Consider the following 110,037-nt stretch of genomic DNA (forward strand, 5'->3'; position numbering starts at 1 on the left):
CGACCGGGTGGAGATCGTCATCGATGCGGGGGGCACCCCGCGCACCTACGAGGTGGTCGCGACCAGGGCGGGCCGCCGGATCGAGATCACGACGGGCCGGGGAGTGGTCGAGGTCACCGAGGTCACGCGGGCGGGCACACCCGTTCGCACCGCGAGGTTCATGTCCAACCGGGTGCTCGCTCTGGTCGAGCATCCCGCCGACGACCGCGGCCCGGACACCGGCTGACCCGGGCCCGGGCGGGCACGGACGGGTCGCAGGTGGTCACTCCGCGGGACGGACCTGGACGACGCCGTCCTGCCGCAGCCGCGTCTGGAAGGCCGGCTGGCGCGACGTGGCGGGGCCGTGCATGACCCGGCCGTCGGAGATGCGGAAGGCGCTGCCGTGCCATGGGCAGACGATGCAGGCCTGGCCCTCCTCCATGGCCACCCGGCCCTGGTGGAGCGGACCGGCGAGATGGGAGCAGTTGTCCGCGAGCACGCTCACGTCGTCGCCGAGACGCAGGACGAAAAGATCGATGTAGCCGAGCCGCCGCCGCACCGGCCGCCCGTTGGGCAGGTCCTTGAGCACGCACAGGTCGTGCCAGCCGAGCGGCATGAGGTGGCCGACCGACTCCGCGTGGTTGGCCCCGGCCGCCTGGCGATAGGACATGTGGCTGCCGAGGTGGGCGCCCGCGGAGGCCGCCGCGAGTCCCGCGTACCCCAGCATGCGCCCGGCGCGTTCGCGTCCCGTCACCCGTAAGAAGAGAGAGCCGGTGTAGCAGAGCGCCGCGGCGGCGTTGGTCATGGCGTGCACCAGGCCCACGCGCTGCTGTTCGCGGTGGAGGGTGGACCAGTCGGTGAGGCCGGCCGCCACCGTGGGAACGGCGCTGCCCAGCCCCGCCAGGATCAGCGTCCGCGCCGCACGCGAGCCGGTTTTGGTCATGTCCACCAGGCTCGCCGACAGCCAGCAGCCGAAGGTCGTCACCGCGAGCGCCGGGTGCAGCGGGTGGCCCATGGGCACGCCGTGCAGGACGTCCCTGAGCTTGCCCGGGCCTAGTCTGCGGCGGACCTTCTTGGATATGACGGTGATCGGCCGGTCGAGCGCGGTGGCCCGCTCGAGCCCGTCGAGGAGCTCCGCCGAGGGGACCCTCCGTGCCGTACGGCCCGCACGCGGCCTGGTCGTCTCTTCCATGTTTCGCCCCCTAACACGGGATCACGTACCCCCGCGTCACAGGTGTGAACATGGAACAGGCATGGGACGGTATGTACGAGTTTCGGGCTGACGTCGTCGACGTCAGGGCGCCAGATGACCCCGGGCGACCGAGCCGGCGACCAGCTCCGCGGCGTACTCGCCGAGCGTGGGCGACCCCTCCTCGATGAGCCGCACCTTCTCCATGACCTGCGTGGCCGTCACCTTGTAGAGCGGCCAGGTGCCGCCCTCGTTGTGGTGGTTGGCGATGATCGGCGCGAGCCGGTCGAGCGCCCGGGCGAACCTCGCCTCCGGCGTGCGCCGCTCCTCGAACTCGTCCCACAGGGTGCGCAGCCGCGCCCCCTGGTCGTCCGGCAGCAGCCCGAAGATCCGGTCGGCCGCCGCGCGTTCGAGGGCGGCCTGCGCCTCGACCGCGACGGGGTCGTAGATGAAGGTGTCACCGGCGTCGATCTCCACGAGGTCGTGGACGAGCAGCATCGCGACCACCTTGGACATGTCGGTGCCCGGGGGCGCGTGCTCGGCCAGCGTCATCGCCATCATGGCCAGATGCCAGGAGTGCTCGGCGTCGTTCTCCCGGCGCGAGCCGTCGATCAGCGAGTTGCGGCGGATGACGCGCTTCAGCTTGTCGATCTCCATGTGGAAGGCGAGCTGGGACTGGAGCCGTTCGTGGATGAGCGCGGTCGTCACCCGTGCAAGCCTAACCGGTCACGATCAGTTCGTCCCCGACCCGGCGCCGCGCGCCGTCGGGCCGCGTCTGTCCTCGCGTCCCTCCACGCCGTCAGGGCCGTCGGGCCGCGTCCCTCCGCGCCGTCTTCGCGGCGCGGGCCCGGTGCGGCGCGTCGGAGGGCGTCAGACGGTGAAGAGGCGGCCGACCTCCTCCAGCTCGCGTACGAGGTCGAAGCGGGGGTCGCGGTAGTGGCGTGCGCCGAAGCCGGTGCGGCTCACGGTCCATTTCAGTTCACGCGCCCACCTGTCCTGATCGGCGCACAGCGCCAGGTCTGCCATCGTCATCCGGCTTTTGATCAGTGATAACCAGGCGGCACCGGGATTCACCAAGGGACTCCTTCCGGAGGGGTGCCAAATAGAGATCTCGTCGTCCTCAATTCGTCGTAGGGAGAGCGCGTCCCACCCTCGGAACGGCTCGTTCGTTGTTCGCCGGCTCGCCGCTCGTGCGCGGCGAGCGCCGGTGATTGCCGGTCGAATTTCGAAATCCCGCTGGCCCGGATGCCTCCCCGTTGTCACACGCATCCGGAGCGGTCGGCGCCCCTCGCCGGGCGCGTGCCCCGGATGGGGAATCGGGCCTCGGAGTATTTCGCCGGCGACCGCCGGCGCCCCCACACGCCGGAAGACCCTTCCCGCATCGATCGTGACTCAGGACGCAATGCGCTGCAATACTTGACGAAAAGAAATCCGCAAGAATCTTGTGTCGATGCGCTGCAAATTGCGATGCAAGTTGCACGAGCGGGCGCGGTAATCTCAGGACAGGGCGCCCCTCACCCGCGCGCCCGATCCGCCAGGGCGCGCCCACCATCCGTGCGTCCACCGCAACCACCGGATTCACCGGATGAAGGAGGTCGGCAGGGGTGCCCGAGCACGGCAGTCCCACCGTCCGCCGCCGTCGGCTGGGGCAGGAACTGCGCCGCTTACGCGAGCGCGCCGATCTGACGGGCGACCAGGTGGCCGCCCGGCTCGGCTGGTCGGCGGCGAAGATCAGCAGAATCGAGACGGCGCGCACCTCGCCTCGCACGAGCGATGTTGAGGCACTTCTGGTGATCTACATGGTAGATTCCCGCCAACGCCAAGAGCTGCTCGCCCTGCACCGGGACGCGACCCGGAAGGGCTGGTGGGAGGATTACCGCGACTCCCTGCCCAAGGAATACACGACGTTCCTGGGCCTGGAGGCCGAAGCCACGGCGGCACGCGACTGGGAACCCCAGGTAGTGCCGGGTCTGTTCCAGACAGAGGCATACGTCCGGGCCATGATGGAGAGCGGACAACGAAGCACCCTTGAGCTGCCGGGCGGCGTCCGCAGCCGGATCGAGGTCCGGATGGCGCGCCAGCAGGCGGTTCTCAGGGCGGAGAGCCCGCTGGCCATCTCGGCCGTTCTGGAAGAGTCGGTCCTGCTGCGCCGGTTCGGCGACCACGAGGTGATGCGGGAACAGCTCAGACGGTTGATCGAGGTGTCCGAGCTGCCGAACGTCGAGTTGCGGATCCTGCCGCTCGACGCGGACCACCCGATCAACACCGGGGCGTTCAGTCACCTCAAGGTGCCCGACTTCCACGACGTCGTGTACCTGGAGGCGCTCCTGGGCGGCCGTCTGGTCGAGGACGAGGCGATCGTCTACCGGTACGAGGTGGCGTTCGACTACCTGGAGACGAAGGCGCTCGACGTGGACGACTCCCGCCGGTTCTTGGAGAAAACTGTCCGTCACTGGCGTTAGCCAGCTCTAGACCGCCCCGGGAACCTGCGCGTGATTTCCGGGGGGAGAGAAACATTGTCCATGAACTCGATTGACCTGTCCGGCGCCGTCTGGTGGAAGAGCAGCCGGAGCGCGAACAACTGCGCCTGTGTGGAAGTGGCCGTGCTGCCCGACGGCCACGTGGGTGTGCGCGACAGCAAGAACCAGGACGGCCCCGCTCTCGTGTTCACCCCCGCGGAATGGGACGCGTTCATCGGCGGCGTGAAAGACGGCGAGTTCGACCTTTAAACGAGTTCGGCCTTTCTGCGGCCCCCGGCTTCCCGGCGGCCTCGGCTTCCCGGCGACTTCGGCCTTTCGGTGACGCCGGCTTTCCGTGCGACGTCGGCTCTTCGAACGACGTCCGCTTTTCGAACGACGCCGGCCGGTCGTGGACGCGCGTACGGCCCGCGCCCGGAAAGGGCGCGAGCCGTACGTGAGGGGAAGGGGGTCAGGCGACGCCGAGCCCCTGCGCGACGCGCTGGCCGAGGTCCTTGTGGACATTGGTCCAGTAGTCGGCGACGCGCTTCTTCATGTCGGCGGTGACCTCGGGAGCCGAGGCGTGGCCGACGATGTTGCTCACCATGTGGTCGCGGTCGACGTCCGAGAGCACGTTCTCCCACAGCGCGCGGGGCTGCACGTAGTCGTCGTCCTCGCGGTGCCTGACCTGGGCGCTCCGGATGATCTCACCGGCGACGTGGTAGTTCTCGCCCTCGTAGAGCGACGGGTCGGCGGCGGGGCCGTTGACGCTGTTCGGCGCGTAGACCGGGTCGCCCGGGTTGCGGTAGCGCATGTGACCGTCGCGGTTGTAGCTGTGCACGGGCGCCTTCGGCGCGTTGACCGGAAGCTGCAGGTAGTTCGGCCCGATGCGGTAGCGGTGGGCGTCCGGGTAGGAGAACAGCCTGCCCTGGAGCATCCTGTCCGGGGAGGGACCGACGCCCGGCACCAGGTTCGCCGGCTCGAAGCCCGCCTGCTCGACCTCGGCGAAGTAGTTCTCCGGGTTGCGGTTCAGCACGAACCGGCCGATGGTGATCTCCGGATAGTCGGAGTGCGGCCAGACCTTGGTGAGGTCGAACGGGTTGAACCGGTAGTCCGCGGCGTCCTCGAACGGCATGATCTGGACGTTGACCGTCCACGCCGGGTGGTCGCCGTTCCTGATGGCGGTGTGCAGGTCGCGGAGGTGGAAGTCCGGGTCCTCCGCCACCAGCGCCCTGGCCTCGGCGTCGGTGAGGTTCTCGATGCCCTGCTCGGTCTTGAAGTGATACTTCACCCAGAACTTCTCGCCCGCGGCGTTGTACCAGAGGAAGGTGTGCGACCCGAAGCCGTGCATGTGCCGCCAGTTGCGCGGGGTGCCGCGGTCGGTCATGAGGAACGACACCTGGTGGGCCGACTCGGGCGACAGCGTCCAGAAGTCCCACTGCATGTTGTTGTCGCGCGTGTGGGTGTCGGCGCGGCGCTTCTGCGAGTGGATGAAGTCGGAGAACTTCGAGGGGTCGCGGATGAAGAAGATCGGCGTGTTGTTGCCGACGATGTCGTAGTTGCCGTCGTCCGTGTAGAACTTGATCGCGAAGCCGCGGGGGTCGCGCACGGTGTCGGCGCTGCCCAGTTCGCCGGCGACGGTCGAGAAGCGCAGGAAGAGCTCGGTCTCCTTGCCCTTCCGGAACAGCGAGGCCTTGGTGTACTGGCTGACGTCCTCCGTGATCCGCAGCACGCCGTACGCGCCGCCGCCCTTGGCGTGCACCACGCGCTCGGGGACCCGCTCCCGGTTGAAGTGGGCCATCTTCTGGATCAGGTAGTGGTCCTGCAGCAGCAGCGGGCCGTTGGGACCGACGGACAGCGAGAACTCGTCGCTGGGAGCGGGGACCCCGGCGTCGGTGGTGGTGATGTGCCTGTCGGTCATGCGGCTGTCCTCCGGGGGTCACTCTTTGGATCCATGTGCGGACAAGCGACGGAAAGCGGGCGCGCTGCGCTCGGTTCCCGCTGCTCGGATGTTCAGGTGCTCGGGTGCTCGGGTGCTCGGGTGTTCAGGTGCTCGGGTGCTCGGGTGTTCAGGGCTGGGTGCTCAGTCGCGGGAGGGGCAGGGCGGGGCGCTGCCGGTCTCCGTCCGGCACGCCGGGCACAGGCCCCAGTAGATGACGTCCGCCTCGTCCACCAGATAGCCGGCGTTCGAGGCCGGCTCCAGGCAGGGCGCGTGCCCCACCGCGCAGTCGACGTCCGCGACTCGTCCGCAGTTGCGGCAGACGAGATGGTGGTGGTTGTCTCCCACCCGCGTCTCGTACCGCGTCGGGCTGCCCGCGGGCTCGATGCGGCGCAGCAGCCCGCCGCAGTGCAACGCGTTCAGCGAGTCGTAGACGGCTTGCAGGGACACCTGCCCGACCCGGTCGCAGACACCGCGATGGATGGCTTCCACGTCGAGGTGGTCGCCCCCGCTCACGGTCTGCAGGATCGCGAGCCGGGCCGCGGTCACCCGAAGTCCGGCCTGGCGAAGGCGCCCGGCGTCGTCCACACCCCCACGTTATCAGCACACTTGAATGGTTCAAGTAAAGGAACTCTCCCAGTTATTTGCCCGTGGATCTCCCACAGGCTCCCGGATGAGGGTGGAAGATGGCATGCTCGGGTGCCGTGAGACGTCAGCCCCTCGCCCTGTCCCTGCTCGCCCTCCTCGCGGCCCCCCTCCTCGTCGCGGGGTGCAGCCCGGCGGAGAGCGAGCCCGTCCCCGGCGCGTCACCACTGGAGGTCAAGACGGCGACGCCGCCGCCGTCTCCCAAGCCGCAGCGGCGCCCCTTCACGATCTCCTTCGCGGGCGACGTGCACTTCGAGGGCGTCCTGCGCAACCGGCTCAACGCCGACCCGCGTACGGCGCTCGGCCCGATCGCCGCCGTGCTGCGCAGGTCCAACCTCACCGCGCTCAACCTCGAGACGGCCATCACCACCGCCGGCACGCCCGCGCCGGGCAAGCAGTTCACCTTCCGCGCCCCGGCCACGGCGTTCACGGCGCTCAAGGCCGCCGGGGTGGACGTCGTCACGATGGCCAACAACCACGGCATGGACTACATGGAGAGCGGCCTGCGGGACACCCTCGCCGCGATCAGGTCCTCGAGGTTCCCCGTCATCGGCATCGGCGCGAACGAGACCGAGGCATACCGGCCCTACCGCAGGACGGTCAACGGCAACCGGGTGTCGATCATCGGCGCGACCCAGGTGATCGACGCTCAGTTCATCCAGTCGTGGACCGCCTCCGGCGACAAGGCCGGGCTCGCGTCGGCGAAGAACGAGCCCCGCCTGCTGCGTGCCGTACGGCAGGCCCGCAAGAACTCCGACACCGTCATCGTGTTCCTGCACTGGGGCGCCGAGCTGGTCAAGTGCCCGACGCCGGTGCAGCGCAGCCTGGCGGACAAGCTGGTCGCGGCGGGGGCCGACGTGATCGTCGGCAGCCACGCGCACATCCTGCTGGGCGGCGGTTACTCCGGCCGCTCGTACGTGCACTACGGCCTGGGCAACTTCGCCTTCTACAACTGGGGCCCGGAGACCGGGACGACCGGGGTGCTCACCTTGACGATCAACGGCAGGAAGGTGCTCAAGGACCAGTGGACCCCCGCCCGGATCAACGGCGGCGTGCCGATTCCCGTGACGGGCGGTGCCAGGCAGCAGGCGCTCGGCGCGTACCGCGCGCTGCGCGGCTGCACCGGCCTGTCGGCCGCACCCGTGGACTCCTGACGGCAGGGCTACAGAATTCTTGCCGCAAATCAGACGACTGGTCGGTAAGCGCTGACCACGGCGCGTGAAACAGGCAAGATGAGTGAGTGTCCAGCCGGTACGTGAGGGAAGCAGGCGGCCCCGCTTTGGCCGTCGAGCAGTGTGCTGCCGTTGAGACCTGTGGTGCCGCCGAAAAACGGGGCCGTGGGGGTGGTGAGGGGATGTCGCCGGGCGCGTCGCGTCCCGGTGAGCCGTTGCGGCGGCGTCCGTCGCAGCGTCGCAGCGCCCGCCGCGTCGAGCGGATGCTCGACGCGTGCGCCGAGCTGCTCGACGAGGGAGGGTATGACGCGCTGACGACCACCCGGGTGGCCGAGCGTGCCGGAGTGGCGATCGGCTCGGTCTACCAGTTCTTCCCGGACAAGCGGGCGCTCAGCCAGGCCCTGACGCGGCGCAACGTCGAGCTGTTCGTCGCGCGGGTCGGGCGTCGCTTCATGATGGAGGACTACACCGGCTGGTGGGACGCCGTCGACGCCATCATCGACGAGTACGTCGAGATGCACCGCAGCGTGCCGGGGTTCCGCTCGCTGCACTTCGGCGAGGTCTTCGACCTTGATCTTCTCGACTCCGTGTCCGACAACAACACCGTGATCGCCGGACGGCTGCGCGCGTTGTTGTTCGCCGAATTCGGACTGGCAGACAGCGAGGATTTGGATCGTGCCATTCTCGTCGCCGTCGAGGCCGGGGACGCGGTGCTGAAGCTCGCCTTCCGGCACGACCCGCACGGCGACCCCGGAATCGTGGCCGAGGCCAAACAGCTCGTCCGCGGTTATCTGTCCCGCCAGCTCGCCTCCGCCGTCTCACGGCGCGGCTGACGCCCAAGCGGGGTGTCCAGGGGCCCCGGCCGGTTCGGTCACTGCGCCGGGTGGGTCATTGCGCGCTCCTTTCGCCTCGGTGACCATGGTGGGAGCATCAGGCGGGCGGAGCGGGTCACTCGTGGGGGCGGTGCGGACCATCCGGCGCGTGGGGACCGTCCGGCCCGTGGGGACCGTCGGGCGCGTGCGGGCCGTCCGGCGCATGCGGGCCGGGTATGGCGTGGGGGACGCCGATCGAGGGCCACAGCCCCGGCCCGGTGCCCTGGACGTAGGCGGTGTTCTGCCACGACCTGGTGCGGGTGCGCGGCGGTATCGACAGCTGCCGCGTGTCGTCCTCGTCCGCCAGGCGCGGCTGTTTCTTCCCGGCCGCGTCGTCGCGGCATCGCAGGCTCGCCGCCGGCTCGACTCTCAGCTCCATCATCTGCAGCTTCGCCTGCAGCCGGGCCAGTTCGGCGCGGGCCTGGTCGAGCGCCTCGTACTGGGCCGTGACGAAGCCGGCGAAACCCGGAACCAGGGCGGCGAGCACCGTTGTGGAGGCGAGAGTCAATATCACCCGCTTGGACATGCTGTAACGCTCCTCGCCGAGCTTCGGTTGGCACAGGCATGGAGCGATATGCCCGACTATCTGCCAGGAAAAGCGGATAGTAGTCAAACGTGTACTAATCGTTGCTTCGGCAATGCCTGGTGTTGTCCTGCGAAAACAGGCCGGGATCGGTAGCCTCGGCTCTGTGGCACATGTGACAAATGAGCAGGTGGACCGACTGCTCGAACAGGCTCTGCTGCTCGATGACCACGGTGCCCTCGCCCGCCGCCTCGACGCGCTGGCCCAGGGGTACGAGTCGGGAGAGATGTCCAGAGCGGCGATCCTTGTGCTCGCCGCGGAGGAGTGGCGCTCGGCCGGTCAGCTCGCCACCGCCCTCGACCGCTACCAGAGCGCTCTGGAGGACGGCGGGGAGGTGCCGGTGGACCCGCGGGCGGGAATCGCCGACACACTGTTCGAGCTCGACCGGCCCGAGGAGGCCAGGGCGGTGATCGCCGCCGTCAGGTCGGGGGACTGGAACCCGGCCACCGCGCTGACCATCGCCGAGACGCTCATGGCGTACGGCGATCTCGACGCGGCGCACGGGTGGGCCACCGACGGCATCCGCGCGTGCGGCGCGACGGGGTCGGGCATCCGCGACTCGCTGCTGCGCACCCGCTATCGCATCCGGGTCGATCTCGGCCTGCCCGAGGACGACCTCGACGCCCTTCTCGACGTCTCCCGCTGAGCCCTTCCGGCGCCCCGGCCATCGCTGCGGGCCGCCGGCGGTGACGAACGGCAGCCGGCGCGGCGCATGCACACTCAGCCATGTCCAGTTGGGGGCCATGTGCGAGCAATGCTCAGGACCTGTGGATCGGTTTCGGGAGGGTACGCGGAGGGCGTGTCCAAGTGGGGCCTTGTGCAGGTGGAGGCATGTGCAGCCGGCCAGGTGAAGCCGGGCGGGGCATGCGCGACCGGGACGTGCGCAGTGGAGGGCAGGCGAGGTCGGGGCATGTCCAGGTGGGGTGCATGTCCAGGTGGGGGGCATGTGCAGTCGGGCCACGTGAAGCCGGGCCACGTGAAGCCGGGCCATGTGTAGCCGGGCCATGTGTAGCCGGGCCACGTGTAGTCGGGCTCGTGCAGCAGGCATGGGAAAAGTGCAGCAGGCATGTGAAAAGGGGCCGTGCGTCACGGCCCCTTGGTCACGGCGTCTGCGGTCGCAGCGTCTTCGTTCTGGTGTTTTCGTTTCAGTGTCCGCGCTTGCGCGGTCTTCGGTCGCGCGGTCTTCGGTCGCGCGGACGTGGGTCGCGCGGACGAGGGTTGCGCTGCCGCGAGGCCGCCGTCCTTAAGCGTCGTACGGCGAGGGCTACGGCAGGAGCTTCTTGCCGGTCGTGGCGGCGAAGTCGGTCACCGCGTTCGTGCCCGTCACCTTGGCGAGGGCGGCCGGGGCGGTGATGTCACCGTTCGGCTGGTGCGACGCCGCCCTGGGGTACTCGCGCGGACGCAGCCGCGGCACGTGCCGGCCGTCCGCCAGGTCGGGCGCCACGCCCACGGCGGGCCCCCGTCCGCGCGCGGCGTCGTCGCGCTGACGCTTGTCCTTGGCCTTCTTGACGCGCTCGCCCTCGGCCAGGGCGGTGTTGCGCGTGCCGGGCATGGGCCGCCCGGCCTGACCCGCCTGGTTGGCGGCCTGGGCGGGAGCGGCGGCGCCCGGCTGCTTGCGGGGGTGGTGCGCCTTGCGGTGGCGGCGGTCCTTCACCGGGAAGGTCTTGGTGATCTGCTCCTGGCTCGAGGCGCCGCTCTGCGAGCTGGTGCTGTGGGACACGCCCTGGGGTGCGAGAGCGCCCTGGTTGCCCTGGTTGCGCCCCTCCGGCCGCTGACCCGGCTTCTGCGCTCCGGCCTTCTGCGCTCCGGCCTGCTGGGACCCGGGCTTCTGCGTGCCCGGCTGCTGTGTTCCCGGCTGCTGGGGCGCCGAGCCGCGGGAGTTCGCGCCCGCCTGCTGGTCCTGCGGCTTGGGATTGCGGTGGCTCTTCTTCGGGTGCCCCTGCGCGACGGGGTGCTCCCGCTCCCGGGCGGCCGGCGCGGTCCGCAGCGCCTGCTGCGCGCAGCCGTTCGCGGCGCTGGGCTTGGCGGGGGCGGTGGCGAGGAGGGGCACGGCGCTCCTGACCGGGAACAGGCTATTGGCGTCGGTCGCTGGCACGGCGGCCGCGCGGCGGTCGGCGACGGCCGCTGCGCCGGCCGCGGCGCCGTGCACCGGTGCGGTGACCGCCTTCGCGGGCGCCGAGAGGGTGGTGGCGTCGGTGGGAAGCGTCTTCGTGGCGCTCGCCGGTGCGGGCAGTGCCGCCGTGGCGCCGGTTGCCGTGTTCGGCAGCGTACGGGGGCCGGGCACGGCCGGCAGCGCCGCGGGCGCCGGGAGGGTGCGGGCGACCGTGGCGGAGCCGGTGGGGAGCGAGTTGTGTCCCTGCCCTGCCGCCGCCCCGGCCGCGTCGGCGATGCTCAGCACGCCCGCCGCCGGAAGGCTGGTCAGCCCGCTCGTGAGGTCGCGGCCGGTGACGTCATGGCCGGTGACGCCGCGTGCCGTCATGTTGTGGGCCTGGGCCCGGCAGGCGTCGGCGAGCGCGCCGTCCTTCGCCATCGCCGGGCCCCCGGCGAACCAGCTCACTCCGGCGGTGACCGCCGCGAGTGCGACGCACCGTCCTCGAATACTTCGTGATGTCCTGGACATCCACGTCCCCCTGATCGCGTACGGTAGTCCGACGAACGCCGAACGTAGCAGCGAGGGGATAGGGCGGGGCGCGCTTGCCTCAATGGTGGGAAAGACCTTACCGAGAGGGCCGGATCGTCAACGTGTCCCCTGCCTCGTCAAAGTCGACGATTACCTCGTCGCCGTCCCGGATGGCCCCCGACAGCAGCTCCTTGGCGAGCTTGTCGCCGATGGCCGTCTGGATCAGGCGGCGCAGCGGGCGCGCGCCGTACAACGGGTCGTAGCCGGTCAACGCGAGCCAGTCACGGGCGGCGGGGGTGACGGTCAGCGTCAGCCGCCGGTCGGACAGGCGCCGGGCGAGCCGGGCGACCTGCAGGTCCACGATCTGCGACAGCTCCTCGGTGCCGAGCGCGTCGAACACGATGATGTCGTCGAGCCGGTTGAGGAACTCGGGCTTGAACGACCCCCGCACCGCGTTCATCACCGCCTCGCGCTTGGCCGCGCTCTCCATCGTGGGGTCCACGAGGAACTGCGAGCCGATGTTCGAGGTGAGGATCAGGATCGTGTTGCGGAAGTCGACCGTACGGCCCTGCCCGTCGGTGAGCCGGCCGTCGTCGAGCACCTGCAGCAGGATGTCGAAGACCTCGGGATGAGCCTTCTCGACCTCGTCGAGCAGCACGACGGTGTAGGGCCTGCGGCGTACGGCCTCGGTGAGCTGGCCGCCCTCCTCGTAGCCGACATATCCGGGCGGCGCGCCGACCAGCCGGGCCACGCTGTGCTTCTCGCCGTACTCGCTCATGTCGATGCGGGTCATGGCCCGCTCGTCGTCGAACAGGAACTCGGCGAGCGCCTTGGCCAGCTCGGTCTTGCCGACGCCCGTGGGGCCGAGGAAGAGGAACGAGCCGGTCGGCCGATCGGGGTCGGAGATGCCGGCCCGGGCCCGCCGTACGGCGTCGGAGACGGCCTGGACGGCCTGCTGCTGGCCGATCAGGCGCTTGCCCAGCTCGTCTTCCATGCGCAGCAGCTTGGCGGTCTCGCCCTCCAGCAGCCGGCCCGCCGGGATGCCCGTCCACGAGGAGATGACCTCGGCGATGTCGTCGGGCCCGACCTCCTCCTTGACCATCGGCTCGGCCTCGGCCTCCACCTTCTCGGCCGCCTTGGTGGCCTCGGCGAGCTCCTTCTCCAGCCGCGGCACGTCGCCGTACATGAGCCGGGAGGCCGCCTCGAAGTCGCCGTCGCGCTGGGCCCGCTCGGCCGCGCTGCGCGCCTCGTCGAGCTGCTTTTTCAGCTCGCCGACCTTGTTGAGCCCGGCCTTCTCGTGCTCCCAGCGGCTGACCAGGGCGTTGAGGTCCTCCTGGCGGTTGGCCAGCTCCTCGCGGAGCTTCTCCAGGCGCTGCCGGCTGGCCTCGTCGGTCTCCTTGGCGAGCGCGAGCTCCTCCATCTTCAGCCGGTCGACGATCCGCTGGAGCTGGTCGATCTCCACCGGCCGCGAGTCGATCTCCATGCGCAGCCGCGACATCGACTCGTCGACCAGGTCGATGGCCTTGTCGGGCAGGAACCGCGCGGTGATGTAGCGGTCGGACAGCGTCGCGGCGGCGACCAGGGCGCTGTCGGAGATCTGCACCTGGTGGTGCGCCTCGTAGCGGCCCTTGAGCCCGCGCAGGATCGCGATCGTGTCCTCGACCGTCGGCTCGCCGACGTAGACCTGCTGGAACCGCCGCTCCAGCGCCGGGTCCTTCTCGATGCGCTCGCGATACTCGTCGAGCGTGGTGGCGCCGATCATGCGCAGCTCGCCGCGGGCCAGCATGGGCTTGAGCATGTTGCCGGCGTCCATCGCGCCCTCGGCGGCGCCCGCGCCGACCATCGTGTGCAGCTCGTCGATGAACGTGACGATCTGGCCGTCGCTCTCCTTGATCTCGTTGAGCACGGCCTTGAGGCGTTCCTCGAACTCACCGCGGTATTTCGCGCCCGCGACCATCGCGCCGAGGTCGAGCGCGACCAGGCGCTTGTTGCGCAGGCTTTCGGGCACGTCGCCCGCGACGATCCGCTGGGCGAGGCCCTCGACCACGGCGGTCTTGCCGACGCCGGGCTCGCCGATCAGCACGGGGTTGTTCTTGGTGCGGCGCGACAGCACCTGGACGACCCGGCGGATCTCGCTGTCGCGGCCGATCACCGGGTCGAGCTTGCCGGAACGCGCCCGCTCGGTGAGGTCGACGCCGTACTTCTCCAGCGCCTGGTAGGTGTCCTCCGGGGTCTCGCTGGTCACCCGCGCGTGCCCGCGGACCTTCTCGAACGCCTCCAGCAGCGCGTTGGGCGTGGCGCCCGCGGCCTTCAGCAGATCGGCGACCTGCCCGCCGTCGGTGGCGAGCCCGACGAGCAGGTGCTCGGTCGAGACGTACTCGTCTTCGAGCTGCTTGGCCCGCTGCGCCGCGGTGTTGAGCACGGTCAGCAGCTGACGAGAGCTGGACGGCGCGCTCACCGTGGAGCCCTGCGCCTTCGGCAGCCGGTCGAGCAGCTCCTCGGCCTGGGCGCGCAGGTGCCGCGGGTCCGCTCCGACGGCCTGCAGCAGCGACCCGGCGATGCCGCCGTTCTGCGCGAGCAGGGTCGTCAGCAGGTGGGCGGGCGCGACCTCGGGGTTGCCGTCGGCCGCGGCGCGCCGGACGGCCGCGGACAGGGCCTCCTGGCTCTTCTGGGTGAACTTGTAGTCCATATGTGAATGCCTCGTTTCGCCGGTCAGGCCGGTGGCAGTTCGTAGCGGACCAGTGCCCGCAGCATGGTGAGCTCACCCCTGAGCCGGGTGACCTCCTCGCGCAGGCGCATGTTCTCGGTTTCGAGTTCGAGGATGCGCTTGATGCCGGCGAGGTTGATGCCGTGCTCCTGGGAGAGCCGCTGGACCTCGCGCAGAAGCACGATGTCCCGTGTCGAGTACAGCCGTCCCCGCCCCGCCGTACGGCCGGGGCTCACGAGCCCGAGCCGGTCGTACTGGCGCAGCGTCTGCGGGTGCAGCCCCGACAGCTGGGCGGCTACGGAGATCACATAGACGGGGGTGTCATCGGAGATGTCGAAAAACCTGGCATCCATCGGCTCACTCGCTTCTGGCCTGCTTGATCAGCTCTTCGCGAAGGTCCTGGCCCTCTGTGGCGTTCCTGAACTCCTCAAGGGCCGCGCGGGCCTTGTCGTCGAGGTGCTGGGGCACCGTGACCTGGACGGTGACCAGCAGGTCGCCCTTCGTGCCGTCCTTGCGGGGGACCCCACGGCCGCGCACCCGGAACGTGCGCCCGTTGGGCGTTCCCTCCGGGATGCGCAGGGTCACCGGCATCCCCCGGAGCGTCGGCACCTTGATCTCGGCGCCGAGCGCGGCCTCGGGGAAGGTGACGGGGACCGTGACGGTCAGGTTCTCGCCGCTGCGCCCGAACACGGGGTGCGGTTTGACGTGGACCAGCACATAGAGATCGCCGGCCGGGCCGCCGTTCTCACCGGGCGCGCCCTTGCCCTTGATCCTGATGCGCTGGCCGTCGCCGACCCCGGCGGGGATGCGGGCCTGGATCGTACGGGTGCTCTTGCCGCGCCCGCTGCCCTCGCAGACGGGGCAGGGGTCGTCGACCACCAGGCCCCGGCCGCGGCAGTCGCGGCACGGCTCTGAGAAGGCGAAGTTGCCGAGGTTGCGGCTGGCCGCCCCGGTTCCCTCGCAGGTCGGGCACACCCGTGGCGTGGTGCCCGCCTTCGCCCCCGTGCCGCCGCAGGCGGTGCAGGCGGCCGAACTGGTGAGCCGGAGGGACACGGTGCTGCCGTCGACCGCCTCGCCGAAGGTCAGCGTCACCTCCGACTCGACGTCCTGGCCGCGCCGTGGCCGGGCAGTGGTCGTGCGCGTGCCCGCTCCGCCCCGGTTGAACAGCCCCCCGAACAGGTCCCCGATCCGGTCGCCCGACCCCGAGCCGCCGAACAGGTCGCCGAGGTCGAAGTTGAAGCCGCCGCCGGTGCCGCGCGGGCCCCCCGCTCCCGCGAAGCCGCCGACGCCCGACCCGAACAGCGTGCGCGCCTCGTCGTACTCCTTGCGCCGCTTGACGTCGGAGAGCACGTCGTAGGCCTCGGAGACCTCCTTGAACTTCTCCTCGGTCTCCTTGTTGCCCGGGTTGGCGTCGGGGTGGTACTTGCGGGCGAGCTTGCGGTACGCCTTCTTGATCTCGTCGGCGCTCGCGGTCTTGGGCACACCAAGGACGGCGTAGTAGTCCTTTTCCAAGTAGTCCTTGGTGCTCATCTATCGCTTCCTTCGCACGAAAGGGGAGTGAATCGGTGTTTCCGCGCAGGCCCCCGAGGGTGTCGTCACGGGCAGCCCTCGCGGGTCTCTCCCGATCTTCGCCGATCGGGAGAGACTCCGCGGTTTCAGTTCTCGTCCGGTTCGCCGGACTCGCCGGAGTCCGCCGCCGTCTCCTCCGGCGCCGCGGCCTCCTCGCTCGGCTCCGCGACGGCCACGCGGGCGGCGCGCAGGATCCGGTCGTTGATCCGGTAGCCCGGCTGGAGGATCTCGACGCACGTCGCCTCGGTCACCTCCGCCGAGTAGCTGTGCAGCAGGGCCTCGTGCACGGTCGGGTCGAAGGGGTCGCCCTTCGCGCCGTACGAGGTCAGGCCCAGCTTGGCGACGGCCGCCTCCAGCGACTCGCTCACCTTCGCGAACCCGCCGGTGAGCTCGCCGTGGTCGCGGGCGCGCCCGATGTCGTCGAGCACCGGCAGCAGCTCGGTGAGCACGCTCGCGACGGCCTGTTCCCTGACGGCGATCCGATCGCGTTCGACCCGCTTGCGGTAGTTGCTGAACTCCGCCTGGAGCCGCTGCAGGTCGGCGGTGCGCTCGGCGAGCAGGTCCGACGCGGACCCCTCGGCCGGCGCCGCCACCTGCGTGCCCTGGTCCGCGGGGGCGGCCTCGGGGGCCTCCCCGGCGGACTCGCGGGCCTTGCCGGTCTCCGGGTCGATCTTGCGGTTGTCGCGGATCACCGGCTCCTCCTCGGAGCCGTTCTCGCGCGGGCTCACTTGCGGCCGCCCTCCCGCTCGTCATCGACGATCTCGGCCTCGACCACGTCTTCGTCGGCCTTCGCCTGGGCGCCCTCGGCGTCCGCACCGGGCGCGGCGCCCTCGGCGCCGGCCTGCGACTGGGCGTAGATGGCCGAGCCCATCTTCTGGCTGACCGTGGCGAGCTTCTCGGCGGCGGTGCGGATGGCCGGGATGTCGGTGCCCTCCAGCGCCTTCTTCAGCTCGGCGAGCGAGTCGTTGACCTCGGTCTTGACGTCGGCCGGGACCTTCTCGTCGTTCTCGCGGAGGAACTTCTCCGTCTGGTAGGCCAGCGCGTCCGCGTTGTTGCGGACCTCGGCCTCCTCACGACGCCGCTTGTCCTCCTCGGCGTAGGACTCCGCCTCGCGCATCATGCGCTCGATGTCCTCCTTGCCGAGGGCCGAGCCGCCGGTGATGGTCATCGACTGCTCCTTGCCCGTGCCGAGGTCCTTTGCCGACACGTTCACGATGCCGTTCGCGTCGATGTCGAAGGTGACCTCGATCTGCGGGATGCCGCGCGGGGCCGGGGCGATGCCGGTCAGCTCGAAGGTGGCCAGCTTCTTGTTGTACGCCGCGATCTCGCGCTCGCCCTGGTAGACCTGGATCTGCACCGACGGCTGGTTGTCCTCGGCCGTGGTGAAGACCTCCGAGCGCTTGGTCGGGATCGTCGTGTTGCGCTCGATGATCTTGGTGAAGATCCCGCCCTTGGTCTCGATGCCCAGGCTGAGCGGGGTGACGTCGAGCAGCAGGACGTCCTTGACCTCACCCTTGAGGACACCGGCCTGGAGCGCGGCGCCGATGGCGACGACCTCGTCCGGGTTCACGCCCTTGTTGGGCTCCTTGCCGCCCGTCAGCTCCTTGACCAGCTCCGACACGGCCGGCATGCGGGTGGAACCGCCGACCAGGACCACGTGGGCGATGTCGGAGACCTTGATCCCCGCGTCCTTGATGACCTGGTGGAACGGGCCCTTGCAGCGCTCGAGCAGGTCGGCGGTGATCCGCTGGAACTCCGCCCGGGTCAGCTTCTCCTCCAGGTGCAGCGGGCCCTCGGAGGAGGCGGTGATGTAGGGCAGGTTGATCGTCGTCTCGGTCTGGGCCGACAGCTCGATCTTGGCCTTCTCGGCCGCCTCGCGCAGACGCTGGAGGGCCATCTTGTCCTTGGCCAGGTCGACGCCGTGCGCGTTCTTGAAACGGGTCACCAGCTCGTCGACGACCCGCTGGTCCCAGTCGTCGCCGCCGAGGTGGTTGTCACCGCTGGTGGCCTTGACCTCGACGAACCCGTGCCCGTCCTCCTGGCCGACGTCGAGCAGGGACACGTCGAAGGTGCCGCCGCCGAGGTCGAAGACCAGGATGGTCTGGTCCTTCTCCTTGTCGAGGCCGTAGGCCAGGGCCGCGGAGGTGGGCTCGTTGATGATGCGCAGCACGTTGAGGCCCGCGATCTGACCGGCCTCCTTGGTGGCCTGCCGCTGGGCGTCGTTGAAGTACGCCGGAACGGTGATCACCGCGTCGGTGATCTTCTCGCCCAGGTACGCCTCGGCGTCCTGCTTGAGCTTCTGCAGGACGAACGCGCTGATCTGCTGGGGCGTGAACTTCTTGCCGTCGATCTCGATCGACCAGTTCGTGCCCATGTGGCGCTTGACCGAGCGGATGGTCCTGTCGACGTTGGTCACCGCCTGCCGCTTGGCGACCTCGCCGACGAGAACCTCGCCGTTCTTCGCGAACGCGACCACGGACGGCGTGGTCCGCGAGCCCTGAGCGTTCGCGATGACCGTGGGCTCGCCGCCCTCGAGGATCGAGACGACGGAGTTGGTCGTCCCCAGGTCGATACCTACCGCACGTGCCATGAGTACGTCCTTGTAGTCAAAGTTGAGTCGGTCAGACTCAAATACTAGCCCCGCCGAGGGGTCTGTCAATCGTCTTGAGTCTATGTGGCTCAACCCTGGAGCGCGCGGATTTCATCCCGTGGCCGGGAACTCGTACGGTCTGTCCTCTCTACTTCGCGCCGTCCACGACCTTCCGGTCGCCGAGCGGGGCCTTGAGCTGCACTTTCGTGGTCTTGAGGATCGCGATCGCGATGCAGACGGCGTCGGGCGAGCGCCGGTCCTGTCCCTCGTACAGGGTGACGGTGACCTCGCGCGCGGTCTCGGTCACCTCGACGTGGTCGAGCACGTTGCAGGGCTCCACCCCGGACCACCACACGATGTCGAGGGCCCTGCCGTCGTCGGTGGGGGTGGCGCTCTCCCACGGCACCTTGCGCGGGTGCAGCGTGGGCCCGGCCGGGGCCACGGGAGACGGGGTGCCGCTCGGCGCGCCGGACGGCGCGGCAGGCGCGGCCGGCACGCTGACGGCCTGATCGGCATCGGTCCCGGTGGGAGAGCCGTCCGGCTGCTCGGGTGAGGCCGAGGTGGAGGAGGTCCCTCCGCAGGCGACCGCCAGGAACAGGAGGGCCACGAGCCAGAGCTTTCTCATGTCCCATACACGGCTGTGCGGAGCGACCGGTTCACCCTGTGGCCCGGCTGCGCCTCAGCACGTGGGTGACGCCTCCGTCGTCCTCGGTCACGTCCCGCACGTGCTCGAAGCCGATCCCGTTCAGCACGGCCAGCGAGGCGGTGTTCGGCGCCGCCACGGTGGCGTACACCTCGGTGAGCCCCAGGGTGTCGAAGCCGTAGGCGACGATCGCCCCGGCCAGTTCTCTCCCCAGGCCGAATCCCCACATGCCGGGGGCCAGGGCGTAGATGATCTCGTAGCCGTCCGCCACCTTCGCCGGCTTGATCTCGGCGTGCCCGGCGAAGCGGCCGTCCCGGCGCACGGCCCAGACGTCGAACAGCTCCTGGGCGTAGACCTTCGTGAAGATCCGCCCGAACAGGGCGCGGTAGTCCGCCTCGGGGGCGGGACCGTCGCCCATCCACCGCGACACCCGCCCGTCCAGGAACAGGGTGACGAAGTCGTCCTCGTCTTCGGGGACGTACGGCTCCAGCAGCAGGCGCTCGGTCCGCAGAGTCGGGGTCATGGGGCGTGAAGTTACCCATGCGGCGCACCCTCGGACAAATCGCTTTTCGCGGTCGGTGCGCGCCGCGGGGGCCGGAATGTCACCGCGATGGACGCATTGACGGCCCTTTGCCGCGGGTTTAAATTCATCACATGATGAATTTATCGGATCCCGCGATCGCCGTACGGGATCTGCGGGTGGTCAGGGGCGGGGCCGAGGTCCTGCACGGCCTGACCTTCGAGGTGCCGCGAGGGCAGGTCACCGGCCTGCTCGGGCCGAGCGGCTGCGGCAAGACGACGCTCATGCGGGCGATCGTGGGCGTCCAGGTCGTGTCCGGCGGCGAGGTGAGCGTGCTCGGCGAGCCGGCCGGGAGCGCGGGCCTGCGCCGCAGGATCGGCTACTCGACGCAGAGCCCGGCGGTCTACCGGGACCTGACCGTGCTGGAGAACCTGCGCTACTTCGCCGCCGTGCTCGGCGCGCCGAAGGACGACCCCGAGCGGGTGCTCGCGGAGGTGGGGCTCTCCGGGGCCGCCCACCAGCTCGCGTCCACGCTCTCGGGCGGTCAGCTGGGCCGCGCCGGGCTCGCCGTGGCCCTGCTCGGCCGTCCGGAGCTGCTCGTGCTCGACGAGCCGACGGTCGGGCTCGACCCCGTGCTGCGGCAGGAGCTGTGGACGCTCTTCAACCGCCTCGCGGAGGGCGGCACCACGATCCTGGTCTCCAGCCACGTCATGGACGAGGCCGCGCGGTGCGAGCGGCTGATCGTGCTGCGTGAGGGGAAGATCCTCGCCGACGACACCCCCGGCGCCCTGCGCGACCACACGCGTACGACCGACCTGGAGGAGGCGTTCCTGCGCCTGATCGAAGAGAGGGCGGCGGCATGAACGCGCTTCGCGAGCGAATCGACAGACGCGGCGTCCGGCGCGGCGGTCTCCTGCGCGCCTCCGGCACGGCCTCACCGCGCGCCTCCGGCACGGCCTCACCGCGCGCCTCCGGCACGACCTCCCTGCGCGCCTCCGGCACGACCTCACTCCGAGCCGAAGGCGAGGAGTCGGCATGAGCTTCGCGATCACTTTTGCCACCGCCAGGCGGATCATGACCCAGCTTCGCCACGACCGGCGGACGGTCGCGCTCATGGTCCTGGTGCCGACGCTGGTGATGATCCTGCTCTACTACGTGATGGACGACGAGCGCGCGTTCGGCCACTGGTCGCCGATTCTGCTGTGCGTCTTCCCCTTCCTGGTGATGTTCCTCATCACCTCGATCGGGACGCTGCGCGAGCGCACGTCGGGCACGCTTGAGCGGCTCATGGCGATGCCGCTCGGACGGCTCGACCTCCTCCTCGGCTATGGCCTCGCGTTCGGGCTGGCGGCGTGTGTCCAGGTGGCGCTGGCGCTGACCGTCTCCCTCACCTGGCTGGGCCTCGACCTGCCCGGCCCGCTGTGGCCGCTGGTGCTCGTGGCCCTGCTCAACGCCCTGCTCGGCACCGCGCTCGGCCTGCTGTGCAGCGCGTTCGCCCGCACGGAGTTCCAGGCCGTGCAGTTCATGCCGATCGTGATGATCCCCCAGATCCTGCTCGGCGGGATCCTCGTGCCGCGCGGGCAGATGGCGACCGTGCTGGAGTGGATCTCGAACGTCCTGCCCATGTCGTACGCGATCGAGGCGATGGCGCACGCGGTCGCGGACACCGATCCGAGCGGCGAGTTCTGGCGCGACGTCGTCGTGGTGGCGGGGTCGGCAGTGCTGGCACTGCTGCTCGGCGCCGCCACGCTGCGCCGCCGGACCTCCTGAGCGCAGCCCCTGGCCGAACCCCCTGGCCGAACCCCCTGGCCGAACCCCCTGGCCGAGTCCCCTGCGCGACCCCCTGCACGTCGGCCGTACGTCTCGGGAATCGGGCTCAACGCGCCCGGCGGCGCCAGGCCGAGGGGCTGACGCCGCGGGCGCGCTTGAACGCCACGCTGAAGGCGAACGCGTCCCCGTAGCCGACCTCGCGAGCCACGGCGGCGATGGTGGCGTCGGTGTCGCTGAGCAGATCGGCTCCCAGGGTCATCCGCCAGCCGGTGAGGTAGGCGAGCGGGGGCTCGCCCACCATGCTCCGGAAGCGCGCGGCGAAGGCGGCGCGCGACATGCCCACCCCCGCGGCCAGCTCGGCGACCGTCCACCGACGGGCGGGACGCTCGTGCAGCAGGCGCAGCGCCTCGCCGACGGCGGGATCGGCCAGCGCCCGGTGCCAGGAGGGGGCCGCGGCCCCCGGCCCGGCGCACCAGGCCCGCAACGCCAGCACGAGCACGAGGTCGAGCAGCCGGTGGAGGACGGCGTCCTGGCCGGGTTCGTCGGGGGCGACCTCGGCGGCGAGCAGGTCCAGGGCGGCCCGGGTGCTCGGCCCGGCCGGCACGACCGCCAGCGGCGGCAGCATGCCCAGCAGCCGGGCGCCTGCCTGACCACGCAGTTCGCAGGCGCCCCTGAGCATGATCGTGGCCCCGGGCAGGCCGTCGCCGTAGGTGCGCGGGCCGAGACTCCGCTGCGCCCCGGCCGCCGCCTCGCCGTCGCCGACGACGTGTTTCCTGCTCCCGTGGATCACGGCCTGCGGCGGGGTGGACGGATCGTCGGCGATCGTGTGCGGGTGGGCGCCGCCGATGAGGGCGATGTCACCCGGGGCCAGGCGCATCGGGGCGACGCCCGCGCCGTCGAGCCGCACCGACGCGTGGCCCCCGAGCGCGGCCACCACGGTGAGAGGCGGGGCGCCGGTGAAGGCCAGCGCCCATGGCGGCCGCTGGATCAACTGCCTGACCAGCGCGTTCCTGGCGTGAGCCCGATGGAGCAGGTCGCTCAGCACGTCCATGCCGTCACGCTAGACGCTGACAAAGAAATGAGGGACGTTCTCCCATGGATCGTCTCGGTGTTCCCCGGTTTCCTTGGGGCATGGAGAAGATCCTCGTAATCGGCGGCACCGGCAAGACCGGCCGCCGCGTCGTCCGGCGCCTGAAGGCCGCCGGTGTGCAGGCCTGTACGGCGTCCCGCACCGGCGGGGACGTCCCGTTCGATCTGGGCAGGCCGGAGACCTGGGCGCCCGCGCTCGACGGGGCCGCCGCCGTCTACATCGTCGAGCCCGACCTGCGGCCGGGCCTGGACCGCCGGGCGCGCGTCCCCGCTCTCGTCGCCGAGGCGGTGGCCGCCGGAGCTCGGCGGCTGGTGCTGCTGTCCGCCTACGGCGTGGGCGAGGCCGGTGACGATCACCCGCTGAAGTCCGCGGAGCGGGCCGTACGCGACTCGGGCGTCGGCTGGACCATCCTGCGGCCCGACTGGTTCGCGCAGAACTTCAGCGAGGCGTTCTGGCGGCAGGGCATCCTCGCCGGCGCCCTGGCCCTGCCCACCGGAGACGGGCGTACGCCGTTCGTGGACGCCGAGGACATCGCCGAGGTCGCCGCGGCGGCGCTGACCGACGAGCGGCACAGCGGCCGGATCTATCACCTCACCGGCCCGCGGGCCGTCTCCTTCGGAGAGGCGGCCGATCTCATCGGCAGTGCCACGGGGCGCACGATCCGGCACGTCGACGTCGCCCCCGAGACCTTCGTGGAACGCCAGGTCGCGAACGGCGTCCCGCCCGAGGCCGCGCGGCTGCTCACCGGTCTCCTCGTGGACATCCGCGACGGGCAGGGCGCCGCCCCCTCCGACGGCGTGGAGCAGGCCCTCGGCAGGCCGCCCCGGCGGTTCGAGGACTACGTCGCCGAGACCGCCGCCGCGGGCCACTGGAACTGACCCTCCGGGCCGGCCCATCGCGTTCGGCTCCGTACGGCAGGGTCGGTAAGCTGCGGGGAGATCCCGGCGAAGCCCAGAAGAGGTGCAGGAATGATCGCGATTCTCGGGACAGGAAAGATGGGCGAGGCCCTGCTCTCCGGGCTCGTACGCGCAGGTCTGGGGCCCGACGAGATCGTGGCGACGGCCCGCAGGCCCGAGCGGGCCGAGGCGCTGCGCGAGCGCTATGGCGTCCGGGTCGCGGGCAACGCAGAGGCGGCCAAGCTGGCCGACACGCTGATCCTCGCGGTCAAGCCGCAGGACATGAACGCGCTGCTGACCGAGATCTCCCCGTATGTGGCCGCCGATCGGCTGGTGATCTCGGTGGCCGCCGGCATCACGACCGCGTTCGTGGAGGCGCGGCTCGCGGACGGCGTGGCGGTCGTCCGCGTCATGTCCAACACGCCCGTCCTGGTGGACGAGGCCATGAGCGTCATCTCGGCCGGGGCGCACGCCTCCGAGGAGCACCTGAAGCGCACCGAGGAGCTGCTCAGCCCGGTGGGGAAGGTGCTGCGCATCCCCGAGTCGCAGCAGGACGCCGCCACCGCGCTGTCCGGCAGCGGTCCGGCGTACTTCTTCTACCTGGTCGAGGCCATGGTCGACGCCGGGATCCTGCTGGGCATGCCGCGCGCCGCGGCCCTCGACATGGTCACCCAGTCGATCGTCGGCGCAGCGATCATGCTGCGCGACTCCGGGGAGCACCCGGTGATCCTGCGCGAGGCCGTGACGTCGCCCGGAGGCACCACGATCTCCGCCATCGCCGAGCTGGAGCGCCACAAGGTGCGGGCCGCGTTCCTCGACGCGATCGAGGCGGCCTGCGAGCGCAGCCGCCGTCTCGCCGCCGGCTGACGCGGCGTCCGGTTCGCGAGCGGCTGTGCCGGTTGCCGCAGTTTGCCCTGTGACGACCGGCATTCCCGGGACGGAAGATGACCACCGCTTTACGATTGGCGCGTGACGTGTCGTCGCGTGGTCGTCCCGCTCATCGCCGTCCTGCTCGCCGCCGGGTGCACGTCGTCCGAACCGCAGAAGGCCGCCGTGGCCGAGGTCACGAGGACCACCGTCAGCGAGGTCGTCGAGGCCCCCGCGACGGTGGGCGCGCGTGCGACGGCCACCCTGACCGCCCCCGCGTCCGGCACGATCGCCCGCCTGTACGTCCAGGACGGCGACACGGTGAAGAAGGGCCAGGTCCTCGCCAGGATCAGCTCTCCTCAGGCGAAGCAGCAGCTCTCGGCCGCGCGTGAGGCAGACCGGCAGGCCGCCAAGCCCGTCTCCTTCGGCGGCGGCGCCCCGGTGAGCGTACGGCTGCCGAGCCTGCGGCTGCCGAGCTCGCTCGACGCACACGTCGCCCGGTCGTTCGCCCAGGCCAGGAAGGCGGCAAAATCGATCGGCGACCGCGGGGCCAGGGCCCGGCTGCTGGCCGCCATCGACACCGCCGAGAAGCGGCAGCGGGCCCAGCGGCGGGCGCTCGGCGAGGTGCTCGACGGGCTCACCCGGGCGATCGGCCAGAGCCTGTCGCAGGTCAGCGGCCAGATGAGCGCCGGGATCAGCGGGCTGAGCGCGTCGATGGCGTCGCTGCGGGCCGCGTCGAGGTCGCAGACCAAGGCGGCCGTGCGCGCGGCCGAGCAGACCGTGGACGCCCTGGTCGTCAGGGCGCCGTTCGGCGGCGTGGTCACCCTGGGCGGGGCGTCCTCCACCGGGGGCGCGGCCGGTCTCGGCGCGCTGGTCTCACAGCTGCCCGCCGGTCTGGCGGGCCAGGCGGGTGCGGCCGCGGCCGCACCCGCGGGCCGTTCCGGCGGGACGATCGCCACCGGTGTCCCGGTGGCCGCCGGAGACCCGATCGTCACCGTGACCGACGTGTCGGTGCTCACGTTGTCGGCCGACGTGGACGAGACCGACGTGCTGCTCGTGCGCGAGGGCACCCCGGCCGACGTCGAGTTCGACGCGGTGACCGGCGCGACCTACATCGCCACCGTGACGGGCGTGGGGGTCACCCCCAAGGAGGGCGCGACCGGCGGGGTCAGCTATCCCGTACGGCTGCGCCTGGGCCGGGGCGCCTACGACGACGGCGGCGCGGCCCCCGCGCCCAAGCCGGGGATGAGCGCCGTGGTGCGGCTGACCGTACGCCGCTCGGAGAACACCACGGCCGTGCCCGCGTCGGCGATCGTGACGAGCGGCCGGGAGTCGATCGTGTGGGCGGTGCGCGACGGCAGAGCCGAGCGGCGGGTCGTCCGGCTGGGCGCGCAGGGCGACGCGGTCGTGGAGATCCTCAGCGGGGTGTCTCCCGGTGAGCGGGTGGTGGTCAAGGGCGCCGACGCCGTACGCCCCGGCCAGACGCTGTCGTGAACCACGACGAGCGCGCCGGCGCACCGGCGGAGCCGGGGGCGGCCGGGGCGCCGGCGTTCGAGGCGGTCGGCCTCACCCGCTCCTACCGGCTGGACGGCGGCGTGCAGGTCGACGCACTGCGCGGTGTGGACCTGCGCATCGGGCAGGGGGAGTTCGCGGCGATCGTGGGCCCGTCGGGCTCGGGCAAGTCCACGCTCATGCACCTGCTCGGCTGCCTCGACCGGCCGACCTCGGGCACGCTGCGGGTGAACGGCGTGGACGTCGCGACGCTCGACGACGCCCGGCTGGCCGATCTGCGCAACCGCGCGATCGGCTTCGTGTTCCAGTCGTTCCACCTTCTGCCCCGCACGTCCGCCCTCGACAACGTGGCGCTGCCGCTGGTCTACCGGGGCGTGCCCCGCGCCGTACGCAGGGAGCGGGCCAGGGCGGCGCTTGAGGCGGTCGGGCTCGGCCACCGGCTCACCCACCGGCCGTCGCAGATGTCCGGCGGCGAGCAGCAGCGGGTGGCGATCGCCCGGGCGCTGGTGGGCGATCCCCGGGTGCTGCTGGCCGACGAGCCCACGGGCAACCTCGACACCCGCAACGGCGAGGAGGTGATGGGCCTGCTCGAACGGCTCAACGAGGGCGGCGTCGCCGTCGTCCTCGTCACCCACGACGCCGACGTCGCGGCCCGGGCCCGCCGCCAGATCCACGTACGCGACGGCCGGATCGAGCGCGACACATGAGGGCGGCGTCATGAGGACGGCCGAGGCGCTGCGGATGGCGGTGGAGGCGCTGCGGGTCAACCGGCTGCGCAGCATGCTGACCATGCTCGGCGTGATCATCGGCGTGCTGTCGGTCGTGATCCTCGTCGCCATCGGCACCGGGGCCAAGAACGCCGTCGAGAAGGAGATCGCGGGGCTCGGCAGCAACATCATCCTCGTGGTCCCCGGACAGGTGGGGCTCGGCGCGGCCCCCACCCAGAGCCGCCTCGACCTGTCGGACGTCGCGTACGTGCGCCGCGTGGTCGGCGACCCCTCGAAGGTGACGGTCGCGGTGAACTCCGGCGAGCCGGTGCGGGTGGGCCGCGTGGAGGTGTTCGCCACGCTCACCGGCACCGACGAGAACATGCCGCACGTCTTCGACCGGCCGCTGCGCCGGGGCCGCTATCTGACCGAGACCGACGTGGACACCCGGCGGCGCGTGGTGATCCTCGGCTCGGAGGTCGCGGCCAAGCTGTTCGGGGACGTCGATCCGATCGGCCGCCAGGTCACGATCGCCGGGGTGCGGTTCCGGGTGATCGGGGTCTACGAGACCGTCGGATCCACGTTCGGGGTCGCGCGGGACCAGGAGGTGCATCTGCCGGTCACCACCGCCCAGCGGCTGATCGGGCTGCCGAGGATCAACGGCATCGCCATCGGCGCCTCCGGCCCGGACGAGATCGAGCCGCTGCGGCAGCGGGTCGTGGCCGCCCTCGCCTCCCGCTATCCGGGCGAGACGTTCTCGGCCGTCACCCAGACCCAGCTCCTCGGCACGATCGGCACGGTCCTCGGCATGCTGACCGGCGTGCTGGCCGCCATCGCGGGCATCTCGCTGCTGGTCGGCGGCGTCGGGGTGTCCAACATCATGCTGGTGAGCGTCAGGGAGCGCACCAAGGAGATCGGCCTGCGCAAGGCGCTCGGCGCCCGGGGCCGCGACATCCTCGGCCAGTTCCTGATCGAGGCCGTGCTGCTGACCACGATCGGCGGGGTGATCGGCATCCTGGGCGGGGTCGGCGGCGCGCTGCTGATCCAGGCGGTCTCGCCGGTGCCCGCGTCGATCACCTGGTGGTCGATCGTGCTCGCCTTCGGGGTCTCCGCGGCCGTGGGCGTCTTCTTCGGTGTGGCCCCCGCCCGGCGGGCCGCCCGGCTCGATCCCGTCGTGGCCCTGCGTACGGACTGAGCGGGCGTGTGATGCCCGCCTGGACGCCGGTGACGGCATGTGCGATAGCGTCGCGGCATGAGTCAGGCGGTGCGGGTCGTCTGGGACGACGCTCTGGTTTCGTACGACTTCGGGCCCGGCCATCCGCTCGCGCCCGTGCGCGTGGAGCTCACCATGGCGCTCGCCCGCGACCTGGGCGTGCTGGACGGCACCGAGACGACCGGGTGCGTCCCCGCCACCGAGGACGAGATCGCGCTGGTGCACAACCGCGACTACATCGAGGCGGTCAAGAACGTCTCCAAGGACGGCCGCCCCGACCTGCGCTACGGGATCGGCACCGAGGACAACCCCGCCTTCGTGGGCGTCCACGAGGCGTCCGCCCTGGTCACCGGCGCGACGCTGGCCGCCGCCAGGTTGGTGTGGACCGGCGAGGCCGAGCACGCGGTCAACATCGCGGGCGGCCTGCACCACGCCATGCCCGGCGCCGCCAGCGGCTTCTGCGTCTACAACGACCCGGCCGTCGCCATCGCGTGGCTGCTGTCGCAGGGCGCGACGAGGATCGCGTACGTGGACGTGGACGTGCACCACGGCGACGGCGTGCAGGCGGCGTTCTACGACGATCCGCGGGTGCTCACGATCAGCCTGCACGAGAGCCCGCGCACGCTGTTTCCCGGCACCGGCTTCCCGCAGGAGACCGGCGCGGCAGGCACCGCGGTCAACGTGGCGCTGCCGGCCGGGTGCGGCGACGCCGGGTGGCTGCGCGCCTTCCACGCGGTGGTCCCGCCGCTGCTGCACGCCTTCGCGCCGCAGATCCTGGTCACCCAGCAGGGCTGCGACAGCCACGCCCTCGACCCGCTGGCCCATCTCATGCTGAGCGTGGACGGGCAGCGCACGGCGTACGCCGCGCTGCACCGGCTGGCCCACGAGACCGCCGGTGGCCGCTGGATCGCGGTGGGCGGCGGGGGATACGAGCTGGTCCAGGTCGTGCCGCGGGCGTGGACGCACCTGATGGCCGAGGCGCTGGGGCGGCCCGTGGAGCCGTCGACCGCCACACCGGAGACCTGGCGGACGTACGTGCGGGAGCGCACCGGGGAGCTGGCGCCCCTGACCATGACCGACGGGCGTCACCCGCAATGGCGCGACATTTCGGAAGGGTACGATCCAGCCGACGCCATCGACCGGGCCGTCATCGCCACCAGGAAGGCGGTGTTCCCCTTCCACGGCCTGGACCCCATGCCCTGAGCAGTATGGAATCATGCCGAGCCGAGGAGCGCTGTACCTGTCGTGACCGCACCACCCTCCCGAGCCTCCCGAACCCCCTCCCGGGCCGAGCTGCGCGAGCACCTCGTCCGGACCGCCATCGCGGGCGACGTGGCGACCAGCCGCGAGAACAACCTCGACCACTATCGGTCGCTCGCGCTGCGCGACCCGCACTACCTGTTCGGGCTCACCTTCGAGGGCGAGTGGTCCTACCACGACGTGCTGGCGCTCATGTCCGAAAAGGTGGGAGTGACCGCCGATCCCGGCCACCGCGAGGGCCCCGACACCATCGACCCCGAGCGGACCATCGACGCCGTGGAGGAGATGGGCGATCGGATCGCCAAGGTGCTGCGGCGCGGCGCGCCCCGGGTCGTGGTCGCCACCGGGCACCCGACCGGCCTGCTCACCGTCCACCTCGCGGTGGCGCGGTTCCTCGCGGAGCGCGGCGCGACCCTGCTCACCCCGGCCGAGGGCTGGGCGTACGTCGGCGGTCTCGGCCGGCGCAGGCAGATCCGCTACCTCGACAGCGTGGCGATGCTGGAGGACCGGGGCACGTTCGTGCACACCCACGAGGCCGCGCCGATGGAGGCGATGCTCGCCGAGGAGCGGCCCGACTTCGTGATCGCCGATCACGGCTGGGCCGGGGCCGCGGGCGAGGCCGGGGTCGAGACCGTGGGCTTCGCCGACAGCAACGACCCCGCGCTGTTCGTGGGCGAGGCCGAGGGCAAGATCGCCGTGGCGGTTCCCCTCGATGACAATGTGCTGCCGCGCTACTACGCTCCGCTGACGGCGTACCTGCTCGATCGGGTCGCCCGGAGCCTCTGACATCCCTTCCGGACCTCCAAAACCGGGCATTTCGCGCCCGTTTTTGCGCCTCTGGGTCGCCGGTTTGCCAACTTTTTCGTGTGTCTGGGCGACTCTAATGTGAGAGAAGTTGGTCCGTTCCAAGATTGAGGCGAGGGGCACGGCCCGGCTGCTGCCAGCGACTTTCCCGATTTTGACGGCACACGGCTCCGTTGACTGATGGAATGAGGGGTTTGCCTACTCGGAGTCCGGACTTACGCTGACGGCAGTACACGTGCGTGAGCAATGGCACCAGTGGGGATAACCCGGAAACACGTGCGGAAGAGGCGTCCGATGGGTGCAGGCGAAAGACCTCTCAGCGAGGTGAAGTTCTTGACGGTGGCCGAGGTCGCGACCGTCATGCGGGTGTCCAAGATGACCGTGTATCGGCTCGTGCACTCGGGAGAGTTACCGGCCATCCGTGTCGGCCGGTCCTTCAGAGTTCCCGAGCAGGCGGTCCACGACTACTTGCGGGACGCGTTCATCGAAGCAGGGTGAACGGCACAGGCGACCACGCTTGACGGCGGCGTGGCCGACTCCCGGTCGACGCGGGGTCCCCCGGGGGAGCGATCTACCACGGATCGCCGGTAGTCTGTTGAGCCGGTGTGCGCTCGCGCGCCGGTTGGACAGTCACACCTTCACCTGGGGGTCCCGTGGGCTCTGTGATCAAGAAGCGCCGCAAGCGTATGGCCAAGAAGAAGCACCGCAAGCTGCTCAAGAAGACCCGCATCCAGCGGCGTAACAAGAAGTAGCCGAGACGGAGCGCGCACCGGTCCTCACGGACCGGGCGACCGTGAACACGCACACCCCCGGCGAGGCGTCGATGACTCGTACTGTGCTGGTCACCGGTGTCTCCGGTCACATCGGCGCTCGTGTTGCGCTCGCGCTCGCGGCCGACCCGGAGATCGACCGGGTCATCGGCGTGGACACTGCGCCGCCGCCATCCCCCGCCGGGGAGGACGGCGCGGTGCTCGGCCGCACCGAGTTCGTCCGGGTCGCGTTGCGCAGTCCCGACCTGGTCAAGGTCATCAGGGACGCCGACGTCGACACCGTCGTGCACCTCAGCCTGGTCAGCGGCCCCGGAGGCGGCGGCCGGGCGGGCGGCTCGGGCGGCGGCCGCCCGGCCATGAAGGAGCACAACGTCATCGGGACGATGCAGCTGCTCGCGGCGTGTCAGCGCTCCGCCACGGTGCGCCGGGTGGTCGTGCGGTCCACCACGGCCGTGTACGGCTCCTCGCCGCACGCTCCCGCCGTGTTCACGGAGGACACCGAGCCCGTCGAGGGATCGCACTCCGGGTTCGCCAGGGACGCCACCGAGGTCGAGACGTACGTGCGGGGCTTCGCCCGGCGCCGGCCCGACGTGACGACGACGCTGCGCTTCGCCACGCTCATGGGGCCGAACGTCGAATCACCGCTGACGAGCTACTTCTCGCAGCCGGTGCTGCCCACCGTGCTCGGCTTCGATCCCCGGCTGCAGTTCGTGCACGAGGACGACGCCGTCGAGGTGCTGTGCCGTACGGCGCGGGCCGACCATCCGGGCGTGTTCAACGTCGCGGGCGACGGCGTGCTGCTGCTGTCGCAGTGCGCGCGGCGCACGGGCCGCCCGGTGATCCCCATGCCGTCCCCCGCCTTCCGCTTCGTCAGCGGGCTCGCCCGCGGCGCGCGGCTGGTGGACTTCTCGCCCGAGCAGCTCGCGCTCATGAGCCACGGCAGGGCCGTGGACACCACCAGGCTCGCCGCCGAGCTCGGCTGGCGGCCCAAGTACAGCACGGCCGCGGCGTTCGACGACTTCCTCAGGTCGCGCGGCGGTCCCGGCGACCTGCCGCGTGCCCTGGTCGACTGGCTGGCCGCCGTCGTCCGGCCGAATTCGTGACGAGGCGTTGATGGACGACTTCCAGGGCCGGCGTACGGATGAGAACCCGGGTGAACGCACGGCCGACGAGCGGCTCGCCGAGCTGTTCGCGTTCCTGCGGCGCAGGGTCACCGGCGCATACGAGGTCGACGAGTTCGGCTTCGATCCCGATCTCAACGAGAACGTGCTGATCGAGGCGCTGCGCCCGCTCTATCGGCACTGGTTCAGGGTCGAGGCCCTCGGGCTCGGCAACGTGCCGGCCGACGCGGGCGCGCTGATCGTCGCCAACCACTCCGGCACGCTGCCCATGGACGCGCTGATGCTGCAGGTCGCGGTGCACGACGAGCTGGACAGGCCGCTGCGCCTGCTCGGGGCGCACCTGGTCTACCAGCTTCCGGTGCTCGGGCACCTGGCCCGCAAGTCCGGGCACACGCTCGCCTGCCCCGAGGACGCCGACCGGCTGCTGCGCAAGGGCGAGGTCGTCGGCGTCTTCCCGGAGGGCTTCAAGGGCATCGGCAAGCCGTTCTCCGAGCGTTATCGGCTCCAGCGGTTCGGCCGGGGCGGGTTCGTCGCGTCGGCGATCAGAGCAGGCGTGCCGATCGTCCCGTGCGCCATCGTGGGGGCGGAGGAGATCTACCCCAAGATCGGCGACATTCCGGCGCTCGCCCGGCTGCTCGGCCTGCCCTACCTGCCGATCACGCCGCTGTTCCCCTGGCTCGGGCCGCTCGGCCTGCTCCCGCTGCCGTCCAAGTGGCTGATCGAGTTCGGCGAGCCGGTCCGGACCGACGAGTACGCCCCGGAGGAGGCCGACGACCCCCTGCTGGTCTTCGACCTGACCGACCACGTCAGGGAGACCATGCAACGGCAGCTCGACGCGCTGCGGCTGCGCCGGGGCCCGGCGTTCCCCCCGATCGTGATGTGACATCCGGCTGCCGGAAGCGTCTTGGGCGCGGAGTCTGACAAAACACGGGTCTGACAAAAGGGACCTACCGGTCGGTATGGTGTGCTCACCCTCATCCCCCGGAGGAGCACCATGAGCAAGGGGCGGAACGCCGCCCTCGCCGGGCTCGCCCTCGGCCTGGCGATCGGCAGGGTGGTCAGCGCCGCGCAGCGCGTCCAGACCAGGCGGGCGAAGACCGCGTCGGCGTCCGGCGGCGCGCCCGGCCGCCGGACGACGGTCACGACCGACGACGGGGTCCGCCTGGCCGTGGAGATCGACGACCATCCCGATCCCCGCTGCGCCGTCGTCTTCGCCCACGGCTGGCTGATGAACCGGAACTGCTGGCAGCCCCAGCGCGAGGCCCTGGCCGGCCTCGGCACGCTCGTCTTCTACGACCAGCGCGGGCACGGCGACTCCTCGGCCGGGCCGCTGGAGACGTACACGATCGACCGGCTGGGCGACGACCTCGCGGCCGTCATCGAGGCCGCCGTGCCGGAGGGGCTGCCCGTCGTCCTCGCAGGCCACTCGATGGGCGGCATGACGATCATGGCGCTCGCCGACCGGCATCCCGCCCTGGTCGAGTCACGGGTGGCCGGCGTGGCGCTGCTCAGCACGTCGTCCGGCGGGCTCGCCGACACCACCTTCGGCCTTCCCGGGCCGCTCGGGCGGCTGGCGCCCCGCGTCACGACCTCGGTGTTCGAGAGCATGCTGGCCCGCGCCGAGGCCATCGACGCGCGGCCCCGCGTTAAGAGCTGGACCAACCTGCCGGTGACCCGCTACGCCGCCTTCGGCAAGGGCGCGAGACGGCGGCACGTCCGGCTGGTGAACGCGATGGCCGCGGCGACGCCGACGGAGGCCATGGTCGGGTTCTTCCGCGCTTTGGGGGTGCACGACAAGCACGCGGCCCTACGGACGCTCAGGCGCGTTCAGACGCTCGTCATGGTGGGGGAGCGCGACCGGCTCACCCCGCTCGCCCACGGCCGCCGGATCGCCGAGGCGCTGCCCGACGCCCGGTTCGTACGGATCCCCGGCGCCGGGCACATGATCGGCTACGAGCGAGCCGAGCTGGTGAACCGGGAGCTGACCGGCCTGATCATGCGGGCCGTGGCGGACCACGCCACCGGCCGCTCCGCCGCCTGACCACGGCTCGGGGGCGTCCGGCTCAGGCGCGTGCCGGGCGGCCTGCCGGCCGCGCGGCCACGGGGGTGAGGTGTCCGGCCGCCTTGAGCGTGTGCAGCACGGGTGCGGTCTCCAGGGTGCGGATCGCGTCGAGCGCGCCGAGCCGCCGGGTGAGATAGCGGTGCAGGTCGGCGGGGCCGGTGCAGAGCGCGTGGGCGAGCAGGTTGGTGGGGCCCGTGGTGGCCGCGACGACGGCCGGCTCGTCGTGGGTGGCCAGGGTGGTCGCGACCCGGTCCAGACGCGCGGGCGCGACGCGCGCAGCCGTCCGCGCCAGGCGGTTCCATCGGGCCGGTGATGGGCCTGGCGGCCGTGTGCGGGCCCGTGCTCGGGGCCGTTCTCACCCGCGTCGACCTGCTCGGCCTGTCGTGGCGGGCGGCGTTCCTCGTCAATGTGCCCCTCGCCGCCGTGGTCCTGGCCATCGCGCCCGCCCTGCGGGAGAGCAGGTCACCGCACCCGCCCCGGCTCGACCTGCCCGGCACGGCGCTGGCCGTGCTCGGCACCGGCCTGATCGTCTATCAGCTCATCCAGGGCGACGCCGCCGGGTGGCCCGCCTGGGTCTGGACCGCCCTCGCCGCGGGCGTCGCCGTCCTCGCGGCCCTCGGATGGCACCAGCGCCATCGCGCCGGGCGGGGCCGCAGCCCGCTGATCGAGCCGAGCCTGTTCCGCGACCCGGGCTTTCCCGCCGCGCTGGCGACCTCCACGCTGTTCTTCGCGGTGATGAACGGCCTGAGGGTGGCGATCGTCCTGCACGTGCAGCTCGGGCTGGGCGACGACGTCCTGACCGCCGGGCTCACCCTGCTCCCGTGGTCGGCCGGCATGGCCGCCGCCTCCTGGTGGGCCGGCGCCCCGGCTGGTGCCCCGCCACGGAGCGAAGATCATGTTCGCCGGGCTCGCCGCCCTGCTGGCCGGGCTGATCTGCGCCGTCGCCGTCTATCCGGGCGCGTCCGCCGGTGGCTACTCCTGGCCCCTGCTCGCGGCGCCGGCGCTCGGCGGAGCGGGAAACGGGCTGTTCACCGTCCCGTTCTTCACCACGGCCCTGTCACGGGTGCGGGCGCACGAGACCGGATCCGCCGCCGGTCTCCTCAACGCCGTCCAGCAGTTCGGCGGCACCCTCGGCGTCGCCGTTCTCGGCACGGCGTTCCTGCACAGGTTCGCCGCGGACGTGCGGTCGCACCTCGGCGCGGGCGGCGCGGCCCTGGGGGCGATCCGGCTCACGTTCTGGATCGCCGCGGCGCTCGTCGCCGTCACGGCCGCCCTGATGGGCGTACGGAAGCCCCTCGCGGAGCCCGCGGGCCACTGACGGCGCGTCGAGGTCAGAGGACGGAGCGGTAGTGGCGGCGCAGGGCGATGCCCGCGGCGACGCCGCCCGCGATGGCTCCCGCGGTCGCGGCGATCGGCAGGCCGATCATCGTCGCCTTCCTGCCGGTGCGGAAGTCGCGGACCTCCCAGCCGTGCTCCTTGGCGTGCTCGCGCAGCTCGCTGTCGGGATTGATGGCGTGTGGATGCCCGACGAGGGAGAGCATCGGCAGGTCGTTGGCCGAGTCGCTGTAGGCCGAGCAACGGGACAGGTCGAGGCCCTCGCGGCGGGCCAGCGCCCGGATGGCCTCGGCCTTCGCCGGGCCGTGCAGCAGGTCGCCGACGAGCCGTCCGGTATAGGCGCCGTCGGCGGTCTCGGCGACCGTGCCGAGCGCGCCGGTGAGCCCGAGCCGCTGCGCGATGACCCGGGCCAGCTCGACCGGGGTGGCGGTGACCAGCCACACCCGCTGCCCGGCGTCCAGGTGGGCCTGGGCCAGCGCGCGGGTGCCCTGCCACACGCGGTCGGCCATCACGTCGTCGTAGATCTCCTCACCCAGCCGGACGACCTCGTCCACCTTCAGCCCGGCGACGAAGGCGAGGGCCATCTCCTTGGCCTTGGCGATGTGCTCGGGGTTCTCGTTGCCCCGCACGCGGAACCACGCCTGCCCGAGCGCGAACTTCATGAGGTCACGGCTGGTGAACAGGCCGCGCGCCGCGAGTCCCCGGGCGAAGTGGTAGATCGAGGCACCGCGCATCATGGTGTTGTCGACGTCGAAGAACGCCGCCGCCGAGAGGTCGGGGACGACCTCGGGGGCGGACACCGCCGCGGCGGCCGCCACCTCGCCGGCGATCTCCGCCTCTTCCCGCCGTCGCAATAGCCGCCTCATGGCTCATCAGCTTAACCGCCGGAGGGTGTACGCAACGGGAGCGGGACATGACGTGTCAACGTCCGGAACCGGTAAACGATTCGATGTAAATCAGGTATTGATTCGCCTTGTCGCGATTTTCCCCGTCGAGCTTCGGCAGCAGCGGCTCAACGAGATTGCGCTGCTCACGGGCGAACTTGCGGGCCGCGCCGTCGGCGTGTCCCTCCCGGACCACCCGGCTCAGCGCGGCCCTGGTGGTCGTCTCCAGGTCGTCGAGCGTCTGCCCGATGAGCCGGCGGCGCTCCGGGCTCGCCGCGTCCACCAGCGACGCGGTCTCGGCCGCCCGGTGCCGCGCCGCGACCATCTGCCGCTGCGTGAGCTCCTCCTCGTCGTACGCGAGGCGGAGCACCGTCGACTCCGCCATCCTCTTCAGCGGATACAGCGCCTCGCCGGGCACCGCGTGGTAGGTGCGCACACCGGTGCCGAACATCGCCGCCAGCAGCACGCAGAACACCAGCACGGGGCGCAGCCGTACGAGCAGGGACCGGCGGGGCCGGGGCCCCGGCGACGCGGCGGGGGGCGCCGCGTGCTTTCCCGCCGCGTGCCTGCCCGCGGCGCGCTCGGCGGCGTGGGCCCGCATCAGGTCGGCCCGCAGCTTCTCGCGGAACTCAGGTCTCGGGCCGCCGCTCAGCAGGGAGCGAAGGCCGGCCACGCGCGCGACGACCCCGCGCGTGCGGCGCGACGGGCGCAGGCGCGACAGGAAGCGGTGACCGGCGCGCCTGCGGGAACGGGCCGACGACCGGCCGCCCGCGCGGCGTGAGGGTCGCCACCAGCCCATCACCGTTCCCGCCATCCCCCGCTTGACGCGCAGCGGAGATCCGCTCGCGGGGCCGGGAGACGTCCGTCACCTCCCGGCCTGCCCGCGAATCCGCCTGCAGATCCGACCTGCCACATGCCCAACGATGGGGTATGGGTAATGGTTACGGGGGCGTCAGCCGAGATCGTCGGGGAGTGCCCGGGCGAGCGCCCTGATCGCCCGGAACTGGAGCGCCTTGATCGCCCCGGACTTCTTGCCCATGATCATCGCGGTCTCCGCCAGCGACATCCCGTGCAGGAAGCGCAGGATCACGCATTCCTGCTGCTCCGCGCCCAGTTGCTTGATCGCCTGCATCACGCGCTCGTTGACCATGTTGGTGACGACCGCGTTCTCGGGGATGTGCGGGCCGTCCAGAGGCGTGTCGAGTATCTCCGCCGTGATCACCTCAAGGCGGTTGCGGCCCGACTTGTAGTGGTCGGTGACGAGGTTGCGGGCGATCGTCACGAGCCAGGCGCCGAAGTCGCGGCCCTGCCAGGTGAACTCCGTGATGCCCCGCAGCGCCCGCAGGAACGTCTCGCTCGTCAGGTCTTCGGCCAGCGCGTGGCTGCCGACCCGGAAGTAGACGTATCGGTAGACCAGCTCCAGATAGTGGTCGTAGAGCGCGCCGAACGCCTCGCTGTCGCCGGTCTTGGCGCGCAGCACGAGGCTCCGCATCTCGTCGTGCTCGTGCTCGCGATCGGAGAGATCGGCGGAACGCGCGGGTTGCGCTGCTCCTGCTGCTACCGGAGGGGAAAGCCCGGCCAACGGCCACGTGTTCGGCATCCGTTATCCCATGGGGGAAGGGGAGTCGGCGTGCTCGAACACTCTAGAAATCAACGGGAGATTACACAATCCGTTCGGGTGGGGGAATCCGCTTCAGGTGTGCGTACGCGGGCGTGACATTCCTGGACATGGCCACCGGCTACCGGTCAGAAGCAGATGTCCGGCAGCATGGGTCCCACCATGGAAGTCCTCGTCGCTCTCCTCGCGTTCGCCGGCGCCCTGCTCGCCGGCATCACCACCGGCGTCCTCGTCGGGCGTCTCCGTGACGAGCCGGCCGGTTGGCTGATCGCGTGGAGCGTCGCCACGGGCGCGCTGGCGCTGTCGCTCGGCGCGGTCGCCGTCGGACACCTCACCGGGTTCGGGCCCGTGACGTTCCGGGCCTACCAGATCACCGGCTCACTGCTGGCCCCGCTCTGGCTGGCGGTCGGCGTCATCCAGCTCCTCGCGGAGAAGGGCGGAGCCCGCTTCGCCGGCTGGCTCCTCGGCGCCGCGCTGACGGTCGTGGGCACGGTGATCATGGTGCTCGACCCCGTCGTCACCTCGGGCTTCGACAAGTCGCTGCCCGACGGGCCGACCCACTGGGACATCTGGCCCGAATGGCTGCTGCGGGGCGTCCACGGCCTGGTGGTCTTCATCCTCCTGCTCGGCCTCGCCATGGCGGTGATGGCCTGGCGGGACGGAGACGAGTACGACGTCGACAACATGAACGCGACCGTCGTGCTCGCCCCGGCGGGGATGGCGATCTCGGGCGTGCTCGAATTCGGGCTTCCCGGGCTGGTCGTCGTCGCGGTGCTGGCCGCCTCCGCCGGAGGCGTCTGGTACGTCGTGGCCCGGCCGCTCGCGCCGTACGACGACGAGGGCGAGGACGACGACGAGGCCCCGGAGGAGGAGTGGCAGGGGCGGCGCGGCGGACGGGCCGACAGCGCCCTGCGGGCCGAGACCCGCGTGCCCTCCGCGCCCTCGGGGCCGCCCACGCCGCCGCGCGGGGCACCCGGAGGCCGTCCAGGCGGGCCCGGTGCGGTTCCGCCCGGGGTGCCGGTAGCCGGAGGACCGGGAGCCGGGGGGCCGGGAGCGCCGCGCCGTTCGGGGCTCGGGGACCTGGTGGCCGAATATCGGGCGGGGGAGCAGAGCGAGGTCGACTACGCCGCCCGCATGCGGCCCTCCGACGGTCCGCTGTCGCCCGACGACTTCGGCGGGCCCATGACCGGCCAGCTTCTCGCCGCGGACCAGTACGGCCAGCCCCGCCGACCTGAATACGGCATGCCCGCGGCGGCCCCGGCCGAGCCCGACCGGGCGATGCCCGCCACGGGGGCCCTCTATCCCGGGGCGGAGGTCCCCGACCCGGCCGACCTCGCCGCGAGCTTCGGCGTCGGATTCGGCGGCAGGTCCCGCCCCGCCATGACCCAGCCGGGCGGGCAGGGGCCGCAGCAGGCGGGCCGGCCCGCCGGTCAGGGCGGCTCGGTGAAGCCGGCCCCCGGCATCTACGGCCTGCTGACCGTCTTCACGCTGCTCGACGGCTCGGGCGAGGCGTTCGACAAGCTCGCCGAGGAGACCGTCGAGGCGGTGCAGCGCAACGAGCCCGACACGCTGCTGTTCGTCTGCCACGCGGTCAAGTCGGCCCCGCTCCAGCGCATCGTCTACGAGCTCTACCGCGACGAGGTCGGCTACAGCGAGCACCAGCGGCAGCCGCACATGGAGCGCTTCGCGACCGAGCGGGTGAAGTATGTGCTGGCGGCCAACGTCATCGAGCTGAGCGTCAACGCCGCCAAGGTGGTCCCCCTGCCCACCCGCCGGGTTCTCTAGACCGCTGTCCCCCTACGTTCGCGGGCGGAGAGAAGAGAACGTTCACGGGCGGAGGGAGCGGAGCGGGTGGAGAAAGCGGAGCGGGCTTCGCGAGGACCGCAGCTTCCTCCCGGTGCGGTGACCGGCCCGGCCGAGGTTCGTGGACGTCCGGCTGGAAGCGGCCCGGGCCGCGCATGGACCCCGGGCGCGGCGTCAGCGCTGCAGGGCCTCGCGGAGGCGGTTCTCGTTGACCCGCCAGTAGTCGTGCTGCACGCCGTCGATCAGGACGACCGGGATCATCTCCCAATATTCGGCCTGGTCCTCCGGCGAGGCGGTGATGTCGCGTTCCTCCCAGGGAACGCCCAGATCGGCGGCCACGCGCTCGACCACCGCGCGGGCGTCGTCGCACAGGTGGCAGCCCGGCTTGCCGAGCAGCGTGATCCGGTGGTCTTGAGGAGCCATGCCCTCGATTATCGCGATCCTCCCGGCCCGGAATGGAGACCGCCGCCCCCTCCTGGGACCCTTGAGACGAGGGAAGCCTCACACGATCGACTTTGTGCATAGCTTCACAAAGGCACTAACCTGGTATTCATCCGTCGCATCCGCTATGCGGCCGGGGGCGCAACCGGCCGTCCGTCCCCCTGGAGCCCCGGCAAGTGATCCGCCGAATCCCGCAGCCCCGTGACCGCGGCATCCCCGACGCCACGGTGGCGAGGTTGCCGCTCTATCTGCGCGCACTCAACGGGATGGCCGAACGGGGCACGGCGACGGTGAGCTCGGAGGATCTCGCGGTAGCCGCCGGGGTGAACTCCGCCAAGCTCCGCAAGGACCTGTCCCACCTCGGGTCGTACGGCACCAGAGGCGTGGGATACGACGTGCAGTACCTCATCTACCAGATCTCGCGTGAGCTTGGTCTCACTCAGGACTGGGCCGTGGCCATCGTCGGCGTCGGAAATCTCGGCCGCGCGCTGGCCAACTACGGCGGGTTCGCCTCGCGCGGGTTCCGGATCGCGGGCCTGCTTGACGCCGATCCGCACGTCGTGGGCGATCGCATCGCAGGTCTCGTCGTCGAGCACGCCGACGAGCTGGAGTCCGTGATCAAGAAGCGCGGAGTCTCGATCGTGGTGATCGCCACGCCCGCCACGGCGGCGCAGCAGGTCTGCGACCGTGTCATCGCGGCCGGAGTCACCAGTATTTTGAACTTCGCCCCCGTCGTCTTGGCTGTGCCTGACGGCGTGGATGTCCGTAAAGTCGATTTATCCATCGAACTGCAGATACTTGCGTTCCACGAGCAGCGCAAGGCTAATGGAGGGCCCATCATGGCCGAGGAGTGGCCGGACGGGGTGGTCATGTGAGTGAGCCATCGATCGGAGCGAGCTCATGAGTGTCCTCGTCGTCGGCCTGAGCCACCGGACAACGCCGGTCGCGCTGCTCGAACGGGTCACGGTCAGCGGGGACGCGCTCGTCAAGCTGCTGCACGACGTGCAGTCCGACGAGTACGTCTCCGAGGCGCTGGTCGTCTCGACGTGCAACCGCGTCGAGGTCTACGCCGTGGTCGACCGGTTCCACGGCGGCGTCACCGCGGTGACGAACATCCTCGCCGCGCATTCGGGCCTGCCGCAGGAGACGCTCGCGCGGCACCTGTACGTGCACTACGAGGACCGGGCGGTCCAGCACCTGTTCACCGTCGCCTGCGGGCTCGACTCCATGGTGATCGGCGAGGGGCAGATCCTCGGCCAGATCCGCACCGCGCTGCGCCTGGCGCAGGAGGAGGGCACGGCCGGGACCACGCTCAACGAGCTGGCCCAGCACGCGCTGCGCGTGGGCAAGCGCGCGCACGCCGACACGGGCATCGACCGGGCCGGCGCGTCGCTGGTCGGGGTGGGGCTGACCCTCGCCGAGCGGGTGCTCGGCGACATCAGCGGCCTGCGCGCCCTGGTCGTGGGCGCCGGCTCGATGAGCTCGCTGTCCGCCGCGACGCTGTCCCGCGCGGGCGTGACCGACATCGTCATCGCCAACCGCACCCGCGAGCGGGCCGAACGGCTCGCCGAGACCGTCGGCGGCCGGGCCGCCGACCTGGCCGACGTCCCCGCCGAGCTGGCGGAGGCCGACCTGGTCATCTCCTGCATCGGCGCCGGGACCCGCACGATCACCGCGGAGACGATCGGCGACCGTGACAGGCCGCTGTTCGTCCTCGACCTCGCGCTGCCCCACGACGTGGATCCCGGCGTACGGGACCTGCCCGGCGTGACGCTGGTCGACCTGAAGTCGATGCAGCAGGACGGCGTGGGCGACGACGTCTCCGACGGCGGCAGGGCCGAGGCGATCTGCGAGGTCAGGCGCATCGTGGCCGAGGAGGTCGCCGCCTATCTCGACGCCGCGCGCGCCGCGCTCGTCACCCCTACCGTCGTGGCCCTGCGCAGCAAGGCCGCCGGGGTGGTCGAGTCGGAGATGGGCCGCCTGCTGTCCCGCCTGCCGGACATCGACGGGCGGATGCGCGACGAGATCACCCAGACCGTGCGGCGCGTCGTCGACAAACTGCTCCACGAGCCGACCGTACGGGTCAAGCGGCTGGCCGCGTCCCCGGGCGGCGACCAGTACGCCGAGGCGCTGCGGGAGCTGTTCGGCCTCGACCCGAAGGCCCCCGACGCCGTTGCGAGCCTGGAGGTGGACCAATGACCGCCCCGCTGCGGCTCGGCACCCGCAAGAGCCTGATGGCGACCACGCAGTCGCAGATCGTCGCCGACCGGCTGACCGCCCTGACCGGCCGGGCGGTGGAGCTCGTCGGCGTCACCACCTTCGGCGACGTGTCCCGGGCCCACCTGACCCAGCTCGGCGGCACGGGTGTGTTCGTCAACGACCTGCGCGGCCGGCTCCTCGCCGGTGAGGTCGACTTCGCGGTCCACTCGCTGAAGGACCTGCCGACCAAGCCGGACGAGCGGCTCGCGATGGCCGCGATTCCCCGGCGGGACGACCCGCGTGACGCGCTCGTCGGCCCGGTCAAGCTGCACGACCTGCCCGCCGGAGCCCGCATCGGCACCGGCTCACCGCGCCGGGTGGCCCAGCTGCGCCTGCTCCGGCCGGATCTCGGCTACGTCCCCATCAGGGGAAACGCGGACACCCGCATCGGCAAGGTAACCTCGGGCGAGCTCGACGCCGTGGTGCTGGCCGCCGCAGGGCTGGCCAGGATCCGCCGGGACGGGGAGATCGCCCAGGTGTTCGAGGTCGACGAGATGCTGCCCGCCCCCGGGCAGGGCGCTCTCGCCGTCGAGTGCCTGGCCGACCGTGACGATCTCATCGAGCTGCTGCGCGCCGTCGACGACCCGCGGACGCGGGCCGCGGTGGACGCCGAGCGCTCGGTGCTCGCCGCCCTCGAGGCCGGTTGCGCGGCCCCGGTAGGTGCTTTCGCCTCCGGTGACGGGCACATTCTCAATCTGACCGCCACCGTCGTCGCCGTCGACGGCGCACGGTCGGTGCGCAAGTCCACCTCCGGACCCTCTACGACGGCCGTGGAGATGGGCCGCGAACTCGCGGCAGCCATGATCGTCGAGGGGGCCGACACGTTGATGGGGGAGCAGGCCCGTTGAGCCCCGCGAATAACAGCACGCAGACCCGGTCCGGGTTCGTCGCCTTCGTCGGCGCCGGCCCCGGTGACGAGAACCTGCTCACGTTGCGCGGCGCCGACCTGCTGGGCAGGGCCGACGTCGTCGTGCTCGACCGGCAGGCGTACGGCTCGCTGCTGCGCCACAGCCGTGAGGACGTCGAGGTCGTCGACATCTCCGCCGACGCGGCGGAGAACTCGGTGTCGCTGAAGACCATCCAGGCCGCCAAGGCGGGCCGCACGGTCGTGCGGCTCTGCTCGGGCGATCCGTCCTTCTTCTCCTCCGTCACCGACGAGGTGGCCGCCTGCGCCAAGGCGGACGTGGACTTCGAGATCGTGCCCGGCGTGCCGCCGGCCACGGCCGTGCTGACCTACGCCGGCATCCCGCCGGCGGCGTCGGCGCCGGAGTTCCGCATCGTGGACGCCGCGCAGACCGACGACTGGGCCAAGCACGCCGCGTGCGAGGGCACGCTGGTGATCTACAACGGCGTCGCGGACGCGGTCCCGATCAGCAAGGCGCTGATCGCGGGCGGCAAGCCCGACTCGACGCCGGTGGCGGTGACCAGCGACGGCACGACCACCGAGCAATACACGGTGGTCTCCACGCTCGGACGGCTCGGCCCCGACCTCAAGCACGCCGGGATGACCGAGCCCGCGCTGATCGTGGTGGGCGACGCCGTCGGCATGCGTGACCGCCTGTCGTGGTTCGAGACCAAGTCGCTGTTCGGCTGGCGGGTGCTCGTGCCGCGCACCAAGGAGCAGTCCAAGGGGCTGTCGGAGCAGCTCCGCTCGTACGGCGCGGTGCCCGAGGAGGTGCCGACGATCTCTGTCGAGCCGCCGCGCACGCCGCAGCAGATGGACCGCGCGATCAAGGGCCTGGTGACCGGCCGCTACGAGTGGGTCGCCTTCACCAGCGCCAACGCGGTCAAGGCGGTGCGCGAGAAGTTCGAGGAGTACGGCCTGGACGCCCGGGCGTTCGCCGGGCTCAAGGTCGCCGCCGTGGGCGAGGCCACCTCGCGGGCGCTGGTCGAGTTCGGCGTGAAGCCCGACCTCATGCCGACGGGCGAGCAGTCGTCCGAGGGCCTGCTGGCCGAGTGGCCGCCGTACGACTCGATGCTCGACCCGATCAACCGGGTGCTGCTGCCGCGGGCCGACATCGCGACCGAGACGCTGGTGGCGGGGCTGACCCAGCTCGGCTGGGAGTGCGACGACGTGACGGCCTACCGCACCGTGCGCGCCGCGCCGCCGCCCGCCCCGATCCGCGAGGCGATCAAGGGCGGCGGGTTCGACGCCGTGCTGTTCACCTCGTCCTCGACCGTGCGCAACCTCGTCGGCATCGCCGGAAAGCCGCACAACGTGACCGTGATCGCGGTCATCGGGCCGCAGACCGCCAAGACGGCCGAGGAGTTCGGCCTGCGGGTCGACGTGATGGCCGACAAACCGTCCGCCACGGCTCTCGCCGCGGCGCTGGCGGACTATGGTGCCAAGATGCGGCACGCCGCCGTGTCGGCGGGCGAGGTGCCCCGCCGTCCGTCCCAGATGCGCAGGGGCGCGCGGCGACGCGTCAAGTGAACCGACTCGTGTGCGGCCCGCCGGGACGGCCTCCCGGCGGGCCGGCGCGATCAAGAGCGGGGAGACCATTGTGAACGCCCAATACCCGGTGGCGCGGCCCCGGCGGCTGCGCCGTACCGCCGCGATGCGCCGGATGGTCGCGGGGACGCGGCTGCACCCGGCCGAGCTCATCCTGCCGATGTTCGTCAAGGAGGGCATCGCCGAGCCGCAGCCGGTGGGCTCCATGCCCGGGGTCGTCCAGCACACCCGCGAGTCGCTGCGTAAGGCCGCCCACGAGGCGGCCGAGGCCGGCGTGGGCGGGATCATCCTGTTCGGGATCCCCGCGCACAAGGACGCCAGGGGCTCGGGCGCCGACGACCCGGACGGCATCGTCCAGGTGGCGCTGCGCGACCTCGCCTCCGACCTGGGCGACGCGCTGGTGCTGATGACCGACACCTGCCTGGACGAATACACCGACCACGGCCACTGCGGCCTGCTGACGGCCGACGGCGAGGTGGACAACGACGCGACGCTGGAGCGCTACGCGTCGGCGGCGGTCGCGCAGGCGGCGGCCGGCTCCCGGATGATCGCGCCGAGCGGGATGATGGACGGCCAGGTCGGCGCCATCCGCGCGGCCCTCGACGCCAACGGCTTCGCCGAGATCCCGATCCTGGCGTACGCCGCGAAGTACGCCTCCGGGTTCTACGGGCCGTTCCGCGACGCCGCCGAGTGCGCGCCGCAGTTCGGCGACCGCAGCGCCTACCAGCAGGACCCGGCCGGACCGATCGGCGAGGCGCTGCGCGAGGTGCGTCTCGACCTGGCCGAGGGCGCGGACGCCGTCATGGTCAAGCCCGCCCTGGCCTACCTCGACATCCTGCGGCAGGTCCGCGACACCGTCGACGTGCCGGTCGCGGCCTACCAGGTCAGCGGCGAGTACGCGATGGTCGAGGCGGCGGCGGCCAACGGCTGGATCGACCGGGAGCGGGTGATCATGGAGTCGCTGATCGCGATCCGCCGCGCCGGTGCCGACATGATCCTCACTTACTGGGCCACCGAGGTCGCCCGCGGACTATCCTGACCCCTCATCAGGGGGGTCCTGCCGAGCCGCGATCGGCCAGAAGGCATTATCAGGTACATGTACCGCGAGCATCTTGCGTAACGCAGGAGGGCAGCGGGTGTGACGCTTGTGGGGAGGAGCGCCATGGTGGGGGTACCGCTGGCCCGACGTGCGAAACGGCGTGCGCATCACGCGCCGCGGAAGATGACGTCGGTGTTGGAGTACGCACAGCTGGGCTGGGCGAGCTGTATGGGCGCCCACCCGCTGAGCGAGGGAGGCAGGGCGTGCTCCTGCGACCGGGTCGGCTGTCCCGATCCCGGCATGCACCCGCTGTCGCCCGCGTGGCAGATGCAGGCCACGACGGACACGGCGCTGCTCACGCGGTGGTGGAAGCAGGATCCGGACATGAACGTGATCCTGCCCACCGGCAGGGTGTTCGACGTGTTCGACGTACCGGCCGCGGCGGGCCGTCCCGCCCTGGCCGCCATGGACGCAGCAGGCTTCGACACGGGCCCGGTCGCCGAGAACGGCGACCGGGTTCTTTTTTTCGTCGCGACGCGTGGGGCGCCCGAGGACGAGGACGAGTGGTGGTCCTGCAGCCTCGACGCGGGACCCGAGACGATCGACGAGACGCCGGGCCTGCGCTGGCACTGCCGCGACAGCTACGTGCTCGCGCCGCCGTCCACCACGCCCACGGGCGGGGTCGTGAGCTGGATCAGGCCCCCCGACGGGCGTCCGCTGCCCGATCCGCTGCGCGTGCTCGACCTGCTCGCCGACTTCTGCGAGTGATTCCCGGTACGGGCCCCGGACGGGTGGGCCCGTAATCTGGAGGGCGTGACTCGCACGCAGACCTCCGAGGACCTGTTCGACCGCGCCCGCCGGATCGTTCCCGGCGGCGTCAACTCGCCGGTGCGCGCCTTCGGCGCCGTGGGCGGCACCCCCCGCTTCATGGCCTCCGGCGAGGGGCCGTACATCACCGACGTGGACGGCAACCGTTACGTCGACCTGGTGTGCTCCTGGGGCCCGATGATCCTCGGCCACCGCCACCCCGCCGTCGTGGAGGCACTGGAAGAGGCCGTCGCGCGCGGCTTCTCGTTCGGCACCGCGACCGAGGGCGAGGTCCTGCTCGCCGAGGAGATCGTCTCCCGCGTCGCCCCCGTCGAGAAGGTCCGGCTGGTCAGCTCCGGCACCGAGGCCACCATGTCCGCCGTACGGCTGGCCCGCGGCTTCACCGGCCGGGCGAAGGTCGTGAAGTTCGCCGGCTGCTACCACGGGCACGTGGACGCGCTGCTGGCCTCGGCCGGGTCCGGGGTCGCCACCTTCGGCCTGCCCGACACCCCCGGCGTCACCGGGGCCTCCGCGGCCGACACGATCGTGCTGCCGTACAACTCGATCGAGGCGGTCGAGGAGGCGTTCCGCACGTTCGACATCGCCTGCGTGATCACCGAGGCGTGCCCGGCGAACATGGGCGTCGTGCCGCCTGCCGACGGCTTCAACCGGCGCCTGCGCGAGCTGTGCACCGAGCACGGCGCGCTGCTGATCATCGACGAGGTGCTGACCGGGTTCCGGGTGTCCGCCTCCGGCTGGTACGGCATCGACCCCGTCGAGGCCGACCTGATGACGTTCGGCAAGGTCATGGGCGGCGGGCTGCCCGCCGCGGCGTTCGGCGGGCGGGCGGAGGTCATGGCCGCCCTCGCCCCGGAGGGGCCCGTCTACCAGGCCGGCACGCTGTCGGGCAACCCGCTCGCCTGCGCCGCCGGGCTGGCCACGCTGCGCGCCTGCGACGACGACGTGTACGACAGGGTCGACGCGTCCGCGCTGGTCATCGGCAGGGCCGCCTCCGACGCGCTGGCCGCCGCCGGGGTGCCGCACCGCCTCCAGCGGGCCGGAAACCTCTTCTCGATCTTCTTCACCGACACCCCGGTCACCGACTTCGACTCGGCCCGGACCCAGAACACCGACGCGTACCGCGCGTTCTTCCACAGCATGCTCGACCAGGGCGTCTACCTGCCGCCGTCGGCGTACGAGGCGTGGTTCCTGTCGGCCGCCCACGACGACGCGGCGCTCACCCAGGTCGCCGAGGCTCTCCCCCTGGCCGCCAAAGCCGCCGCCCAAGCCGCCGGCGTCTGACTCACTTCACCAGCTGGTCGAGATCCACCTCGAACGGGAAGGGCACCTGCACCGCCAGGTGCCCGTGGTGGATCCCGGTCGGCGTGTACGCGCCCGTGGCGGGGTCCCGTTCGTACACGTAGACGACGGGACGCCCGTCGCTCTCCTCCACCCGCCAGAAGTGCGGGATGCCCGCCTCGGCGTACCTCAGCCTCCGCGTCGAGCCGCTCTGTGAGGCCGCGGATGAGGCGCTGGTGGAACCGCCGCTGGGGTGAGTTGAAGACGAGTGCTCCGTCGATCAGCTCGACGCGCTCGAAGAAGCCGGGCTCGCCATTCGGGCCCTCCGAAGGCAGACGATCGAGGTCGTCCGCGCGCCACCCCCAGGGCGGCGGCGCCGGCCAGCACTCGAGTGCACGGCTCACGTCGTACGTCTCAGTGTCGTCCACGTCGCTCACCGTAGCCGTATCCGTGCGAGCGCGAGGGTCAGCGGGGGACGGGCACCGGGCGGCTGGTGAGGGCCGTACGGGGGCGTGAGTTGGCGAACAGGAGGCCGGCGAGGATGAGGGCGCCCGCGGCGACGGTGAGGAGGGAGATCGGCTCGCCGGTGAACAGCGCGGCGGAGGCGATGCCGAAGACCGGCACGAGCAGGCTGTACGGCGCGACCACCGAGGCGTCGTAGCGGGCCAGCAGCCATCCCCAGATGGCGAACCCGCCGAGGGTGGACAGGAACGCCGTGTAGAGCACGGCGCCCACACCCTCGGCCGTGAACGACGTCAGCGACGACGGCCCCTCGGTGGCCAGGGCCAGCGCCAGCAGGGGCGGCGCCGAGACCGCGCTCACCCAGACCATGAACCGCAGGGAGTCCGGCGGCGTGGCCTTGCGGGTGGCGACGTTGCCGAGCCCCCACCCGGCCGCCGCGCCGACGCACAGCAGGAACGCGCCGAAGGGGATCGCCCCCGACCTGGCGGCCACGTCGGCCGCGATCAGGCCCAGGCCGCAGAAGGCCACCGCCGTCCCGGCGATCCTGCGCCGCCCGAGGCGTTCGCCGAGCAGCGCGGTCGCGAACAGCGCGGTGAAGACGGCCTGCACCTGGATGACCAGGGAGGTCAGCCCGGCGGGCATGCCGGCGCGCATGCCGAGCAGCAGCAGGCCGTATTGGGCGACGCCGAGCGTCGCGCCGGTCGCCAGCACCCACCGCCAGGGCGCCCGTGGCCCTCCGGCTATGAGTACGGCGGGGAAGGCGGCCAACAGGAACCGGAGGGCGGCGTACGTCAGCGGCGGATAGTGCTTCAGTCCCGTCTGCATGACGACGAAGTTGAAGCCCCAGATGGCGGCGAGTGCGACGGCGAGAGCCAGGTGGCGGGGGCGCATGGATCAGGGGATCAGCGCGAGGAGGGGCGACGGTCGCGGGTCTGTCGTGCCTGCCGCGCCAGGGTCTCCAGATAGGAGGTCTGCTCGGATCGGAGGGGCTTAGTGAAGAGTCTGTTGAAGATTCGCATGGCTATAGCATCGCATTGCTAAACAGTTGAGCGCAAACAAGTTTTTCTAAGGAGGACGGTTTAGACTGGCTACATGTTGGACCTGAACCGGTTGAAGGCTCTCCACGCCGTCGCGGTCTACGGCTCCGTAGGCGCCGCGGCCGAGGCGCTGATGGTCACCCCTTCGGCGATCTCCCAGCAGCTCGCGAAGCTCGAACGGGAGACCGGGGCCGTCCTGATCGAACGCAACGGGCGCGGGGTGAAGCTCACCGACGCCGCCGGGCTGCTCGCCGAGCACGCCGAGCGCATCCTCGCGCTCGTGGAGACGGCGGAGGCCGATTTCGAGGCGCTGCGCGGGGCGGTGGTCGGCAAGCTGACCATCGCCGCCTTCCCCACCGCGGCCCGGGGCATCGTGCCGCGCGCCCTGACCATGCTCAAGAGGCAGCACCCCGATCTCGACCTGCTGCTCTACGAGAGGGAGCCGGAGCGGCAGATCCGCGAGCTGGCGCGCGGCGACCTCGACCTCGCCGTCCTGCAGGACTGGCTCAACAGGCCGATGGCGCTGCCCGAGGGCCTGTCGCGCACGGCGCTGTTCGACGACGTGGCCGACGTCGTCGTGCCGGCCGACCATCCCCTGGTGAAAGCCGACCATGTGCGGCTGAGCGACCTCGCCGGCGAAAACTGGATCAGCTCGGCCCCCGGCACCGTCTGCCACGACTTCCTGATGTTCCTGCTGCGCTCCGAGGAGCGGGAGCCGCGGATCGTCGCCATGGCCGACGAATACCCCACCCACCTCGCGCTGGTCGCCGAGGGGCACGGTTGCGCGCTCATCCCCCGGCTGGGCCGTGGACCGCTGCCCGAGGGCGTCGCCGTCCTGGCCGTCCAGCCGCCGCCGGTGCGGCGCATCTACGCGGTCTGGAGGTCCGACGCCGCCCGCCGCCCCGCGATCCGCGCCGCCGTCGACGCGCTGCGCTGCTCCGTCGACGCGCTGAACATCTCTGCCGCCGACGCGCCGCGCCCTGCCACCGACGCGCCGCGCCCGGCGTCCGCGGAGCTGCCCGGCGGGTAGGCTGTCCAGGTCATGACAGAGATGACCATCGTTCACCTGCTCCGGCACGGTGAGGTTCACAATCCCCGTGGGGTCCTGTACGGCAGGCTGCCCGGCTACCACCTGTCCGAGACCGGCCGCAGGATGGCCGAGGTGGTCGCCAAGGCCGTCGAGGGCAGGGACATCGTCGCGCTGTGGAGCTCGCCCATGGAGCGCGCCCAGGAGACCGCGGCGCCGTCCGCCCGGGCCCTGGGCCTGGAGGTGGCGATCGACGAGCGGCTGATCGAGGCGGGCAACGTCTTCGAGGGCCTGCGGATGGCCGGGAGCGACAACGTCTTCCGCGACCTTCGCTCCTACCGCCACTTCAGGAACCCGTTCCGTCCGTCGTGGGGCGAGCCGTACACCGAGGTCGTGGCGCGCATGAAGGCGGTCATCGACGACGCGCGGGCGGCGGCGCGCGGCCACGAGGCACTGCTCGTCAGCCACCAGCTGCCCATCTGGATCATCCGGCTGGCGGCCGAGGGCAGGCGGCTGTGGCACGACCCCCGCCGCCGTCAGTGCGCGCTCGCCAGCCTCACCAGCCTGACCTTCGAGGGCGACCGGCTCATGAGCGTCGGCTACAGCGAGCCCGCCGGGGCGCTGCTGCGGGCCGGTGCGCCGCCGCAGGGCGAGGCGGCGCTGTTCGACAAGGCCGACGAGGTGCTTCCCGAGGCCCTTCAGGCGGGCTCGGAGGACGAGGAGACCCCCGGATCGCGATCCGTCCCCGGTGTGTGACCCGGAGAACGAGGCACCCGTGGCGCTCGGTAGGCTTACAGCTCTACCGGTTGTAGTACAAGGAGATCCTCCTCCCGTGTCCGCCAAGCGCCTGCCAGCCAACAGCGTGACCGCCGGCCGCGCCACCGCCAAGCGCCTGACGGCGCTCGTCGCCGCGGCCGTGGCGGCGACGGCCCTCGCCGGGTGCGCGGGCGGCCAGGCCGCCCAGCCCCGCTCCGGCGACACGCGCTTCATCCCGGGGGACGGCCGCGTCGAGTTCTTCGACGCCGCGCAGCGTCACAAGGCGCCCGTGATCGAGGGGCAGACCCTCGACGGCGGCACCGCCACGCTGGCCGCAGGCAAGGTCCACGTGCTGAACTTCTGGGCCTCCTGGTGCGCACCCTGCCGCGCCGAGGCCCCCGTGCTCAAGGACATCGCGGCGAGCACCAAGTCCAAGGGCGTGGATTTCCTCGGCGTCAACTTCAAGGACCTCAAGGCGTCCGCCCAGGCGTACGACCGCTCGGTCGAGCCCGGCTATCCGAGCATCTACGACCAGAGCGGCAAGGTGCTGCTGCAGTTCCAGGGCACGGTGCCGCCCGCCGCCATCCCCTCCACGTTGATCATCGACGCGCAGGGCCGCATCGCCGCCCGCGCGCTCGGTGCGGTCAAGTACGACGACCTGCTCAAGGCCGTCACCAAGGTGACCGATGAGTGACATCGGCAGCACGGTCGCGACCGGGTCGCTGCTGCTGGCCGCGCCGATCGCGGCGGCGGCCGGGCTCGTGTCGTTCGTCTCGCCGTGCGTGCTGCCGCTGGTGCCCGGCTACCTGTCGTACGTCACGGGCATGAGCGGCGACCCGAAGCGGAGCCGGATGGTGCTCGGCAGCGCGCTCTTCGTGCTCGGGTTCGCGGCCGTGTTCGTGCTCGGAGGCGCGCTGTTCGGCAGCCTCGGCGCGGCGCTGCACGGCAACGCCGACGTGATCACCAGGGTCCTCGGCGTGGTGACGATCGTCCTCGGGCTGGCCTTCGTGGGGATCGTTCCCGGCCTCCAGCGTGACGTGCGCATCCATCGGCTGCCCGCGGCCGGGATCGCGACGGCCCCGCTGCTCGGGGTCGTCTTCGGCCTCGGCTGGACGCCGTGCATCGGCCCGACGCTGGCGGTGGTGATGACGCTCTCGGTGAACCAGGGCAGCGCGCTGCGCGGCGCCGCCCTCGCCTTCGCGTACGCCCTGGGCCTCGGCCTGCCGTTCGTGGTGGCGGGGCTGGCCTACCGCAAGGCGCTCCACACGTTCAAGGCGGTCCGCCGCCACACCCCGCTGATCACCAAGGTGGGCGGTGCGATGCTCGTGGCCGTCGGTGTGCTGCTCGTGACAGGGCAGTGGTCGGAGATCATCGCCCACCTGCAGGTGTGGGTCGGCGGCTTCAGGCCGGTGATCTGATGAGCGCCCCCGACGACCTCGCCTCCGCCGTGCACGACGAGACCGTACGCGACGAGACCGTGCACGACGAGACCGTGCACGACGAGACCGCGGTGGAGGCCCGGCAGAAGGAGACGCGGGAGCGGGCCAGGCCCGCCGGCCTGGGCCCCGTCGGCTGGATGCGCTGGGCCTGGCGCACGCTCACCTCGATGCGCACGGCCCTGATCCTGCTGTTCCTGTTCGCGCTCGGCTCGGTGCCCGGGTCCATCTATCCGCAGCGCGGCGTCGACCCGAGCAGGGTCGCGGAGTATTTCAAGGACAACCCGACCCAGGCCAAGTGGCTCGACCGGTTCTGGCTGTTCGACGTCTTCAGCTCGCCCTGGTTCGCCGCGATCTACCTGCTGCTGTTCATCTCGCTGGCCGGCTGCGTGTTCCCGCGCGCGCTGACGCATCTCAAGGAGATCCGGCGCCGTCCGCCCGCCGCGCCGCGCAACCTCCTGCGCCTGCCGCACAGCGAGGCGTTCGAGGGCGGGCTCACCCTGGAGCAGGCCGCCGCCGCGCTCCGGCGCAGGCGCTTCCGGGTGGTCACCGGCGACGGCTGGGTGTCGGCGGAGAAGGGCTACCTCCGCGAGACCGGCAACCTCCTGTTCCATGTCGCGCTGCTCGCGCTGCTGTTCGCCATCGGCGCCGGAGGCCTGTTCGGCTACCGCGGCAACGTGCTGGTCGTGGAGGGCGACGGCTTCTCCAACGCCGTCGCGGCCTACGACCGTTTCATGCCCGGCAGCCGGGTCACCGCCGAGTCGCTGGAGCCGTTCTCCTTCACCCTCAAGGACTTCCAGGCGAGCTACGTGGCCGCCGGGGAGAAGCAGGGCCAGCCGCTCGACTACCTCGCCAAGCTGAGCGTGCAGGACTCGCCGACGTCCCGCCCGCGTGACGTGGACCTCAAGGTCAACGACCCCCTGGACGTGAACGGCACGCTGACCTACCTGATCGGGCACGGCTACGCCCCCACGTTCCGGGTGACCGACGGCAAGGGCCAGGTGGCCTACGACGGCCCGGTGCCGTGCCTGGCCGACGACCAGGCCACGTACACGTCCGAGTGCGTGATCAAGGTGCCGGACGCCCAGCCGACCCAGCTCGGGTTCCTGGTGCGCTTCCTGCCCACGACCGTGCCGAACGGCAACGCCTGGGTGTCGGTCTTCCCCGGCGCCGCCAACCCCACGGTGCAGATCTTCCCGTTCGGCGGCGACCTCGGCCTGAAGTCGGGGCAGCCACAGTCGGTGTATCAGCTCGACACCACGAACCTGAAGCCGCTCGGCACGATGTCGGCCCAGCCGACCCCGCTCAACGTGGGCGAGACCAAGGAGCTCGCCGACGGTGCCGGGAAGATCCAGTTCACCGGCGTCAAGGAGTGGATCAGCCTCCAGATCACCTACGACCCGGGCCGGGAGCCCGCCCTGCTCGCGGCCGCCGCCGCGGTGATCGGGCTCGTGCTGTCCCTCACGATCCGCCGCCGCCGCGTCTGGGTGCGGGTGAAGGACGGCAAGGTCACGGTCGGAGGACTGACCCGCACCGAAGGCGGCGGCGCGGCCTTCGCCGAGGAGTTCGCCCAGATCGTCACCGCCCTGCGCGGCGACCAGCCCGCCCATGACCAGGGTGGTGATCCGTCCACCGGTGACCGGGGCGGCGAGCCGGACGAGCCCGCAGGCACCGGGCACGTCGCGCCGGACGCGCCCACCGGAAACGCTGCGCCGGGCGCCCGCCCGGACGAGGAGTGAGTGATGCCCGCCGATGTCAATGAGAGTCTGGCCACGCTGAGCGACCAGCTCATCCTGGTCACCGTCCTGCTGTATCTCGGCGCGATGATCTGCTTCGCGCTGGATCTCGCCTTCGGCCGGACCCGTACGGTCGTGGCCGAACGCCGGCGTCAGCTCGTCGGCGCGGGCGGCCCCGCCCTGCCCGAGGAGACGACGGAGGCGGCGGGCCCGCAGCCGGCCGCGTGGGCGGTCCGCGCGGGATCGTTCGCCGTGGTCCTCACCTGGATCGCGTGGGCCGGCCACCTCGCCGGCATCCTCACCCGCGGCATCGCCGTCGACCGCTGGCCGTGGGCCAACATGTACGAGTTCGTGGTGGCCATCTGCTTCGCCGCCGTCACCGCGTTCCTCGTGCTGCTGATCCGCCAGCCGATCCGCTTCCTCGGCGCGTTCGTGACCGTGACCTCGGCGCTCGGGCTGGGCTTCGCGGTGCTGTTCCTGCACGTCCAGGCGGGTCCGGTGATGCCCGCGCTGCACTCGTACTGGATCGCGATCCACGTCACGGCGGCGATCGTGGCCAGCGGGCTGTTCATCCTGGCGGGCGTCTGCGCGATCCTCTACCTGATCCGCAGGGACGGGCGGCCGTCGGTGCTGCCGAGCAGGGAGAGCCTGGAGCGCGTCGCGCACCGCGCGATCGTCATCTCGTTCCCGATCTGGACCTTCGCCGTCATCGCCGGCGCGCTGTGGGCCGACCGGGCCTGGGGCCGCTACTGGGGCTGGGACCCCAAGGAGGTGTGGGCGTTCGTCACGTGGGTCGTCTACGCCGCCTACCTCCACGCCCGGGCGACGGCCGGGTGGCGCGGCAAGGCCGCGATGATCGTCTCGCTGGTTGCCTTCGGCTGCCTGCTGTTCAACCTCATCGGCGTGAACATCTTCTTCTCGGGACTGCACTCCTACGCCGACGTGCCCAACTGAGACGGGCGGCGCCCGGGGGAGGAGGCGTCTGGGGGAGGGGGACTCAGTCCTCGTCGCGCAGGCGCCGCTCAAGGCTGCGCAGGAACTCGGGGTCGTCGTCGGGGCCGCGGGGCGCCTCGCCGCTGTGGGGCCGCTCCCACTGGCCTCCGCCGGCCGCGTACATGGCGTAGCGGGCACGGGGGCGGCCCACGAGGAGCCAGGTCAGCGCGCCGACATCCGCCAGGAAGACCACGATGAGGACCCACATGAACTTGGGGAGGTTGCGGACGTCCTCCTCGGGGGTCGTGATCACGTCGAACAGGCAGTAAAGCCAGAGGGCAAGCAGCGCCAGGCCGATAATCACGCTAGGCATGCCCACACGGTAAGCCATACCGGCGACTGATCGTGTCGGCCTTTGGGGTGACGAGGACAGCCCGGCATCGTACGGTGGACCGGTACACGGCATGCCGGGAACGCGGAGCCTGACAGAGGGGTGCGATGGCGGAGCCGGGCGACAGGGGCCGCCACCGGCGGGGGTCGCGGTGGTGGCAGCGGGGGCCCTACTGGTCCTCCCACCGCCGTGGTGACCTTCCGGAACGCCCCGCCGACCGAGCCGCCGACCGAGCCGCCGACCGTACGGCGGAGTGGCCCCAGGCCCGCCGCGCCCCGTGGGAGGCCCCGTGGGAGACACAGCGGGAGACACAGCGGGAGACGCCGTGGGAGGCCCAGCGAGACACCGCGTGGGGCGCCGACTGGCCCGACTGGCCCGGCTGGCCGCCGGAGCGTCCGGTCGAGCGGGTCGGCACCGTGACGGCGCCGGTGGCGGACGACCGGCCGCAGTACGTCTGGCAGGACTTCGAGCTCGACGACCTCCCGACGCGCGCCGCGCCCCACCCTCCCGACGCGCCGGACCTGCGGGACGGCAGGCGGCACTGCGGGCCGCTTGAGCGCATCCTGCACCGCGAGTGGGACGCGGCCGAAGGGCCGCCCTCGGCCGACGCCGTACGGGCCGTGGACAGCCTGGCGCGCCTGCCCGAGCAGCTCAAGACCAAGCTCGCCATCGGGCTCGAAGGCATCTACGTCGGGCGCGGCGGGGTGCCCGACCTGGACGACATGGGCTACCTGCGCGGCGCGCCGCTGCCGTCGGGACGGGCCACCTGGGACATCTGCGCCGGCGCGTACGGCGACCGCAAGATCGTGGTGGGGGACCGGCCGTCGCCCACGCCCGACGTGATGATGCACGAAGTCGGACATGCGCTGGACGACGTGGACTCCGGTCCGGGAGAGTGGGTCTCGGACTCTCCCGAGTTCGTGGCGCTCTACGAGGAGTGCCTGCCGCTGTTCGCGTCGTCGTTCCACCGGCAGCCCGGCGGCCTGGGGCGCAAGGAGTTCTTCGCCGACGCGTTCGCGGCGATCGCGTCCCGGCAGCGTCCGGCCCTTGTCGACATGCTGGGGGGCGACACGAGGACCGCCCTCAACGTCATGCTCTTCTTCAACCGGCGTTACGGAATCTAGGTGATTCGGATGTACGTGATCCGGCTCGGGGACGGCACGCTGCGCGTGCCCAGGTCGCTCACCACCGATGACGGGCGCCTCATCGGCAACGCGTACGTCGAGGTCGCGCCGGGAGAGCCGGACTACGAACGCTGGCTGGCGGAGTCGATCACCGAAGAAGAGGACGCCGAGCGGCGACGCCGCTGGCGTGAGGGTGACGAGGCGCTTGAGCAGGCGTTCCTGGCCTTCAAGGCGGAGCAGGACTGACGATCCCGGCAAGGGAGCAGGACAAGCCGGGACGCAGACTCGACATGGGGCTGACTCCGGTGACCCTGCGGCGTCCGGGTAGCGCGCAGGATCACCTGGTGCTGGTACTGCGTCAGACTCGCGGGGAGTCGCCGTTCGGCCGTTCGGCCGTGAGGACGTCCTCACCACGAAGGAGGGCGTGCACTTCCGATTCACGGAACCGCCTGTGCCCCCCGGGGGTACGGATGCTGCTGATGCGCCCGGCCGCGGCCCAACGGGTCACGGTCTTCGGGTCGACCCTGAAGAGAGCGGCAACCTCTCCAGGAGTCAGCAGTCGCTCGCTGCTACTCTCCACAATCTCTCCCCCTCGCGTCCCGCGTCCTGCAGCGGGCGGACAGGTAACCAGTGTGCCGAGCGAAGCCTGATTTATCCGTGGTTTTCGGAGAAGATCACGGGTTGTTACCGGCTCAGTGCCCGATTGTTATATGATAGAGCCTCTTTGGGGCGCTCATGGGTGTTTCTTTACAAAAGCGCCTTGTTGTGAACACTAGCAGTGCCCGCAGCAGATGCGAAGAGAGACCGGCGCGTCGTGAGAGTGACGTAACCTCGACGCTGTGCATCCGGTTGTCGTTTACACCCTTTCGCGCCTCGGCCTGTTCGCCGTGGCCCTCGGCGTCCTGTATCTCGTCGGCCTGCGGTCGCTCCCTCTGCTCCTGCTCGCGGTCCTGGTCAGCGGCCTGGCCAGCTACGTGCTGCTGACCAAACAGCGCGACGCGGTGAGCGAGCGCATCGCCGCGAAACGGCGGGAGACGGGGAAGAACTAGGTCGCCGGGAACATGCCGACGCGGGCATGGTACTCATGCCCGAGCTCCGTCGTGTCGCTTCCCACCAAAAGACCTGTCTTTACGGTCAGGAAGGCCTTTACCCCGATTCCCCTTTCCCGCGTGGGGTTCCAGCGCAGCGCCTTGCCCGTGACGGGGTGGATGGCCCCGATGCCGGGCCTGCTGACCGCCCCCGGGCCCGCCGTGTCGGCGCCCTTCGGGTTGTCCAGCCAGCGTTGGTGTCCGCCCACGTAGACGGCGGATCCCGTGACCGCGACCGCGTAGAGGGAGTCCCCTCCGGTCAGGTTCACCCAGGTCGGACGGATCGCCTCGCCCTTCGCGTACGTCTCGAACCTCGCGGCGGAGTCGCACAGCTTCGTGGTGCCGCGCGCCGGCCCGCCCGTGGTGACGACCACGAAGTAGCGCCCGTCCGGAGACAGGTCGAGCCCCCGCACGTACGACGGGAAGTCCGCCTTGCACGCCGGGGCGTACGCCTCGGTGCGCCAGTCGGCCACCCGTCCGGTCGTGAGATCGATCACGCCGAGCTGCGGGCGGCGCAGGCCGTCGAGCGTGGAGAACCTGCCGTCCACCACTAAGCGGTCGCGGACGGCCGCCATCGCGTAGATCCGGGGATCGCCGCGGCGCCCGTCGCCGGGCGTGACGGTGAACGTGGGGTCCACCTCGCCGGTCTCGGCGTTCACACGGGCCAGCGCGGTGCGCGGGCTGCGGCCGATCCTGCTGAAGTCGCCGCCGACGTAGAGCGCGTCGCCCAGCCGTACGAGGCTGGTGACCTTCCCGCCGTAGGCGGGGGCGGAGAACTCCTCGACGGGATCGCCGTCCGCCACGTGGAGGCGGACCAGGGCCCGTTCGGGAGCGCCGAACCCGCCGCCCACGTAGACCGTGTTGTCCGGGCCGGCGGCCAGCGCGGCCACCGGCCCGTCGAGGTCCGGCGCGAAGCCGCGCAGGACGCGCCCGGTGTAGAGGTCGAACGCGAAGATGTTGGCCCGCGGCAGGTCCTCCCCGCCCTTGGCCTCGCGGACCTTGGTGAACTCGCCGCCGACGATGACGGTGCGGCCGACCAGCGCGAACGCGTTGACGATGCCGTCCAGCACGTGCGGGGTGGTGTTGACCGGGTTCTCCGAGACCACGCGGGGCTGCGGCGTCCCCGCGGACGCCGGGACGGTGGGGAAGACCGCGGCGCAGGTGACGAGCGATGCGACTGGGAGCAGTGCGGTGGTGACGCGCATTCCTCAATTTCTAGCAGACGTAGCGTAATCGATGAACTACGTTCCGCTCATCCGGTGGCGGCGGTGAGGGGTCACGCCCTTCGCGGCCTAGGCTTTGGAGCATGACGCGCGCATCGCTGGACAAGCAGCCGCACGAGGTCGCCGCGATGTTCGATCGCACGGCCCGGCGCTACGACCTGGTCAACGACGTCCTCTCGCTCGGCCAGGACCGCCTGTGGCGGAAAGCCACCGCGGCGGCGATCGACGCCGGGCCCGGCGAGCTGGTCCTCGACCTCGCCGCGGGCACCGGCACCTCGACCGACGCGTTCACCGCGCTCGGGGCGCGGGCGATCGCGTGCGACTTCTCGCTGGGCATGCTCCGCACCGGCGTCGAGCGGCGCGGCGGCTCCGGCCTGTACGGCGGGGGCGTGCGCGGGGTGACGTTCGTCGCGGGCGACGCGCTGCGCCTGCCGTTCCGCGACGAGACGTTCGACGCGGTGACGATCTCCTTCGGCCTGCGCAACGTGGCCGACACCGCGCAGGCGCTGGGCGAGATGCTGCGGGTGACCCGCCCGGGCGGCAGGCTGGTGATCTGCGAGTTCTCCCGGCCGACGCCGAAGTCGTTCGACCTGGTCTACTCGCAGTATCTGATGAAGCTGCTGCCGCCGGTGGCCCGCATGGTCAGCTCGAACCCCGAGTCCTACGAGTACCTCGCCGAGTCGATCCAGGCCTGGCCCGGCCAGGAGGCGCTGGCGGCGATCATCCAGGAGGCCGGCTGGCGGAAGGTGGCCTGGCGCAACCTCACGCTCGGCATCGTGGCCCTGCATCGGGCGGTCAAAGCGTAATGAGGGGGGCTTGGCCATACCCCTCTGACGCTGGGCGCCGGGAAGGGGTTAGACTGCGGCGCGACAGTTTGTGAAGTTGTTCACAAAGGCACGAAGGTCTAAACCAATTCGAGGCCTTCCTTCCCTGGAACGGATAGGTCCCCCGTGAGCGAGCAAGCCCGCGTGACGCGGACAGATGTCGACGCCGACGTCATCGTCGTCGGTGCGGGTCCCGCGGGTGCGACGACGGCTTTCCATCTCGCCCGCGCCGGTCTTGACGTGCTGCTTCTCGAGAAGACGCGCTTCCCGCGCGAGAAGGTCTGCGGTGACGGGCTGACCCCGCGGGCGGTCAAGGAACTCGTCGCCATGGGCGTCGACATCGACGCGCCCGGCTGGGCCAGGAACAAGGGGCTGCGCGTCTACGGCGGCGGCGTGCGGCTCGAACTCGACTGGCCCGAGCTGTCGAGTTACCCCGACTTCGGCCTCGTCCGCACCCGCGCCGACTTCGACCAGATCCTCGCCAGGCACGCCGAGGCCGCCGGCGTACGGCTGCGCGAGGGCGTGAACGTTTCAGGCCCGCTGCTCGACGAGCGCAGCGGCCACGTCGTGGGCGTGACGGCCAAGGCGGACGGCGAGGAGGTGTCCTACCGCTCGCGGCTCGTGGTGGCGGCCGACGGCAACTCGACCCGGCTGTCGCTCGCGATGGGCCTGCACAAGCGCGAGGACCGCCCGATGGGCGTGGCGGTGCGCACCTACTACAAGAGCCCCCGCCACGACGACGACTACCTGGAGACGTGGCTCGAACTGTGGGACGGCGACCGGCTGCTCCCCGGTTACGGCTGGATCTTCCCCGTCGGCGACGGCACCTCGAACGTCGGTCTCGGCCTGCTGAACACCAGCGAGGCGTTCAAGAACATCGACTACCGCGACCTGCTGCGGCGCTGGATGAAGAACACTCCCGAGGAGTGGGGCTTCACCGAGGAGAACATGACGGGCCCGATCAGGGGCGCGGCGCTGCCGATGGGCTTCAACCGGCAGCCGCACTACACCCGCGGGCTGGTGCTGGTGGGCGACGCCGGCGGGTCGATCAACCCGTTCAACGGCGAGGGCATCGCGTACGCCATGGAGACCGGCAGGACCGCCGCCGAGGTGATCGTCCAGGCGCTGTCCCGGCCGACGCCCGCCCAGCGTGAGCGCGTATTACTCGCCTATCCGCGTATCCTCAAAGACGCCCATGGGGGATACTTCACCCTCGGTCGCCTGTTCGTCGAGGCGATCGGGAGGCCGGGAGTGATGAGCTTCGCCACCCGGCACGGGATGCCGCACCCCACCCTGATGAGATTCGCCTTCAAGTTGCTCGCTAATCTCACAGACCGGCGGGGCGACGTCTCCGACCGGATAATCAACGCCCTGTCGAAGGTGGCTCCGCCATCATGACCGAAGCCAGCATGACGCGAACCCGTATGACGCGAACCCGCATGACCGAAACCCACGAGACGACGCGCACATCGCCGCCGGCCCCGAAGACGGCCGTGCGGCCCGCCGCGCTCTCCGGCATTGTCGTGATCGCCAATATTCACCGAGTAAGCGAGGACATGTAGCCATGGAGCTGTATGTGCCGATCGTGGTGCTCGCGGTCCTCGCGGCGGGATTCGCCGTGTTCTCCGTGAGCATCGCGCCCTTCACCGGGCCGAAGCGCTGGAACCGCGCGAAACTGGATGCCTACGAGTGCGGCATCGAGCCCACTCCGCAGCCGGTCGGCGGCGGCCGCTTCCCGCTGAAGTACATGATCACCGCGATGCTGTTCATCGTGTTCGACATCGAGATCATCTTCCTCTATCCGTGGGCGGTGGCCTTCGACAAACTCGGCGTGTTCGGGCTCGTCGAGATGGTGCTGTTCATCGTCACCGTTCTCGTGGCGTACGCCTATGTGTGGCGGCGTCGCGGCCTCGATTGGGATTAGCCATGGGTCTTGAAGAGAAACTCCCGAGCGGGTTCGTCCTCACCACCGTCGAGCAGGTGGCCGGGTGGGCCCGGAAGAACTCCGTCTGGCCTGCGACCTTCGGCCTCGCCTGCTGCGCCATCGAGCTGATGGCCACCGGTGGCCCGAAGCACGACCTGGCTCGTTTCGGCATGGAGCGTGCCTCCGCGTCGCCGCGGCAGGCGGACCTGATGATCGTGGCCGGCCGGCTGTCGCAGAAGATGGCGCCGGTCCTCCGCCAGATCTACGACCAGATGGCCGAGCCCAAGTGGGTCATCGCGATGGGCGTGTGCGCGTCCAGCGGCGGCATGTTCAACAACTACGCCATCGTGCAGGGCGTGGACCACGTGGTGCCGGTCGACATCTACCTGCCCGGCTGCCCGCCGCGCCCGGAGATGCTGATCGACGCCATCGTGAAGCTGCACGACAAGATCCAGAACATGAAGTTCGGCGCGCACCGCGAGAAGCAGATCGAGGAGCTGGAGCTCCAGGCGCTGCGCACGCTGCCGCTGATCGACCAGGGGGCCGGGAAGTGACCACCGAGAACCTGCCCGGGCTGCCCGAGGAGCCCGTCGCCCGCAAGGGCATGTTCGGCGTCAAGGACAGCGGCGACACCTCCGGTTACAACCGCCTCGTCGTCCGCCGTCCGCCGAAGCTGTCCAGCAGCCGGCCGTACGGGTCGTACTTCGACGACGTGGCCGACGCGCTGGAGCCGGCCTTCGCCGACGCCATCGAGCGCGTGGTCGTCGACCGCGGTGAGATCACCTTCCACGTTCGGCGCGAGCGCCTGACCGAGGTGATGCGGCACCTGCGCGACGACGCCGCGCTGCGGTTCGAGCTGTCGCTGGGCGTCTCGGGCGTGCACTACCCCGAGGAGACCGGTGCGGAGCTGCACGCCGTCTACCACCTGTGCTCCATCACGCACAATCGGCGCATCCGGGTGGAGGTCTCCTGCCCCGACGCCGACCCGCACATCCCCTCCACGGTTCAGGTCTACCCCACGCACGACTGGCACGAGCGCGAGACGTACGACTTCTTCGGAATCGTCTTCGACGGCCACCCGGCGCTGACCCGGATCGAGATGCCGGACGACTGGGAGGGGCACCCCCAGCGCAAGGACTACCCGCTCGGCGGAATCCCGGTGGAATACCGCGGCGCCGAGGTCCCCGCGCCGGACCGGAGGAGGTCGTACTCGTGAGCATCCGCGGCGACCTGCACGAGTGGACGAGGGCAGCGAGGAGAGCGTCGTGAGCACCACCGAGACCGCCACCGAGACTCAGGGCCGGATCTACGACGTCGCCGGTCAGGACTGGGACGAGCTGGTCAAGACCGTCAGCGAGTCGGCCGACGAGCGCCTGGTCGTCAACATGGGCCCGCAGCACCCGTCGACCCACGGCGTGCTCCGGCTCGTGCTGACCCTCGACGGCGAGACCGTGACCGAGGCCCGCACGGTGATCGGCTACCTGCACACCGGCATCGAGAAGAACATGGAGTTCCGGACGTGGACCCAGGGGGTCACGTTCGTCACCCGCATGGACTATCTCGCGCCGATCTTCAACGAGACCGCCTACTGCATGGGCGTCGAGAAGCTTCTGGGGATCACCGACAGGATCCCGGACCGGGCGCAGGCCATCCGGGTCCTGACGATGGAGCTCACCCGGATCTCCTCGCACCTGGTCGCGATCGCGACGTTCGGCATGGAGCTGGGCGCGACCACGCCGATGCTGTTCGGCTTCCGCGAGCGCGAGATGGTGCTCGACCTGATGGAGTACATCACCGGTCTGCGGATGAACATGGCGTACGTCCGGCCGGGCGGCGTCAGCGTCGACCTGCCGGCCGGCGCGGTCGACAAGATCGGTGAGTTCCTCAAGATCATGCCGGGGCGGATCAAGGAGATGCGCAAGCTCCTCGACGCCAACCCGGTCTACACCCGGCGCACCAAGGACGTGGCCTACCTCGACCTGACCGGCTGCATGGCGCTCGGCGTCACCGGGCCCATGCTCCGCGCCGCCGGCCTGCCGTGGGACCTGCGCAAGTCGCAGCCCTACTGCGGCTACGAGACGTACGAGTTCGACGTGCCGACGCAGAACACCTGCGACGTGTACGGCCGCTACCTCGTCCGCATGGCCGAGATGGAGGAGTCCCTCAAGATCATCGAGCAGGCGCTCGACCGGCTGTCCGGCCCGCTCAAGGGCGGCCCGGTGATGATCGAGGACAAGAAGATCGGCTGGCCGTCGCAGCTCGCGCTCGGCCCCGACGGCCTCGGAAACTCCCCCGACCACATCGCCCACATCATGGGCAGCTCGATGGAGGCCCTGATCCACCACTTCAAGCTGGTGACCGAGGGCTTCCGGGTGCCGGCGGGGCAGGCGTACGCCTCGGTCGAGTCGCCGCGCGGCGAGCTCGGCGCGCACGTGGTCAGCGACGGCGGCACCCGGCCCTACCGGGTCCACTTCCGCGACCCGTCGTTCACGAACCTGCAGGCGGTGCCCGCGACGTGCGAGGGCGGCATGGTCGCCGACGTCATCTCCGCGGTCGCCTCGATCGACCCGGTCATGGGAGGTGTGGACCGATGACGTACTCGCCTGAGGTCCGTGAGCGTCTGGAGACGGACGCCAAGGAGATCATCGGCCGCTACCCCCGGCCGCGTTCGGCTCTGCTGCCGCTGCTGCACCTGGTGCAGTCGGTGGACGGCTACGTCTCCGATGACGGCCAGGAGTTCTGCGCCGAGATGCTGGGCCTGTCCAAGGCCGAGGTCGTCGGCGTGGCGACCTTCTACACCATGTACAAGCGCGAGCCGGCCGGCGAGTACAACGTCGGCGTCTGCATCAACACGCTGTGCGCGGTCATGGGCGGCGACCAGATCTGGGAAGAGCTCAGCGAGCACGTGGGCGTCGGACACGACGAGACCACCGCCGACGGCAAGATCACGCTGGAGCGGCTGGAGTGCAACGCCGCCTGCGACTTCGCGCCGGTCATGATGGTCAACTGGGAGTTCTTCGACAACCAGACCCCGGAGTCGGCCAAGCAGCTCGTCGACGACCTGCGCGCGGGCAAGGAGGTCGCGCCCACGCGCGGCCCGCGCCGGCTGTGCACGTTCAAGGAGGCCTCCCGGGTCCTCGCCGGGCTGCCCGACGGCCAGGCCGGTGACGGCCCGTCGGCCGCGGGCCCGTCGCTGGAGGGCCTGAAGATCGCCAAGGCCAACGGCTGGGAGGCCCCCAAGGCCGAGGGGAGCACGGAATGACCACGCGGAGAGAACCCGGCGCAGTGAGCGGAGCGGTCCGCGAGGCACGAGCGGCCCGCGCAGCGAACGAGGAGCGGTGAGCGACCGATGACAACGCTGACTCCGGTTCTCACCCGGAACTGGGACCAGGCGAACTCGTTCACCCTCGACGGGTACGGCGAGTACACGGCCGCCAGGAAGGCCCTGGGCATGGACCCCGACGCCGTCATCCAGGCGGTGAAGGACTCCGGCCTGCGTGGCCGTGGCGGCGCGGGATTCCCGACCGGCATGAAGTGGGGCTTCATCCCGCAGGGCGACGGCAAGCCCCACTACCTCGTGGTCAACGCCGACGAGTCCGAGCCGGGGACCTGCAAGGACATCCCGCTCATGATGGCCAACCCGCACGCGCTGGTCGAGGGCGTGATCATCGCGTCCTACGCCATCCGGGCCAACCACGCGTTCATCTACATCCGCGGCGAGGTGGTCCACGTCATCCGCCGGGTGCAGGCCGCGGTCCGGGAGGCGTACGAGAAGGGCTACCTCGGGACCGACATCTTCGGCTCGGGCTACGACCTCGAACTCGTCGTCCACAGCGGCGCCGGGGCGTACATCTGCGGTGAGGAGACCGCGCTGCTCGACTCGCTGGAGGGCTACCGCGGCCAGCCCCGGCTCAAGCCGCCGTTCCCGGCGGTCGCCGGTCTGTACGCCTCGCCGACCGTGGTCAACAACGTCGAGTCGATCGCGAGCGTGCCGAGCATCATCGCCAACGGCGCCGACTGGTTCGCCGGGATGGGCACCGAGAAGTCCAAGGGCTTCGGCATCTTCTCGCTGTCGGGCCACGTGACCCGGCCGGGCCAGTACGAGGCCCCGCTGGGCATCACGCTGCGCGAGCTGCTGGAGATGGCGGGCGGCATCCGCGAGGGCCACGAGCTGAAGTTCTGGACGCCGGGAGGCTCCTCGACGCCGATCTTCACGGCCGAGCACCTCGACGTGCCGCTCGACTTCGAGTCGGTCGGGGCCAAGGGCTCGATGCTGGGCACCCGCGCGCTGCAGATCTTCGACGAGACGACCTGCGTGGTGCGGGCCGTCCTGCGCTGGACCGAGTTCTACGCGCACGAGTCCTGCGGCAAGTGCACGCCGTGCCGTGAGGGCACCTACTGGCTCAAGCAGGTGCTCAAGCGGCTGGAGAAGGGCCAGGGCTCCGAGGAGGACCTGGCCACGATCACCGACATCGCCGACAACATCCTCGGCCGTTCGTTCTGCGCCCTCGGTGACGGCGCGACGAGCCCGATCCACTCGTCGGTGAAGCAGTTCCGCGACGAATACCTCAAGCACTTCGAGATCGGCGGCTGCCCGTTCGATCCCGCCGCTTCCACGGTGTGGGGGTCCAAGTGACAGTTCAGACGACGCAGCCGGAGCAGCCGGTCGTGGACATGGTCACCCTGACCATCGACGGCTTCCAGATCAGCGTGCCCAAGGGCACCCTGATCATCCGGGCCGCGGAGCTGCTGGGGATCCAGATCCCCCGGTTCTGCGACCACCCGCTGCTCTCGCCGGCGGCCAACTGCCGCCAGTGCCTGGTCGACATCCCCGACGCGGGCAACGGCCGCGGCTTCCCCAAGCCGCAGCCGTCCTGCGCGATCGAGGTCGCCGAGGGCATGGTGGTCAAGACGCAGCTCACCTCGCCGGTGGCCGAGAAGGCCCAGCGCGGCGTGATGGAGATGCTGCTGCTGAACCACCCGCTCGACTGCCCGGTCTGCGACAAGGGCGGCGAGTGCCCCCTGCAGAACCAGGCCATGTCGAACGGCCAGGGCGAGAGCCGGTTCGTCGAGCAGAAGCGCACGTTCGAGAAGCCGGTGCCGCTGTCGACCGAGGTGCTGCTCGACCGCGAGCGCTGCATCCAGTGCGCGCGCTGCATCCGCTTCTCCGAGCAGATCGCCGGTGACCCGCTCATCGACTTCTTCGAGCGCGGGGCCAAGGAGCAGGTGGGCGTCGCCGACGGCGAGCCGTTCCAGTCCTACTTCTCGGGCAACACCATCCAGATCTGCCCGGTGGGCGCGCTGACCGGCGCGGCCTACCGGTTCCGCTCCCGCCCGTTCGACCTGGTCTCCACGCCGAGCGCGTGCGAGCACTGCGCGTCGGGCTGCTCGCTGCGCACCGACCACCGCCGCGGCAAGGTCACCCGCCGCCTGGCCGGGGACGACCCGCAGGTCAACGAGGAGTGGAACTGCGACAAGGGCCGCTGGGCCTTCACCTACGCCACTCAGCCCGACCGTCTGCGCTCCCCGCTGGTGCGCGACGAGAGCGGCAAGCTCGTCCCGACCTCCTGGCCGGACGCGCTGGCCGTCGCCGCCGAGGGCCTGCTGCGAGCCCGCGGCAAGGCCGGCGTGCTGGTCGGCGGGCGGCTCACGGTCGAGGACGCCTACGCCTACAGCAAGTTCGCCAGGATCGCCCTCGGCACCAACGACATCGACTTCCGGGCCCGCCCGCACTCCGAGGAGGAGACGCGGTTCCTCGCCCACGCCGTGGCAGGCAAGGGCATCGAGGTCTCGTACGCCGACCTGGAGACGGCCCCGGCCGTGCTCCTCGCCGGGTTCGAGCCCGAGGAGGAGTCGCCGATCGTCTTCCTGCGCCTGCGCAAGGCGGCGCGCAAGCGGGGCCTGAAGGTCTACGCGCTCGCGCCGTTCGCCACGCCGGGCCTGGCCAAGATGAAGGGCACGCTGATCCGCACGCTGCCCGGCGGCGAGGCCGAGGCGCTCGGCGACCTCATCGGCGGCGACCTGCTGCCCGAGGGCGCGATCGTCCTCGCCGGTGAGCGGCTCGCCACCGCCCCCGGCGCCCTGTCGGCGCTCGTACGGCTCACGCAGGCCACCGGCGCCAGGCTCGCCTGGGTGCCGCGCCGGGCCGGTGAGCGCGGCGCCCTTGAGGCGGGCGCCCTGCCGGGGCTGCTGCCGATCGGCCGTCCGGCCGACGACGAGAGCGCCCGCGCGGAGGTCGCCCGGGTGTGGGGCGTCGCCTCGCTGCCCGACGCGCCCGGCCGCGACACGGCCGGCATCATCGATGCCGCGCTGAACGAGGAGCTGGACGCGCTGGTCGTCGCGGGTGTGGACCCCTACGACCTGCCCGACCCGGCCAAGGCGCTGGCGGCGCTGGAGAACACGCCGTTCATCGTCAGCCTGGAGATCCGCGCCAGCGCGGTCACCGACCGGGCCGACGTGGTCCTGCCGGTCGCCGCGGTCGCCGAGAAGTCCGGCACGTTCGTCGACTGGGAGGGCAGGGGCCGCTCGTTCGGCGTGGCCACCGCCGTCCCCGGGCTGATGAGCGACCTGCGCGCCATCGCCTCGATCGCCGACCAGATGGACGTCCACCTGGGCCTGCCCGACCCCGCGGCCGCCCGCCGCGAGATGGCCGCGCTCGGCGCCTGGAAGGGCACCCGCCCGGTCGCGCCGATGGTCACCGGCCGCCCGGTCAGGGAGCCGCAGGCGGGCGAGGCCGTGCTGGCGACCTGGCACCTGCTGCTCGACGACGGCCGCATGCAGGACGGCGAGCCCTACCTCGCGGGGACCGCCCGCACGGTGGCGGCGCTGCTGTCGGAGGCCACCGCGGCGGAGATCGGCGCGGTGGACGGCGGGAAGATCACCATCGGTGACGACGTGGTCGTCCCGGTGCGGATCGCGGACCTGCCCGACCGGGTCGTGTGGCTGCCGTCCAACTCCGCCGGCCTGTCGGTCACGCGCGACCTGCGCGCGGTCGCCGGAGACGTCGTAACGATCGGGAGCGTCTCGTGAACAACCCCGGACCCACGCTGAGCGACTTCGGCCACGATCCCCTGTGGATCAGCATCATCAAGGCCGTCGCGATCTTCGTGTTCCTGATGCTGGGCGTGCTGATGGGCGTGTGGACCGAGCGCAAGCTCATCTCGCGCATGCAGCACCGCTACGGCCCCAACCGCGCAGGTAAGTTCGGCCTGCTCCAGACGGTGGCCGACGGCCTGAAGATGGGCCTGAAGGAAGACATCATGCCCCGCACCGTGGACAAGGTGATCTACTTCCTTGCCCCGGTCATCATCGCCGTCCCGGCCTTCCTGGCCTTCTCCGTCGTGCCGTTCGGGCCGATGGTGTGGATGTTCGGCCACAAGACGCCGCTGCAGCTCACCGACCTGCCGGTCGCGGTGCTGCTGGTCCTCGCCACCGCCTCCATCGGCGTCTACGGCATCGTGCTCGCCGGGTGGGGCTCCCGGTCGCCGTACGCGATCCTCGGCGGCCTGCGCTCCAGCGCCCAGGTCGTGTCGTACGAGATCGCGATGGGCCTGTCGTTCGTCGCGGTGTTCCTCCAGGCGGGCACGCTGTCCACCTCGGAGATCGTGGCGAAGCAGGCGAGCGGCGGCACCTGGGACATCTTCGGGCTGTCGATCCCGGCGCCGTCCTGGTATGTGGTCTCGCTGATCCCGTCCTTCCTGATCTACGCGATCACGATGCTGGGCGAGACGAACCGCGTGCCCTTCGACCTCCCCGAAGGCGAGGGCGAGCTGGTCGGCGGCTTCCACACCGAGTACGCCTCCTCGCTGAAGTTCGCGATGTTCATGCTCGCCGAGTATGTGAACGTCTTCACGGTCTCGGCGATGGCGATCACGCTGTTCTTCGGCGGCTGGCGGGCACCGTGGCCGATCTCCCTGTGGGACGGCGCGAACACCGGCTGGTGGCCGATGCTGTGGTTCTTCATCAAGCTGGTCATCGCGTTCGGCTTCTTCGTCTGGGTCCGCGCCTCGCTGCCGCGGGTCCGGTACGACCAGCTCATGGCCTTCGGGTGGAAGGTGCTGATCCCGGTCAACCTGGCCTGGATCCTGCTGGCCGCCACCTTCAAGGCGCTGCGGATGCCCGAGGCCGACCGGGCGATCATCCTGACCATCGGCGCGGTCGTCATCATCGGGGCCTTCGCGATCTGGCTGCGGTTCGACACCGTCAACCAGCGCCGCAGGGAGGCCAAGGCCGCCGCGATCGAGGAGGAGTTCGAGCAGCTTCGCGAGGAGCCCGTCGCGGGCGGGTTCCCGGTGCCGCCGCTCGACGCCCCGCACTACCACGGAGTCGTGCCCGCCGCGCGTCTCAACTCCGACGCCGCCAAGGAGGTGACCAGTGGGAGCAACTGATTGGCTGAACCCGATCAAGGGATTCGGCGTCACCTTCCACCACATGTTCAAGAAGCCGGTAACCGTTCAATATCCGGAGGAGAAGCGGCCCACCGCGCCGCGCTTCCACGGACGGCACCAGCTGAACCGGTGGCCCGACGGACTGGAGAAGTGCGTCGGGTGCGAGCTGTGCGCCTGGGCCTGCCCGGCGGACGCCATCTACGTCGAGGGCGGCGACAACACCGACGAGGAGCGTTTCTCGCCGGGTGAGAGGTACGGCCGCGTCTACCAGATCAACTACCTGCGCTGCATTCTCTGCGGGCTGTGCATCGAGGCGTGCCCCACCCGGGCGCTCACGATGACCAACGAGTACGAGCTCGCCGACTCCAGCCGCGAGTCGTTGATCTACACCAAGGAGATGCTCCTCGCGCCGCTCGGACCGGGCATGGAGCAGCCGCCCCACCCGATGCGCCTCGGCGAGACCGAAGAGGACTACTACCGGTTGGGTCGAAGCAATGGGTGAGTCCATCACGTTCTGGGTGCTCGCGGTCATCTCCGTGATCGCCGCGCTCGGACTCGTCTTCAGCCGCAGGGCCGTCTACTCGGCCCTCATGCTCGGCGTCGTCATGCTCTCGCTGGCGGTGCTGTACGCGGTCCAGGACGCTCCGTTCCTGGCGGCGGTGCAGATCATCGTCTACACCGGCGCGGTCATGATGCTGTTCCTGTTCGTGCTCATGCTCGTGGGCGTGGACTCGTCCGACTCCCTCGTGGAGACGATCAGGGGCCAGCGGTTCTGGGCCATCGTGGGCGGGCTCGGCTTCGCCGTCCTGCTCGCCGCCGGGATCGGCAACGCGGTCGTCGGCTCCGCCAAGGGCCTGGCCGCCGCCACGCAGGCGGGCAACGTGCCCTCCCTGGCCGAGCTGATCTTCACGCGCCACGTGTTCGCCTTCGAGGTCACCTCGGCGCTGCTGATCACCGCGGCGCTCGGCGCGATGGTGCTCGCGCACCGCGAGCGCGCCGAGGCCAGGCCGACCCAGAAGGACCTGTCGCGGCAGCGCTTCGTCGCCTTCGGCAAGACGGGCAAGAACCCGGCGCCGCTGCCCGGCCCCGGCACCTACGCCCGGCACAACGCCATCGACATGCCGGCGCTGCTGCCCGACGGGACGGTCGCGCCGCTGTCGGTCAACCGCTACATCGCCCGCTATGAGGAGTCCCAGGGGATCCTGTCCCCCGAGGTCGCCCGGGTGCTGGAGCAGGAGGAGGCCGCGCTGCACGCGAACGGCCACAGCACGCCCACCGTGGCCGACGAGGCCAGGGACGGCGGCCCCGACACCGAGCCGATGGAAGAAGAGGGTGTCGTGGCGGGCCGGGTCGTCCGCCCGCGTGGTGAGTCCGTGACGGAGTCCCTGAGCGAGGAGGACGGCAAGTGACCACGCACTACCTGGTGCTCTCCGCGCTGCTGTTCGCCATCGGCGGCGTCGGCGTGCTCGTACGGCGCAACGCCATCGTGGTGTTCATGTGCGTCGAGCTCATGCTCAACGCCTGCAACCTGGCGTTCGTCACCTTCGCCCGGCAGAACGGCAACCTCGACGGCCAGCTCATCGCGTTCTTCGTGATGATCGTGGCCGCCGCCGAGGTGGTCATCGGCCTGGCCATCATCGTGACGATCTTCCGAACCCGCAGGTCCGCGTCGGTCGACGACGTCAGCCTGCTGAAGTACTAAGAGGTGGCCGTGGAACCCGCTGAGATCATCCAGCACTCCGGCGGAGCGATCGGAGCAGCCTGGCTCATGATCGCTCTGCCCCTGGTGGGAGCGGCGGTCCTCCTGCTTGGCGGCCGGAGGACCGACAAGTTCGGCCACCTGCTGGGCGTGCTCATGGCCGTCGCGTCCTTCGTGGTGGCGGCGCTGTCGTTCGTGCAGCTGCTCGGCTTCGCCCCCGGCGAGCGCCGCCGCGGGATCGAGCTGTACGACTTCATCCCGGGCCTCGCCAAGGTGGGCCTGCTGGTCGACCCGCTGTCGATCTCGTTCTGCCTGCTGATCACCTTCGTGGGCTCGCTGATCCACATCTACTCGATCGGCTACATGGCGCACGACCCGAACAGGCGGCGGTTCTTCGCCTACCTGAACCTGTTCGTCGCGGCGATGCTCCTGCTGGTGCTCGCCGACAACTACGTCGCCCTGTTCGTCGGCTGGGAAGGCGTGGGTCTCGCGTCGTACCTGCTGATCGGGTTCTGGCAGCACAAGCCCTCGGCGGCGACCGCGGCCAAGAAGGCGTTCATCGTCAACCGCGTCGGCGACTTCGGCCTGCTGATCGGCATCTTCACGATCTTCGCGACGTTCCACACGCTGGCCTTCAGCGACGTCCTCGGGAACGCCTCGAAGGCGTCCTCCGGCACGCTGACCGCGATCGGCCTGCTGCTGCTGGTCGGCGCCTGCGGTAAGTCGGCGCAGCTCCCGCTGCAGTCCTGGCTCCTCGACGCGATGGAGGGCCCGACCCCGGTCTCGGCTCTCATCCACGCGGCGACCATGGTCACCGCCGGCGTCTACCTGATCGTCCGGTCCGGCCCGATCTTCGAGGGCGCCGGGACCGCGCAGCTCGTGGTGACGATCGTCGGCGTCGCGACGCTGCTCGCCGGTGCGATCATCGGTACCGCCAAGGACGACATCAAGAAGGCGCTGGCCGGTTCGACGATGTCGCAGATCGGCTACATGGTGCTCGCCGCGGGCATCGGCCCGGTGGGCTACGCCTTCGCGATCGCCCACCTGATCACGCACGGCTTCTTCAAGGCCGACATGTTCCTCGGCGCCGGCTCCGTCATGCACGCCATGAACGACGAGGTCGACATGCGCAAGTACGGCGCGCTGCGCAAGGTCATGCCGGTCACGTTCGTGACGTTCCTCATCGGATACCTGGCGATCATCGGGTTCCCGCTGCTGTCCGGTTACTTCACCAAGGACGGCATCATCGAGACCGCGATGGAGCACAACGCGATCCTCGGCTGGCTGGCCGTGCTCGGCGCGGGCATCACCGGCTTCTACATGTCGCGCCTGGTGTTCATGACGTTCTTCGGCACCAAGCGCTGGGAGCCCACGGCCCACCCGCACGAGTCGCCCGCCGTCATGACCTGGCCGCTGATCATCCTGTCGATCGGCGCTATCGGGCTGGGCGCCTTCCTGGTGCTGGGCAACCGGTTCATGACCTTCCTCGCGCCGGCCGTCGGCGCGCCGGAGGAGATGCCGTCGTTCCACCCGTTCAGCCTCACCGGTCTGGTCACGCTCGCGCTCGTCGCGATCGGCGCGGCCTTCGCCTGGGTCAAGTACGGCAGGGCCGAGGTGCCCGCGGTGGCCCCGCGCGCCTCGTTCCTCACCACCTTCGCCCGTCGTGACCTGTACGGCGACGCCCTGAACGAGGCGCTGTTCATGCGCCCCGGCCAGTGGCTGACCCGCCTTGCCGTGTTCTTCGACAACCGCGGCGTCGACGGCCTCGTGAACGGCCTGGCCGCCGGCATCGGCGGCACGTCCGGGCGGCTGCGCAGGGTCCAGACCGGGTTCGTCCGCTCGTACGCGCTGTCGATATTCCTGGGCGCCGCCGTCCTGGCCGGTGCCTGGCTCGTCGTAGGGAACCTGTGATGCCCTGGCTTTCAACCCTGATGGGCGTGTCCGTACTCGGCGCGCTGGGCGTGACCCTTGTCCGCAACGACAAGCTCGCCAAGCAGTTCACCCTCGTGGTGTCGCTGATCGTGCTGGCGCTGACCGTCGCCATGGCGGTCCAGTTCAGCCCGAACGGCGACAAGTTCCAGTTCGCCGAGACGTACGACTGGATCCCCCAGTTCGGGGTCCACTACGGCGTCGCCGTGGACGGCATCGCCCTGGTGCTGATCCTGCTGTCGGCGATCCTCGTGCCGATCGTGGTGCTCGCCTCCTGGCACGACGCCGAGGCCGGCAAGCGCTCGGTCCGCACGTACTTCTCGCTGCTGCTCGTGCTCGAGGCCATGATGATCGGCGTCTTCGCGGCGACCGACGTCTTCCTGTTCTACGTCTTCTTCGAAGCCATGCTGATCCCGATGTACTTCATGATCGGGTCGTACGGCGGGGCGCAGCGGTCGTACGCGGCAGTGAAGTTCCTGCTGTACTCGCTGTTCGGCGGGCTCCTGATGCTCGTGGCGGTGATCGCGCTCTACACGATCGCCGGCAAGGGCACGTTCATGTTCTCCGACCTCGTCGGGACCATCCAGGACGTGACGACGCAGAAGTGGCTGTTCCTCGGCTTCTTCATCGCCTTCGCGATCAAGGCGCCGCTGTGGCCGTTCCACACCTGGCTGCCGGACGCCGCCGCCCAGGCCCCGGCCGGCGCGGCCGTCCTGCTCGTCGGCGTGCTGGACAAGGTCGGCACGTACGGCATGCTCCGCTTCTGCCTTGAGCTCTTCCCGGACGCCGCGAAGTTCTTCACGCCGCTGGTCATCACGCTGTCGGTCATCGGCATCGTGTACGGCGCGATCGTGGCCATCGGGCAGACCGACATGAAGCGGCTCATCGCGTACACCTCGGTGTCGCACTTCGGCTTCATCGCGATGGGCGTGTTCGCGATGACCACCAGCGCGGGCTCGGGTGCGACGCTCTACATGGTCAACCACGGCTTCTCGACCGGCGCGCTGTTCCTGATCGCGGGCTTCCTCATCTACCGCAGGGGCTCGCAGTTCATCGCCGACTACGGCGGCGTGCAGAAGGTGGCCCCGATCCTCGCCGGGACGTTCCTGGTGGCGGGTCTGTCCAGCCTCTCGCTGCCCGGTCTCAGCACGTTCGTCAGCGAGTTCATGGTGCTGACCGGCACCTACCAGCGGTACGTCGTCCCGGCCGTGATCGCCACGGTCGGCGTCATCCTCGCCGCGATCTACATCCTGTGGATGTACCAGCGGACGATGAACGGCCCGACGGCCGAGTCGGTCAAGTCGCTGCCCGACCTCAACGCCAGGGAGAAGTGGGTGGTGGCGCCGCTCGTCGCGCTGCTGCTGGTGTTCGGCTTCTATCCCAAGCCGCTGCTCGACGTGATCAATCCCGCCGTGAAGGACACGCTGTCGAGCGTCTCCGTCACGGACCCGAAGCCGGCCGTACCCGTTGCTCAGGAGGGCCAGTAGTGAACGGCACCATTCAGGCGCCGAGTATCGAGTACGCCCTTCTGGCGCCTCTGCTCGTCGTCTTCGGCGCGGCGATCGTCGGCGTGCTGGTGGAGGCATTCGCCCCGCGCTACCTGCGCTCGGCGATCCACCTGCCGCTCACGTTGCTGTCGCTGGCCGGCGCGTTCGCGCTGGCCGTCTGGCAGGCGATCAAGGGCGTGCCCACCAAGCCCGCCGCGATGGGCGCGGTGGCGGTGGACGGCCCTGCCCTGTTCATCTGGGGCACGATCCTCATCCTCGCCTTCGTGAGCGTGCTGCTCATCAAGGACGAGGAGCACTTCGTCGGCTCCGCGGCGGCCGTGCCCGGCTCCGCCGAGGAGGAGCAGTCGCTCGTCGAGCGGGCCGCGCACACCGAGGTCTACCCGCTGCTGCTGTTCGCGGTCGGCGGCATGCTGCTGTTCCCGGCGGCCAACGACCTGCTCGTCGCGTTCGTCGCCCTTGAGGTCATGTCGCTGCCGCTCTACCTGCTGTGCGGCCTGGCCCGGCGCCGCCGCCTGCTGTCGCAGGAGGCCGCGGTCAAGTACTTCCTGCTCGGCGCGTTCTCCTCGGCCTTCTTCCTGTACGGCACGGCCCTGCTGTACGGCTACGCCGGCTCGGTCGACCTCGCGAAGATCAACCAGGCGCTGGGGTCGGTCGGCGGCCAGGACACCCTGCTCTACATCGGCGCGGCCATGCTCGGCGTCGGTCTGCTCTTCAAGATCGGCGCCGCGCCGTTCCAGGCGTGGAAGCCGGACGTCTACCAGGGCTCGCCCACGCCCATCACCGCGCTGATGGCCTCCGGCACCCTGGTGGCCGCCTTCGGTGCGCTGCTGCGGGTGTTCTGGGTCGGTCTGGGCGGTCTCGACTGGGACTGGCGGCCGGTTTTCTACGGTGTGGCGATCCTCACGATGGTGGTCGGCGCGATCCTCGCGATCACGCAGACCGACATCAAGCGGATGCTCGCCTACTCGTCCATCGCGCACGGCGGTTTCCTGCTCATCGGCGTGATCGCTACCGGCCACACCCAGGCGGAGAACACCTCGGCCCTGTCCGGCCTGCTGTTCTACCTGGTGGCGTACGGCTTCACCACCGTGGGCGCGTTCGCCGTCGTCACGATGGTGCGCGACGCGGGCGGCGAGGCATGGCACCTGTCCCGCTGGGCCGGGCTCGGCAAGCGCTCGCCGCTGCTGGCCGGGACGTTCGCGTTCTTCCTGCTGGCCTTCGCCGGTATCCCGCTGACCAGCGGATTCTTCGGGAAGTACGCGGTCTTCCAGGCCGCCGTCGCCAACGGCGCCACGCCGCTGGTCATCATCGGTGTGGTGGCCTCGGCCATCGCCGCCTTCTTCTACGTGCGCGTGATCGTGCTGATGTTCTTCAGCGACCCGGCCGCCGACGGCCCGTCCGTCGTGCTGCCCTCCAGGGGCACCGCGGCCGTCGTCGGCATCGCGGCATTGGCTACCGTAGTTCTCGGGGTCTATCCCCAGCCTGTGCTGGACCTCGCGCACACGGCAGCACAATCCCTGTTCGTCCGTTAGGAGATCTCCGTATGGCCGCGCCGCCCGTTGTGGACCTTCCTCTTGTAGACGAGCGGCTGGCCAGCGATCTCGCCGACGGGCTCGCGGCGGTGGAGAAGCTGCTGCGCTCGTCGGTCGAGAGTGAGGACGCCTTCGTCACCCAGACGTCCAGGCACCTCATCGAGGCGGGCGGCAAGCGGTTCCGGGCGATGCTCGTGCTGCTGGCCGCCCAGTTCGGAAATCCGGACGCCCCGGGCGTCGTGCCCGGGGCCGTCGTCATCGAGCTGACCCACCTGGCCACGCTCTACCACGACGACGTGATGGACGAGGCCCCGGTGCGCCGGGGCTCCCAGTCCGCCAACGCCCGGTGGGACAACACCGTGGCCATCCTCACCGGCGACTACCTGTTCGCCCAGGCGTCGGAGATCCTCGCCGACCTCGGCCCCGAGCTCATCCGGATCCAGGCGCGTACGTTCTCCCGCCTGGTGCGCGGGCAGATCCGCGAGACGGTCGGGCCCGCCGAGGGCAGCGACGCGATCGCCCACTACATCAGCGTGCTGGCCGACAAGACCGGCTCCCTCATCGCCACCTCGGGCCGCTTCGGGGCCATGCTGGCCGGCGCTCCCGCCGACGTGGTCGACCGGCTGGCCGACGCCTGTGAGGCGATCGGCGTGGCCTGGCAGCTCGGCGACGACCTCATCGACGTGGCCGCGCTCAGCGACGACTCGGGCAAGACCCCCGGCACCGACCTGCGCGAGGGCATCCGCACGCTCCCCGTGCTGTACGCCCTGGCCTCCGACGACCCCGCCGACGCCCGGCTGCGCACCCTGCTGTCGGGGCCCGTGGCCGAGGAGGACGTCGAGGAGGCGCTGACGCTGCTGCGCGCCCACCGGGCCATGGACCAGGCCCGCGAGGAGCTCTCCCGCTGGATCGACCGGGCCAAGGCCGCCCTCGCCGGTCTGCCCGAAATCCCCGCGCGTACGGCCCTGATCGCCCTGTGCGACTACGTCGTCGAGCGCACCGGCTGACCGTCCCATAAGGGATCATTGCTCGGGTGAAGATCACCCGGTGCGCCGTCTTGTGCCTCGCCGTCGTGACGGCCTGTGGCAGCACGCCCCGTGCGGGCACGCCCCCCACCCCGACACCGGGGAGTCCTGTGCCCATCGACGCCGTCGTCGTGGACGAGGACCAGGCACTCACGTGCGGAGAGGGCGAGGGAGAGGGCTCAGCGCAAGCCCTGTGCGACGCCATCGCCGCCGCGGCTTCGCGCGCGTCGGCACGCCCCTCCTCGACACCGTCCGTGGAACAGGTCTTCGAGGCGGAGGTGGTTAAGAAGGGGCGGCCGCTCTCGGTCGCGAACCCCGGGAGTGGCCCTGGCGATCCCCGGCTTCTGCGGGCCCTGCTCGTCGACTATCAGGGGGTCCACGAGTCGATCACCAGACCGGGCGCGGTCGTGGCCCTGCCCGCCGCCGCGGACGACGCCTCGGCGTTCCTCGCACTCCGTCAGGCGGCCGGGGCTTCTGCCGGGGCTTCCACCTGCCAGAGGGTGGCCGAGGGGTCGTGGCGCGTCGTGCTGCGTGATTTCAACAGGCCGGGCGTGCAGATCGCCGCGGCGCTGCTGAGCGCCATGAGCGATGGGGCGTGGAGACGGTCGGCGGAGTTCTCGGAGACCATCGTCACGGGCCCTGCTCCGATGCTGACCGGCCTCGGCGACCCCGCTGCAATGGACTCCTGCCGGACTTTCCTCGGGGAGGAGGGCAATCCCTTCCGCGTGCGGTCGATCTCCGTGCCGCGTCTCGGCACCCGGTCCTGGGCCTTCCGGGTAATGGAGGGGAAGTCGGTCACGCAGTGGGTCGAGGTGGTGCGGACGCCGCGTTACGTGTTGGAGGTGCGGATTCCGAAACAGCTCCCCGCGCCGCGCACCGACCCGGCCGTACTGCTGCCGCGCATCACCGAGGCCGCGTACGCCAGGGCCGAGGCCGCGCTGGGCTGACGCCTTCAGTGCCTTTCCGAGGCTCCCGCCCGTACGGCGTTCGCCTACGCTGTGGCGGGTGTTGCACAACGACAGTGGTGAAGAGACCGCGCACGAGTCGGCGGGCGACAGGGCGGGCGGCCACCCGCGCGTGACCCTGCGCCGGATCACGGCGCAGGACGAGGCCGAGTTCCTCGAACTGGTGCGAGCGAGCATCGACCTCCACCATCCGTGGATGTCCCTGCCCACCACGAGCGAGGAGTTCCGGGCCTATCTGGCCCGATTCGACGATCCCCGGTCCGCCGAGGGCCTGCTGGTCTGCGTACGGCAGACCGGTGAGATCGCGGGGAACATCAACATCAACAGCATCATCCGGGGACGCTTCCAGTGCGGCTCCCTCGGATACGCGGCCTTCGCGCCCACCGCAGGCCAGGGATACATGTCCGAAGGTCTCGGCCTGGTGCTGCGTCACGCCTTCCAGGAGTTGCGGCTCCACCGGCTGGAGGCCAATGTCCAGCCGGGCAACCACGCCTCCCGAAGGCTGCTCGAACGGCACGGTTTCCGCCGTGAGGGGTATTCGCCGGAGATGCTGTTCATCGACGGCGCCTGGCGGGACCACGAACGATGGGCCATCACGTCCACCATGATGGGCATCGTCCCGGATAGTCCGCACCCGACGCTGCCCGCTCGCTGACCGCGGGCGGGCGAGACGTGCTCAGTGCTGGGCCTGCGTCTAGTGCTGGGCCGCGAGCCACTCGTCGAAGGAGGTCGGCGCGATGCGGGCGCCTTCTCCGGGCAGCAGCACGTTGCCGGCCATCGCCGGGCCGAAGAGTCCCGACCAGGTCGGCACCAGCTTGACCGTACGGCCGCGTGCCGCGAGGGTGCGCCGGGCCATGTCGACGAGGTCCTGCGGCTCGGGACCGGCCACGTCGGTGTAACGGCCCTGCGGGTCGCCCACCGCGATCTCGGCGAGCACCTCGGCCACGTCGGCGGGCGCGATCGGCTGCACCAGCAGCGGCGCGATCGTGGCGACGCCGTCCTGCTCCATCCATCCCGCCACCATCTCGGCGAAGTCGTGGAACTGCGCGGCCGGCACGATCGTCCACGGCACGGAACCGGCGGACACCAGGCGTTCCTGCTCCCGCTTGCCGGAGTAGTGGGCGTTGCCCTCCACCTTGTGGATGCCGATGATCGAGAGCAGCACGTGGTGGCGGACGCCCGCCCGTTCCTCGGCGGCCAGCAGGTTCCTGGTGGTCGTGCCGAAGTACGCCACCGACTCGTCCCGGTCGGTCGCGTTCGAGCTGATCGCGTCCACGACGGACTCGACGCCGTCCAGGGCCTTGTCGAGCCCCTCGCCCGTCATCAGGTCCACGCCGAGTGAGCGGCTGATCCGTACGACGTCGTGCCCGTCCCGTTCGAGGGCGGCGACGGTGAGCCTGCCGATGTTCCCGGTGGCGCCGGCGACTGCGATACGCATGGTGTTCTCCTTCGCTAGACGCCCCGGACTCTATCTCGGACAAAATAGATCTGCAATCTCTCCAATACACTGGTGGGCATGAAGCTGCCTGCGAGCACCGAGTGGGTGTTGCACTGCGCCACCACGCTGGCGCAGCTCGATCCGGGAGCCACCGCCTCGGCGGCGCAGCTCGCGGACTACTTCGACGTTCCGGCGCCCTATCTGGCCAAGCAGTTGCAGGCGCTCGTCAAAGCCGGTGTGCTGGCCGCGATGACCGGCCCGCGGGGCGGCTTCCGGCTCGCGCGGGCGGCTTCCGACATCACGTTGCTGCAGATCGTCGAGGCGATCGACGGCGGCTCCTCGCCGTACGAGTGCCGCGAGATCCGCCAGCAGGGACGGGGTGCCCTGCCTCCCGAGGACTGCCAGGGGGTCTGCATCATCGCCGAGAAGATGGCCGACGCGCACCGGGCGTGGCGCAGCAGCCTCGCGGGGGTCACGCTCGCCGACATCCTCGACGGGCTGCCCGAATGGGCGCCCGCCCGCACCCGGTCACGCATATCGGCCACACGCTGACCCGGCGGGAAATCGCCTCGTGCTGTCCCACCTGGACGCGCGTGCGGGCCGTTCTGGGCGGAGGTGCCGCGACCGGGCGGAGTATCGTGGCAAGAGGTCCGGCGCCGCCACGGTGCAGTCGGGTGCCGAACGGCGTGCGGGCGCAGGGGGGCGCCATGACCACCGCCACGCCATCCGTGACACGCAGGTCCATCGCCAGCGTGAATCCGTACAACGACGAGGTCCTCGCCGAGTTCCCCGCCATGACCGACGAGGAGGCGGGCCGGGCCGTCGCGGCGGCTCACCAGGCCTTCCAGGAGTGGAGATCGCTCGCCCCGGCAGAACGGGCCGCCGTGGTCGGCCGGGCGGCCTCTCTCATGCGCGAACGCCAGGAGGAACTCGCCCGGACGGTGACGCTGGAAATGGGCAAGCTCATCGGCGAGAGCCGCGGAGAGGCGGACCTGTCGGCGGACATCCTGAGCTACTACGCCGAGCATGGGCCCGCCTTCCTCGCCGACCGCCCGCTTCCCGTCGAGGAGGGGAATGCCGTGGTGGCCAACCGGCCGCTCGGCGCGCTCCTCGGGATCATGCCGTGGAACTACCCGCTTTACCAGGTCGCCCGCTTCGCGGCGCCGAACCTGGTCGCCGGCAACACGATCCTGCTCAAGCACGCGAGCAACTGCCCGCAGTCGGCGCTCGCGTTGGAGCGGCTGTTCCACGACGCCGGCGCGCCGCCCGGGGTCTACGTCAACCTGTTCCTGCCGTCGGCGCGAGTGGGCACTGTGATCGACGATCCCCTGATCCAGGGTGTCTCCCTCACCGGCAGTGATCGTGCGGGCGCCGGCGCCGCCGAAAGGGCGGGACGCAACATCGAGAAGACCGTGCTCGAACTCGGGGGGAGCGATCCGTTCATCGTGCTCGACACGGAGGACTTCGACCGGACCGTGGAGGCCGCGGCGGTCGGCCGGCTGTCCAACATGGGGCAGAGTTGCGTGAGCGCCAAGCGGATGATCCTCCTGCCGCACGTCTACCGCCGCTTCGTCGAGGAACTGCGCCGCAGGTTCGAGGCGCTCGTCCCGGGCGACCCGCTGGACCCGGACACCACGCTGGGGCCGCTGTCCTCGGAGCAGGCCGCCGCGAACCTCGTGAGCCAGGTACGCGACACGGTGGCGCAGGGGGCGACCCTGGTGACCGGCGGCGACCGGATCGGCCGGCCCGGCGCCTTCGTCCAGCCGACCATCCTGACGGACGTCAGGCCGGGCATGCGGGCGTACCGCGAGGAACTGTTCGGGCCGGTGGCGGTGATCTACCAGGTGGCCGACGAGAACGAGGCCGTGGCGCTGGCGAACGACACACCGTACGGCCTCGGCGGCGCGGTCTTCTGCAGGGACCTCGACCGGGCGCGGCGGGTGGCGGAGCGGCTCGACGCGGGAATGGTCTGGATCAACCACCCGACCTCCTCCCACCCCGCCCTGCCGTTCGGCGGTATCAAATGCTCTGGATATGGGAGAGAACTGGCGGATCTCGGCATCGAGGAGTTCGTCAACAAGAAGCTGATCCGGACCTTCCCGACGACCGTACCGATCGGCTTCGCCACGGGGTGAGCCGTCAGCTGCCGGCGAGGAGTTCGACCACGGGGGCGAGGGCGTCGGCGAAGAAGCCGCCGACGGTGATGTAGGACAGGCCCAGCTCGTCGCGGCGGCGCAGCAGCGTGTCGGCCATCTCGCGAGGCGAGCCGCGCAGGATGGCGGCGGCCTCCGCCGACGGGGTTCTGAGCCCCTCAGGCACCCATGGGGGCGGCTCGTCGCCGATCTGGAGCAGGTTCATGCTCAGCTCGACGTCGTCGAACCTCGCGCCGGCCGCCGCCCGTAGCGTGCCGATGGGCCCGCGCAGGCCCTCCTCCGTCGTGTCGGCCTGTACGGCGAGCGCGACGATGTCGGCCTCCTCCGCCGCGAGCGCCAGCATGCGGGGACCGGCTCCCGCGATCATGATCGGTGGCCCCTGGCGCTGCACGGTGCTCTTGGAGAAGGCGTTGGTCCCGGCGAAGGCCGTCCGCACCTCGCTGATCACCGTGCGGACCTGCGCGATGCGTTCGGCCGCCGTGCCGTACGGCATGCCGAGCGCCCGGGCGTCCTCCTCGGCGGCGGGCCGCCCGGCCCCCACGCCGACCTCGAGCCGTCCGCCGGACAGGAAGTCGAGCCCGGCGAGCTCGTGCGCGAGCTGCGGGGGATTGCGGTAGGGCGCGGCCAGCACGAACGTGCCCACGCGCAGCGTCGTCGTGACGGTGGCCGCGGCGGTCATCGCGAGCAGCGGCGGCAGCGTCCCCAGCGTGTCGGGGACGAGCAGGGTCGAGTAGCCGAGGTCCTCGGCATGGCGGGCCGTGGCCGTCCACGCGGCGGCATCAGGGGCCATGCCTGCGACGATCCCGAAACGGAATTCCTTGCTCATGCCGCCGATCCTCGCCGTTCAGGACGGTCCCGTCGTCCTCCCGGCGGAGGCGGGTTCCGTACTCCGGGAGGCGTATCCAGGCGGTTTCAGACGGTCTCGAGCGCGGCCGCGCGCTCCAGCCGGGCCGTACGGGCGGAGCGCACGCTGTCCCAGGTGAACACGCTCAGCGCGAGCCAGACGACCACGAACCCGGCCCACCGGCTGACGGGCATGGTCTCGTGGGCGATCAGCACCCCGCACAGGAACTGCAGCACCGGGGCGATGTACTGGAGCAGGCCGATGACGGTGAGCGGCACCCGCAGCGCGGAGGCCGTGAAGAACATCAGCGGCACCGCGGTGATGAGACCGGACACCGCCAGCAGCAGCGCGTGGCCGAGGCCGTGGTTGCCGAAGGTCCCGGTGCCGTTCGTCTGGAGGACGACCAGGTAGCCCAGGGCCGGCACCAGCAGCACGAGCGTCTCGATGGTCAGGCTCTCCGCGCTGCCCACCCCCGCCGCCTTCTTGATCAGGCCGTACGTGCCGAAGCTGGCGGCGAGCGCGAGGGCGATCCACGGGAGACGCCCGTAGTCGAGCGTCAGGATGAGGACCGCGACAGTGCCCAGACCGACGGCGATCCACTGCCACCGGCGCAGCCGCTCCCGGAAGATCAGCACCCCGAACAGCACGCTGACCAGGGGATTGATGAAGTAGCCGAGCGCGCTTTCCACCACATGCCCGGTGTTGACGGCGTAGATGTACACGCCCCAGTTGACCGAGACCGTGACGGCCGCGAGGGCGAGGAGGATGAGCTGGCGGCGTGTGATGGCGCGGATCCACGACCAGTGGCGGCGTACCGCGAGGAGCGTGACCACCACGACCAGCGACCAGACCATCCGGTGGGCGAGGATCTCCACGGCGCCGGACGGCTTGAGCAGAGGCCAGTAGAGAGGGAACAGGCCCCACATGGTGTAGGCGGCGACGCCATACAGGACACCTCGGCGCGTATCAGGCATGAAGCCCATCTTCGCTGCTTACCTGGATTCAGCACAAATAAGGGTCGCTACGTCTGGGATTTAGAGACGCTTACGTGGGGAACAAGGTCGCCCGGTGTCTGGTTGGGGATGGCAGAACGGAAGGAAGGGTGCGAGATGGGCTGGCTCTTCGGCACAAACAAGACGACGATGGTGGACCCCGCGGAGGCGCTGCCGGGCCGCGCCGAGGTCATGCCGGTGGCCACCCGCCACCAGGTCCTCGGCGCGCCGCTGGCTCCGCCGTACCCCGAGGGCACGCAGATCGCCGAGTTCGGGCTGGGCTGCTTCTGGGGCGCCGAGCGCAAGTTCTGGCAGACCCCCGGGGTCGTCTCGACCGCCGTGGGCTACGCGGGCGGCTACACGCCGAACCCGACGTACGAGGAGGTCTGTACCGGCCGGACCGGGCACGCCGAGGTCGTCCGGGTGGTCTTCGACCCGGCCGAGGTGTCGTACGAGGAGCTCCTGAAGGTGTTCTGGGAGGCCCACGACCCCACGCAGGGCATGCGCCAGGGCAACGACGTCGGCACACAGTATCGGTCGGCCATCTACACCCACGGCCCCGAGCAGGCCAAGGCCGCCGTGACGTCCCGGGACGCGTACCAGGAGGTGCTCACCAAGGCCGGGTACGGCGAGATCACCACCGAGATCGCCCCCGCCGGCGAGTTCTACTTCGCGGAGGATTATCACCAGCAATACCTTTTCAAGGTGCCGAACGGCTATTGCGGCATCGGCGGCACCGGCGTGACCTGCCCCGTCGGCTTGACCACCGGCGAGGTGTGACCTTTTGGAACACAGCTGGCCCGGAGCCCGAGCTGCCCCGGGCCGGCACAGTCGCTCTCAGCGGGTTGCGATCAGTTGCCGCGCCACGCGGCTGTCCGGGGCGGTTCCGCTGATTACACTCGATACATGAGCGTGATGCGCGAGGAACTCCACCACCTGGTTGATCGGCTGCCAGAGGAGAAGGTGGCTCCTCTGCTCAGGCTCGTCCGCGATCAGCTCGAAGAGCCGCCTGTGGTGCGCGACCTGCCGTTCATCGGCATGCTCGAAGCCGAGCCGGATTTCGCGGAACGCTCGGAGGAGATTCTCCGCGCGGAGGACAATCACTCTTTGTGATCGTTATCGACTCGGGTCCGTTGGTTGCGGCCGTGAACGTCCGGGACCGCCATCATCAGGCCTGTGCCCGACTTCTGCGGACCCATCCGGGGCCCTTGCTCGTCCCCGCGACCGTGGCTACCGAGGTATGCCAGCTCGTCGAGAAACGGCAGGGCAGCAAAGCGGAGGCGGCGTTCCTACGCTCTTTCGGAGCAGGTCTGACCTTGGTGGATCTCACAGAACGTGATCTGCAGCGTATGGGCGACCTGGTGGAGACGTACGCGAGTCTCCCACTCGGGGCGGTTGATGCCTCTGTGATCGCGATCGCTGAGCGACTCGGTGTCACGGAAGTGGCAACGCTCGACCGCCGCCACTTCACCGTTGTCCGTCCCCAGCACACCGGTGCACTCATGCTGCTGCCGGAGCGGCTCTGAGCGCTGTCCCGTCCTGCGGCCCTGAGCGGTGTGATTCCGCGGCCGAAGCGGCACTGGCGCGAGCTTGCGATTTGTTGCCTGAAGCGGAGCACTACCACCAGCAATACCTCTTTAAGGTGCCGAACGGCTACTGCGGCATCGGCGGCACCGGTGTGAGCTGCCCCGTCGGCCTGACGACCTCTAGCGGGGAGTAGCGGATCGTGAGACCTCCGAGCGGCGTCGCGCTACTCGGAGGTTTCACGTTGCTGGGGCCGATCGTTTGCTACTTGAAGTAGTAAACTGCCGCTATGAGTACGCCTGAACAAGCCTTCCCGCCAGGGGAAGGGCCTGCGGCCAAGGTGAGCGTCTCCTTGCGGGCCGGCAACATCCGCGCGATCAAGGAGCGTGTCGGCGCGCGTGGGTTCTCCGCCTATGTCGACGCCGCTGTGGAGCGGCAGATCGAGAGGGACCTGCTGGAGGAGGCCCTGCAGGCGAACGAGAACGAGTGCGGTCCCATCCCGCAGCATCTGCGGGACGAGGCCGAGCAGCTGTTTCGTAGCGTGAAGTCCGCTCCGGAGCTACAGGAGGAGCGTGGATGGCACGCGCACGAAGCAAGCTGAGTGCGGGGACGGTCATTCTTGACTCCGAGGGACTCTCGAAGTGGTGCGCGGCCGACCAGCGAGTCACGGCGATCGTCCGTGAGGCGCAGAACAACGACTTTCGCGTTGCCGTCAGTGCCCTGACGCCTATCGAGGCCTTCGACGGCCGGGTGACGAACGACCGGTTGCGCTGGCACCTGTCCCGGCTGCGAGTCGAGCCGGTGACCGAGGAGGTCTCCGTCCACGCGCTGGACCTGCTCCGCGAGAGCGGTCTTCACGGCCACAAGTACGCGATCGATGCCGTCGTGGCCGCCACGGCTCTTCGCTCCACCCGGCCCGTCATCGTCCTCACCTCGGACGAGGACGACATGAGCAAGCTCTGCGGAAAGGCAGTCCGCCTCGTGCGGGTGTAGGTGCTGAATTATTGCCCCAGCGATACGACTACCACCAGCAGTATTTGTTCAAGGTGCCGAACGGCTACTGCGGCATCGGCGGCACCGGAGTCTCCTGCCCCGTCGGCCTGACCGCCGGCGAGAGCTGACCTGCGGTAACTGACTGATCCTGGCCCTTGGTCGCCCGACTCACCCGTGCCGATGAGGGGCATGAGCCGTCTCCAGTCCGTCACCTGCATATCAGAACACGTTCTGACTATGATGACGATATGAGTGCGAGCCATGCAGAGTCGGTGACGTTCTCAGACTTGTCAAGGAATCCGCGAGCGGTCGCGGAGCGTGCGACACGTCTGGGGCGCGTACGTGTCACTCATCGGGACGCACCGGACTTCTATCTGACGGCTGCGGACCGCGAGGAGCAGCGAGACCGGACGCTCGCGACGGCGTCTCGCCTGTTCCTTGCGCTCCTCAAACATGATCCGACAGCCAGGACCTTGGTTATCGCGATGCCTGAGGTCTTCCCCTGGGTCCGCCACCTCACCACGGACGAACTGCGGAACTTCACGCTCGAACTGGTCGAGGCTCTGTCCGACGCTGCAGAACTGGACTTGGACAGCAGGGCCGAAGAAGTGATCGTGGGCTGGCGGGCGACGGCTCGGATCAAGGCGGACCCGGCAGAGTACGCGGACGCCCGTAAGCCTACGAGCGGAGACTTCGGACCGGTTGAGGTCTCTGTATGAGTCCCAAACGCGGGGATCGTGTCACCGTTCCCCCTCCTGGCGATGAGTGGGACCTTCGCTTCGCCACCAGTGATGCGGCAAAGGGATGGGACGAACTGTGCAGGCACGCCCTGGCCAACGCACGGCGCTGTCTTGAAACTTTGCGCACGGATCCACGCTCGCGAGCAGATCACGAGCGTCAGCATCGTCTCCGCGGCGACCTCGCAGTTCACCGCCACAACGGCAAGGATCTCGAACAGTGGGAGTTCGAGGTCACAAGTGGAGGCCGTGTCCGGTACGTCATCGATGACGAGGCGCGCACCGTGTGGTTGATCTACGCTTCGCCTCGCCATCCGAAAGACACGGAAGCGTGATCCGTTGCTTGTGGATCTATTGCCTGAAGTGAATCGCTACCACCAGCAGTATTTGTTCAAGGTGCCGAACGGCTACTGCGGCATCGGCGGCACCGGTGTGACCTGCCCCGTCGGCCTGACCGTCGACGAGTCGTAGCACGGCAGAGGCCATAGCCTTCCTAGGAGCTATGGCCTCTATGTCGTCTTCGTGAGTCTGGCGGGAACCTTTAAAGGAGCCCGCGCTGTCTCGCCCACCGAGGTAGCTCGCTGCCGGTGCAAGGAAGACGCATTCCGGTCGCCCTGAGCGCATCTACATGAGTGCAAATCTCCGCTAGGGTCATCTTATCGAGCCGATGCAATCGGGTAAGGAGCCACACTGTCCCATGAATATTGAGACCATTTTTACGGCCCACCTTGGTGGCGTCCCGGTCGTCAGTGATGGCTACCAGCTCATAGATTTCGGCGGCCGTGAAGACACTGGCTTCGCCTAGATCGTGTTCTCCGGCACCTAGAAGGTTGACCCATCGTTCGAATACTACGAGTTCTTCATCGGTGTCCTGTGGCAAGATGAATAACCACTCGAGATCCATAATCGATCTAAGCGACGGATAGTCGTTGCAGTACTTGTCGACCTCTCTCGCCACGATGTGTGTAGTGGATAGCCTGGACAGACTGGCGCCGAGTACGTCCAGGCGATCAGCTTTAGCGAAGTGATGGATCACCATGGCATCGGCTACGAGCGGGGGCAAGGGTTCACCCGGACTAGCCAGAGTCATGGAGCATCATCCTCATCAGGCCTGAGCGGCAGATCTGCCGCGCTGTCGAGCTGTCCGTGCATCAACTCCAGTGCGCGCTTACTAGTGATCTGTCCTTCTCGGTACGCCGTCATCACGGCATGCGCGAAACTCGGTGGTACGCGAATCGCATCTAGGTCTGGCTGAGGCGTCCATCCCACGGAGTCCCGAAACTCCGCGAAGGTGGGGGGGTACGCACGAAATTTTTTCTCTTCGATTGCAGTTATGAGATCAGCCGCCCGAGCTTGTCGTAGAGCGAGACTCCACGATGTTCGATACTCGGCCGCGAGCTTCACAAGGACCGCTCGACTCGATTGCTCTGCCTCGCTGGCTCTACGGACGGCTTCTGCTGGTAGGAGGAGCTCTGCTGCAAAGGCATCTATCAACGCTTCGCGTTCCGTCCGAGAAGCGTTCACTCCTATATCTGTTGAGTATTCGTCGCCGATTATTAAGTGTCCGAGTTCATGAGCCGCGGTGCTGCGCCGCCGGCCAGGATCGCCATTAAGGCTCACCACGGCTGCTGCTATATCGCCATCAACAGCAGAAGCTCCGTCTCCTGGGAGGTCGGTCACCAGAACGTATTGACCGCAGCGCTCGCACAGGTCGGCCAGGGATTGAATGGCAGCGATCCCCAGACCTAGGTCATCTCTCAGCCAGTTAGCGGCCTCGACTGCGGCGGCGGGGCCGTCGATCTCAGCGGGGTACCGTCTAAGCGGCTTCGGATGAAGGGTGCCTAGCGACATGAGCATCCGGATCTCGCGGATCCATGCGGCGAGTGCGCTATCGATGCGGTAAGAGGCCTGCGTCGCACCTGTTGCCGTGTCCTCGGCCAGAGGCGTGCGGTGCGACATGACTGCGGGTGGCGCATTGAGGAAATGGCCGATAGGCATGTCGAGTGCACGGGCCAGTCGAGAGAGCTCCAGCGCATCGAGCCGCCTCGAACCGGCCTCGATCTTGCTGATCATGGTCCTGTCAAGATCGGTTCGCTGGGCAAGCTGCTCTTGCGACAGCCGCATGGCCAGTCGCGCTTCGCGGACTCGCTCCCCGATCTCGTTCCAGTCGAGCGTGCTCATAGTGCGATAATCGCACACCGCCAGGTAGTCTTACAGGAGTCATGGGCATCTGGGGGATAACCTTTCCCAGGGATGAGATGAGCCCTTGACTCTTGACGCTGAGCGTTCAGGGCCCCTACCGGATCCGCGCCACCTGGGATGGCGCCCCATGCAGTGCGAGTGACTTCCTGTGACGTCCTCGCATGGATCGGCTTGTGCTCTATGGGATCACCATGCGGAGGCGGTGCTTCAGCGGCTACCAGGAGGCTGATATCGGTGCGAGTGTAGGCGCCGATGTCCGGGGGGTCTCGGAGTTGGCGCTTGGGAATGACTTATTGCTTGAAGTGAACTGCTACCACCAGCAATATCTCTTTAAGGTGCCCAACGGCTACTGCGGCATCGGCGGCACCGGTGTCAACGCGGGTGACCCTTCAGCCTGGTGCCCGACTGGGCTGACAACCTCTTCGGAGGAGTAAGCCGGGGAGACCTCCGGACGGTGGTCAGGCCTGCTCCGAGGTCTCATTGTGGGCCGAGGATCCCTGTCGGGAGGGCGATGTCACCCAGGTGCCTGGCCGCTCCGACGTCTGGCTCTGCTTGGGCGTGGCGCGGCGAGTTGTTCGGTTCGATTGATTAAGCCGAGGCGAACAACTGGAGCGAATTTGTTCGGTACAGTTACATCGGCTGAGCCGAACAAAACCACGGGAGGCGCTGGTGTCGGGACCGGGGAGGCCGTCCAGAGCGACCGTGTATCAGCGCCTTGACGAGGCCCTTCGAGAGCTTCGGGACCGCTTGGGCGGGTTGCCCTCGCCCGCCGAGGCGGAGGACATCTGGTCTGACATCTGGCACCAGGAGGCCCACAACAGTACTGCGATCGAGGGCAACACGCTTGTCTTGCAGGAGGTGGAGAAGCTCCTCGAGGAAGGTCGGGCGGTAGGCGCGAAGCCGCTCAGGGACTACATGGAGGTGAGGGGGTACGGCGATGCTGCGAAGTGGGTGTATGGGCAGGCACTGGAGCCGGGAGACTGGCAGAACGGAGACCTCATCACGCTCCAGGAGGTTCGTCAGATACACCACACCGCCATGTCGCTCGTGTGGGCCGTAGATCCCCACCCGCATGCCACCCCCGCCGAGGGGCCGGGGAACTTCCGACAGCACGAGACCGCCAACTTCCCCGGGGGCATGAAGCCGCCGTCATGGCCGGAAGTCGACTCTCAGATGCGGGACTGGGTGAAGACGGTCGATGGCCTTGAAGACGAGTCCGACGAAGCCCTCCCCGAACGCTTGGCGCGAATACATAACCGATTCGAGCAGATACACCCGTTCCTCGACGGCAACGGACGGACGGGCCGTCTGGTGCTCAACTTGGTACTTTGCAGAATCGGATATCCGCCCGCGATTATCTACAAGCGCGATCGCGACAAGTACCTTCAGGCGATGCGCCGAGCTGACAATGACGAGTTCGGCCCGTTGGGTGAACTCATCGCACGCAGTGTGACGACAAATTTGTACCGCTTCGTCATGCCGGCGGTGGCCGGTCCGGTCAAGCTTGTCCCACTACCCGCTCTGGCCACGCGGGACGTCACCGAGAACGCACTTCGCGTGGCCGCCGCACGGGGGCGACTCCGTGCGGTCAAGGGGGACGACGGCATGTGGCGTAGCAGCAAGAAGTGGGTGAACGACTACCTCAAGTCGAGGCATCGTAGGTCGTGACGCGTCTGCTGATCAGAAGCGAAAACCACTCCGATAGTGCATCCAGCAACGGTCACTGCGGCCTCGGCGGCACCGGTGTGAGCTGCCCCGTCGGCCTCACCGCTGGCGAGGCCTGACCTGCGCTAACTGACTGATCCTGGTCCTCGATCGCCCGGCAAGCCCGGTGCCGATCGAGGGCCAGAGTCGTTTTCGGCATGGGCCCCGCGTTTTAGCTCGGCGGGACAATCGCCCTGAGCAGCGCACATCCGGCACGCAAGCCGTCTGTCTGTCACAGTTCAGACGATGGCCAGGGGGAGATGCTCTGGGCCGGATCGTCGTCGATCGAGACCTCACGGCGTACACACGCGTAGTCCTGGCAGAGCAGAGAGTCCGGTTCGAGATGCAGGGCCGTGAACGGGGTCTGGGCCATGACGGCTTCGTCCGGTTCGATGGCGAAGCCGGTTCGCACTACTTCGCTGTCCCACTGCTCGCCGGTGATCGTGGTGAAGGCGAGGCTGCTCCCGGTCTGCCGCCAGTCGCCCGAGGCGTGCCACTCGTAACGTAGTTCCAGGACGTTCGCTGCCGGGCAGCACCAGCGAAACCGGCTCACCTCGATCCCGCCGGCCAGGTTGGCCCAGGCGGCCCAACCACGGCCGTCTTGGAGGAAGGCCAGCCAGCAGGTCTCCAGCGCCCCGTAGTCATAGGGCACGCTGTCCCATACGCCGACCAGGTCGCTGTGATCCATGATCTGCAGGATCGCACGAACCGCGGTCAGGCCCCGGCAGGGTGCCGAGCATCGCCAGGACGTGCCGGACGGCTGCCGCGACCTCGACGTGTTCTGCAGGGCCGGCCTGACCTGCGATAACTGGCACGCTGGGCTGGTGTTCCGAACTAGATTGCCGACGTGGGTAGCACAAAGGCCGACGCCGTCACCTTCTCGGACCTGTCGAGGAATCCGGATCATGACCGCCTGGGGGATCTGGTGGCGGGTCTTCGAGAGATCCATGGTCCGGTGACCGAGGAGGAGTTGGCGCCGGCGCGAGCAGAGTGGCCGGGCATGTGAAGCAGCGGAAGCGGCTACGCCTGCGCGAGCACGGCACCTCGTTCTCGGCAACGAAGGTCTTTCACCGGCGGCGACCGGCAGAGCGATGGACGTGCGTGCCGCGCATCTGGACAGCCGGCGTGTTCTCGCGTCCGCTTCGCTGCTGTCTAGGTGAGATGCCGGTCGTGATGGACGCCGAGGTCTGCCGGCCCTTGTAGCGCACCGATGAGGGCGGCGAGGTGCCGGGGAAGCGCGAGCTCGTTGAGGGGCTTCTCGACGTCGTCCTCCGCTTCGTTGTGGAAGTCCATGTCCCAAGTGTGGGCGCAGAGCTGGCGGGACGGACGGCTCTCCATTCCCAGGGGTAAAAATTGTCGCTCGAAGCGAAGTGATACCACCACGGCCGGACTGTCGGCGAAGCCGGAAGCGTACTCCTGAAGGCGGCAGAGTTGCCGAAATTTCCTTCTTCGTCATGGCTCGGTCTCCAGATCGCCAGGTAATCGTGCCTGGCTGTCCATCCTCCCTTTTCGTACGTTTTGGGGTGATGTGCCACATCGATCAAGGCGAGGGATCGTATGGCGACGTACACGGAGAGTGGGGGAGGGTCCGCCGCCACAGTGTGGGCGCGGCTTCGGTCGCGGTTCGCCAGGCAGGCGAAACTCACTGAGGAAACGCTGCGGGCCGTCGAGGAGGCGCGCTCTGCCGCCGCGGCCGCCAGGGAGGCATCGGAGAGGGCGGCGGAAGCAGCCGCGGAAACCCACGCCGCCATCCTGAACTACCTGAACGGTGCCGCGACGGAAACGAAGGGCGAGCCCCGGGGCACTCGCGAAGAAGAGCTCGGAAAGCTGTTCTGTGCCTATTTGGAGAAGGGACGTTGGCGGAACATATGGGTCCCCAAGATGCTGACGGATCTGGAAGATGAGGCCATCGAACTCCACCGGGGTGTTCTCCTGGCCGTCGAAACCATCCGCTCGGCCGATAGGGAAGAGAAAGACGCCATCTCCCCCGGGCAGATGAAAGTGCTCTCGGACTGGGAGAAGCGAGCGCTTGAGCTGGAAGGTGATCAACACCAGTCTGAGTGATGGCGGTCTCGAAGGCCAGGTTGGGTACCTATGGCGTGCGTCGAGTGCTTCGCAGTGGGGTGCGGCGTGAGAAGAGACAGGTCGACGCTGGTCGCCGGGCGAGGGCTTTCCCGGAAGGGCGGCACTGCTTGTTCTCTATAGATTTCTGCACAGTAGTTGCATGACCGTGCTGCACGAAGCTGCCGAGTTGAGCGTCACAGAAGCGGCCCAGCGTGGGGTGGCCCGTCTGGTCGCCGATGCTGAGCGTGGGACGGATCTGGTGGTGACCCGTCGGCGTCAGCCGGTGGCGGCCGTCGTCGGTATTCGTCGCCTGCAAGAGCTGGAGGAGGCCGCCGCCGATCTCAGGGATCTGGCGCTCGTGCTCGCACGCTCGGTGACCGACACCGGAGAGCGCGTTCCGCTCGATGACGTGCTCTCCGCTTTCGGGCACACGCGAGAGTCGCTGGCCGCGTTGCCGGACGACGAGTAGCCCGTGTCCGACGTCGTCTTCACGGCACCGGCGGTCGATGACCTGCGGCGGATCGGCCCTGATGCCGCGACGAAGGTGCTGAAACAGATTCTTCTGCTGCTGGAGAATCCGGAGGCAGGCTACCCGCTGGGCGGGGAGTCGACCGGCTTTCGCAAGCTCGTGGTCGGGCGTAACACATGGCGGGTCGTCTATCGCATCACGGACGACAAGTCGATCGAGATCTGCGCAATATGGGCTGTGGGCGAGAGAGCCGATGGTGAGGTCTACGCCGAGGCCACAGCCAGGGTCCGTGCCGCCGGCACAGGGCGTCCGGAGGTAGTGCTCCCAGGCCAGATCATCGATCGCCTGGGGGCGCCGGCCGAGCATATTCGCGTCGAGCAACCGCCTCCCAGGAAGCCCGTGCCGGATTGGCTCGCGGACCGCCTCATCTACACCGTCGGTATGTCCCGCGAGGACGTCGCCGCTCTCGACTCGCAGCAGGCGGTCGACCTTTGGGCCGAGTTCCGATCCAACCCGCGCTAACCGCGACGAGGCTGGGGTGCGGCGCACGGTCTATGCCGACGACGAGCGCCCGGGCGAGTGCTGGGCAGGGGCACAGCGGGTCAGGGGCGGGGGAGCACGCCCAGGAGGGTGGCGGTCAGGGCGAGCTTCAAGGAGTCCTTCAAATCGAAGTGGAAGCGGGCCAGGTCGGGTTCGGCCTGATAGGCCGCCTGCAGGCTGGGCGGGGGTGTGCTGTACGCCGACAGCGCGCCGGCCAAGACCATGGTCTGCAGGCTGAGCAGGGTCGCGTTCTCGCCCAGCTCCGGCAGGTGCTTGCGGAGCAGGGCGGCCATGGTCGTCAGGCGTTCCAGGGAGGCGCGCTTGTAGCGGGCCACGACCTCGACGGAGACGTTGTGTTCCAGCACACTGCCCTGCGCGCCGAAGAGGTCGCACAGCACCGCCCGGCCGGAGAGTGAGCGGCTGAGGATCTCGGCCACAGCTTCCGCCCGCTCGGCCATGGGCTGGTTCGCGTCGACGTCGGCGGCCAGCTCGGTCGCCAGGTCGGCCAGCCACTCCTGCAGAAAGCGGTCGAGCAGTTCCAGCAGCACCGCCTCGCGCGACTCGAAGTAGCGCAGCACGTTCGGCTTGGCCAGGCCGACCCGACGGCTGAGCTCGTTCAGGGTGACCGCGGCCACGGGCATCTCGTCGAGCATCGCCGACGCGGTGTCGAGGATCGCCCGCCGGCGGATCTCCCGCTGCTCTTCGGTTCGCGCCCGCTGGAATCCCACGCCCGCCAGTCTAATTTAAGTACCCCTGGTACGTTGACAACGTACCGAGGGTACCTTAGCGTCATGCACAAGATACCTTCGGTACGTTACCTAGGGAGCCTCGCATGGGCGAGAAGTGGACGACAGCCAACATCCCCGACCAGCGCGGACGGGTGGCCGTGGTGACCGGGGCCAACACCGGGCTGGGGTTCGAGACGGCCAAGGCGCTCGCCGAGCGCGGGGCGGCCGTGGTGCTCGCCGTACGCGACGTCGGGAAGGGTGAGCGGGCCGCGGCCCGCATGACCGGCGACGTGAGCGTGCAGGCGCTCGACCTGACCTCGCTCGACTCCGTCCGCGCCGCGGCGGCGGCGCTGCGGTCGCGGTTCGACCGGCTCGACCTGCTGATCAACAACGCCGGCGTGATGTACACCCCGAAGCAGACCACCCGGGACGGCTTCGAGATGCAGTTCGGCACCAACCACCTCGGCCACTTCGCGCTCACCGGGCTGCTGCTGGACCTGATGCTGCCGGTGCCCGGCTCGCGCGTGGTCACGGTCAGCAGCATCGGCCACCGCGTGCGGGCCGCGATCCACTTCGACGACCTGCAGTGGGAGCGGTCGTACGGCCGGGTCGCCGCCTATGGCCAGTCGAAGCTGGCCAACCTGATGTTCACGTACGAGCTGCAGCGCCGGCTCGCCGCGCACGGCACCACCATCGCGGTGGCCGCGCACCCCGGCGTGTCCAGCACCGAGCTCGCCCGCAACACTCCCGCGGCCTTCCGGCTTCCGATCACCTGGCTCGCGCCGCTGATCACCCAGACGCCGGCCATGGGCGCGCTGCCGACCCTGCGTGCCGCCACCGACCCGGCGGTGCTCGGCGGCCAGTATTACGGTCCCGGCGGGCGCATGGAGATCATGGGCCACCCCCGGCTGGTCACCTCCAGCCCGGAGTCGTACGAGATGGCCGTGCAGCGGCGGCTGTGGGCCGTCTCCGAAGACCTCACCGGGGTGAGATTTCCCGTCGCCGAGCCCGAGCACGTCATCACGATGTAGTCCGCGCTCCCCGTTTCGTCAGTCGACCAGGCCGGCGCGGTAGGCGGCGATGGCCACCTGTACGCGGTTGGTGACGGCGAGCTTGTCGAACAGGTGAGAGATCTGGCTTTGACCTCGCTCATGTGCAGGCGGGTGGCGATCTCGGTATTGGAGTGGCCGAGTCCGACCTCGGCGAGCACCTTGACGCGTGACCACCGGAAACGGCCAGGGGCGCCTATCGCCTCGTCCAGGAGGGACCAACGCGCACAAACACGCCCCCCGGGGCTCTCGCGCTCACCGTCGTCGCGACCGCGATCACCGTGCAGGGCTGGCGGCACGCGGGCCTGCTGGTCCGGGGGGCACAGGGCGTCGTGCTGTCGGGACTGCTCGCCCTCGTCTGGTTCTGCGGGCACTGGAACCTGCTCGGCCGGCACCTGTGATCCAGGACGAGACTGGGTCAGGGGTGTTCGTGCCGCTTGAGGCCGAGCGTGGCGATGAGGTCTTCGTGGAGCTCGAACCAGACACGATGGCAGGAGTCCACGTCGGTCTGGTCGACCCAGGCCCCGTCCCCGGCTCGGGCGAGCGTCAGGGCCGCGGTGAACCGGGTGTCATATCCGCGGAACCGTGTGAGGACGCGCCCGAGCCGGTCGACGAGCGGTGTCAGCGCCCGGTCGACGCAGGCGAGCTCGTGAAGCACTCCGGCGTCCCAGGCCGGATCGGAGTGGTCATTGACGGCGAGCCGATCGCCGGCGGTGGGCCGCAGTTGCCAGTCGGTGCAGGCCTGCAGCAGCAGAGCGTTCAGCGGCAGGAACGTGCGGTAGACGTCTCGGACCTCCTCGGTGCCGTCGACCCGGGTGAGCTCGGCCGCGAGTTGCCGCTCGTTTTCGGCCCGGCCCGCTTCGGTCAGCGACCAGCCTCCGGTGCCCGCGAAGGCGGTGTGCTCGACCCAGCCACGTGCCTCGGCGTCGTGCAGCACCTCCGTCGTCGTGGCCGCGTCGAGTGCGTACCGGCGGGCGATCACCGGGGTGTCCGCGAACCCGGTGACGCGTACGGCGTGCAGGACCAGGAGTTCGGGCGGGGAGTCGCGCCTCACGAGCCGGAGTCCTGCCGTGCGGTGAGGCGGGTGTAGTGCTGCTGGCACGCCTGAGGGGAGTTGAACCCCATCACCTGCGCCATCTGCGCCCAGGTCAGACCGGCACCACGGGCGATGAACAGCAGGGCGGACTCGAGTGCTTCGACCTCGGCGCGTGCGGCGGGCAGGAGGGCGAGCGCGCTCAGGATGTCGTCCGGTGCCAGGTCGGCGTTGCGCCAGACGGCGAACTGCACCAGGTCGACCGCCGACGGCGGGACGGGTGCGGGGCGCCACGGGCGGGCGTCGAGCTCGTCCGCGCCCAGGCTTAGCAGGCGTTCCCGCGCGTCCCGCTCACGCTGAGCCTGGACGTTGTCGGCATGCGCGCCGATGTCGTCCTTGCGATGCATGCGGCACATCCTGCACAATCAACAGATTGTTGTCAACAATCCGTTGAAGGGTGGCGCCGTGCTCGTACCTCTCCGGAGGAGTGTCACCGGCACCTGCGGGAGCAAGGCCGGCGCGCTCGGCGCGTTGCTCCGCGCGGGTCTGCCGGTGCCCGACGGCTTCGTCGTTCCGTTCGCCGCCTATCTCGACGCGGTCCGCGATCTGGACCTTGGACGGTTGACCGGCGAACCGGACGACGCGGCACAGCGGGTGATCGAGGCAGGGCCGGCGCCCTTGATCGACGCACTGGCACGCGCACTCGGCCGGCTCGGCGATCCGCCCGTGGCGGTGAGATCGTCGGCGGCGAAGGAGGACACCGCTCAGGCGTCGGCGGCGGGTCAGCACGACAGCTTCCTGGCCGTGCACGGTGCCGACGAGGTCGCCAGGGCCGTACGCGCCTGCTGGGCCTCGCTGTTCTCCCCACGGGCCATCGCCTACCGGGCCGCCCCGGGCCATGAGCCTTCCGGTGATCTCCTGATGGCCGTCATCGTCCAACGCCACGTGGACGCCGAGATATCCGGGGTCATGTTCACACCGGCGCACCCGGGCGAGGCGACCCGGATCGAGGCGTCGTGGGGGCTCGGCCCCAGCATCGTCGAGGGCAGGGTCACCCCTGACGCCTACCACGTCGCCGGGGACGGGTCGGTCACCCGCACCGTCGCGGACAAGCGGCAGCGCCTCGACCGGCGCCTCGACCGGCGCCTCGATCGGCGCGGCACGCGGCTCGTCGTCCGCGACGTGCCCGCCGCCGCCCGGACCCGTCCGGTCATCGACGACACGACCGCCAGGCGGCTCGCCGAGCTGGGGAAACGGGTTTCCGACGCACTCGGCGGACCGCAGGACGTCGAGTGGGCGATCGAGGATGGCCGCACGTGGATCCTGCAGGCCCGGCCGATCACCGCCGCGCCCCCTCCTCCGATCCTTCCGTACGGCGCCCCGGGCGAGGCCACGCTCACCGGAGTGCCGGGCAGCCACGGGACCGTGACCGGCGCCGCGAGGATCGTGCGTGGTTACGGCGACTTCGCGCGCGTGCGTCCGGGCGACATCCTCGTCTGCCCCTTCACCGACCCCGCGTGGACGCCGCTGCTCCGCATCGCCGGGGGCGTGGTCACCGAGACCGGAGGCGTGCTCTCCCACGCCGCGATCGTCGCTCGCGAGCACGGCATCCCCGCCGTCCTCGGCGTTCCGGACGCGACGAGCAGGCTCCGCGACGACACCGTGATCACCGTTGACGGCACCACCGGCACCGTCACGACGGCGGACGCGTGAATGTCTAGCGCTGCTTGAGGCGGAGCGCTTCCTTGCGGACCTCGGCCTGGATGGCCCGCTCGCGCTCCAGCCACGGCGGGTTCTCCTCTTTCAGCGCCTCGATCTCGGCCGTGGTGAGCGGGCCGGTGATGCCCCCGCGGATCAGGCCGGAGATGGAGATCCTCAGCTTCGAGGCGATGACCTGCTTGGGGTGCGGGCCGTTGCGGCGCAGGTCGACGAGCCAGGCGGGCGGCTTGGCCTGCAGCTCGTTCAGCTCGTCGCGGGAGACGACACCCTCCTGGAACTCGGCGGGAGTGGCCGAGAGGAGCACACCCAGCTTCTTGGCCGCCGTGGCGGGCTTCATCGTCTGGATGGTCTTCGGCTTGGACGAGCTCATAAACGTCAAGCGTAGTCAGTCGGAGCGGGTTCCCATGCCATCGGTAGCCTGAGGAAGTGACTGATGGAGAGACCGGCAGGGTGTTCCGGCTGGCGTACGTGCCCGGGGTGACGCCCGCGAAATGGGTCAAGATCTGGGCCGAGAGGATCCCCGACGTGCCGGTCACCCTGGTCGCGGTTCCCGCCGCCGAGGTGGTGGGGTTCCTGCGTGACGGCGGCGCCGACGCCGCGTTCGCCCGGCTGCCGATCGACCGCGACGGGCTCAGTGTCATTCCTCTCTATGTGGAGACCACGGTGGTCGTGGTGCCCAAGGACCACGCGGTGGCCGCCGCCGACGAGGTGACCATCGCCGACCTCGCCGACGACGAGGTGTTCCATCCGCTGGACGACACCATCGAGTGGGCGGTCCGGCCCGGGCAGCCCGCGTTCACCCGTCCGGACACGACGGCCGACGCGGTCAAGCTGGTCGCGTCCGGCACCGGTCTGCTCGTGGTCCCGCAGTCGCTGGCCCGCCTCCATCACCGCAGGGATCTCACCTATCGGCCCGTGCTCGACGCGCCGCAGTCGCAGGTCGCGCTGACCTGGCCCGCGGACGCGACCACCGACCTGGTGGAGGACTTCATCGGCATCGTCCGCGGCCGTACAGTGAACAGCTCGCGGGGCCGCGCCCCCGCCGCCGCTCCCGCGGAGAAACCGGCACGGCGGCAGGCCCAGAAGCCCGCGCAGAACGGCTCCTCCGGCCGCCGGGGCGCGCCGGCCGGGCGTAAGAGGAGGGGCCACCGGCCGCGGTGACCTCCGGCCCCCGGCTCGTACGCGCAGCAGCGGTCAGTCCATGCCGCGCCGTCCGGGGGTCCAGAACGGTTTCACGACGACGGCCCTGCGCGGCCAGCCGCGTTCGCGGATGAGATGGAGCCGTACGGCCTGGCAACTGCGGGCCTCTCCGGCGAGGTACGCCACGCCCGGCGCGTCGGGAAGCTCCAGGGAGCGGACCATGTCGACCAGATGGGCAGGGTCGACGAGATGGGCAGGGTCGACCAGATGAGCGGGGTCGACCAGATGAGCGGGGTCGACGCGATCGGCCGGGCGGCAGCTCCATGTCAGGCGATCCGCATGGTTCAGCGGGAGATGGTCGCCGGGGCCCTCGACCGAGATCGCGCCGTGCACGATCGCGGACGGCGGCAGCGCCCGCAGCATGGCTCCGAAGGCCACGGTCGCGGTCTCGTCGCCGGCGAACAGGTGATAGCCCGCGTCCTCGCGGAGGACGAGCCGGCCGTCCGGCGAGGTGAGGGCCACCGGGTCGCCGACGCGTACCCGCCGCGACCACTGCGCTCCGGGCCCGGCGGACGGGTGGTCGAGTATGCACAGGTCGAGGCGGCCGGCGGCGGAGTAGTCCCAGATCGAGTAGGTGCGGAGCAACCCGCGCAGCCACGAGCGGGGCGAGCGGAGGTCGCCGACCCGCAGACGGATGTGCGTCCCCGGCGTCCAGGGCAGGTCGCGCAGGCCGGGGCCGGTGATCCGGATGCGGCGCATGCGCGCGGTGATCTGCTCGATCTCGGCGACCGTTCCGTGCAGGAACACGCTCATGGCGCCGCCTCCCAGCGCTCGCCCGTGGGCAGGTCGACTACGGCCGGCGCGGGCCCGGCCAGGGCGATCGCGTCCGAGGCGGTGCCCGTGGTGCGGAACAGCGCCGAGAGCGGATCGTGCCCGTGGGCGTCGTGCACCGGCACCAGCACCTTCGCGCCGAGCGTGGAGGCCCCGGCCACGGCCTGGGCGGGGCCGGTGATTGCATGCTTGAGCATGCGGCCAACGGTGCCGGTTAATGTGCACATGAAGTCAAGCGACGAGCTGACCATCGGCGAGCTGGCGGACCGGTTCGGTCTGGCCACGCACGTGCTGCGCCACTGGGAGAGCATGGGGCTGATCGAACCCGCGCGGCGGGCGGGTGGTCGGCGCCGCTACGGACAGGACGCGCTGGTGCGCGTGGCGCTGATCCTGATGGGCAAGGAGGCCGGGCTCGGGTTGCGCGACCTGAGCGCCGTGCTGTCCGCCCCCGACCCGATGGACCACCGCGACCTGTTGCGCCGCCACGCCGCCGCGCTGGAGCAGCGCATCGAGCAGGCACGGGCGGCCAAGGACCTGATCGAGCACGCCCTCGACTGCCCGCACAGGTTCGCGGAGTGCGCGCACGCCCGCGAGCAGATCGCGGCGCGTATCCCGCCCGGCTGAACCGGATGTGCCGGGGTGATGCTCCGGCGTGCGAGACTCCCGGGGTGAGAACGGCGAGCCGGGCATTGGCCGTGCTGATGGTGGTCGTCGCCGGTTGCGCGACGAATCCGGGTTCGACCCCCGCCGACCACGCATCCGCCCCCGGCGGGCGTACGTCCTCACCGGGCGGCGCCGCCGGTGCGAAGCCGATGGCGATGATCTCGCCGCGCCCGGCCGGTGGTGCGGGGCTTCGGCCGTTGCCGGCCCGGCCGGCGAGGTGCGCGCTGCCGCCGGAGGACCGCGACGATCTGCGGGCGTCCGACGTCCCGACGGCATGGCGCACGCTCTGGATCGACCGTGCGCGCGGGGCCGTCGACCTGCTCGCCGTCGCCGCCGACGGCACGCTCTGGGCCACCTTCCGTACGGAGAAGCAGCGCGGAAGCGCCCTGGAAATCAGGGACGGCGGGGTGCGCCGCTGGGACGGCGAGGCATGGCGGACGTTCGAGATCCCTCCCCTTCCCGATCGCGGCCCGCAGCCGGTCGTCGCGCTCGCCGCCACCTCGGCCGGCCAGGCCTGGGTGTTCGGCAACTCCAATGACCGGAAGGGAGGGGATACGACGGGGTTCGTCGGCACCTACGAGGGGGGCCGGTGGCGCTCGGAGACACTGGCCAAGCCCGCGGCCGACGCGATCGGGTGGGGTTACACCGCCACCCAGCCGGTCGGAGCGGACCGCATGTGGACCGTGAACGGGCGGGTGGGGCTGCTGTGGACGGGGCGGGAATGGCAGCGCTATCCCCTGCCCGTCGAGGCGGGGGCGCTCAGCGCGTACGACGACCAGGTCTGGGCCGTGACCGGCGCGTACGGCAGGCGGCCGGCGGCGATGCGCTGGGAGCAGGGAGGCTGGCGCCTGATCGGGGTGCCCGTCCTGGAGACGCCGGACCACGACGTGGCGGGCAGCGCGCTCCGGGACGTCGGCGTGATCGGTCCCGACGACGTGTGGGCCGTGGGCGGGGTCACGTGGCTGATGGAGCACGAGTACGACGACGAGAACGAGCCGCTGGAACGGGGACGCCCGGTGGCCCTGCACTGGAACGGGAGGTCGTGGACCTGCCACTGGGGCCCGCCGGGGTCGAGCCGGGAGCGTTCCGCCGGGAGGATAACGACGTTCGGCCAGGCGGAGCCCGACGGCAGGGGCGGCCTGTGGGTGGTCGGCCGCGGCGACCTGCTGTGGCATCTGTCCGAGGGGCGCTGGACCCGCCACCGCATCCCCGCGCCGGCGGGCTATGTGGCCCGGGTAAGCGCTCTGGCCCTGCGCCCCGGCACGGGCCAGGTCTACGCGGCGGGCTCGGTGACCTCGAAGAAGGAGAGCCCCTTCGCCGTCTCCCACGCCGCCGTCTGGCGTGCGGGGTAGGCGACCCCGCAGGCCCGGGGGTGGGCCCGATCGGGCGCCACCCCCGGTGATCCTCGCGATCAGACGATGGTGCAGGGGTTTCCGTTGAGGGCGAACGCCGTGGGCTTGCCGGCGTTGCCGGTGTGGGTGGCCTGGAAGCCGATCTCAGTGGTGGAGCCGGGCGCGATCGTGCCGTTGTAGCTCATGTTCCGCGCCGTGACCTGTCCGCTGCTGGGCGAGTAGGTGGCGTTCCATCCGTTGGTGATGGTCTGCCCGCTGGGCAGGGTGAAGGTCAGCGACCAGCCGTTGACGGTGGAGGAGCCGGTGTTGGTGATGGCGATCTGCTCGGTCAGGCCCTCGTTCCAGGCGTTGACGGTCGCGCTGACCCGGCAGGCGCCCGAACCGCCGCTGGGCGACGCGGACGGAGAAGCCGACGGGGACGCCGACGGAGACGCCGACGGAGACGCGGACGGGGACGAGGAGGGCGAAGCCGAGGGGGACGGCGACGGAGACGTCGTCCCGGACTGGAACTGGGTGAAGAACTTCCACACCTCAGCCGACGTCCAGGTCCTGGCGCCGCTCGTGGAGGTGGACCCGTCGTTGGGGGAGGGCGTGTGGTCGCCGTCGAACGCCGCCCATACGACCGGATAGCCGGCCCGGCATCCCGAGTAGTTGGTGATGATGTGCGTCAGGCTGCCCTGCGAGGGCTCCCGGGGGTTCGTGGGGGTGCAGCCGTTGTTCGAGACGAACCTGTCGCGCAGCTGCCGGCCCAGAGAGATGTTGAGGACCGAGTCGTGGGTGCCGTGGATGCCCATGTACGCGACCGGCTGGGTGCCGCCGTTGCACCCGCTGAGCTGCGCGCCGGAGTAGACCGCGACCGCGCGGAAGACCGTCGGCCGGGCGCACGCGACCGCGAAGCTCATCGAGCCGCCGTAGCTCCACCCCATGGCGAAGCGCTGCGTCGTGTCGACGCAGAGGTCGTTCTCGACGAGCCGCAGCACGTCGTCGGTGAACGTCAGGTCTTCGTTGTTGCTGTTGGCCCAGCCGTTGTTGATGCCCTGGGGTGCGATGAAGATCGTGCTGTTGTTCGAGAGCTGCTTGAGCCCGTAGTAGGCCCAGACGGATCCGTCCGATCCGCCCGAGTCGACGATCTGCGCCGTGCCGTTCAGCCAGTGGTACGCGAAGATCAGCCGGTAGGGGTGGTTGTTGTCGTAGTTGTCGGGAATCCGCAGGATCCAACTGCGGCTCTTGCCGCTGGTCGTGATCGTCTGCGAACCGCTTCTCAGCGTCGGGGTCTTCCCGCAGCCGGAGGTCGCCGCAGCGACGGCGGCGCTCGCCGAGGACGGCGTGGCCGCACCGAGGCTGTCGCTCAGCGCCATGCGTCCCGAGGCCAGGACGAGAAGCGCGGCGGCCGCGACAGCGGTGAAGATGGATCTCTGTCTCAACTTCACGCAACTCCCTTTATCGTTCGAAAGCCGACGTACGTCGATGGGGAAGCAATCGGGTTTGCCGGTGAGCCCCGGCGAGCGGTCTTGCGGAACGGATTCGAACGCTGCGTGAGCCCACCGTCAGTCGACCCCGGAGGAGCGCGGCGACCGGTCGTCGGCAGCGCGCGCGTTCGCCCTTCTCCGTTGCGGAAAGGCATGGCGAACTCTGGTTTCCGTTATCGCGAATATCCTGCTGCCGCCTTCTGAAGGAATGCGGCTTATGGCCTGGCGGGTGCCAGATAAAGGCGGATCATGCCGGGATTCGACGATCCGATCGGCTGGCGTCAGGACAATTCGTGTTAGCGATAACAGAGACGGATGGGCGAGTACTCCTTCCTGCCGGGCGACTGTAAGTGGTGGTGAAGCGGAGCAAATATGAAGTCGCACGGCATGTCAAGGCACTTGTCGGGCCGCCGGGAATCTCTCGCGGGCGGGCGTCCGTGTCGTGAGTTTTCACCAGGGAGAAAGCGAAGGCCGCCGGTGACGCCGCGATGAAAATTTCATCGTCCGCGGCATTGTGTTTGCGGCGGAGAGCCCGCCCTTTTTCGCCGCCGGTCGCCGGGCCGGCCGCTCTCGGCCGGGACGGCCGCGACGTCGGCCGCCGAACCGGCCCCGCCGGTCGCCGGGCAGCTCGGGGCCTGAGCGCCGCTTATGCGGCCGGAGCGCTCGGACGCCCGAGTGCCGTTCAGACGCCCCGCGACGCGATCGACTCCCGGACGCGGATGGGCATCGGCACGCGATGCACCTCGCCCTGCCCGCCGTCGTCCTCACGGTCGCGGCCGATCTCCGTGAACAGCACGTCGACGGCCTTGCGGCCGAGCTCGTAGTGGGGGAGGGCCACCGTCGTCAGCTGGGGGCGCATCCACGAGGCGATCGGGTGGTCGTCGAAGGACACGACGGACACGTCGCCGGGCACCTTGAGCCCGAAGTCGTCGAGTGCCTGGTAGGCGCCGAGGGCGAGCCGGTCGTTGAAGCAGATCAACGCCTGCGGGCGCTCCTTCTCCAACAGTGCCCGGGTCAGGGCGAGGCCGTATTCCGGCTGCCAGTCGGGGCAGACGTGGCCGCCCGCCGGCTTGACCCCTGCCTCGGCGAGCACCTCGCGGATGCCGATGAGCCGTTCGACCGCCGCGACGCTGCCACCCGCCGGGACGTTGCGCCGTGCGGGACCGGCGCCGATCAGGTGGATGCCCTCGCGATGACCGGCGTCGAGCAGGGCCCGCGCGGCGACGCGTCCGGCCTCGATCTCGTCGGGGATGACCGAGGGCAACGGCGACGGCTGCTTGGGGAGCGCGTTGAGCAGGACGGCGGGGGCGGCCGCCATGGCCTTCGGCACCTTGATGGTCCTCGTGTACATCGAGGCCAGGATGATCCCGTCCACCTGACGGTCGTGCATGGCCTGCAGCAGGAGCCGTTCGAGCTCGGCGTCGCCCTCCGTTTCGCCGATGAACAGCATGAAGCCGCGCTCCCGGGCGGCTTCCAAGGCTCCCTTGATCATGTCGCCGGCGAGCCGCGTCGTGGCAACCGTGTCGGAAATGAAGCCAATAGTCCGAGTTGTCCCAGTTCGCAGGCCTACGGATACGATGTTCGGCCGATACTGCAACTCGGCGGCGGCCTTGAGGACACGCTGCTCGACGTCCTGGGAGATGCGCAGCTCCCGGCCCCGTCCGGACAGCACGAGCGACGCGGTGGTCGGCGAGACGCCGGCGGTCTTTGCGACGTCCGCCAGCGTGACCCGTCGTGGGCTCACCGGGTGACCTCCTGCAATGTGGGGGTTGACACCCCGCGACACGTGTGATGAGACTATCGCACTGCTAATCCGATTTAGCAAACCTGAGTCCTGGGGCGTCCGGCGTGTGCCGGCCAGTCCCCGAGCAATCAAGGAGACGCAGATGTCGCGTCGAATTCGCTGGAACGGGGCCGCGCTCGCGGTCGTGATGGGAGGGACGCTGGCGGCGGGCTGCGGGGCGCCCGGCGGCGACGCCCCTCAGCCGGAGGCCACCAGCGCGTCCCTGTCGGCCGCGCCGACCTGTGGCACGGCACCGGTAACGCTCAACGCCTATATCGAGACCGGCTTCCCCCTGCCGAAGGAGCTCAGCACCGAGTTCTCCAAGCAGTATCCGAACGTGAAGTGGAACATCCGCGAAGACCAGTTCGCGGTGATCACGCAGAACGCGCCGCGCGTCCTCGCCGACGACCCGCCGGACCTGATGCGGCTTCCCCAGGTGTCGGAGCTGGTCAAGAACAACCTGCTGAAGAACCTCGACGGCTACGCCAAGGCGTTCGGCTGGGACTCCTGGCCCGCCTCCCAGCTGGAGCAGATGCGCCTGGCTCCCGGCGGGAAGACGCGCGGCGAGGGGTCGCTGTACGCCATGGGGCTGAACTTCAGCATGACCGGCGTGTTCTACAACAAGAAGCTCGCCGCCAAGATCGGCATGTCGTCCCCGCCGGTCACCCTGGACGAGCTGGACGACGCGCTGGCGAAGGCCAAGAGCGCGGGCATCACCCCGATCGCCCAGTTCAACGGAGGGGCCACCGGCGGTCTCGCCTTCCCCCTCCAGGACCTCATGGCCGCGTACGGTCCCCCGGGGCCGATCAACGACTGGATCTACCAGAAGCCGGGCGCCACGATCGACACCCCCTCCAACCTGACCGCGACGCGGCACCTGGAGAAGTGGATCAAGGGTGGCTACTTCTGGAAGGACGTCAACGCCGTCGACTACGCGACGATGATGAGCCGCTTCATCAAGGGCGACGGCCTGTTCATGTTCAACGGCGACTGGGAGTCGGGCAACCTCGACAAGCAGATGCCGGGCGACGTGGGCTTCTTCCTGATGCCGCCGGCGCAGCAGGGCGGCAAGCAGGCCGCGATGTCGGCGCCCCTCACCTACGGGATCAGCTCCAGGGCGAAGAACGCCGACTGCGCGGCGTTCTTCCTCAACTGGGTGGCGACCGACCCGAAGGCCCGTGAGATCGGCGTGAAGGTCGGCGGGTCGCACCCCATGGGCCCGGCGGACGCCCCCATGCCCGAGGTGGCCGACGACACGGTCACGGCGAGCACGCTGGCGGCGGGCGCGAAGATCGCCGAGGACAACGGCGCGATGGACTTCATCGCCAACGCCACCGGCGCGATCTACGCCAAGAGCTGGACGCCCCAGCTGCAGAAGCTGGTCGCAGGGCAGCAGACCCCCGAAGCGCTGCTGAAGTCGGTGCAGAGCGACTACACGAGCCAGGTCGGGGGGAGCTGAGCACCGATGACACGGCCGACTCTCCGCTCGAACGAGTCCGCCGAGGGCGCGGGCGAGCGGAGGAAGCGGAGCTCCGCCCGCGCGGCGGGGCTCCGCACGCCGGGGTGGGTGGCCTGGCTGTTCGTGGCTCCGGCGCTCATCGTCTACGCGGTCTTCGTGCTACGGCCGATCGCCCTCACCGTCCAGTATTCGATGTATCGCTGGGACGGCATCGGCCCGTCCGCCTGGGCCGGGCTGGGCAACTACGCCAAGGTCTTCACCGACCCCGACCTGTTCGCCTCCATCCTCAACGCGATCAAGCTGATCGTGTTCTTCAGCGTGATCCCGGTGGTGCTGAGCCTCGCGATCGCCTCGACGATCCGCCGGATCGCCACGAGCCGGCTCGCGCTGGTGGCGCGGACGGTCCTGTTCCTGCCGCAGGTCATCCCGCTCGTCGCCGCCGGCATCGCCTGGAGCTGGCTGATGTCGTCGACCGGACTGGTCAACCAGCTGCTCAGGCTGGTCGGGCTCGGCGGGGTGGCACGCGCGTGGCTGGGCGACTTCTCCACCGCCCTGCCCGCGGTCGGCGTGATCGGGGCGTGGGTGCTGCTCGGCCTGTGCACGATCCTCCTGCTGTCCGGGATGAGCAAGATCGACCCGGCGCTCTACGAGGCGGCCCGGATGGACGGGGCGGGGCCGCTGCGGGAGTTCTTCTCGATCACCGTGCCCAGCCTGCGGCAGGAGATCGGCGTCTGCGTCACGGTGACCGTGATCGCCGCGCTGGCGAGCTTCGACATCGTGTACGTCTCCACCCAGGGCGGCCCGGGGAACGCGACCATGGTCCCGGGGCTGGAGATCTACTATCTGGCCTTCACCGAGCGGCAGGTGGGCATGGCGTCCGCGCTGGCCGTCGTGCTCATGGTGCTCGTCATCCTCGTCGCCCTTCCCATCCAGTGGCTCACCAAGGACAGGTCCTCATGATCGTCGGGCGTCGGGAGACGTGGACCGGAAGGCTGCTGCTCGTCGTGCTGATGGCGGTCACGCTCATGCCGTTCGTGAGCCTGTTCGTCACCGCGCTGCACCCGTCCGGCAGCTACCCCTCGGGCCTGGAGTGGCCGAGCGATCCGCAGTGGGGCAACTTCGTCGAGGCGTTCAAGGCCGCCCGGATGATCGAGCTGGTGAAGTCGAGCACGCTCATCGTGCTCGGCGTGGTGCCCCTCTCGCTGCTGCTCGGGACGCTGGCGGGGTTCGCCATCGGTCACCTGCGGATGGCGGGACGCAACCTGGTGTTCCTGCTGTTCGTGCTCGGGCTGACGCTGCCGTTCGAGGGCATCATCACGCCGCTGTACTACCAGGTGCGCGACATGGGGCTGCTGAACACCAGATGGGCGATCATCCTGCCGCTCATCGGGCTGTTCATGCCGTTCGCGGTCTTCTGGATGCGGGCGCACTTCGTCAACATGCCCGACGAGCTGTCGGAGAGCGCGCGCATGGACGGCGCGAACGTGTGGCAGCTCTTCTGGCGCATCCACGTGCCGCTGGCCATGCCGGCGCTGTCGTCCCTGGCCATCCTGTTGTTCCTGTGGACCTGGAACCAGTTCCTCCTGGCGATCGTCCTCGTGGACGACCCGTTGAAGCGGACGATGTCCGGGGCCCTGGGCGCCTTCCAGGGGCAGTGGGGCACCAACATGCCGTTGCTCTGCGCGGGTTCGCTGCTGATCCTGGCTCCTACACTCGTGATCTTCCTGATCTTCCAGCGCCGGTTCGTCACGGCTCTGCTGCAAGGCTCTCTGAAGGGATGACGCGAGTGGACGGAACTGCCCCGTTCTTCGGGGGAATCGAGGCGGGCGGGACGAAGTGGGTGTGCGCGGTCGCCGACGCCGGGGGAGAGGTCCTCGCGACCGAGGTGATCCCCACGACCACGCCGGAGACGACCATCGGCGCCGCGCTGCGGTTCTTCGGCGGCCATCCGCCCATCGCCGCGCTCGGCATCGGCACCTTCGGCCCGGTGGACGTGCGGCCGGGCTCGCCGACGTACGGCCGCATCCTGGCCACGCCCAAGCCGGGCTGGGCGGACGTCGACGTCGTCTCCCCCTTCCGCGCCGAGCTGGGCGTACCGGTCCGTCTGGACACGGACGTCAACGCCGCCGCGTTGGGGGAATGGCGCCGTGGAGCGGGCGCGGGGCTCGGCACGATCGCGTACATGACCGTGGGCACCGGCATCGGTGTGGGGGCGGTGGTGAACGGCGGGCTCGTGCACGGGCTCCTGCATCCGGAGTTCGGGCACATCCGCATCCCGCACGACACGGGCAGGGACCCGTTCGCGGGGAGCTGCCCCTTCCACGGCGACTGCCTCGAAGGGCTTGCGTCGGGCGAGGCGATGCGCCGCCGGTGGGGGCGTCGTGCCGAGCACCTGGACGACCCGTCGGCCTGGGAGCTCGAGGCCGGATACATCGCCCTCGCGCTCGTGAACCTGACCTACGCGCTGTCGCCCGAGCGGATCGTCGTCGGCGGGGGCGTCGCCAAGCACCCCGCGCTGCTGCCCGCCGTGCGGGCGCGGCTGCTCACCCTCACCGCCGGTTATCCGGGGCCGCCGGTGCCCGCCGGTCCTGCGGCGATGGACGAGTACGTCACCGGCCCCGCCCTCGGCGACCGTTCGGGGGTGGCCGGAGC

General features: G+C 70.2%; 119 protein-coding genes and 4 pseudogenes (2 of these 123 running past the window's edge). 83 read left to right on the top strand and 40 right to left on the bottom strand.

Annotated features, from left to right (window positions below; all coding sequences use genetic code 11):
* Positions 1-226, top strand: the 3' portion of a protein-coding gene (locus HCK04_RS14740; RefSeq protein ID WP_205830246.1) for a hypothetical protein. It extends 20 nt beyond the left edge of the window; 226 of the gene's 246 nt are visible here — the last part of the coding sequence; the start codon falls outside the window, past its left edge; the stop codon is at positions 224-226.
* Between the two features lie 36 nt (positions 227-262).
* On the opposite strand, the gene HCK04_RS14745 is transcribed toward HCK04_RS14740, so the two are convergent.
* The 3 genes from HCK04_RS14745 to HCK04_RS14755 form a co-directional block, all read right to left on the bottom strand.
* On the bottom strand, positions 263-1,171 hold the full coding sequence (locus HCK04_RS14745) for a Rieske (2Fe-2S) protein (protein WP_142647909.1): 909 nt from the start codon (positions 1,169-1,171) through the stop codon (positions 263-265).
* A 102-nt stretch (positions 1,172-1,273) separates the two neighbouring features.
* Positions 1,274-1,825 carry an HD domain-containing protein gene (locus tag HCK04_RS14750; RefSeq protein ID WP_142648065.1) on the bottom strand — a complete coding sequence of 184 codons (552 nt, stop codon included), beginning with the start codon at positions 1,823-1,825 and terminating at the stop codon, positions 1,274-1,276.
* A gap of 213 nt (positions 1,826-2,038) precedes the next feature.
* On the bottom strand, positions 2,039-2,200 hold the full coding sequence (locus HCK04_RS14755; protein WP_159454860.1) for a hypothetical protein: 162 nt from the start codon (positions 2,198-2,200) through the stop codon (positions 2,039-2,041).
* Positions 2,201-2,772: 572 nt separating this feature from the next.
* Between HCK04_RS14755 and HCK04_RS14760 the strand changes: the two genes are divergently transcribed.
* Positions 2,773-3,630: a helix-turn-helix transcriptional regulator gene (locus HCK04_RS14760; protein ID WP_142647910.1), complete on the top strand. Its 858-nt coding sequence runs from the start codon at positions 2,773-2,775 to the stop codon at positions 3,628-3,630.
* 60 nt (positions 3,631-3,690) lie between these two features.
* Positions 3,691-3,897, top strand: a complete 207-nt coding sequence (locus HCK04_RS14765) for a DUF397 domain-containing protein (protein ID WP_142647911.1) — start codon at positions 3,691-3,693, stop codon at positions 3,895-3,897.
* Positions 3,898-4,096: 199 nt separating this feature from the next.
* Here the strand turns inward: HCK04_RS14765 and HCK04_RS14770 are convergent, their stop codons facing one another.
* Positions 4,097-5,545: a catalase gene (locus tag HCK04_RS14770; RefSeq protein ID WP_142647912.1), complete on the bottom strand. Its 1,449-nt coding sequence runs from the start codon at positions 5,543-5,545 to the stop codon at positions 4,097-4,099.
* Positions 5,546-5,707: 162 nt separating this feature from the next.
* Positions 5,708-6,151, bottom strand: coding sequence for a Fur family transcriptional regulator (locus HCK04_RS14775; protein WP_142647913.1), 444 nt, complete (start codon positions 6,149-6,151; stop codon positions 5,708-5,710).
* Between the two features lie 116 nt (positions 6,152-6,267).
* Between HCK04_RS14775 and HCK04_RS14780 the strand changes: the two genes are divergently transcribed.
* On the top strand, positions 6,268-7,362 hold the full coding sequence (locus HCK04_RS14780; RefSeq protein ID WP_260617265.1) for a CapA family protein: 1,095 nt from the start codon (positions 6,268-6,270) through the stop codon (positions 7,360-7,362).
* A 200-nt stretch (positions 7,363-7,562) separates the two neighbouring features.
* Entirely contained in the window at positions 7,563-8,213 is a 651-nt protein-coding gene (locus HCK04_RS14785) for a TetR family transcriptional regulator (protein WP_142647915.1), read from the top strand.
* A 115-nt stretch (positions 8,214-8,328) separates the two neighbouring features.
* Here HCK04_RS14785 and HCK04_RS14790 read toward each other — a convergent pair whose 3' ends face one another.
* Positions 8,329-8,778: a hypothetical protein gene (locus tag HCK04_RS14790; RefSeq protein ID WP_142647916.1), complete on the bottom strand. Its 450-nt coding sequence runs from the start codon at positions 8,776-8,778 to the stop codon at positions 8,329-8,331.
* Positions 8,779-8,941: 163 nt separating this feature from the next.
* Between HCK04_RS14790 and HCK04_RS14795 the strand changes: the two genes are divergently transcribed.
* Entirely contained in the window at positions 8,942-9,481 is a 540-nt protein-coding gene (locus HCK04_RS14795) for a hypothetical protein (protein WP_260617266.1), read from the top strand.
* Positions 9,482-10,099: 618 nt separating this feature from the next.
* Here the strand turns inward: HCK04_RS14795 and HCK04_RS14800 are convergent.
* From HCK04_RS14800 to HCK04_RS14835, 8 genes and pseudogenes are all read right to left on the bottom strand, one after another.
* Complete coding sequence (locus tag HCK04_RS14800; protein WP_142647917.1) at positions 10,100-11,455, bottom strand: hypothetical protein; 1,356 nt, start codon at positions 11,453-11,455, stop codon at positions 10,100-10,102.
* Positions 11,456-11,552: 97 nt separating this feature from the next.
* Positions 11,553-14,144, bottom strand: a complete 2,592-nt coding sequence (clpB, locus tag HCK04_RS14805; protein ID WP_142647918.1) for an ATP-dependent chaperone ClpB — start codon at positions 14,142-14,144, stop codon at positions 11,553-11,555.
* 83 nt (positions 14,145-14,227) lie between these two features.
* Positions 14,228-14,515 (bottom strand): annotated as a pseudogene (locus HCK04_RS14810) (helix-turn-helix transcriptional regulator); the annotation flags it as partial.
* 4 nt (positions 14,516-14,519) lie between these two features.
* Positions 14,520-15,692, bottom strand: a complete 1,173-nt coding sequence (gene dnaJ / locus HCK04_RS14815; RefSeq protein WP_142647919.1) for a molecular chaperone DnaJ — start codon at positions 15,690-15,692, stop codon at positions 14,520-14,522.
* A 125-nt stretch (positions 15,693-15,817) separates the two neighbouring features.
* Positions 15,818-16,459, bottom strand: coding sequence for a nucleotide exchange factor GrpE (gene grpE, locus HCK04_RS14820; RefSeq protein ID WP_142647920.1), 642 nt, complete (start codon positions 16,457-16,459; stop codon positions 15,818-15,820).
* The gene (gene dnaK / locus HCK04_RS14825) at positions 16,456-18,321 is read right to left on the bottom strand and encodes a molecular chaperone DnaK (protein WP_142647921.1); all 1,866 of its coding nucleotides are present in this window, start codon (positions 18,319-18,321) and stop codon (positions 16,456-16,458) included. The genes grpE and dnaK overlap by 4 nt, the downstream gene beginning before the upstream one ends.
* Positions 18,322-18,469: 148 nt before the next feature.
* The gene (locus HCK04_RS14830; protein WP_142647922.1) at positions 18,470-18,946 is read right to left on the bottom strand and encodes a hypothetical protein; all 477 of its coding nucleotides are present in this window, start codon (positions 18,944-18,946) and stop codon (positions 18,470-18,472) included.
* Positions 18,947-18,977: 31 nt separating this feature from the next.
* Positions 18,978-19,487, bottom strand: coding sequence for a GNAT family N-acetyltransferase (locus HCK04_RS14835; RefSeq protein ID WP_142647923.1), 510 nt, complete (start codon positions 19,485-19,487; stop codon positions 18,978-18,980).
* Positions 19,488-19,618: 131 nt separating this feature from the next.
* Here HCK04_RS14835 and HCK04_RS14840 point away from each other — a divergent pair, with 131 nt between their 5' ends.
* The 3 genes from HCK04_RS14840 to HCK04_RS14850 are packed head-to-tail and all read left to right on the top strand — an operon-like array spanning position 19,619 to position 21,254.
* On the top strand, positions 19,619-20,347 hold the full coding sequence (locus tag HCK04_RS14840; protein ID WP_240971434.1) for an ABC transporter ATP-binding protein: 729 nt from the start codon (positions 19,619-19,621) through the stop codon (positions 20,345-20,347).
* Positions 20,344-20,523: a hypothetical protein gene (locus HCK04_RS14845; RefSeq protein WP_142647924.1), complete on the top strand. Its 180-nt coding sequence runs from the start codon at positions 20,344-20,346 to the stop codon at positions 20,521-20,523. Before HCK04_RS14840 ends, HCK04_RS14845 begins: the two co-directional genes overlap by 4 nt.
* Positions 20,520-21,254, top strand: coding sequence for an ABC transporter permease (locus tag HCK04_RS14850; protein WP_142647925.1), 735 nt, complete (start codon positions 20,520-20,522; stop codon positions 21,252-21,254). The genes HCK04_RS14845 and HCK04_RS14850 overlap by 4 nt, the downstream gene beginning before the upstream one ends.
* Before the next feature lie 106 nt (positions 21,255-21,360).
* Here HCK04_RS14850 and HCK04_RS14855 read toward each other — a convergent pair whose 3' ends face one another.
* Positions 21,361-22,305, bottom strand: coding sequence for an AraC family transcriptional regulator (locus tag HCK04_RS14855; RefSeq protein ID WP_142647926.1), 945 nt, complete (start codon positions 22,303-22,305; stop codon positions 21,361-21,363).
* 80 nt (positions 22,306-22,385) lie between these two features.
* Here HCK04_RS14855 and HCK04_RS14860 point away from each other — a divergent pair, with 80 nt between their 5' ends.
* The 12 genes from HCK04_RS14860 (at position 22,386) to HCK04_RS14915 (ending at position 33,535) form a co-directional block, all read left to right on the top strand.
* Positions 22,386-23,222, top strand: a complete 837-nt coding sequence (locus HCK04_RS14860; RefSeq protein WP_142647927.1) for an NAD(P)H-binding protein — start codon at positions 22,386-22,388, stop codon at positions 23,220-23,222.
* Positions 23,223-23,312: 90 nt separating this feature from the next.
* Positions 23,313-24,107: a pyrroline-5-carboxylate reductase gene (gene proC, locus HCK04_RS14865; RefSeq protein ID WP_142647928.1), complete on the top strand. Its 795-nt coding sequence runs from the start codon at positions 23,313-23,315 to the stop codon at positions 24,105-24,107.
* 102 nt (positions 24,108-24,209) lie between these two features.
* A complete protein-coding gene (locus HCK04_RS14870) occupies positions 24,210-25,601 on the top strand; it encodes an HlyD family efflux transporter periplasmic adaptor subunit (protein WP_142647929.1) in 1,392 nt (463 codons plus the stop codon).
* Complete coding sequence (locus HCK04_RS14875) at positions 25,598-26,326, top strand: ABC transporter ATP-binding protein (protein WP_142647930.1); 729 nt, start codon at positions 25,598-25,600, stop codon at positions 26,324-26,326. The genes HCK04_RS14870 and HCK04_RS14875 overlap by 4 nt, the downstream gene beginning before the upstream one ends.
* A 10-nt stretch (positions 26,327-26,336) precedes the next feature.
* Positions 26,337-27,521 carry an ABC transporter permease gene (locus HCK04_RS14880; RefSeq protein WP_142647931.1) on the top strand — a complete coding sequence of 395 codons (1,185 nt, stop codon included), beginning with the start codon at positions 26,337-26,339 and terminating at the stop codon, positions 27,519-27,521.
* A gap of 57 nt (positions 27,522-27,578) precedes the next feature.
* The gene (locus HCK04_RS14885) at positions 27,579-28,742 is read left to right on the top strand and encodes an acetoin utilization protein AcuC (protein ID WP_142647932.1); all 1,164 of its coding nucleotides are present in this window, start codon (positions 27,579-27,581) and stop codon (positions 28,740-28,742) included.
* Between the two features lie 42 nt (positions 28,743-28,784).
* Entirely contained in the window at positions 28,785-29,585 is an 801-nt protein-coding gene (locus tag HCK04_RS14890; RefSeq protein ID WP_142647933.1) for a phosphatase, read from the top strand.
* A gap of 312 nt (positions 29,586-29,897) precedes the next feature.
* Positions 29,898-30,101, top strand: coding sequence for a helix-turn-helix domain-containing protein (locus tag HCK04_RS14895; RefSeq protein ID WP_030456159.1), 204 nt, complete (start codon positions 29,898-29,900; stop codon positions 30,099-30,101).
* Between the two features lie 155 nt (positions 30,102-30,256).
* Entirely contained in the window at positions 30,257-30,355 is a 99-nt protein-coding gene (locus tag HCK04_RS14900) for an AURKAIP1/COX24 domain-containing protein (protein WP_018654693.1), read from the top strand.
* 71 nt (positions 30,356-30,426) lie between these two features.
* On the top strand, positions 30,427-31,476 hold the full coding sequence (locus HCK04_RS14905; RefSeq protein ID WP_142648068.1) for an NAD-dependent epimerase/dehydratase family protein: 1,050 nt from the start codon (positions 30,427-30,429) through the stop codon (positions 31,474-31,476).
* Between the two features lie 10 nt (positions 31,477-31,486).
* Positions 31,487-32,377: a lysophospholipid acyltransferase family protein gene (locus tag HCK04_RS14910; protein WP_142647934.1), complete on the top strand. Its 891-nt coding sequence runs from the start codon at positions 31,487-31,489 to the stop codon at positions 32,375-32,377.
* A 111-nt stretch (positions 32,378-32,488) separates the two neighbouring features.
* Positions 32,489-33,535: an alpha/beta hydrolase gene (locus HCK04_RS14915; RefSeq protein WP_142647935.1), complete on the top strand. Its 1,047-nt coding sequence runs from the start codon at positions 32,489-32,491 to the stop codon at positions 33,533-33,535.
* 22 nt (positions 33,536-33,557) lie between these two features.
* Here HCK04_RS14915 and HCK04_RS14920 read toward each other — a convergent pair whose 3' ends face one another.
* Together HCK04_RS14920 and HCK04_RS14925 are read right to left on the bottom strand one after the other, a co-directional pair.
* A complete protein-coding gene (locus HCK04_RS14920) occupies positions 33,558-33,848 on the bottom strand; it encodes an Lrp/AsnC ligand binding domain-containing protein (RefSeq protein WP_142648069.1) in 291 nt (96 codons plus the stop codon).
* 170 nt (positions 33,849-34,018) lie between these two features.
* Positions 34,019-34,453 (bottom strand): hypothetical protein, encoded by a 435-nt coding sequence (locus tag HCK04_RS14925; RefSeq protein ID WP_142647936.1) that lies wholly within the window; start codon positions 34,451-34,453, stop codon positions 34,019-34,021.
* Between HCK04_RS14925 and HCK04_RS14930 the strand changes: the two genes are divergently transcribed.
* Positions 34,452-34,874 carry an MFS transporter gene (locus HCK04_RS14930; RefSeq protein ID WP_142647937.1) on the top strand — a complete coding sequence of 141 codons (423 nt, stop codon included), beginning with the start codon at positions 34,452-34,454 and terminating at the stop codon, positions 34,872-34,874. The two genes, HCK04_RS14925 and HCK04_RS14930, sit on opposite strands and share 2 nt — an antisense overlap.
* A 13-nt stretch (positions 34,875-34,887) precedes the next feature.
* Here HCK04_RS14930 and HCK04_RS14935 read toward each other — a convergent pair whose 3' ends face one another.
* The 3 genes from HCK04_RS14935 to HCK04_RS14945 form a co-directional block, all read right to left on the bottom strand.
* On the bottom strand, positions 34,888-35,757 hold the full coding sequence (locus HCK04_RS14935) for an HAD-IB family hydrolase (protein WP_142647938.1): 870 nt from the start codon (positions 35,755-35,757) through the stop codon (positions 34,888-34,890).
* Between the two features lie 55 nt (positions 35,758-35,812).
* Positions 35,813-36,574 carry a DUF5667 domain-containing protein gene (locus HCK04_RS14940; protein ID WP_142647939.1) on the bottom strand — a complete coding sequence of 254 codons (762 nt, stop codon included), beginning with the start codon at positions 36,572-36,574 and terminating at the stop codon, positions 35,813-35,815.
* Positions 36,575-36,727: 153 nt separating this feature from the next.
* Positions 36,728-37,267, bottom strand: coding sequence for a sigma-70 family RNA polymerase sigma factor (locus HCK04_RS14945; protein ID WP_240971435.1), 540 nt, complete (start codon positions 37,265-37,267; stop codon positions 36,728-36,730).
* 288 nt (positions 37,268-37,555) lie between these two features.
* On the opposite strand from HCK04_RS14945, the gene HCK04_RS14950 reads away from it, so the two are divergent.
* Positions 37,556-39,178, top strand: a complete 1,623-nt coding sequence (locus HCK04_RS14950; RefSeq protein WP_142647941.1) for a hypothetical protein — start codon at positions 37,556-37,558, stop codon at positions 39,176-39,178.
* Between the two features lie 192 nt (positions 39,179-39,370).
* On the opposite strand, the gene HCK04_RS14955 is transcribed toward HCK04_RS14950, so the two are convergent.
* Positions 39,371-39,619 (bottom strand): glutaredoxin family protein, encoded by a 249-nt coding sequence (locus HCK04_RS14955; RefSeq protein ID WP_142647942.1) that lies wholly within the window; start codon positions 39,617-39,619, stop codon positions 39,371-39,373.
* A 194-nt stretch (positions 39,620-39,813) separates the two neighbouring features.
* Here HCK04_RS14955 and HCK04_RS14960 point away from each other — a divergent pair, with 194 nt between their 5' ends.
* The 7 genes from HCK04_RS14960 to hemL all read left to right on the top strand — a co-directional run bounded on the left by HCK04_RS14960 (position 39,814) and on the right by hemL (position 47,496).
* The gene (locus tag HCK04_RS14960) at positions 39,814-40,512 is read left to right on the top strand and encodes a redox-sensing transcriptional repressor Rex (protein WP_142647943.1); all 699 of its coding nucleotides are present in this window, start codon (positions 39,814-39,816) and stop codon (positions 40,510-40,512) included.
* Positions 40,513-40,537: 25 nt separating this feature from the next.
* Complete coding sequence (locus HCK04_RS14965) at positions 40,538-41,836, top strand: glutamyl-tRNA reductase (protein ID WP_142647944.1); 1,299 nt, start codon at positions 40,538-40,540, stop codon at positions 41,834-41,836.
* The gene (gene hemC, locus HCK04_RS14970; RefSeq protein WP_142647945.1) at positions 41,833-42,744 is read left to right on the top strand and encodes a hydroxymethylbilane synthase; all 912 of its coding nucleotides are present in this window, start codon (positions 41,833-41,835) and stop codon (positions 42,742-42,744) included. The genes HCK04_RS14965 and hemC overlap by 4 nt, the downstream gene beginning before the upstream one ends.
* Positions 42,741-44,330 carry a uroporphyrinogen-III synthase gene (locus HCK04_RS14975; protein ID WP_142647946.1) on the top strand — a complete coding sequence of 530 codons (1,590 nt, stop codon included), beginning with the start codon at positions 42,741-42,743 and terminating at the stop codon, positions 44,328-44,330. Before hemC ends, HCK04_RS14975 begins: the two co-directional genes overlap by 4 nt.
* A 70-nt stretch (positions 44,331-44,400) precedes the next feature.
* A complete protein-coding gene (hemB, locus tag HCK04_RS14980; protein WP_221889917.1) occupies positions 44,401-45,387 on the top strand; it encodes a porphobilinogen synthase in 987 nt (328 codons plus the stop codon).
* 123 nt (positions 45,388-45,510) lie between these two features.
* Positions 45,511-46,155, top strand: a complete 645-nt coding sequence (locus HCK04_RS14985; protein WP_142647948.1) for a bifunctional DNA primase/polymerase — start codon at positions 45,511-45,513, stop codon at positions 46,153-46,155.
* A gap of 45 nt (positions 46,156-46,200) precedes the next feature.
* Positions 46,201-47,496, top strand: coding sequence for a glutamate-1-semialdehyde 2,1-aminomutase (hemL, locus tag HCK04_RS14990; protein ID WP_142647949.1), 1,296 nt, complete (start codon positions 46,201-46,203; stop codon positions 47,494-47,496).
* Between the two features lies 1 nt (position 47,497).
* Here the strand turns inward: hemL and HCK04_RS44200 are convergent, their stop codons facing one another.
* Both HCK04_RS44200 and HCK04_RS15000 read right to left on the bottom strand, forming a co-directional pair.
* Positions 47,498-47,647, bottom strand: coding sequence for a hypothetical protein (locus HCK04_RS44200; RefSeq protein ID WP_312845740.1), 150 nt, complete (start codon positions 47,645-47,647; stop codon positions 47,498-47,500).
* Between the two features lie 311 nt (positions 47,648-47,958).
* The gene (locus HCK04_RS15000) at positions 47,959-48,846 is read right to left on the bottom strand and encodes an EamA family transporter (RefSeq protein WP_142647950.1); all 888 of its coding nucleotides are present in this window, start codon (positions 48,844-48,846) and stop codon (positions 47,959-47,961) included.
* A gap of 201 nt (positions 48,847-49,047) precedes the next feature.
* Here HCK04_RS15000 and HCK04_RS15005 point away from each other — a divergent pair, with 201 nt between their 5' ends.
* From HCK04_RS15005 to ccsA, 6 genes are all read left to right on the top strand, one after another.
* Entirely contained in the window at positions 49,048-50,022 is a 975-nt protein-coding gene (locus HCK04_RS15005; RefSeq protein ID WP_142647951.1) for a LysR family transcriptional regulator, read from the top strand.
* A 12-nt stretch (positions 50,023-50,034) separates the two neighbouring features.
* Entirely contained in the window at positions 50,035-50,775 is a 741-nt protein-coding gene (locus tag HCK04_RS15010; protein WP_142647952.1) for a histidine phosphatase family protein, read from the top strand.
* Positions 50,776-50,851: 76 nt separating this feature from the next.
* A complete protein-coding gene (locus HCK04_RS15015; protein WP_260617268.1) occupies positions 50,852-51,469 on the top strand; it encodes a TlpA disulfide reductase family protein in 618 nt (205 codons plus the stop codon).
* Positions 51,462-52,193, top strand: a complete 732-nt coding sequence (locus HCK04_RS15020) for a cytochrome c biogenesis protein CcdA (protein WP_142616239.1) — start codon at positions 51,462-51,464, stop codon at positions 52,191-52,193. Before HCK04_RS15015 ends, HCK04_RS15020 begins: the two co-directional genes overlap by 8 nt.
* Positions 52,193-53,950 (top strand): cytochrome c biogenesis protein ResB, encoded by a 1,758-nt coding sequence (locus HCK04_RS15025; RefSeq protein WP_142647953.1) that lies wholly within the window; start codon positions 52,193-52,195, stop codon positions 53,948-53,950. The genes HCK04_RS15020 and HCK04_RS15025 overlap by 1 nt, the downstream gene beginning before the upstream one ends.
* Positions 53,951-53,953: 3 nt before the next feature.
* Positions 53,954-54,901, top strand: coding sequence for a cytochrome c biogenesis protein CcsA (gene ccsA / locus HCK04_RS15030; protein WP_142647954.1), 948 nt, complete (start codon positions 53,954-53,956; stop codon positions 54,899-54,901).
* A 43-nt stretch (positions 54,902-54,944) separates the two neighbouring features.
* Here ccsA and HCK04_RS15035 read toward each other — a convergent pair whose 3' ends face one another.
* On the bottom strand, positions 54,945-55,253 hold the full coding sequence (locus tag HCK04_RS15035; RefSeq protein ID WP_168065948.1) for a PLD nuclease N-terminal domain-containing protein: 309 nt from the start codon (positions 55,251-55,253) through the stop codon (positions 54,945-54,947).
* A 125-nt stretch (positions 55,254-55,378) separates the two neighbouring features.
* Here HCK04_RS15035 and HCK04_RS15040 point away from each other — a divergent pair, with 125 nt between their 5' ends.
* Positions 55,379-56,395: a hypothetical protein gene (locus HCK04_RS15040; RefSeq protein ID WP_168065950.1), complete on the top strand. Its 1,017-nt coding sequence runs from the start codon at positions 55,379-55,381 to the stop codon at positions 56,393-56,395.
* A gap of 9 nt (positions 56,396-56,404) precedes the next feature.
* Positions 56,405-56,641: a hypothetical protein gene (locus HCK04_RS15045; protein WP_142647956.1), complete on the top strand. Its 237-nt coding sequence runs from the start codon at positions 56,405-56,407 to the stop codon at positions 56,639-56,641.
* Positions 56,642-56,753: 112 nt separating this feature from the next.
* Here the strand turns inward: HCK04_RS15045 and HCK04_RS15050 are convergent, their stop codons facing one another.
* A complete protein-coding gene (locus HCK04_RS15050) occupies positions 56,754-56,975 on the bottom strand; it encodes a BldC family transcriptional regulator (RefSeq protein WP_079315524.1) in 222 nt (73 codons plus the stop codon).
* A 259-nt stretch (positions 56,976-57,234) separates the two neighbouring features.
* Between HCK04_RS15050 and HCK04_RS15055 the strand changes: the two genes are divergently transcribed.
* Positions 57,235-57,444, top strand: a complete 210-nt coding sequence (locus tag HCK04_RS15055; RefSeq protein ID WP_142647957.1) for a DUF4229 domain-containing protein — start codon at positions 57,235-57,237, stop codon at positions 57,442-57,444.
* Here HCK04_RS15055 and HCK04_RS15060 read toward each other — a convergent pair.
* Positions 57,441-58,688 carry a delta-60 repeat domain-containing protein gene (locus HCK04_RS15060; protein ID WP_142647958.1) on the bottom strand — a complete coding sequence of 416 codons (1,248 nt, stop codon included), beginning with the start codon at positions 58,686-58,688 and terminating at the stop codon, positions 57,441-57,443. The genes HCK04_RS15055 and HCK04_RS15060 overlap by 4 nt on opposite strands.
* Positions 58,689-58,789: 101 nt before the next feature.
* Here HCK04_RS15060 and HCK04_RS15065 point away from each other — a divergent pair, with 101 nt between their 5' ends.
* The 20 genes from HCK04_RS15065 to HCK04_RS15160 all read left to right on the top strand — a co-directional run bounded on the left by HCK04_RS15065 (position 58,790) and on the right by HCK04_RS15160 (position 79,154).
* Positions 58,790-59,512: a demethylmenaquinone methyltransferase gene (locus tag HCK04_RS15065; RefSeq protein ID WP_142647959.1), complete on the top strand. Its 723-nt coding sequence runs from the start codon at positions 58,790-58,792 to the stop codon at positions 59,510-59,512.
* A 162-nt stretch (positions 59,513-59,674) separates the two neighbouring features.
* Positions 59,675-60,928, top strand: coding sequence for a geranylgeranyl reductase family protein (locus HCK04_RS15070; RefSeq protein WP_260617269.1), 1,254 nt, complete (start codon positions 59,675-59,677; stop codon positions 60,926-60,928).
* Entirely contained in the window at positions 60,925-61,092 is a 168-nt protein-coding gene (locus HCK04_RS15075) for a hypothetical protein (RefSeq protein ID WP_168065952.1), read from the top strand. The genes HCK04_RS15070 and HCK04_RS15075 overlap by 4 nt, the downstream gene beginning before the upstream one ends.
* A gap of 2 nt (positions 61,093-61,094) precedes the next feature.
* Positions 61,095-61,454, top strand: a complete 360-nt coding sequence (locus HCK04_RS15080; RefSeq protein ID WP_079315519.1) for an NADH-quinone oxidoreductase subunit A — start codon at positions 61,095-61,097, stop codon at positions 61,452-61,454.
* 2 nt (positions 61,455-61,456) lie between these two features.
* Positions 61,457-62,008 carry an NADH-quinone oxidoreductase subunit B gene (locus HCK04_RS15085; RefSeq protein WP_079315518.1) on the top strand — a complete coding sequence of 184 codons (552 nt, stop codon included), beginning with the start codon at positions 61,457-61,459 and terminating at the stop codon, positions 62,006-62,008.
* The gene (locus tag HCK04_RS15090; RefSeq protein ID WP_142647961.1) at positions 62,005-62,670 is read left to right on the top strand and encodes an NADH-quinone oxidoreductase subunit C; all 666 of its coding nucleotides are present in this window, start codon (positions 62,005-62,007) and stop codon (positions 62,668-62,670) included. Before HCK04_RS15085 ends, HCK04_RS15090 begins: the two co-directional genes overlap by 4 nt.
* Positions 62,671-62,758: 88 nt before the next feature.
* Positions 62,759-64,048 carry an NADH-quinone oxidoreductase subunit D gene (locus HCK04_RS15095; RefSeq protein ID WP_221889919.1) on the top strand — a complete coding sequence of 430 codons (1,290 nt, stop codon included), beginning with the start codon at positions 62,759-62,761 and terminating at the stop codon, positions 64,046-64,048.
* Positions 64,045-64,716, top strand: coding sequence for an NADH-quinone oxidoreductase subunit NuoE (gene nuoE, locus HCK04_RS15100; protein WP_142647963.1), 672 nt, complete (start codon positions 64,045-64,047; stop codon positions 64,714-64,716). The genes HCK04_RS15095 and nuoE overlap by 4 nt, the downstream gene beginning before the upstream one ends.
* Before the next feature lie 87 nt (positions 64,717-64,803).
* The gene (gene nuoF / locus HCK04_RS15105; RefSeq protein ID WP_142647964.1) at positions 64,804-66,090 is read left to right on the top strand and encodes an NADH-quinone oxidoreductase subunit NuoF; all 1,287 of its coding nucleotides are present in this window, start codon (positions 64,804-64,806) and stop codon (positions 66,088-66,090) included.
* The gene (locus tag HCK04_RS15110; protein ID WP_142647965.1) at positions 66,087-68,483 is read left to right on the top strand and encodes an NADH-quinone oxidoreductase subunit G; all 2,397 of its coding nucleotides are present in this window, start codon (positions 66,087-66,089) and stop codon (positions 68,481-68,483) included. Before nuoF ends, HCK04_RS15110 begins: the two co-directional genes overlap by 4 nt.
* Positions 68,480-69,841, top strand: a complete 1,362-nt coding sequence (nuoH, locus tag HCK04_RS15115; RefSeq protein WP_142647966.1) for an NADH-quinone oxidoreductase subunit NuoH — start codon at positions 68,480-68,482, stop codon at positions 69,839-69,841. Before HCK04_RS15110 ends, nuoH begins: the two co-directional genes overlap by 4 nt.
* On the top strand, positions 69,828-70,343 hold the full coding sequence (nuoI, locus tag HCK04_RS15120) for an NADH-quinone oxidoreductase subunit NuoI (protein WP_142563318.1): 516 nt from the start codon (positions 69,828-69,830) through the stop codon (positions 70,341-70,343). The genes nuoH and nuoI overlap by 14 nt, the downstream gene beginning before the upstream one ends.
* Complete coding sequence (locus HCK04_RS15125) at positions 70,336-71,250, top strand: NADH-quinone oxidoreductase subunit J (protein ID WP_142647967.1); 915 nt, start codon at positions 70,336-70,338, stop codon at positions 71,248-71,250. The genes nuoI and HCK04_RS15125 overlap by 8 nt, the downstream gene beginning before the upstream one ends.
* Entirely contained in the window at positions 71,247-71,543 is a 297-nt protein-coding gene (gene nuoK / locus HCK04_RS15130; RefSeq protein ID WP_030506864.1) for an NADH-quinone oxidoreductase subunit NuoK, read from the top strand. The genes HCK04_RS15125 and nuoK overlap by 4 nt, the downstream gene beginning before the upstream one ends.
* A 66-nt stretch (positions 71,544-71,609) precedes the next feature.
* Complete coding sequence (nuoL, locus tag HCK04_RS15135; protein ID WP_142648072.1) at positions 71,610-73,451, top strand: NADH-quinone oxidoreductase subunit L; 1,842 nt, start codon at positions 71,610-71,612, stop codon at positions 73,449-73,451.
* Positions 73,451-74,956: an NADH-quinone oxidoreductase subunit M gene (locus HCK04_RS15140; protein ID WP_142647968.1), complete on the top strand. Its 1,506-nt coding sequence runs from the start codon at positions 73,451-73,453 to the stop codon at positions 74,954-74,956. The genes nuoL and HCK04_RS15140 overlap by 1 nt, the downstream gene beginning before the upstream one ends.
* A complete protein-coding gene (nuoN, locus tag HCK04_RS15145; RefSeq protein ID WP_142647969.1) occupies positions 74,956-76,509 on the top strand; it encodes an NADH-quinone oxidoreductase subunit NuoN in 1,554 nt (517 codons plus the stop codon). Before HCK04_RS15140 ends, nuoN begins: the two co-directional genes overlap by 1 nt.
* Positions 76,510-76,520: 11 nt before the next feature.
* Positions 76,521-77,516 carry a polyprenyl synthetase family protein gene (locus tag HCK04_RS15150; RefSeq protein ID WP_142647970.1) on the top strand — a complete coding sequence of 332 codons (996 nt, stop codon included), beginning with the start codon at positions 76,521-76,523 and terminating at the stop codon, positions 77,514-77,516.
* 128 nt (positions 77,517-77,644) lie between these two features.
* The gene (locus tag HCK04_RS15155; RefSeq protein WP_142647971.1) at positions 77,645-78,481 is read left to right on the top strand and encodes a hypothetical protein; all 837 of its coding nucleotides are present in this window, start codon (positions 77,645-77,647) and stop codon (positions 78,479-78,481) included.
* A gap of 58 nt (positions 78,482-78,539) precedes the next feature.
* A complete protein-coding gene (locus HCK04_RS15160; protein WP_260617270.1) occupies positions 78,540-79,154 on the top strand; it encodes a GNAT family N-acetyltransferase in 615 nt (204 codons plus the stop codon).
* A gap of 39 nt (positions 79,155-79,193) precedes the next feature.
* Here HCK04_RS15160 and HCK04_RS15165 read toward each other — a convergent pair whose 3' ends face one another.
* On the bottom strand, positions 79,194-79,937 hold the full coding sequence (locus HCK04_RS15165) for an NAD(P)H-binding protein (protein ID WP_142647972.1): 744 nt from the start codon (positions 79,935-79,937) through the stop codon (positions 79,194-79,196).
* A gap of 78 nt (positions 79,938-80,015) precedes the next feature.
* Here HCK04_RS15165 and HCK04_RS15170 point away from each other — a divergent pair, with 78 nt between their 5' ends.
* Complete coding sequence (locus HCK04_RS15170) at positions 80,016-80,489, top strand: Rrf2 family transcriptional regulator (protein ID WP_142647973.1); 474 nt, start codon at positions 80,016-80,018, stop codon at positions 80,487-80,489.
* Positions 80,490-80,644: 155 nt separating this feature from the next.
* The gene (locus tag HCK04_RS15175; protein WP_142647974.1) at positions 80,645-82,072 is read left to right on the top strand and encodes an NAD-dependent succinate-semialdehyde dehydrogenase; all 1,428 of its coding nucleotides are present in this window, start codon (positions 80,645-80,647) and stop codon (positions 82,070-82,072) included.
* Between the two features lie 4 nt (positions 82,073-82,076).
* Here HCK04_RS15175 and HCK04_RS15180 read toward each other — a convergent pair whose 3' ends face one another.
* Together HCK04_RS15180 and rarD are read right to left on the bottom strand one after the other, a co-directional pair.
* Positions 82,077-82,916: a TIGR03621 family F420-dependent LLM class oxidoreductase gene (locus HCK04_RS15180; protein ID WP_142647975.1), complete on the bottom strand. Its 840-nt coding sequence runs from the start codon at positions 82,914-82,916 to the stop codon at positions 82,077-82,079.
* 86 nt (positions 82,917-83,002) lie between these two features.
* On the bottom strand, positions 83,003-83,908 hold the full coding sequence (rarD, locus tag HCK04_RS15185) for an EamA family transporter RarD (RefSeq protein WP_142647976.1): 906 nt from the start codon (positions 83,906-83,908) through the stop codon (positions 83,003-83,005).
* Between the two features lie 135 nt (positions 83,909-84,043).
* Between rarD and msrA the strand changes: the two genes are divergently transcribed.
* The 9 genes and pseudogenes from msrA to HCK04_RS15235 form a co-directional block, all read left to right on the top strand.
* Positions 84,044-84,706 carry a peptide-methionine (S)-S-oxide reductase MsrA gene (gene msrA / locus HCK04_RS15190; protein WP_142647977.1) on the top strand — a complete coding sequence of 221 codons (663 nt, stop codon included), beginning with the start codon at positions 84,044-84,046 and terminating at the stop codon, positions 84,704-84,706.
* A gap of 126 nt (positions 84,707-84,832) precedes the next feature.
* On the top strand, positions 84,833-85,039 hold the full coding sequence (locus HCK04_RS15195) for a hypothetical protein (protein ID WP_139579074.1): 207 nt from the start codon (positions 84,833-84,835) through the stop codon (positions 85,037-85,039).
* Positions 85,036-85,452, top strand: a complete 417-nt coding sequence (locus HCK04_RS15200; protein WP_142647978.1) for a PIN domain-containing protein — start codon at positions 85,036-85,038, stop codon at positions 85,450-85,452. Before HCK04_RS15195 ends, HCK04_RS15200 begins: the two co-directional genes overlap by 4 nt.
* Before the next feature lie 83 nt (positions 85,453-85,535).
* A pseudogene (locus HCK04_RS42390) lies at positions 85,536-85,646 on the top strand (peptide-methionine (S)-S-oxide reductase); the annotation flags it as partial.
* Positions 85,647-85,739: 93 nt separating this feature from the next.
* On the top strand, positions 85,740-86,051 hold the full coding sequence (locus HCK04_RS15210; protein ID WP_138459484.1) for a hypothetical protein: 312 nt from the start codon (positions 85,740-85,742) through the stop codon (positions 86,049-86,051).
* The gene (locus HCK04_RS15215; RefSeq protein ID WP_142647979.1) at positions 86,027-86,443 is read left to right on the top strand and encodes a PIN domain-containing protein; all 417 of its coding nucleotides are present in this window, start codon (positions 86,027-86,029) and stop codon (positions 86,441-86,443) included. Before HCK04_RS15210 ends, HCK04_RS15215 begins: the two co-directional genes overlap by 25 nt.
* A gap of 26 nt (positions 86,444-86,469) precedes the next feature.
* Positions 86,470-86,571 (top strand): annotated as a pseudogene (locus HCK04_RS15220) (peptide-methionine (S)-S-oxide reductase); the annotation flags it as partial.
* A 120-nt stretch (positions 86,572-86,691) separates the two neighbouring features.
* Positions 86,692-87,162, top strand: coding sequence for a hypothetical protein (locus tag HCK04_RS15225; protein WP_142647980.1), 471 nt, complete (start codon positions 86,692-86,694; stop codon positions 87,160-87,162).
* A 390-nt stretch (positions 87,163-87,552) separates the two neighbouring features.
* Positions 87,553-87,651: pseudogene (locus HCK04_RS15235) on the top strand (peptide-methionine (S)-S-oxide reductase); the annotation flags it as partial.
* A 615-nt stretch (positions 87,652-88,266) separates the two neighbouring features.
* Here the strand turns inward: HCK04_RS15235 and HCK04_RS15240 are convergent.
* Positions 88,267-89,361 (bottom strand): XRE family transcriptional regulator, encoded by a 1,095-nt coding sequence (locus HCK04_RS15240; RefSeq protein ID WP_205830248.1) that lies wholly within the window; start codon positions 89,359-89,361, stop codon positions 88,267-88,269.
* Positions 89,362-90,051: 690 nt separating this feature from the next.
* On the opposite strand from HCK04_RS15240, the gene HCK04_RS15245 reads away from it, so the two are divergent.
* Positions 90,052-91,050 carry a Fic family protein gene (locus tag HCK04_RS15245; protein ID WP_260617271.1) on the top strand — a complete coding sequence of 333 codons (999 nt, stop codon included), beginning with the start codon at positions 90,052-90,054 and terminating at the stop codon, positions 91,048-91,050.
* A gap of 268 nt (positions 91,051-91,318) precedes the next feature.
* Here the strand turns inward: HCK04_RS15245 and HCK04_RS15250 are convergent, their stop codons facing one another.
* On the bottom strand, positions 91,319-91,774 hold the full coding sequence (locus tag HCK04_RS15250) for a hypothetical protein (protein WP_142647984.1): 456 nt from the start codon (positions 91,772-91,774) through the stop codon (positions 91,319-91,321).
* Positions 91,775-92,238: 464 nt separating this feature from the next.
* Positions 92,239-92,379 (bottom strand): hypothetical protein, encoded by a 141-nt coding sequence (locus HCK04_RS15255; protein ID WP_168065954.1) that lies wholly within the window; start codon positions 92,377-92,379, stop codon positions 92,239-92,241.
* A 264-nt stretch (positions 92,380-92,643) separates the two neighbouring features.
* On the opposite strand from HCK04_RS15255, the gene HCK04_RS15260 reads away from it, so the two are divergent.
* The 3 genes from HCK04_RS15260 (at position 92,644) to HCK04_RS15270 (ending at position 94,141) form a co-directional block, all read left to right on the top strand.
* Positions 92,644-93,150 (top strand): hypothetical protein, encoded by a 507-nt coding sequence (locus tag HCK04_RS15260; protein WP_142647985.1) that lies wholly within the window; start codon positions 92,644-92,646, stop codon positions 93,148-93,150.
* 160 nt (positions 93,151-93,310) lie between these two features.
* Complete coding sequence (locus HCK04_RS15265) at positions 93,311-93,619, top strand: type II toxin-antitoxin system prevent-host-death family antitoxin (RefSeq protein WP_142647986.1); 309 nt, start codon at positions 93,311-93,313, stop codon at positions 93,617-93,619.
* A 3-nt stretch (positions 93,620-93,622) separates the two neighbouring features.
* Positions 93,623-94,141 carry a type II toxin-antitoxin system RelE/ParE family toxin gene (locus HCK04_RS15270; RefSeq protein WP_142647987.1) on the top strand — a complete coding sequence of 173 codons (519 nt, stop codon included), beginning with the start codon at positions 93,623-93,625 and terminating at the stop codon, positions 94,139-94,141.
* A gap of 80 nt (positions 94,142-94,221) precedes the next feature.
* Here the strand turns inward: HCK04_RS15270 and HCK04_RS15275 are convergent, their stop codons facing one another.
* Positions 94,222-94,887 carry a TetR family transcriptional regulator gene (locus HCK04_RS15275; protein ID WP_142647988.1) on the bottom strand — a complete coding sequence of 222 codons (666 nt, stop codon included), beginning with the start codon at positions 94,885-94,887 and terminating at the stop codon, positions 94,222-94,224.
* A 104-nt stretch (positions 94,888-94,991) separates the two neighbouring features.
* Here HCK04_RS15275 and HCK04_RS15280 point away from each other — a divergent pair, with 104 nt between their 5' ends.
* Complete coding sequence (locus HCK04_RS15280; protein ID WP_142647989.1) at positions 94,992-95,918, top strand: SDR family NAD(P)-dependent oxidoreductase; 927 nt, start codon at positions 94,992-94,994, stop codon at positions 95,916-95,918.
* Between the two features lie 436 nt (positions 95,919-96,354).
* Here HCK04_RS15280 and HCK04_RS15285 read toward each other — a convergent pair whose 3' ends face one another.
* Positions 96,355-96,990 carry a transcriptional regulator gene (locus HCK04_RS15285; protein ID WP_142647990.1) on the bottom strand — a complete coding sequence of 212 codons (636 nt, stop codon included), beginning with the start codon at positions 96,988-96,990 and terminating at the stop codon, positions 96,355-96,357.
* Positions 96,987-97,376 carry a DNA-binding protein gene (locus HCK04_RS15290; RefSeq protein ID WP_142647991.1) on the bottom strand — a complete coding sequence of 130 codons (390 nt, stop codon included), beginning with the start codon at positions 97,374-97,376 and terminating at the stop codon, positions 96,987-96,989. Before HCK04_RS15290 ends, HCK04_RS15285 begins: the two co-directional genes overlap by 4 nt.
* 58 nt (positions 97,377-97,434) lie before the next feature.
* Between HCK04_RS15290 and HCK04_RS15295 the strand changes: the two genes are divergently transcribed.
* On the top strand, positions 97,435-98,682 hold the full coding sequence (locus HCK04_RS15295; protein ID WP_142647992.1) for a PEP/pyruvate-binding domain-containing protein: 1,248 nt from the start codon (positions 97,435-97,437) through the stop codon (positions 98,680-98,682).
* Positions 98,683-98,686: 4 nt separating this feature from the next.
* Here the strand turns inward: HCK04_RS15295 and HCK04_RS15300 are convergent, their stop codons facing one another.
* Positions 98,687-99,058 carry a DUF5997 family protein gene (locus HCK04_RS15300; protein WP_142647993.1) on the bottom strand — a complete coding sequence of 124 codons (372 nt, stop codon included), beginning with the start codon at positions 99,056-99,058 and terminating at the stop codon, positions 98,687-98,689.
* A gap of 56 nt (positions 99,059-99,114) precedes the next feature.
* Here HCK04_RS15300 and HCK04_RS15305 point away from each other — a divergent pair, with 56 nt between their 5' ends.
* Complete coding sequence (locus tag HCK04_RS15305) at positions 99,115-99,849, top strand: LysR family substrate-binding domain-containing protein (RefSeq protein WP_260617272.1); 735 nt, start codon at positions 99,115-99,117, stop codon at positions 99,847-99,849.
* Positions 99,850-99,882: 33 nt separating this feature from the next.
* On the opposite strand, the gene HCK04_RS15310 is transcribed toward HCK04_RS15305, so the two are convergent.
* On the bottom strand, positions 99,883-100,641 hold the full coding sequence (locus tag HCK04_RS15310; RefSeq protein ID WP_142647994.1) for a siderophore-interacting protein: 759 nt from the start codon (positions 100,639-100,641) through the stop codon (positions 99,883-99,885).
* On the bottom strand, positions 100,638-100,856 hold the full coding sequence (locus tag HCK04_RS15315) for a hypothetical protein (protein WP_142647995.1): 219 nt from the start codon (positions 100,854-100,856) through the stop codon (positions 100,638-100,640). Before HCK04_RS15315 ends, HCK04_RS15310 begins: the two co-directional genes overlap by 4 nt.
* 28 nt (positions 100,857-100,884) lie before the next feature.
* On the opposite strand from HCK04_RS15315, the gene HCK04_RS15320 reads away from it, so the two are divergent.
* A complete protein-coding gene (locus tag HCK04_RS15320) occupies positions 100,885-101,283 on the top strand; it encodes a MerR family transcriptional regulator (protein WP_142647996.1) in 399 nt (132 codons plus the stop codon).
* Positions 101,284-101,327: 44 nt separating this feature from the next.
* A complete protein-coding gene (locus HCK04_RS15325) occupies positions 101,328-102,674 on the top strand; it encodes a hypothetical protein (protein WP_142647997.1) in 1,347 nt (448 codons plus the stop codon).
* A gap of 59 nt (positions 102,675-102,733) precedes the next feature.
* On the opposite strand, the gene HCK04_RS15330 is transcribed toward HCK04_RS15325, so the two are convergent.
* Both HCK04_RS15330 and HCK04_RS15335 read right to left on the bottom strand, forming a co-directional pair.
* On the bottom strand, positions 102,734-104,104 hold the full coding sequence (locus tag HCK04_RS15330; protein WP_260617273.1) for a cellulose binding domain-containing protein: 1,371 nt from the start codon (positions 104,102-104,104) through the stop codon (positions 102,734-102,736).
* 721 nt (positions 104,105-104,825) lie between these two features.
* On the bottom strand, positions 104,826-105,887 hold the full coding sequence (locus HCK04_RS15335) for a LacI family DNA-binding transcriptional regulator (protein ID WP_142647998.1): 1,062 nt from the start codon (positions 105,885-105,887) through the stop codon (positions 104,826-104,828).
* Between the two features lie 142 nt (positions 105,888-106,029).
* On the opposite strand from HCK04_RS15335, the gene HCK04_RS15340 reads away from it, so the two are divergent.
* The 4 genes in view from HCK04_RS15340 to HCK04_RS15355 are tightly spaced (at most 6 nt apart) and all read left to right on the top strand, a layout consistent with a single transcriptional unit that may run on beyond the window.
* Entirely contained in the window at positions 106,030-107,385 is a 1,356-nt protein-coding gene (locus HCK04_RS15340) for an extracellular solute-binding protein (protein WP_142647999.1), read from the top strand.
* A gap of 6 nt (positions 107,386-107,391) precedes the next feature.
* Positions 107,392-108,345 carry a sugar ABC transporter permease gene (locus HCK04_RS15345; RefSeq protein WP_142648000.1) on the top strand — a complete coding sequence of 318 codons (954 nt, stop codon included), beginning with the start codon at positions 107,392-107,394 and terminating at the stop codon, positions 108,343-108,345.
* Positions 108,342-109,166: a carbohydrate ABC transporter permease gene (locus HCK04_RS15350; RefSeq protein ID WP_142648001.1), complete on the top strand. Its 825-nt coding sequence runs from the start codon at positions 108,342-108,344 to the stop codon at positions 109,164-109,166. The genes HCK04_RS15345 and HCK04_RS15350 overlap by 4 nt, the downstream gene beginning before the upstream one ends.
* Before the next feature lie 5 nt (positions 109,167-109,171).
* Positions 109,172-110,037, top strand: partial view of an ROK family protein gene (locus HCK04_RS15355; RefSeq protein ID WP_205830251.1) — the 5' portion only. The gene runs 49 nt beyond the window's last position; 866 of the gene's 915 nt are visible here — the first part of the coding sequence; its start codon is at positions 109,172-109,174; its stop codon lies beyond the right edge, outside the window.

Origin of the sequence: Microbispora sp. CL1-1, assembly GCF_012034195.1 — a bacterium.
Classification (GTDB): Bacteria; Actinomycetota; Actinomycetes; order Streptosporangiales; family Streptosporangiaceae; genus Microbispora.

Excerpts from the sequence above, each read along its gene's own strand:
- HCK04_RS15045 (WP_142647956.1), top strand. The coding sequence starts at position 56,405 with ATGTACGTGATCCGGCTCGGGGACGGCACGCTGCGCGTGCCCAGGTCG.
- msrA (WP_142647977.1), top strand. The coding sequence starts at position 84,044 with ATGGGCTGGCTCTTCGGCACAAACAAGACGACGATGGTGGACCCCGCG.
- HCK04_RS14850 (WP_142647925.1), top strand. The coding sequence starts at position 20,520 with ATGAGCTTCGCGATCACTTTTGCCACCGCCAGGCGGATCATGACCCAG.
- HCK04_RS15140 (WP_142647968.1), top strand. The coding sequence starts at position 73,451 with ATGCCCTGGCTTTCAACCCTGATGGGCGTGTCCGTACTCGGCGCGCTG.
- HCK04_RS15320 (WP_142647996.1), top strand. The coding sequence starts at position 100,885 with ATGAAGTCAAGCGACGAGCTGACCATCGGCGAGCTGGCGGACCGGTTC.
- HCK04_RS15170 (WP_142647973.1), top strand. The coding sequence starts at position 80,016 with ATGAAGCTGCCTGCGAGCACCGAGTGGGTGTTGCACTGCGCCACCACG.
- HCK04_RS14965 (WP_142647944.1), top strand. The coding sequence starts at position 40,538 with ATGAGTGTCCTCGTCGTCGGCCTGAGCCACCGGACAACGCCGGTCGCG.
- HCK04_RS15240 (WP_205830248.1), bottom strand. The coding sequence starts at position 89,361 with ATGAGCACGCTCGACTGGAACGAGATCGGGGAGCGAGTCCGCGAAGCG.
- clpB (WP_142647918.1), bottom strand. The coding sequence starts at position 14,144 with ATGGACTACAAGTTCACCCAGAAGAGCCAGGAGGCCCTGTCCGCGGCC.
- HCK04_RS14930 (WP_142647937.1), top strand. The coding sequence starts at position 34,452 with ATGTTCGCCGGGCTCGCCGCCCTGCTGGCCGGGCTGATCTGCGCCGTC.
- HCK04_RS15165 (WP_142647972.1), bottom strand. The coding sequence starts at position 79,937 with ATGCGTATCGCAGTCGCCGGCGCCACCGGGAACATCGGCAGGCTCACC.
- HCK04_RS15035 (WP_168065948.1), bottom strand. The coding sequence starts at position 55,253 with ATGCCTAGCGTGATTATCGGCCTGGCGCTGCTTGCCCTCTGGCTTTAC.
- HCK04_RS14745 (WP_142647909.1), bottom strand. The coding sequence starts at position 1,171 with ATGGAAGAGACGACCAGGCCGCGTGCGGGCCGTACGGCACGGAGGGTC.
- HCK04_RS14830 (WP_142647922.1), bottom strand. The coding sequence starts at position 18,946 with ATGAGAAAGCTCTGGCTCGTGGCCCTCCTGTTCCTGGCGGTCGCCTGC.
- HCK04_RS15340 (WP_142647999.1), top strand. The coding sequence starts at position 106,030 with ATGTCGCGTCGAATTCGCTGGAACGGGGCCGCGCTCGCGGTCGTGATG.
- HCK04_RS15010 (WP_142647952.1), top strand. The coding sequence starts at position 50,035 with ATGACAGAGATGACCATCGTTCACCTGCTCCGGCACGGTGAGGTTCAC.
- HCK04_RS14855 (WP_142647926.1), bottom strand. The coding sequence starts at position 22,305 with ATGGACGTGCTGAGCGACCTGCTCCATCGGGCTCACGCCAGGAACGCG.
- HCK04_RS14785 (WP_142647915.1), top strand. The coding sequence starts at position 7,563 with ATGTCGCCGGGCGCGTCGCGTCCCGGTGAGCCGTTGCGGCGGCGTCCG.
- HCK04_RS14905 (WP_142648068.1), top strand. The coding sequence starts at position 30,427 with ATGACTCGTACTGTGCTGGTCACCGGTGTCTCCGGTCACATCGGCGCT.
- HCK04_RS15075 (WP_168065952.1), top strand. The coding sequence starts at position 60,925 with ATGACCGAAGCCAGCATGACGCGAACCCGTATGACGCGAACCCGCATG.
- HCK04_RS14750 (WP_142648065.1), bottom strand. The coding sequence starts at position 1,825 with ATGGAGATCGACAAGCTGAAGCGCGTCATCCGCCGCAACTCGCTGATC.
- HCK04_RS15175 (WP_142647974.1), top strand. The coding sequence starts at position 80,645 with ATGACCACCGCCACGCCATCCGTGACACGCAGGTCCATCGCCAGCGTG.
- HCK04_RS15260 (WP_142647985.1), top strand. The coding sequence starts at position 92,644 with ATGGCGACGTACACGGAGAGTGGGGGAGGGTCCGCCGCCACAGTGTGG.
- HCK04_RS15040 (WP_168065950.1), top strand. The coding sequence starts at position 55,379 with ATGGCGGAGCCGGGCGACAGGGGCCGCCACCGGCGGGGGTCGCGGTGG.
- HCK04_RS15350 (WP_142648001.1), top strand. The coding sequence starts at position 108,342 with ATGATCGTCGGGCGTCGGGAGACGTGGACCGGAAGGCTGCTGCTCGTC.
- proC (WP_142647928.1), top strand. The coding sequence starts at position 23,313 with ATGATCGCGATTCTCGGGACAGGAAAGATGGGCGAGGCCCTGCTCTCC.
- HCK04_RS15310 (WP_142647994.1), bottom strand. The coding sequence starts at position 100,641 with ATGAGCGTGTTCCTGCACGGAACGGTCGCCGAGATCGAGCAGATCACC.
- HCK04_RS15080 (WP_079315519.1), top strand. The coding sequence starts at position 61,095 with ATGGAGCTGTATGTGCCGATCGTGGTGCTCGCGGTCCTCGCGGCGGGA.
- HCK04_RS15250 (WP_142647984.1), bottom strand. The coding sequence starts at position 91,774 with ATGGATCACAGCGACCTGGTCGGCGTATGGGACAGCGTGCCCTATGAC.
- HCK04_RS15060 (WP_142647958.1), bottom strand. The coding sequence starts at position 58,688 with ATGCGCGTCACCACCGCACTGCTCCCAGTCGCATCGCTCGTCACCTGC.
- rarD (WP_142647976.1), bottom strand. The coding sequence starts at position 83,908 with ATGCCTGATACGCGCCGAGGTGTCCTGTATGGCGTCGCCGCCTACACC.
- HCK04_RS15290 (WP_142647991.1), bottom strand. The coding sequence starts at position 97,376 with ATGCATCGCAAGGACGACATCGGCGCGCATGCCGACAACGTCCAGGCT.
- HCK04_RS14835 (WP_142647923.1), bottom strand. The coding sequence starts at position 19,487 with ATGACCCCGACTCTGCGGACCGAGCGCCTGCTGCTGGAGCCGTACGTC.
- HCK04_RS15025 (WP_142647953.1), top strand. The coding sequence starts at position 52,193 with ATGAGCGCCCCCGACGACCTCGCCTCCGCCGTGCACGACGAGACCGTA.
- HCK04_RS15180 (WP_142647975.1), bottom strand. The coding sequence starts at position 82,916 with ATGAGCAAGGAATTCCGTTTCGGGATCGTCGCAGGCATGGCCCCTGAT.
- HCK04_RS15300 (WP_142647993.1), bottom strand. The coding sequence starts at position 99,058 with ATGAGCTCGTCCAAGCCGAAGACCATCCAGACGATGAAGCCCGCCACG.
- HCK04_RS15065 (WP_142647959.1), top strand. The coding sequence starts at position 58,790 with ATGACGCGCGCATCGCTGGACAAGCAGCCGCACGAGGTCGCCGCGATG.
- HCK04_RS15280 (WP_142647989.1), top strand. The coding sequence starts at position 94,992 with ATGGGCGAGAAGTGGACGACAGCCAACATCCCCGACCAGCGCGGACGG.
- nuoE (WP_142647963.1), top strand. The coding sequence starts at position 64,045 with ATGACGTACTCGCCTGAGGTCCGTGAGCGTCTGGAGACGGACGCCAAG.
- HCK04_RS14940 (WP_142647939.1), bottom strand. The coding sequence starts at position 36,574 with ATGGGCTGGTGGCGACCCTCACGCCGCGCGGGCGGCCGGTCGTCGGCC.
- HCK04_RS15215 (WP_142647979.1), top strand. The coding sequence starts at position 86,027 with ATGGCACGCGCACGAAGCAAGCTGAGTGCGGGGACGGTCATTCTTGAC.
- HCK04_RS14885 (WP_142647932.1), top strand. The coding sequence starts at position 27,579 with ATGAGTCAGGCGGTGCGGGTCGTCTGGGACGACGCTCTGGTTTCGTAC.
- HCK04_RS14790 (WP_142647916.1), bottom strand. The coding sequence starts at position 8,778 with ATGTCCAAGCGGGTGATATTGACTCTCGCCTCCACAACGGTGCTCGCC.
- dnaK (WP_142647921.1), bottom strand. The coding sequence starts at position 18,321 with ATGGCACGTGCGGTAGGTATCGACCTGGGGACGACCAACTCCGTCGTC.
- HCK04_RS15265 (WP_142647986.1), top strand. The coding sequence starts at position 93,311 with ATGACCGTGCTGCACGAAGCTGCCGAGTTGAGCGTCACAGAAGCGGCC.
- HCK04_RS15005 (WP_142647951.1), top strand. The coding sequence starts at position 49,048 with ATGTTGGACCTGAACCGGTTGAAGGCTCTCCACGCCGTCGCGGTCTAC.
- HCK04_RS14925 (WP_142647936.1), bottom strand. The coding sequence starts at position 34,453 with ATGATCTTCGCTCCGTGGCGGGGCACCAGCCGGGGCGCCGGCCCACCA.
- HCK04_RS14755 (WP_159454860.1), bottom strand. The coding sequence starts at position 2,200 with ATGACGATGGCAGACCTGGCGCTGTGCGCCGATCAGGACAGGTGGGCG.
- HCK04_RS14880 (WP_142647931.1), top strand. The coding sequence starts at position 26,337 with ATGAGGACGGCCGAGGCGCTGCGGATGGCGGTGGAGGCGCTGCGGGTC.
- HCK04_RS15020 (WP_142616239.1), top strand. The coding sequence starts at position 51,462 with ATGAGTGACATCGGCAGCACGGTCGCGACCGGGTCGCTGCTGCTGGCC.
- HCK04_RS15195 (WP_139579074.1), top strand. The coding sequence starts at position 84,833 with ATGAGCGTGATGCGCGAGGAACTCCACCACCTGGTTGATCGGCTGCCA.
- HCK04_RS14935 (WP_142647938.1), bottom strand. The coding sequence starts at position 35,757 with ATGAGGCGGCTATTGCGACGGCGGGAAGAGGCGGAGATCGCCGGCGAG.
- HCK04_RS14915 (WP_142647935.1), top strand. The coding sequence starts at position 32,489 with ATGAGCAAGGGGCGGAACGCCGCCCTCGCCGGGCTCGCCCTCGGCCTG.
- HCK04_RS14860 (WP_142647927.1), top strand. The coding sequence starts at position 22,386 with ATGGAGAAGATCCTCGTAATCGGCGGCACCGGCAAGACCGGCCGCCGC.
- HCK04_RS14950 (WP_142647941.1), top strand. The coding sequence starts at position 37,556 with ATGGAAGTCCTCGTCGCTCTCCTCGCGTTCGCCGGCGCCCTGCTCGCC.
- HCK04_RS14845 (WP_142647924.1), top strand. The coding sequence starts at position 20,344 with ATGAACGCGCTTCGCGAGCGAATCGACAGACGCGGCGTCCGGCGCGGC.
- HCK04_RS15315 (WP_142647995.1), bottom strand. The coding sequence starts at position 100,856 with ATGCTCAAGCATGCAATCACCGGCCCCGCCCAGGCCGTGGCCGGGGCC.
- HCK04_RS15000 (WP_142647950.1), bottom strand. The coding sequence starts at position 48,846 with ATGCGCCCCCGCCACCTGGCTCTCGCCGTCGCACTCGCCGCCATCTGG.
- hemC (WP_142647945.1), top strand. The coding sequence starts at position 41,833 with ATGACCGCCCCGCTGCGGCTCGGCACCCGCAAGAGCCTGATGGCGACC.
- HCK04_RS15125 (WP_142647967.1), top strand. The coding sequence starts at position 70,336 with ATGGGTGAGTCCATCACGTTCTGGGTGCTCGCGGTCATCTCCGTGATC.
- nuoL (WP_142648072.1), top strand. The coding sequence starts at position 71,610 with ATGATCGCTCTGCCCCTGGTGGGAGCGGCGGTCCTCCTGCTTGGCGGC.
- HCK04_RS14945 (WP_240971435.1), bottom strand. The coding sequence starts at position 37,267 with ATGCGGAGCCTCGTGCTGCGCGCCAAGACCGGCGACAGCGAGGCGTTC.
- HCK04_RS14985 (WP_142647948.1), top strand. The coding sequence starts at position 45,511 with ATGGTGGGGGTACCGCTGGCCCGACGTGCGAAACGGCGTGCGCATCAC.
- dnaJ (WP_142647919.1), bottom strand. The coding sequence starts at position 15,692 with ATGAGCACCAAGGACTACTTGGAAAAGGACTACTACGCCGTCCTTGGT.
- HCK04_RS15210 (WP_138459484.1), top strand. The coding sequence starts at position 85,740 with ATGAGTACGCCTGAACAAGCCTTCCCGCCAGGGGAAGGGCCTGCGGCC.
- HCK04_RS15085 (WP_079315518.1), top strand. The coding sequence starts at position 61,457 with ATGGGTCTTGAAGAGAAACTCCCGAGCGGGTTCGTCCTCACCACCGTC.
- HCK04_RS14770 (WP_142647912.1), bottom strand. The coding sequence starts at position 5,545 with ATGACCGACAGGCACATCACCACCACCGACGCCGGGGTCCCCGCTCCC.
- HCK04_RS14910 (WP_142647934.1), top strand. The coding sequence starts at position 31,487 with ATGGACGACTTCCAGGGCCGGCGTACGGATGAGAACCCGGGTGAACGC.
- HCK04_RS15225 (WP_142647980.1), top strand. The coding sequence starts at position 86,692 with ATGAGTGCGAGCCATGCAGAGTCGGTGACGTTCTCAGACTTGTCAAGG.
- HCK04_RS14955 (WP_142647942.1), bottom strand. The coding sequence starts at position 39,619 with ATGGCTCCTCAAGACCACCGGATCACGCTGCTCGGCAAGCCGGGCTGC.
- HCK04_RS15255 (WP_168065954.1), bottom strand. The coding sequence starts at position 92,379 with ATGGACTTCCACAACGAAGCGGAGGACGACGTCGAGAAGCCCCTCAAC.
- HCK04_RS15150 (WP_142647970.1), top strand. The coding sequence starts at position 76,521 with ATGGCCGCGCCGCCCGTTGTGGACCTTCCTCTTGTAGACGAGCGGCTG.
- HCK04_RS15345 (WP_142648000.1), top strand. The coding sequence starts at position 107,392 with ATGACACGGCCGACTCTCCGCTCGAACGAGTCCGCCGAGGGCGCGGGC.
- ccsA (WP_142647954.1), top strand. The coding sequence starts at position 53,954 with ATGCCCGCCGATGTCAATGAGAGTCTGGCCACGCTGAGCGACCAGCTC.
- HCK04_RS14840 (WP_240971434.1), top strand. The coding sequence starts at position 19,619 with ATGATGAATTTATCGGATCCCGCGATCGCCGTACGGGATCTGCGGGTG.
- nuoF (WP_142647964.1), top strand. The coding sequence starts at position 64,804 with ATGACAACGCTGACTCCGGTTCTCACCCGGAACTGGGACCAGGCGAAC.
- HCK04_RS14895 (WP_030456159.1), top strand. The coding sequence starts at position 29,898 with ATGGGTGCAGGCGAAAGACCTCTCAGCGAGGTGAAGTTCTTGACGGTG.
- HCK04_RS14800 (WP_142647917.1), bottom strand. The coding sequence starts at position 11,455 with ATGTCCAGGACATCACGAAGTATTCGAGGACGGTGCGTCGCACTCGCG.
- HCK04_RS14765 (WP_142647911.1), top strand. The coding sequence starts at position 3,691 with ATGAACTCGATTGACCTGTCCGGCGCCGTCTGGTGGAAGAGCAGCCGG.